At 59.2% G+C, this 115,343-nt stretch carries 93 protein-coding genes, 3 tRNA genes and 2 riboswitches (1 of these 98 only partly in view); of the genes, 49 read left to right on the forward strand and 47 right to left on the reverse strand.

What is annotated here, in order from left to right; all coding sequences use genetic code 11:
- Nucleotides 1–75: 75 nt before the first annotated feature.
- The 4 genes from AB4N44_RS00230 to AB4N44_RS00245 form a co-directional block, all read right to left on the reverse strand.
- Nucleotides 76–1,152: an SMP-30/gluconolactonase/LRE family protein gene (locus tag AB4N44_RS00230; RefSeq protein WP_460110769.1), complete on the reverse strand. Its 1,077-nt coding sequence runs from the start codon at nucleotides 1,150–1,152 to the stop codon at nucleotides 76–78.
- Nucleotides 1,149–2,294 carry a sterol desaturase/SRPBCC family protein gene (locus tag AB4N44_RS00235; protein WP_460110767.1) on the reverse strand — a complete coding sequence of 382 codons (1,146 nt, stop codon included), beginning with the start codon at nucleotides 2,292–2,294 and terminating at the stop codon, nucleotides 1,149–1,151. The genes AB4N44_RS00230 and AB4N44_RS00235 overlap by 4 nt, the downstream gene beginning before the upstream one ends.
- A gap of 110 nt (nucleotides 2,295–2,404) precedes the next feature.
- Entirely contained in the window at nucleotides 2,405–3,268 is an 864-nt protein-coding gene (locus AB4N44_RS00240; RefSeq protein WP_127927050.1) for a LysR family transcriptional regulator, read from the reverse strand.
- A 354-nt stretch (nucleotides 3,269–3,622) separates the two neighbouring features.
- Nucleotides 3,623–5,341, reverse strand: a complete 1,719-nt coding sequence (locus tag AB4N44_RS00245; protein ID WP_460110765.1) for a hydrogenase maturation protein — start codon at nucleotides 5,339–5,341, stop codon at nucleotides 3,623–3,625.
- Between the two features lie 297 nt (nucleotides 5,342–5,638).
- Between AB4N44_RS00245 and AB4N44_RS00250 the strand changes: the two genes are divergently transcribed.
- The 10 genes from AB4N44_RS00250 to AB4N44_RS00295 all read left to right on the forward strand — a co-directional run bounded on the left by AB4N44_RS00250 (nucleotide 5,639) and on the right by AB4N44_RS00295 (nucleotide 19,826).
- Nucleotides 5,639–6,145: a sigma-70 family RNA polymerase sigma factor gene (locus AB4N44_RS00250; RefSeq protein ID WP_460110763.1), complete on the forward strand. Its 507-nt coding sequence runs from the start codon at nucleotides 5,639–5,641 to the stop codon at nucleotides 6,143–6,145.
- On the forward strand, nucleotides 6,142–7,089 hold the full coding sequence (locus AB4N44_RS00255; protein WP_150752023.1) for a FecR domain-containing protein: 948 nt from the start codon (nucleotides 6,142–6,144) through the stop codon (nucleotides 7,087–7,089). Before AB4N44_RS00250 ends, AB4N44_RS00255 begins: the two co-directional genes overlap by 4 nt.
- A 91-nt stretch (nucleotides 7,090–7,180) precedes the next feature.
- Nucleotides 7,181–10,090 (forward strand): TonB-dependent receptor domain-containing protein, encoded by a 2,910-nt coding sequence (locus AB4N44_RS00260; RefSeq protein WP_460110760.1) that lies wholly within the window; start codon nucleotides 7,181–7,183, stop codon nucleotides 10,088–10,090.
- Nucleotides 10,091–10,360: 270 nt separating this feature from the next.
- Entirely contained in the window at nucleotides 10,361–10,837 is a 477-nt protein-coding gene (locus AB4N44_RS00265; RefSeq protein ID WP_174245116.1) for an antitoxin Xre/MbcA/ParS toxin-binding domain-containing protein, read from the forward strand.
- Nucleotides 10,834–11,337: an RES family NAD+ phosphorylase gene (locus AB4N44_RS00270; protein WP_127927058.1), complete on the forward strand. Its 504-nt coding sequence runs from the start codon at nucleotides 10,834–10,836 to the stop codon at nucleotides 11,335–11,337. The genes AB4N44_RS00265 and AB4N44_RS00270 overlap by 4 nt, the downstream gene beginning before the upstream one ends.
- A 118-nt stretch (nucleotides 11,338–11,455) precedes the next feature.
- Nucleotides 11,456–14,110, forward strand: coding sequence for a TonB-dependent receptor (locus tag AB4N44_RS00275; protein WP_460110758.1), 2,655 nt, complete (start codon nucleotides 11,456–11,458; stop codon nucleotides 14,108–14,110).
- A 225-nt stretch (nucleotides 14,111–14,335) separates the two neighbouring features.
- Entirely contained in the window at nucleotides 14,336–16,177 is a 1,842-nt protein-coding gene (locus tag AB4N44_RS00280) for an extracellular solute-binding protein (protein ID WP_460110756.1), read from the forward strand.
- Entirely contained in the window at nucleotides 16,164–17,228 is a 1,065-nt protein-coding gene (locus AB4N44_RS00285; RefSeq protein WP_127927065.1) for a microcin C ABC transporter permease YejB, read from the forward strand. Before AB4N44_RS00280 ends, AB4N44_RS00285 begins: the two co-directional genes overlap by 14 nt.
- Complete coding sequence (locus AB4N44_RS00290; protein ID WP_223025995.1) at nucleotides 17,228–18,250, forward strand: ABC transporter permease; 1,023 nt, start codon at nucleotides 17,228–17,230, stop codon at nucleotides 18,248–18,250. Before AB4N44_RS00285 ends, AB4N44_RS00290 begins: the two co-directional genes overlap by 1 nt.
- Before the next feature lies 1 nt (nucleotide 18,251).
- Nucleotides 18,252–19,826, forward strand: coding sequence for an ABC transporter ATP-binding protein (locus tag AB4N44_RS00295; protein ID WP_460110754.1), 1,575 nt, complete (start codon nucleotides 18,252–18,254; stop codon nucleotides 19,824–19,826).
- Nucleotides 19,827–19,985: 159 nt separating this feature from the next.
- Here the strand turns inward: AB4N44_RS00295 and AB4N44_RS00300 are convergent, their stop codons facing one another.
- Nucleotides 19,986–20,303 (reverse strand): SCP2 sterol-binding domain-containing protein, encoded by a 318-nt coding sequence (locus tag AB4N44_RS00300; protein ID WP_007912567.1) that lies wholly within the window; start codon nucleotides 20,301–20,303, stop codon nucleotides 19,986–19,988.
- A 64-nt stretch (nucleotides 20,304–20,367) separates the two neighbouring features.
- Entirely contained in the window at nucleotides 20,368–21,078 is a 711-nt protein-coding gene (locus tag AB4N44_RS00305; protein WP_316918210.1) for a histidine phosphatase family protein, read from the reverse strand.
- A gap of 204 nt (nucleotides 21,079–21,282) precedes the next feature.
- Here AB4N44_RS00305 and sohB point away from each other — a divergent pair, with 204 nt between their 5' ends.
- Nucleotides 21,283–22,314 carry a protease SohB gene (sohB, locus tag AB4N44_RS00310; protein WP_127927073.1) on the forward strand — a complete coding sequence of 344 codons (1,032 nt, stop codon included), beginning with the start codon at nucleotides 21,283–21,285 and terminating at the stop codon, nucleotides 22,312–22,314.
- A 68-nt stretch (nucleotides 22,315–22,382) separates the two neighbouring features.
- Here sohB and AB4N44_RS00315 read toward each other — a convergent pair whose 3' ends face one another.
- Together AB4N44_RS00315 and AB4N44_RS00320 are read right to left on the reverse strand one after the other, a co-directional pair.
- Nucleotides 22,383–22,877, reverse strand: coding sequence for a DUF934 domain-containing protein (locus AB4N44_RS00315; RefSeq protein WP_007912572.1), 495 nt, complete (start codon nucleotides 22,875–22,877; stop codon nucleotides 22,383–22,385).
- On the reverse strand, nucleotides 22,861–24,519 hold the full coding sequence (locus AB4N44_RS00320; RefSeq protein WP_316918211.1) for a nitrite/sulfite reductase: 1,659 nt from the start codon (nucleotides 24,517–24,519) through the stop codon (nucleotides 22,861–22,863). The genes AB4N44_RS00315 and AB4N44_RS00320 overlap by 17 nt, the downstream gene beginning before the upstream one ends.
- A 524-nt stretch (nucleotides 24,520–25,043) precedes the next feature.
- Here AB4N44_RS00320 and AB4N44_RS00325 point away from each other — a divergent pair.
- Complete coding sequence (locus AB4N44_RS00325; protein ID WP_460110751.1) at nucleotides 25,044–26,117, forward strand: ABC transporter substrate-binding protein; 1,074 nt, start codon at nucleotides 25,044–25,046, stop codon at nucleotides 26,115–26,117.
- Between the two features lie 5 nt (nucleotides 26,118–26,122).
- Here AB4N44_RS00325 and AB4N44_RS00330 read toward each other — a convergent pair whose 3' ends face one another.
- Entirely contained in the window at nucleotides 26,123–26,341 is a 219-nt protein-coding gene (locus AB4N44_RS00330; RefSeq protein WP_127927077.1) for a DUF2970 domain-containing protein, read from the reverse strand.
- 168 nt (nucleotides 26,342–26,509) lie between these two features.
- Between AB4N44_RS00330 and AB4N44_RS00335 the strand changes: the two genes are divergently transcribed.
- Nucleotides 26,510–33,598 (forward strand): dermonecrotic toxin domain-containing protein, encoded by a 7,089-nt coding sequence (locus AB4N44_RS00335; RefSeq protein ID WP_460110749.1) that lies wholly within the window; start codon nucleotides 26,510–26,512, stop codon nucleotides 33,596–33,598.
- Nucleotides 33,599–33,644: 46 nt separating this feature from the next.
- Here the strand turns inward: AB4N44_RS00335 and metH are convergent, their stop codons facing one another.
- Complete coding sequence (gene metH / locus AB4N44_RS00340) at nucleotides 33,645–37,355, reverse strand: methionine synthase (protein ID WP_460110747.1); 3,711 nt, start codon at nucleotides 37,353–37,355, stop codon at nucleotides 33,645–33,647.
- A gap of 155 nt (nucleotides 37,356–37,510) precedes the next feature.
- On the opposite strand from metH, the gene AB4N44_RS00345 reads away from it, so the two are divergent.
- The 3 genes from AB4N44_RS00345 (at nucleotide 37,511) to nfuA (ending at nucleotide 41,639) form a co-directional block, all read left to right on the forward strand.
- A complete protein-coding gene (locus tag AB4N44_RS00345; protein WP_150774539.1) occupies nucleotides 37,511–39,793 on the forward strand; it encodes a fatty acid cis/trans isomerase in 2,283 nt (760 codons plus the stop codon).
- Nucleotides 39,794–39,974: 181 nt separating this feature from the next.
- Nucleotides 39,975–40,997, forward strand: a complete 1,023-nt coding sequence (locus tag AB4N44_RS00350) for an acyltransferase family protein (protein WP_460110745.1) — start codon at nucleotides 39,975–39,977, stop codon at nucleotides 40,995–40,997.
- 57 nt (nucleotides 40,998–41,054) lie between these two features.
- Nucleotides 41,055–41,639, forward strand: coding sequence for a Fe-S biogenesis protein NfuA (gene nfuA, locus AB4N44_RS00355; RefSeq protein WP_007912592.1), 585 nt, complete (start codon nucleotides 41,055–41,057; stop codon nucleotides 41,637–41,639).
- Between the two features lie 144 nt (nucleotides 41,640–41,783).
- Here the strand turns inward: nfuA and cobM are convergent, their stop codons facing one another.
- From cobM to AB4N44_RS00375, 4 genes are all read right to left on the reverse strand, one after another.
- Entirely contained in the window at nucleotides 41,784–42,530 is a 747-nt protein-coding gene (gene cobM, locus AB4N44_RS00360; RefSeq protein WP_460110743.1) for a precorrin-4 C(11)-methyltransferase, read from the reverse strand.
- A gap of 81 nt (nucleotides 42,531–42,611) precedes the next feature.
- Entirely contained in the window at nucleotides 42,612–43,025 is a 414-nt protein-coding gene (locus AB4N44_RS00365; protein ID WP_127927090.1) for a cobalamin biosynthesis protein, read from the reverse strand.
- Nucleotides 43,022–43,723 carry a CbtA family protein gene (locus tag AB4N44_RS00370; RefSeq protein ID WP_127927092.1) on the reverse strand — a complete coding sequence of 234 codons (702 nt, stop codon included), beginning with the start codon at nucleotides 43,721–43,723 and terminating at the stop codon, nucleotides 43,022–43,024. The genes AB4N44_RS00365 and AB4N44_RS00370 overlap by 4 nt, the downstream gene beginning before the upstream one ends.
- Before the next feature lie 11 nt (nucleotides 43,724–43,734).
- A complete protein-coding gene (locus tag AB4N44_RS00375; RefSeq protein ID WP_122844784.1) occupies nucleotides 43,735–43,932 on the reverse strand; it encodes a CbtB domain-containing protein in 198 nt (65 codons plus the stop codon).
- A gap of 124 nt (nucleotides 43,933–44,056) precedes the next feature.
- Nucleotides 44,057–44,278: riboswitch (cobalamin riboswitch) on the reverse strand.
- Nucleotides 44,279–45,194: 916 nt separating this feature from the next.
- Nucleotides 45,195–45,406: riboswitch (cobalamin riboswitch) on the forward strand.
- 99 nt (nucleotides 45,407–45,505) lie between these two features.
- Here AB4N44_RS00375 and cobW point away from each other — a divergent pair.
- The 9 genes from cobW to AB4N44_RS00420 all read left to right on the forward strand — a co-directional run bounded on the left by cobW (nucleotide 45,506) and on the right by AB4N44_RS00420 (nucleotide 59,675).
- Entirely contained in the window at nucleotides 45,506–46,579 is a 1,074-nt protein-coding gene (gene cobW, locus AB4N44_RS00380; RefSeq protein WP_016984348.1) for a cobalamin biosynthesis protein CobW, read from the forward strand.
- A 3-nt stretch (nucleotides 46,580–46,582) separates the two neighbouring features.
- A complete protein-coding gene (gene cobN, locus AB4N44_RS00385) occupies nucleotides 46,583–50,431 on the forward strand; it encodes a cobaltochelatase subunit CobN (RefSeq protein ID WP_460110741.1) in 3,849 nt (1,282 codons plus the stop codon).
- Nucleotides 50,432–50,657: 226 nt separating this feature from the next.
- Nucleotides 50,658–51,659, forward strand: a complete 1,002-nt coding sequence (locus tag AB4N44_RS00390; protein ID WP_460110739.1) for an ATP-binding protein — start codon at nucleotides 50,658–50,660, stop codon at nucleotides 51,657–51,659.
- Between the two features lie 2 nt (nucleotides 51,660–51,661).
- Nucleotides 51,662–52,324, forward strand: a complete 663-nt coding sequence (locus AB4N44_RS00395; protein ID WP_460111659.1) for a vWA domain-containing protein — start codon at nucleotides 51,662–51,664, stop codon at nucleotides 52,322–52,324.
- 174 nt (nucleotides 52,325–52,498) lie between these two features.
- Nucleotides 52,499–54,145, forward strand: coding sequence for a phospholipase D-like domain-containing protein (locus tag AB4N44_RS00400; RefSeq protein WP_150752040.1), 1,647 nt, complete (start codon nucleotides 52,499–52,501; stop codon nucleotides 54,143–54,145).
- Between the two features lie 60 nt (nucleotides 54,146–54,205).
- Nucleotides 54,206–56,842, forward strand: a complete 2,637-nt coding sequence (locus AB4N44_RS00405) for a P-loop NTPase fold protein (protein ID WP_127927105.1) — start codon at nucleotides 54,206–54,208, stop codon at nucleotides 56,840–56,842.
- Nucleotides 56,843–57,300: 458 nt separating this feature from the next.
- Nucleotides 57,301–58,860 carry a TerC family protein gene (locus AB4N44_RS00410; protein WP_150774546.1) on the forward strand — a complete coding sequence of 520 codons (1,560 nt, stop codon included), beginning with the start codon at nucleotides 57,301–57,303 and terminating at the stop codon, nucleotides 58,858–58,860.
- Between the two features lie 295 nt (nucleotides 58,861–59,155).
- Nucleotides 59,156–59,404: a type II toxin-antitoxin system Phd/YefM family antitoxin gene (locus AB4N44_RS00415; RefSeq protein WP_038368375.1), complete on the forward strand. Its 249-nt coding sequence runs from the start codon at nucleotides 59,156–59,158 to the stop codon at nucleotides 59,402–59,404.
- Entirely contained in the window at nucleotides 59,394–59,675 is a 282-nt protein-coding gene (locus AB4N44_RS00420) for a type II toxin-antitoxin system RelE family toxin (RefSeq protein WP_127927109.1), read from the forward strand. The genes AB4N44_RS00415 and AB4N44_RS00420 overlap by 11 nt, the downstream gene beginning before the upstream one ends.
- Nucleotides 59,676–59,716: 41 nt before the next feature.
- Here the strand turns inward: AB4N44_RS00420 and AB4N44_RS00425 are convergent, their stop codons facing one another.
- From AB4N44_RS00425 to AB4N44_RS00435, 3 genes are all read right to left on the reverse strand, one after another.
- The gene (locus AB4N44_RS00425; RefSeq protein ID WP_127927111.1) at nucleotides 59,717–60,184 is read right to left on the reverse strand and encodes a hypothetical protein; all 468 of its coding nucleotides are present in this window, start codon (nucleotides 60,182–60,184) and stop codon (nucleotides 59,717–59,719) included.
- A 56-nt stretch (nucleotides 60,185–60,240) separates the two neighbouring features.
- Nucleotides 60,241–60,672: a thioredoxin family protein gene (locus AB4N44_RS00430; protein ID WP_455805594.1), complete on the reverse strand. Its 432-nt coding sequence runs from the start codon at nucleotides 60,670–60,672 to the stop codon at nucleotides 60,241–60,243.
- A gap of 91 nt (nucleotides 60,673–60,763) precedes the next feature.
- Complete coding sequence (locus AB4N44_RS00435) at nucleotides 60,764–61,168, reverse strand: hypothetical protein (RefSeq protein ID WP_150774548.1); 405 nt, start codon at nucleotides 61,166–61,168, stop codon at nucleotides 60,764–60,766.
- Nucleotides 61,169–61,593: 425 nt separating this feature from the next.
- Here AB4N44_RS00435 and AB4N44_RS00440 point away from each other — a divergent pair, with 425 nt between their 5' ends.
- From AB4N44_RS00440 to AB4N44_RS00475, 8 genes are all read left to right on the forward strand, one after another.
- Nucleotides 61,594–62,442, forward strand: coding sequence for a transporter substrate-binding domain-containing protein (locus AB4N44_RS00440; protein ID WP_007912334.1), 849 nt, complete (start codon nucleotides 61,594–61,596; stop codon nucleotides 62,440–62,442).
- A gap of 51 nt (nucleotides 62,443–62,493) precedes the next feature.
- Nucleotides 62,494–63,156 (forward strand): amino acid ABC transporter permease, encoded by a 663-nt coding sequence (locus tag AB4N44_RS00445; RefSeq protein WP_003225455.1) that lies wholly within the window; start codon nucleotides 62,494–62,496, stop codon nucleotides 63,154–63,156.
- A 9-nt stretch (nucleotides 63,157–63,165) separates the two neighbouring features.
- Nucleotides 63,166–63,828: an amino acid ABC transporter permease gene (locus AB4N44_RS00450; RefSeq protein ID WP_460110735.1), complete on the forward strand. Its 663-nt coding sequence runs from the start codon at nucleotides 63,166–63,168 to the stop codon at nucleotides 63,826–63,828.
- Nucleotides 63,825–64,616, forward strand: coding sequence for an amino acid ABC transporter ATP-binding protein (locus AB4N44_RS00455; RefSeq protein ID WP_110719164.1), 792 nt, complete (start codon nucleotides 63,825–63,827; stop codon nucleotides 64,614–64,616). The genes AB4N44_RS00450 and AB4N44_RS00455 overlap by 4 nt, the downstream gene beginning before the upstream one ends.
- A 30-nt stretch (nucleotides 64,617–64,646) precedes the next feature.
- Nucleotides 64,647–65,033 (forward strand): RidA family protein, encoded by a 387-nt coding sequence (locus tag AB4N44_RS00460; RefSeq protein WP_096797669.1) that lies wholly within the window; start codon nucleotides 64,647–64,649, stop codon nucleotides 65,031–65,033.
- Between the two features lie 157 nt (nucleotides 65,034–65,190).
- A complete protein-coding gene (locus AB4N44_RS00465; RefSeq protein WP_150752101.1) occupies nucleotides 65,191–65,955 on the forward strand; it encodes an IclR family transcriptional regulator in 765 nt (254 codons plus the stop codon).
- Nucleotides 65,956–65,997: 42 nt separating this feature from the next.
- On the forward strand, nucleotides 65,998–67,212 hold the full coding sequence (locus AB4N44_RS00470) for an amino acid deaminase (protein WP_455805592.1): 1,215 nt from the start codon (nucleotides 65,998–66,000) through the stop codon (nucleotides 67,210–67,212).
- Between the two features lie 130 nt (nucleotides 67,213–67,342).
- Complete coding sequence (locus AB4N44_RS00475) at nucleotides 67,343–68,281, forward strand: sugar kinase (RefSeq protein ID WP_150752047.1); 939 nt, start codon at nucleotides 67,343–67,345, stop codon at nucleotides 68,279–68,281.
- 108 nt (nucleotides 68,282–68,389) lie between these two features.
- Here AB4N44_RS00475 and AB4N44_RS00480 read toward each other — a convergent pair whose 3' ends face one another.
- Together AB4N44_RS00480 and AB4N44_RS00485 are read right to left on the reverse strand one after the other, a co-directional pair.
- Complete coding sequence (locus tag AB4N44_RS00480; protein WP_007912322.1) at nucleotides 68,390–68,665, reverse strand: peptidylprolyl isomerase; 276 nt, start codon at nucleotides 68,663–68,665, stop codon at nucleotides 68,390–68,392.
- Nucleotides 68,666–68,716: 51 nt separating this feature from the next.
- A complete protein-coding gene (locus AB4N44_RS00485; protein WP_316918223.1) occupies nucleotides 68,717–71,254 on the reverse strand; it encodes a PAS domain-containing hybrid sensor histidine kinase/response regulator in 2,538 nt (845 codons plus the stop codon).
- Nucleotides 71,255–71,367: 113 nt separating this feature from the next.
- On the opposite strand from AB4N44_RS00485, the gene AB4N44_RS00490 reads away from it, so the two are divergent.
- Together AB4N44_RS00490 and AB4N44_RS00495 are read left to right on the forward strand one after the other, a co-directional pair.
- Nucleotides 71,368–72,477, forward strand: a complete 1,110-nt coding sequence (locus AB4N44_RS00490; protein WP_127927131.1) for a PilT/PilU family type 4a pilus ATPase — start codon at nucleotides 71,368–71,370, stop codon at nucleotides 72,475–72,477.
- A 133-nt stretch (nucleotides 72,478–72,610) separates the two neighbouring features.
- Complete coding sequence (locus tag AB4N44_RS00495; protein WP_460110731.1) at nucleotides 72,611–76,378, forward strand: hypothetical protein; 3,768 nt, start codon at nucleotides 72,611–72,613, stop codon at nucleotides 76,376–76,378.
- 48 nt (nucleotides 76,379–76,426) lie between these two features.
- Here the strand turns inward: AB4N44_RS00495 and AB4N44_RS00500 are convergent, their stop codons facing one another.
- From AB4N44_RS00500 to AB4N44_RS00545, 10 genes are all read right to left on the reverse strand, one after another.
- Nucleotides 76,427–78,382 (reverse strand): acetoacetate--CoA ligase, encoded by a 1,956-nt coding sequence (locus AB4N44_RS00500; protein WP_460110729.1) that lies wholly within the window; start codon nucleotides 78,380–78,382, stop codon nucleotides 76,427–76,429.
- A gap of 136 nt (nucleotides 78,383–78,518) precedes the next feature.
- Complete coding sequence (gene hbdH / locus AB4N44_RS00505; RefSeq protein ID WP_460110728.1) at nucleotides 78,519–79,292, reverse strand: 3-hydroxybutyrate dehydrogenase; 774 nt, start codon at nucleotides 79,290–79,292, stop codon at nucleotides 78,519–78,521.
- A gap of 7 nt (nucleotides 79,293–79,299) precedes the next feature.
- The gene (locus AB4N44_RS00510; protein ID WP_127927139.1) at nucleotides 79,300–80,691 is read right to left on the reverse strand and encodes a GntP family permease; all 1,392 of its coding nucleotides are present in this window, start codon (nucleotides 80,689–80,691) and stop codon (nucleotides 79,300–79,302) included.
- Nucleotides 80,692–80,987: 296 nt separating this feature from the next.
- Entirely contained in the window at nucleotides 80,988–82,394 is a 1,407-nt protein-coding gene (locus AB4N44_RS00515; protein WP_460110727.1) for a sigma-54 interaction domain-containing protein, read from the reverse strand.
- A 166-nt stretch (nucleotides 82,395–82,560) separates the two neighbouring features.
- Nucleotides 82,561–84,135: an ABC transporter ATP-binding protein gene (locus AB4N44_RS00520; RefSeq protein WP_150752054.1), complete on the reverse strand. Its 1,575-nt coding sequence runs from the start codon at nucleotides 84,133–84,135 to the stop codon at nucleotides 82,561–82,563.
- A 9-nt stretch (nucleotides 84,136–84,144) separates the two neighbouring features.
- Nucleotides 84,145–85,167, reverse strand: a complete 1,023-nt coding sequence (locus AB4N44_RS00525) for an ABC transporter permease (protein WP_150752055.1) — start codon at nucleotides 85,165–85,167, stop codon at nucleotides 84,145–84,147.
- On the reverse strand, nucleotides 85,167–86,228 hold the full coding sequence (locus AB4N44_RS00530; protein ID WP_034154280.1) for a microcin C ABC transporter permease YejB: 1,062 nt from the start codon (nucleotides 86,226–86,228) through the stop codon (nucleotides 85,167–85,169). The genes AB4N44_RS00525 and AB4N44_RS00530 overlap by 1 nt, the downstream gene beginning before the upstream one ends.
- Nucleotides 86,228–88,096: an extracellular solute-binding protein gene (locus AB4N44_RS00535; RefSeq protein ID WP_460110726.1), complete on the reverse strand. Its 1,869-nt coding sequence runs from the start codon at nucleotides 88,094–88,096 to the stop codon at nucleotides 86,228–86,230. Before AB4N44_RS00535 ends, AB4N44_RS00530 begins: the two co-directional genes overlap by 1 nt.
- Before the next feature lie 133 nt (nucleotides 88,097–88,229).
- Nucleotides 88,230–88,511 (reverse strand): peptidylprolyl isomerase, encoded by a 282-nt coding sequence (locus tag AB4N44_RS00540; RefSeq protein WP_007912303.1) that lies wholly within the window; start codon nucleotides 88,509–88,511, stop codon nucleotides 88,230–88,232.
- 97 nt (nucleotides 88,512–88,608) lie between these two features.
- Nucleotides 88,609–89,478 carry a lipase family alpha/beta hydrolase gene (locus AB4N44_RS00545; RefSeq protein WP_150752102.1) on the reverse strand — a complete coding sequence of 290 codons (870 nt, stop codon included), beginning with the start codon at nucleotides 89,476–89,478 and terminating at the stop codon, nucleotides 88,609–88,611.
- 334 nt (nucleotides 89,479–89,812) lie between these two features.
- Between AB4N44_RS00545 and AB4N44_RS00550 the strand changes: the two genes are divergently transcribed.
- Nucleotides 89,813–90,889: a hypothetical protein gene (locus AB4N44_RS00550; RefSeq protein WP_460110725.1), complete on the forward strand. Its 1,077-nt coding sequence runs from the start codon at nucleotides 89,813–89,815 to the stop codon at nucleotides 90,887–90,889.
- A 55-nt stretch (nucleotides 90,890–90,944) separates the two neighbouring features.
- On the opposite strand, the gene AB4N44_RS00555 is transcribed toward AB4N44_RS00550, so the two are convergent.
- Nucleotides 90,945–92,021: a 3-deoxy-7-phosphoheptulonate synthase gene (locus tag AB4N44_RS00555; RefSeq protein WP_127927151.1), complete on the reverse strand. Its 1,077-nt coding sequence runs from the start codon at nucleotides 92,019–92,021 to the stop codon at nucleotides 90,945–90,947.
- 616 nt (nucleotides 92,022–92,637) lie between these two features.
- Here AB4N44_RS00555 and AB4N44_RS00560 point away from each other — a divergent pair.
- The 9 genes from AB4N44_RS00560 (at nucleotide 92,638) to AB4N44_RS00600 (ending at nucleotide 97,957) form a co-directional block, all read left to right on the forward strand.
- Nucleotides 92,638–93,399 carry a carbon-nitrogen hydrolase family protein gene (locus AB4N44_RS00560; protein ID WP_460110724.1) on the forward strand — a complete coding sequence of 254 codons (762 nt, stop codon included), beginning with the start codon at nucleotides 92,638–92,640 and terminating at the stop codon, nucleotides 93,397–93,399.
- Nucleotides 93,396–93,839: a GNAT family N-acetyltransferase gene (locus AB4N44_RS00565; RefSeq protein ID WP_127927155.1), complete on the forward strand. Its 444-nt coding sequence runs from the start codon at nucleotides 93,396–93,398 to the stop codon at nucleotides 93,837–93,839. The genes AB4N44_RS00560 and AB4N44_RS00565 overlap by 4 nt, the downstream gene beginning before the upstream one ends.
- A gap of 127 nt (nucleotides 93,840–93,966) precedes the next feature.
- Nucleotides 93,967–94,608, forward strand: a complete 642-nt coding sequence (gene gacA / locus AB4N44_RS00570) for a response regulator transcription factor GacA (protein ID WP_016984198.1) — start codon at nucleotides 93,967–93,969, stop codon at nucleotides 94,606–94,608.
- Between the two features lie 2 nt (nucleotides 94,609–94,610).
- On the forward strand, nucleotides 94,611–96,434 hold the full coding sequence (gene uvrC, locus AB4N44_RS00575; protein ID WP_150752058.1) for an excinuclease ABC subunit UvrC: 1,824 nt from the start codon (nucleotides 94,611–94,613) through the stop codon (nucleotides 96,432–96,434).
- Between the two features lie 32 nt (nucleotides 96,435–96,466).
- Nucleotides 96,467–97,027: a CDP-diacylglycerol--glycerol-3-phosphate 3-phosphatidyltransferase gene (gene pgsA, locus AB4N44_RS00580; protein ID WP_007950102.1), complete on the forward strand. Its 561-nt coding sequence runs from the start codon at nucleotides 96,467–96,469 to the stop codon at nucleotides 97,025–97,027.
- A gap of 60 nt (nucleotides 97,028–97,087) precedes the next feature.
- Nucleotides 97,088–97,163: transfer RNA gene (locus AB4N44_RS00585), tRNA-Gly, on the forward strand.
- Between the two features lie 47 nt (nucleotides 97,164–97,210).
- Nucleotides 97,211–97,284 (forward strand) — tRNA-Cys (locus tag AB4N44_RS00590).
- A 196-nt stretch (nucleotides 97,285–97,480) separates the two neighbouring features.
- Nucleotides 97,481–97,567: transfer RNA gene (locus AB4N44_RS00595), tRNA-Leu, on the forward strand.
- Nucleotides 97,568–97,750: 183 nt separating this feature from the next.
- Nucleotides 97,751–97,957 carry a hypothetical protein gene (locus tag AB4N44_RS00600; protein WP_127927159.1) on the forward strand — a complete coding sequence of 69 codons (207 nt, stop codon included), beginning with the start codon at nucleotides 97,751–97,753 and terminating at the stop codon, nucleotides 97,955–97,957.
- 189 nt (nucleotides 97,958–98,146) lie between these two features.
- On the opposite strand, the gene AB4N44_RS00605 is transcribed toward AB4N44_RS00600, so the two are convergent.
- The 10 genes from AB4N44_RS00605 to AB4N44_RS00650 form a co-directional block, all read right to left on the reverse strand.
- A complete protein-coding gene (locus AB4N44_RS00605; RefSeq protein ID WP_127927161.1) occupies nucleotides 98,147–98,431 on the reverse strand; it encodes a hypothetical protein in 285 nt (94 codons plus the stop codon).
- Between the two features lie 265 nt (nucleotides 98,432–98,696).
- Nucleotides 98,697–98,927 carry a hypothetical protein gene (locus AB4N44_RS00610; protein WP_008082703.1) on the reverse strand — a complete coding sequence of 77 codons (231 nt, stop codon included), beginning with the start codon at nucleotides 98,925–98,927 and terminating at the stop codon, nucleotides 98,697–98,699.
- A gap of 118 nt (nucleotides 98,928–99,045) precedes the next feature.
- Nucleotides 99,046–99,276 (reverse strand): hypothetical protein, encoded by a 231-nt coding sequence (locus AB4N44_RS00615; RefSeq protein WP_127927163.1) that lies wholly within the window; start codon nucleotides 99,274–99,276, stop codon nucleotides 99,046–99,048.
- 71 nt (nucleotides 99,277–99,347) lie between these two features.
- Nucleotides 99,348–100,985, reverse strand: coding sequence for an ATP-binding cassette domain-containing protein (locus AB4N44_RS00620; RefSeq protein WP_460110723.1), 1,638 nt, complete (start codon nucleotides 100,983–100,985; stop codon nucleotides 99,348–99,350).
- Nucleotides 100,986–101,128: 143 nt separating this feature from the next.
- A complete protein-coding gene (locus tag AB4N44_RS00625) occupies nucleotides 101,129–102,166 on the reverse strand; it encodes a DNA topoisomerase IB (protein WP_160042516.1) in 1,038 nt (345 codons plus the stop codon).
- Between the two features lie 72 nt (nucleotides 102,167–102,238).
- Nucleotides 102,239–103,318, reverse strand: coding sequence for a molybdenum ABC transporter ATP-binding protein (modC, locus tag AB4N44_RS00630; protein WP_460110722.1), 1,080 nt, complete (start codon nucleotides 103,316–103,318; stop codon nucleotides 102,239–102,241).
- A gap of 3 nt (nucleotides 103,319–103,321) precedes the next feature.
- Nucleotides 103,322–104,002, reverse strand: coding sequence for a molybdate ABC transporter permease subunit (gene modB / locus AB4N44_RS00635; protein ID WP_103307181.1), 681 nt, complete (start codon nucleotides 104,000–104,002; stop codon nucleotides 103,322–103,324).
- Nucleotides 104,003–104,770 carry a molybdate ABC transporter substrate-binding protein gene (gene modA / locus AB4N44_RS00640; protein ID WP_150752062.1) on the reverse strand — a complete coding sequence of 256 codons (768 nt, stop codon included), beginning with the start codon at nucleotides 104,768–104,770 and terminating at the stop codon, nucleotides 104,003–104,005.
- 168 nt (nucleotides 104,771–104,938) lie between these two features.
- Nucleotides 104,939–106,003, reverse strand: coding sequence for an NAD(P)H-dependent flavin oxidoreductase (locus tag AB4N44_RS00645; RefSeq protein WP_150752063.1), 1,065 nt, complete (start codon nucleotides 106,001–106,003; stop codon nucleotides 104,939–104,941).
- A gap of 97 nt (nucleotides 106,004–106,100) precedes the next feature.
- Nucleotides 106,101–108,539, reverse strand: coding sequence for an autotransporter (locus AB4N44_RS00650; RefSeq protein WP_460110719.1), 2,439 nt, complete (start codon nucleotides 108,537–108,539; stop codon nucleotides 106,101–106,103).
- A gap of 187 nt (nucleotides 108,540–108,726) precedes the next feature.
- On the opposite strand from AB4N44_RS00650, the gene acuI reads away from it, so the two are divergent.
- Nucleotides 108,727–109,710, forward strand: a complete 984-nt coding sequence (gene acuI, locus AB4N44_RS00655; protein WP_150752065.1) for an acrylyl-CoA reductase (NADPH) — start codon at nucleotides 108,727–108,729, stop codon at nucleotides 109,708–109,710.
- 21 nt (nucleotides 109,711–109,731) lie between these two features.
- On the opposite strand, the gene ada is transcribed toward acuI, so the two are convergent.
- The 5 genes from ada to AB4N44_RS00680 all read right to left on the reverse strand — a co-directional run bounded on the left by ada (nucleotide 109,732) and on the right by AB4N44_RS00680 (nucleotide 112,870).
- Entirely contained in the window at nucleotides 109,732–110,799 is a 1,068-nt protein-coding gene (ada, locus tag AB4N44_RS00660; protein WP_127927176.1) for a bifunctional DNA-binding transcriptional regulator/O6-methylguanine-DNA methyltransferase Ada, read from the reverse strand.
- An 88-nt stretch (nucleotides 110,800–110,887) separates the two neighbouring features.
- Nucleotides 110,888–111,553: a DNA oxidative demethylase AlkB gene (gene alkB / locus AB4N44_RS00665; protein WP_460111658.1), complete on the reverse strand. Its 666-nt coding sequence runs from the start codon at nucleotides 111,551–111,553 to the stop codon at nucleotides 110,888–110,890.
- Nucleotides 111,554–111,558: 5 nt separating this feature from the next.
- The gene (locus tag AB4N44_RS00670) at nucleotides 111,559–112,269 is read right to left on the reverse strand and encodes a 2OG-Fe(II) oxygenase (protein ID WP_460110716.1); all 711 of its coding nucleotides are present in this window, start codon (nucleotides 112,267–112,269) and stop codon (nucleotides 111,559–111,561) included.
- Nucleotides 112,270–112,362: 93 nt separating this feature from the next.
- Nucleotides 112,363–112,539, reverse strand: coding sequence for a hypothetical protein (locus AB4N44_RS00675; RefSeq protein ID WP_158013179.1), 177 nt, complete (start codon nucleotides 112,537–112,539; stop codon nucleotides 112,363–112,365).
- 28 nt (nucleotides 112,540–112,567) lie between these two features.
- Nucleotides 112,568–112,870, reverse strand: coding sequence for a DUF1883 domain-containing protein (locus AB4N44_RS00680; RefSeq protein WP_007912251.1), 303 nt, complete (start codon nucleotides 112,868–112,870; stop codon nucleotides 112,568–112,570).
- Nucleotides 112,871–113,081: 211 nt separating this feature from the next.
- Between AB4N44_RS00680 and AB4N44_RS00685 the strand changes: the two genes are divergently transcribed.
- Both AB4N44_RS00685 and AB4N44_RS00690 read left to right on the forward strand, forming a co-directional pair.
- A complete protein-coding gene (locus AB4N44_RS00685; RefSeq protein WP_127927180.1) occupies nucleotides 113,082–113,438 on the forward strand; it encodes a hypothetical protein in 357 nt (118 codons plus the stop codon).
- A gap of 71 nt (nucleotides 113,439–113,509) precedes the next feature.
- Nucleotides 113,510–113,740, forward strand: coding sequence for a hypothetical protein (locus tag AB4N44_RS00690; RefSeq protein ID WP_127927182.1), 231 nt, complete (start codon nucleotides 113,510–113,512; stop codon nucleotides 113,738–113,740).
- 3 nt (nucleotides 113,741–113,743) lie between these two features.
- Here the strand turns inward: AB4N44_RS00690 and AB4N44_RS00695 are convergent, their stop codons facing one another.
- Together AB4N44_RS00695 and AB4N44_RS00700 are read right to left on the reverse strand one after the other, a co-directional pair.
- Nucleotides 113,744–114,025 (reverse strand): hypothetical protein, encoded by a 282-nt coding sequence (locus tag AB4N44_RS00695; protein ID WP_174245118.1) that lies wholly within the window; start codon nucleotides 114,023–114,025, stop codon nucleotides 113,744–113,746.
- A gap of 142 nt (nucleotides 114,026–114,167) precedes the next feature.
- Nucleotides 114,168–114,353: a hypothetical protein gene (locus AB4N44_RS00700; RefSeq protein WP_007912238.1), complete on the reverse strand. Its 186-nt coding sequence runs from the start codon at nucleotides 114,351–114,353 to the stop codon at nucleotides 114,168–114,170.
- A gap of 258 nt (nucleotides 114,354–114,611) precedes the next feature.
- On the opposite strand from AB4N44_RS00700, the gene galU reads away from it, so the two are divergent.
- Nucleotides 114,612–115,343 carry the 5' portion of a UTP--glucose-1-phosphate uridylyltransferase GalU gene (gene galU, locus AB4N44_RS00705; protein WP_007912230.1) on the forward strand. The gene runs 108 nt beyond the window's last position, so the window shows 732 of its 840 coding nt (coding positions 1–732); the start codon lies at nucleotides 114,612–114,614; its stop codon lies off the right edge, out of view.

Genomic DNA, 115,343 nt, shown 5'->3' on the forward strand with positions numbered 1-115,343 from the left:
GTGGTCAACACAATCCAATGTGGGAGCGAGCCTGCTCGCGAAGGCGTCAGTCCATGCAACACAAAAACATCAGGTTCACTTAAGGGCCGCATCCAACGGCATCCGTGCCATATGTGTGGCTTTCAGCGAGCCAAAATACAACCACGATCCATACTCGCGCACCGTGGTGATCGGCGAATAATTGCCACTGCTCGCATCCTGCAAATTGGCAATCACCTTGCCGTCCAGATCCAGTCCCAGGACAAACCCGCGCTTTTCCACCGGTTTCGGTAAAACCTTCAGCGCCCGCACAATCATCTTGCGCACGAACGGATGCTCCGCTGTGCCGTCGAGCAAGGCATTACGCGGCGCGTACAACGCCACCCAAAAGCGATTACTGCCATTGAACGCCAGGTTGTCCGGCAGCCCTGGCAGATTGTCGATGAACAAATCGTGAGTGCCGGCTTTCGGCCCGGTCAGCCAATAACGGCTGATGCGGTAGGCACCGGTTTCATTGACCAGCACATAGGCGTCGTCCGGGCCGAGGGTGACGCCGTTGGCGAACTGCAGTTTGTCCAGCAGCACACTGGTTTTACCGCTCTGAAAGTCGTAGCGCAGCAGACGTCCGTCGCCGCCGTGCTCGATGATCGCCTCACCGTCATGGCCATAACCCCAGCGACTGGAAGCATCGCTGAAATAGGCGTAATGCCCGGACTTGTCGATGGCCACGTCATCGGTGAAACCAAACGCCAGACCATTGGCCTCCGTGGTCAAAGGGATCAACTGACCTTGCGCATCGAGGGATAACAAGCCCTTGACCCCGTCGGCGATCACCAGCAAGCCGTTCGGATGTCGGGCCAAGCCCAGCGGACGGCCACCGGTGTCGGCGAGTACTTTGCGTTGTTGGCCGTCGAGGCTGGTGCGGATCAGTCGGCCGTCGTGCAGCCCGGTGATCAAGAAATCACTCTCCAGCAGCAAGGCTTCCGGCCCTTCGATGTCGCTCGGCCCGACCTGCGCTGCGCCTTTGAGTTTCTGGTTCTCGGCGTAAATGCCTTCTGTCAGCGAAGGTGCTGGAGGCGGCGTCCAGGCCACGGGTTCGACGTTGGTCGGCATCAACAATAAGAACGCGATGACGATGAGGATCAGCAGCAACAACAGATGCCGTAGCTTCACGCGCTGGCCCTCGTCGATGACAGGTATTGCGCGGCCATGTCACGCAGCGCCAGCATCGATGCGGCGGATTCGCGCTCGATGCGGCGTTTGAGCAGCAGGTGATTGGCGATGCGCATGCCCAGACCGCCGAAGCGATAATCCAGCGTGCGCACAAATCGCGTACCGCTGTCGCCGGCGCTGCATTCATAGGTCAGCAGCAACGACAGGCCATGATCGCCTTGTGCCCGTGCGCACCAGCGCCGGCCGGGCAGGTATTCGCTGACTTCCCAACTCAAATGGCCGGCCCGCCCGCCGGCATGAATGTCCTCTTCGAAGCGCGAGCCGGCATGCAGTGGGCCGTGGGCGCCGTCGATCTTCAGCGACGACGGGTGCCATTCCGGCCAGCGATTGACACTGGCGGCATAGGCAAGCACGGCAGTGGGTTCGCCAGCGATATCGATGGTGTGCTGCATGCGGGTCATGGCTTGTCTCGAACAATTCAACGGGGCGGTTTCCGGCTCCCAGTAAAGGGTGCCGAACAGGTAGTCCATCAGCGGCAGGACGATGTTGAAATTGCGCTCCTGCATGCGCTCGCGGCGGTGATGCAACTCGTGCAAGCGGCGCATCTGGCGGATCCATGGCAGGCGCGTCAGCGGGTTGTGCGGCGGCAGGTGTTCGCAGGCATGGAACACCTCGTAAGTCAGATAACCCAGCACCATGCAACCACCGAACAACCCGGCGACGTTGGCGTTTACCTGTGCCAACAGCCACCACAACGGCAGGGTAATCACCAGCGTGTGCAGTACGATCAGCCAGGCGGGAAACAGAATAACCCGCCAGTCGCGGGCGCCGTCGTAGGTCATATGGCCGGGGGTGAAGAAGCTGTGATGATCGCCCGCATGTCGGGCATAGAACATTTTTGCGAAGGTCTTTTTGTGGTGACCGAGATGGCGATGGACCATGTACACGCCGAAATTGAACAGCAGCAGGGTCAACGGCACCGTCAGCCACTCCAGCAGGGCGACCTGCTGCACGCTGCTCCAGAACCCGCCGATGGCCAGCACCCCGAACAGCAGCACGAAGGCGCCGTGCAGCCATGGGTTGTACAGCGGATGAATGGCCGCGCGGTAGCGACTGCGGAATATTTCGGTGGTCTGCCTCACTGCATCACCTGCGGGATTGTTGTTATACCCGGCAGATTAGCCGATCCGGCCGTTTGTGCTGGCCCGACCTCAATGGCACATGCGCCATGCTCCGGTACGAAGCCGCTGCTTCAGCTCAGAGGGTTCCAGCGCTGCGACCAGTCGTCATCGGTGCGGATCACTTCACGCAGCAGATTGAAGGCCTGTTGCAGCGTCGCCGAATCGCGATCGCGGGAGTAGACCAGGTAAGTCGGATAGCCGAACTCCGGGGCTTTGGTCACCGCTTCGAGGGCGCCGCTTTCCAGATAGGTGCGCACCACGCGGGTGCGGAAGTAGCCGCTGCCGCCGTGTTCGAGGATGTATTGCAGGGCCAGCGGGCCGAGGTTGAAACTCAGCGCCGCTTTGGCTTTTTCCGGCAGGGCGGCGTCATGCTGGCGGCGGAAGTCCGGGCCCCAATCGATGTAGACGTAGGGATCGGGGCGCTCGGGCGCGCGCACCAGAATCAGTTTTTCTTCCAGCACTTGCTCGACCTGCAAGCCCGGCCAGTATTCCGGCTGATAGACCAGTGCGGCGTCGAGCACACCGAGTTCGAGCTGGCGCAGCAGGTTTTCGCCATCGCGGATTTCCATGCGCAGGGCATGCCCGGGAATCTTCTCGCGCAGCTCTGCCGCCCAACTGAGCATCAACGGGTTGCACAGGCTGACTTCGCCACCGATGTGCAGCACGTTGTGATAGCCCTCGGGCAGCGGCAGATCGCGCCGCGCGGCTTCCCAGGTCTGCACCAGTTGATTGGCGTAGACCACAAAGGCCTCACCATTGGGCGTCAGCTTCGCCCCGGCGCGGTTGCGCACGAACAGCGTGCTACCCAATTGGCTTTCGAGTTTCTGCACCCGGGCAGTGATCGCCGTTTGCGTGACGAACAGCTTCTGCGCGGCAGCGGCGAGGCTGCCGTGGCGGACGATTTCCAGAAAGGTGCGAGCGAGATCTATGTCCATGGGCGGGCCGGTGTTTGAGGTGTCGGGCATTGTAAAGGCAAAAGCCCCTCACCCTAACCCTCTCCCGGAGGGAGAGGGGACTGACCGAGGTGTCTTGCGTCATACATCGACCTGAAAGATCGAGTCGATTATGGATTCAGAGCAAGACTCTCAGGTCGGTGTAAATCTTCAATATCCACGGCTCGGTTCCCTCTCCTTGGGAGAGGGGAGTGACCGAGGTGTCTTGCGTCATACATCGATCGATTATGGATTCAGTAGAGATCGTTCATGTCGGCGAACCTCTACAGCATCCCCCAATCAGTTCCCTCTCCCTTGGGAGAGGGCTAGGGTGAGGGGAAAGCAGTCACCGCAAAATCAACTGGCCAACTCGGTCAAACGCACCCGCGCCCACTCTTCAATCAACCGTGCCGGCGTGCCACACACCTTGCGCTTGTACACGAAGTTGCGGCACTTCTCGGCAAACTGATTGCGGTTGTACAGCATGTCTTCCTGCATTTCCTGCAACTCGGTTTCACGGCACTGCTGGATCAACACCTGATCAACCCGCGCCTTGCGCTCGCGCACCGCAGCATAGGTCGGATCGCTCACTACTCCGTTGGCCCGCTGCAGCAACCACAGGGAAAACTCGTCCGGGCAACGCGGGCCGATTTCCTGAACCATGCCCAGTTGCCACGCCTGCACCGCGCTCACTGGCAGGCAGGCCTGGGTCAGTTGTTCGGCCATGGCCGGGCCGACGGCGCGGGGCAGGCTGTAGGTCCAGTATTCGGAGCCATACAAACCCATGCTCTTGTAATGCGGGTTGAGCACGATATCGGCGCGGGCAAACACAATATCGGCGGCCAGCGCGAGCATCACACCGCCGGCGCCGGCATTGCCGGTGACACCGCTGACCACCAACTGCCGGGCCGTGAGCAGTTCTGCGCAGACATCGTCGATCGCCTGAATATTCGCCCAGGCTTCAGCTCCGGGATCCTGCGCGGCCTGAATCACGTTCAAATGCACGCCGTTGGAAAAACTGCCGCGCCCGCCCTTGATCAGCAACACCTGCGTATCACGGGATTTGGCCCAGCGTAGCGCGGCGACCATGCGCTGGCATTGCTCGGTGCTCATGGCGCCGTTGTAGAACTCGAAGGTCAGCTCACCGACGATGCCGGATTCGCGATACCGCAGCGGTTGATAGGCTTCGTCACTGAACGGCTGTGTAGCGATCGACCAGTCCAGCACCGGCACGTCGGCCAATTGCTCGGCCAATACATGCCGCGCTGGCTGTTTGAAGGTTTCTTCGCCGGATTGCGGTTTGCGCCGCAGCGAACCAATCCACAAACTTTGATCGCCAGCGGCGACCAGCACCGCATCGTCATGCACCGCGAGAATTTCGCCGGGCATACCGCTGCGCGAATCGAGGTGCGCGTCGTACACGTAATACTGACCGCCGGCCAGGCTCGCCAGCACACCGGGCTGGCCGTCGGCGGCATCGATGCAACGTTTGATGAAGCGCGCGCAGTCGTGCCAACTGAAACTGCGGTCGACCTGCTTCATGTTCGGCTGCAAACGCCCGCGCACTTTCGCATCGGCATAGTCGAGGGCAACCGGTTCATAGCCTTCGATGAATTTCTCCACCACTTCGCGTATGCAGCGGATCGCTGCATCACTGACACGGCCGTTGTACAGCTCGGATTTGCGCAGGCCCGCCGGCAGGTTGAATTCGCAAGTGGCCCACACCGGGCCGGCGTCCATTTCTTCGACCGCTTGCAGCGCGGTGACGCCCCAGCTCGGCAGCTCGTTGGTAATCGCCCAATCGAGGGCACTGGCGCCGCGATCGCCGACGATACCCGGGTGGATGATCACCACCGGGCGCTGGGCGTTGCTCCACAGTGCCTGCGGTACGCGGTCCTTGAGGAACGGGCAGATCACCAGATCGGCGCCGCTGTGTTCGATCTGTTCGCATACGGCTTGTTCATCGGTAAACAGCACGACGCTGGGCGAGTGACCGGCCTCGCGAAGTTCCAGCCAGGCGCGTTGGGTCAGGCCGTTGAACGCTGACGACAGCAGAATGATGTTGAGTGGTCGCATGCTTGCTCTTCCTTGAGTGGGTTCAGCCACGGGCTCTCGCTGAGCCGTCCCTGGCTTTCGATGGAGCCGCGAGATTAATCAGCGGCCGCCAACGCGCCAGTGATCGAGGTCAACGTTCTGTCAGCCAATGTTTCTGCGGCGACGAAGCGACTTATGCTCAATAGTTTGCTTGTGCTGATTTTTTATTACTTCAAATGTTTGAGAGGCTATTGCACAGTCGCGCCTGATCAGAGCCGGACGATCCCGGCAGAACGATGGTTTTTCGCAGCGGGTGGGACCCGTTTCAGGGAGCAAGGCATGGGTGGGTACAACCCGCATTACCAGATCATCGGGCAGATGTTCCAAAAGGACTATCGCTGGCTGTGTGCTGCCGTTGGCCGCACGCTGGGTTGCCCGCACAGTGCGCAGGACATCGCTTCGGAAACCTTTCTGCGGGTGCTGGCATTGCCGGACCCCACGGCCATTCGCGAGCCACGGGCGCTGCTGACCACCATCGCCCGCCGACTCGTATACGAAGGCTGGCGTCGCCAGGACCTTGAACGTGCTTATCTGGAAAGCCTGGCGCTGGCGCCCGAACCGGTGCATCCATCCCCGGAAGAGCGGGCGCTGGTGATCGAAGCGCTGCTGGCCGTCGATCGCTTGCTCAATGACTTGTCGGCCAAAGCCAAAGCGGCGTTTCTCTACCATCAACTCGACGGTTTGACCTACAGCGAGATCGGCGAGCGCCTCGGCGTGTCGACCAGTCGCGTGCAGCAATACATGGTCGAAGCGTTCAAGCGCTGCTATCAGGCGATGCAGGCATGAGGCCGGACGAGGCGGTGATCGACGAGGCGGCGCAATGGCTGGCGTTGCTGCAGTCGGGCGAGGCGGGCATGGCCGAGCGGGCCGCATTCGAGGCGTGGCGCGTTGCCGATCCTCGCCATCAACAGGTCATTGAACAAATGGGCGGCGGCCTGAATCTGCTGCGCAACCCGAGCCTGCGCAGCGTGCCGCGCAACAGCCTGCTGCACAGTCTCAATGCGCCGTCGAGTCGTCGACGTTTCATCAGCGGCAGTTTGAGTGTGCTCGGTGTTGCGCTGTTGGCCGGATTGCTCGGGCGACGTTACGGCTGGCTGCCGGAGGCGGGGGAGTTGTCGACCGGGACTGGCGAGCGGCGTGACTTCACACTCGCGGACGGCAGTGCGCTGACCCTCAATGCGCGCAGTCGTGTGGTGCCTTTGTTCGACCATCAGCAACGGCTGCTCGCCTTGCGCAGCGGCGAATTGTTGGTCGATGTGGCGAAAGAGTCGGCGCGACCCTTTGTGGTCGAAACCGAGCACGGCCGCATGCGGGCGCTGGGGACGAAGTTTCTCGTACAGTACAGCGAAGAGACGACGCGATTGGTGATGCTCCATTCGCAGGTTGAAGTGGTCACCACCGGTGGCGCGCGGCAAGTGGTGGCGGCCGGCGAGAGCCTGCTGTTCAACGGCGCAGGGTTGCTGTCGCTGGAGCGCAGCAACGGTCAGGAAAGTGCCTGGGTGCAAGGTCGACTGGAGGTGCGCGACCGGCCTTTGTACGAAGTCATCGACAGCCTGCGCCGCTACCGTCGCGGCATCTTGCATCTGAGCCCGGAAGTCGCCGACCTGCGCCTCAGCGGCCTCTATCCGCTCGACGACAGCGATCGTACGTTGCAACTGCTGGAACGCTCGCTGCCGATCCGCGTCACCTGGCACAACCCGTACTGGGTCAGCATCGACGCGCGGTTATAAACCCATAACTTCTTGGCCTAATCGCCGCCCTATAAAAAGCGCTGGCCCGCTGCTCATTCCCTGCAGATGCCTCCAACAGGGAAACCCTTCGATGTTCTCAATCAAACAACAATTACCTCGATTGACCCTCGCCGCTGCGTTGGCGATGGGCATCAGTCCATGGGCGGCGGTTGCCCAGGAACCTGCTGCAGCGGTGTTTACCTTCGACATCGCTACCGGACCGCTCGACGAAGTGCTGCTGGGCATCTCACGGCAGAGCGGCGTGCCGATTTCCTTTAGTCAGGAATTGGTGCAAGGCAAACGCAGCGCGGCGGTGCGCGGCGCGTTGGGCGGTCGTCAGGCAGTGGAAAAAGCTTTGCTCGGCAGTGGTCTGCAAGTCGAGCAAAGCGCTCAGGGCCTGACCGTTCGCGCAGCCGATGCGCCGGCGAAAGTCACTGCCGTGGCACCGGTCACCAGCGCCGATTACCGCATGGAAAAAGTCACCGTCACTGGCTCACGCATCGCCCGCGCGCAGAGTGATGGCGCCACGCCGGTCAACGTCATCACCCACGAGGAAATGGAAGCGCGCGGCTACAAAAACGTCTACGACGCCCTCGCGACGCAGACGCAAAACACCGGCATGACCCAAGGCGAAGATTACGGCAACACCTGGCAACCGGCGGCCAGCGCACTCAATCTGCGCGGCCTCGGCCCGAACCATACGCTGGTGCTGATCAATGGCCGTCGCGTCGCCGACTACCCGACGCCGTACGACGGCAAGGTCAACTTCACCAACCTGGCGAACATTCCGTCGGCGGTTATCGAACGCATCGAAATTCTCAGCAGCGGCGCCTCGGCGATTTACGGCTCGGACGCGATCGCCGGGGTGGTCAACATCATCCTCAAGGACAAGATCAACGGCGTCGACGTCAACCTCAAGGGCGGCACCAGTGAGCGCGGCGGCGGTGACAACCAGCGTTTGCAGATCAGCGGCGGCGGCAGTTGGGGGGATTTTGACGGCTTGTTCGGTCTGGAACTGACTAACCGTGATCCGATCTGGGCCGATGACCGTGGCTTTATGCAAAGCGGCCCGCTGGCAGATGTCGGTTACCGCCGCGACCTGACCAATAGTCGCTATCTCGGGCCGGGATGCGGCGCTTATCAAGGTACGTTCGACAACAAACTGGTCAACAGCGGCGGGCGCTGCCGCACCGACCAGATGTACAACGATTACTGGACTGTGCAGACCCAGAAGGAAAACTACGACGGCTACACCCGTGGCACTTGGCATTTCAGCGACAGCGGTCAGGTCTTCGCCGACCTGATGTACGGCCTCGACCATATCCAGAACAACACACGCGGGCCGACCTTCACCTCGCCGGACTTCATCAACCAGAACAGCGGCAATCTGGAGCGCTGGTATCGACGCTTCGGTGAAGAGGAAATCGGTGGTCGCACCAGCAACAACAGCAAGTGGCGCGACACCTCGTGGACCGGCACCCTCGGCATCTCGGACAAGATCGCCGACACTGGCTGGAGTTACGATCTGGCGGCCAACCGCTCGGAATATCGCAGCGTCAGGACCACGCGCTACACGCCACTGTCATCGATTCAGGATTTCTACCTCGGCCCGCAACTCGGTGTCAGCGGCGGTTATCCAGTATTCGCCCCGGATGCTTCACGGCTCGACCGGCCGCTGACGCCGCAGGAATGGCAGCAGTTTCGCGGCAACCTGACCCAGAGCAGCAAATCGGTGTCGACCAGTTACAACGCTTCGGTCAACGGTGATCTGTTCGACTTGCCGGCCGGCCCGGTGGGCTTCGCCGGAGTACTGGAAGCGGGCAAACAGGAATACCGTGTCGACCCGGATGACGGCCTCAACGACGGCACGTTTTACGGCGTAAGCCCGCAGCAAAGCTCCGGTGGCTCGCGCAAGCGTTATGCGGCGGGTGGCGAGTTCAGCATTCCGGTCACCGACACGTTGTTGGCGACTGCCGCCGGACGCTGGGACCAATACAAATTCAGCGGCCGCACCGAGCAGCAGAAAACCTACAACCTGGGGCTTGAGTGGCGCCCGGTGACCAGCCTGTTGCTGCGCGGCAGTTACGGCACCAGTTTCCGCGCGCCGGATCTGAACTACATCTATCAGTCCGACAGCAACGGCTACTACCCGGCGCAGATCGATTACTACGGTTGCAGCCAGGGTGTGGAAGGCGCGTGTGATCGTGGGCGGGTCGATTACACCCAGAGCGGTACGGCGAACCTGGAGTCGGAACGCGGTAAATCATGGACCTACGGATTTGTCTGGTCACCGTCGCGCAATTTCGATTTCTCCACGGATTTCTGGCGCGTGGAGATCGACGATCTGCTGACTACGGTCGATGAAAACCGGCTGCTGCAACAGGAAAACGAATGCCGCAATGGCACTCAGGACATCAACTCGGCCAACTGCCAATCGACGCTGGCGCGCATTGATCGTAACGCCGGCAATGCGGCGGTCGACCCGAACCAGTTGAATCGCGTGCGGGTCAACGCGATCAACGCCGCCAGCGAGCGGGTCAGCGGTCTGGATTTCAAGAGCAACATCCGCTGGGGCGCCGGACAGTACGGCGCGTTCAGTTCGGCGCTGGGCTATACCTTGGTGCTTTCGCATTACTACAAGGAGTCGGAAGAAGCCCCCACGCAAGACTGGCGCACCTCACGCACCAACTACGACTGGCGCAGCAAGGTCAACGCCAGCCTGACCTGGGATTACCAGAAGGCCACGGCGACGCTGATGGGCATTCGTTATGGTTCGGTCACCAATGGCGCGGGAGACGGGCGCCTGTCGCCGTGGACGGTGTTCAACGCCAGTGCGCGTTACAAGCTCAATGACCGGGCGAGTGTCGGGCTGACCGTGAACAACGTGCTCAACCAGGTCAAACACGATGACTCGGCAGGGTGGCCGTATTACCCGACCGGCAACTATGACCCGTACGGGCGGCAATGGTGGCTCGATGTGAGTTATCACTTCGGCGGCTGAGGGCAGGCATCTCGCGTTGACGTCCTACGGAAAAAGCCTTGGTTTGCGGCAGGCAGGGGATATTTCCGACGACCTTTTCAGGTTGGTCGTCGGAAGCGCGATCTATAGCATCGGACCTGACATTGAAGTCGCTGAGCGGCTTGAACGCTCAGGCTCCCAGATAAAGGATCGATTATGCGTACCCCACACATCGAGCATGAAACGCCTGCTTATTCCCTGCGCAACTTCTGGATCGACGATCGCGCCAGATGCCCCATGGAGGATGTCGCAATGCCCACCCCCAAACCACCCCGGCTGACGGGGCTGAAGAAGGTCGCGGGCAAGCCTGTCGATTTGCTCGTGCATGGCCAGGACCTCGGTGACGATGCCATGCTGATTATTCGCCTTACCGACCAGGGCTTTGAGCTGAGCGACGTCGTCAACATGCTTTCAACTTCCGAAATGTACCTGCGCGAAGACATGGTCAAACGCATCACCGGCAGGTCTGTCAGAACCGTGCAGCGGCTGTTGAAGGAAGGCAAATCGATACGGCTTGACTCGCAGCAGAGTGTCGTCGCCTACCAATATGCGCTGGTGCTGGAGATGGCCACTCGGGCGTTCGGTGGGCTGTCACAGGCGGAGATATGGATGCAAAAACCCACCCCTTACCTTAACGGCTACGTGCCGTTGGAGCTGACCCGCCATCCACTGGGTTTCCAGATGGTCGAGCAATACTTGTGTCAGCTCCTGTACGGGGGTTACCCATGAATCCCTTGCCCTGGGAAGGGCACTGGTATGGCTGGCGCCTGGATCAGGAGGCCTACGGAGATACGTGGGACAGCGGGATGGGTTCAAAACTGAAGGGCGGTCGCTGGAATGCGCCTGGCCGGCGAGTCGTCTATGCATCGGTTGACCCGTCCTCGGCCATTCTGGAGGTGGCAGCCAATAATAGTTTTGATGCACTGGACAGAGAGCCTTATGTGCTGACGTGCTTTGAGGTCATCCGCGATGCACGGGTCAAAGTCGTTCAGCCCGAAGAGGTACCGAATCCTTACTGGTTGAGTCCCGCGTGGCCGTCGCCCAATCAACAGCGGTTTGCCGACGCTTTACTGGATGAGCACCCATTTGTCCTGATTCCCTCGGCGGCAACCCGCCACTCGTGGAATCTGCTGGTGAGCTGCGACCTGGCAGAGGGGCAGTTCAAGATGGTCTCCCAGGAGCGGTTTGGCCTGGATACCCGGTTGTTGAGGGAGGTGACATTGGCTTGATAAGGACGCACGGCATTTTGTGCATAACCTCATCACCCAACGGTCTAAACCGCCCTCTATAAATCCTTATTCTTCATCGCACATCCCTGCATAAACCAAAACGCAGGGATGGCTGTTCATGATTCAGTTTTCACCCGTCAAATCACCTTTGAGCCTGGCCTTGCTGCTGGCAATCAACACGCTGCCGGCCATCGCTGCCGACAGCACGGCATCCGAACCGACGACTCAACTGCAGCGCGTCGAAGTCACGGGGACGGCAATCCGTCGGGTCGATGCAGAAACTGCGGTGCCGGTGACCATCCTGCGCGTAGAAGAGCTGCGCGAGCAGGGCGTGTCGACCACCGAGGAACTGGTCAGCCGGATATCCGCCAACCAGTCTTCGGTGGGTTCCGGTCGCTCGGTAGGGTCGAGCAGTGGGGGCGCGTCGTATGCGGATTTGCGTGGTATTGGCCCGAATAAAACCCTGGTGCTGCTCAACGGCCGTCGCCTGAGCAACAACGCGACCAACGCAATCAATGGCTCCGGTGTCGACCTCAACACCATTCCGTTCGCCGCCATTGACCGTGTCGAAGTACTGCGCGATGGCGCCTCGGCGTTGTACGGCACCGACGCGATTGGCGGGGTGATCAACTTCATCACCAAGACCAGCCTCACCGAAGGGCAGATCAGCACCAACTACGACACGCCCACCCATTCGGGGGGCGGTGAAAGCCGTAACTTCAGCGGCAGTTGGGGTTTCGGTGATTTGCAGGATGATCGCTTCAACGTGTTTGGCGTGGTCAGTTACGACAAGCAACAACGCCTGGCCGCCGAAGATCGCGGCTACACCTATAACTACCAGCCGAATCGTGGACTCGACTACACCTCCGGCACCGCCTCGCCGGCCAACTGGAGCCAGGGCAGTAACGCCACCAATCCATTGGCCGGTTCCGGCTGCAACGCACCGGGATTGCTGGCACGCAACGGAATCTGCCGGCAGAGCTTGTGGAACTACCTCGATCTGGTGCCGGAAACCGAGAAGACCTCGGCCTTCGCCAAAGCCACGGGCAAGCTGTCGGACGATCACAACGTCAGCCTCGAATACTTCTGGGCGCGCAACGAAAACCGCACGCAAATCGGCCCCGGCACGTTGATGGGTAATCAGGTCAATCCCGGCACCGCGTTCTATCCGGGTAACGGCATTACCCCTGGGCCGAACGGATTCGCCCTCGATCCGACACAACCGGTTGACGTCAACTGGCGTGAAACCGCTGTTGGCGCGCGCCAGCACGAAGACGACAACACCAGTCAGCGTTTGCTTTTGAGTTTTGATGGCACGCTGGTCGGCTGGGATTACAACGTCGGCGCTTCGTACAACCAGAACAAAGTGGTCAACAGCATCGAGGACGGCTACGTCAATGATCGTGCGGTCAGCGCCGGCATTGCCAACGGCGTGATTAACCCGTTCGGTCCGCAGACAGCTGCCGGTTCCGCGCTGTTGGCGGCCAACGCGGTGGACGGTGATTACGCCACGGCGGTCGGGCGGGTGAAGGCCATCGACGGGCGCATCAGTCGTGAAATCGGCGACTGGTTCGGTGCCGGCCCTTCAGCATTGGCGCTGGGCGGCGAGTATCGCAAGGAAGACTTCCATCAGGATTTCGCAGCATTTGCCGGCGACGTGCAAAGTCTTGGTGTTGATCCGAACGGCAGCGTTGCCGGGGATCGCAGCGTCTCCGCCGAATACGCCGAGGTCAACGTACCGGTGCTCGACAGCCTCGAACTGTCCGCCGCCGTACGCCATGACAAGTACAGCGATTTCGGCAGCACCACCAATCCGAAGTACTCGTTCCGCTTCCAGCCATTCAAGGAACTGGTGGTGCGCGGTGCCTACAGCGAAGGGTTCCGCGCGCCGTCGTTGTATGAGTTGTACAACCCGACCTTCACCAGTTTCACCAACGCCAACTACAACGACCCGCGTTTGTGCGCTGGCGGTAATCCGAGCAATGGCGGCATTGCCAACCGCGACTGTGCGCAGCAGTTCAATCGCACCAGCGGCGGCAATACCGACCTCAGCCCGGAAACCGCGCGCAACGTCACCCTCGGGTTTGTCTATCAACCGTTCGAGCGCCTGAGCGCCGGGCTGGATTTCTGGTGGATCGACATCGCCAACCAGATTGCCGAGTTCCCCGAATCGGCGGTGTTCGAGAATCCTGAGCTGTACCCGGATCGCCTGATCCGCAAGCCGGACGGCTCCATCGATCACATCGTCACCGGGCTGGCCAACCTCGGCAAGATCAAGACCAACGGCGTCGACGTCAGCTTCGATTACCGTTTACCGAGCACGCCGTACGGCAACTTCGGCATCGGCCTGCAAGGCACTTACGTCACCCGTTATGACTATCAGCAGCAACTCAAGGGCGACTACATCGACAAGCTGGGCGATTTCCGTGGCGGTGACTTTGCGTCGGCGGGTGCCGTGGCGCGCTGGCGCCACAGCCTGACCGGCAGCTGGAATTACGGCCCGTTCGGTGCGGCCCTGACCAACCGCTACACCAGCGGTTACCACGACTCTGATCGCGACACTCACGATTATGTGGGTTCGTACAACGTCTGGGATCTGGCCGGCACTTACACCTGGCGCAAGACCCTGAGCGTGACCCTCGGCGCGAAAAACCTGTTTGACCGCGAACCACCGTTCAGCAACCAGACCTACACGTTCCAGAGCGGCTACGACCCGAAATATGGCGACCCGTTTGGGCGGACGCTGTACACGCGGGTCAGTTACAAGTTCTGAAAGTGGTCAGTTGTGGCGGGTTTTAGTCACCGATTGATCTAAAGCCTGCTCTATAAAAATCGCCGGCCTGTTGCACATCACAGGTAGGCAGAAGGTGTGTTGACTGTTCCGGCGTTATCGCGAGCAGACTCACTCCTACAGTGGATTTGTGTTCACCGCAGACCCTGTAGGAGTGAGCCTGCTCGCGAAGAGGCCAGGAGCAGCACCGTGTAAAAGGATCTGCCCATGTTCTCCAGGCTCATTTTATTCAGCGCATGTGCGCTTTTGACTCCGTTCAGTTGGGCCGCCCCGCAACCGGCGTTAACGGTCTACGGCGAACCCGCCAAATATGCCCCCGACTTCCAGCACCTGGCCTACGCCAATCCCGACGCACCGAAGGGCGGCAGCCTGCGCCGTTCTTCTCTGGAAAGCGGCCCGTTCGATCACCTGATTCCTTACACCGACAAAGGCACCGGCGTGGCCGATATCGATGGCTGGCTCTACGCGCCATTGGCCTATCGCAGCAAGGACGAACCCTACAGCGTCTACGGTCTGGTGGCGCAGCAGATGGAGCTCGATCCGGATCGCCGCTGGTTGCGTTTTTACCTCAACCCCAAGGCACGTTTCGACGACGGCACGCCGATCACCGCCGAAGATGTGCGTTACACCTTCGAGCTGTTCACCACTCAGGGCAGCCTCAAATACCGTCAGCAGTTTCGCGATGTCGCCGAGGTTGTCGTGGAGTCGCCGACGCAAGTGCGCTTCCTCTTCAAGAACAACGACAGCCGCACCTTGCCGCTGGACCTGGCGACATTGCCAGTGCTGCCCGAACATTGGTGGCGCACCCGCGATTTCGCCGAGGGCGGCGGTTTCGAGATTCCGCCCGGCAGCGGCCCGTACCGCATCAGCGCGGTGGATGCCGGGCGCAGCGTGAAATTTCAACGGGTGCAGGACTGGTGGGCCAAAGATCTGGCGATCACTCGTGGCCTGTACAACTTCGATCAACTGAGCGTGGAGTTCTTCGCCGACACCGACGTGTCGCGGCAGGTGCTCAAGGCTGGCGGCTTCGATTACAACCGCGAGTTTTCCGCCACCAGTTTCACCATCGGCTACGCGGGCGCTGCACTCGAGCAAGGCAAATTGCTTCGTGAACACCTCGCACCCGGTGCTGCGCAAGGCGCGCAGGGCTTTGTGTTCAACCTGCAAAAACCGCTGTTTCAGGATCGCCGGGTGCGTCAGGCCATCGCCATGCTTTGGGATTTCGAATGGAGCAACCGGCAAATGATGCGCAGCATGTACCTGCGTCAGCGCAGCTTCTTCTCCCACAGCGCACTGGCGGCCACCGCGTTGCCGGATGCCGAAGAGCTGAAGATTCTTGAGCCGTTGCGCGGACAGATTCCCGATGAAGTGTTCACCACGGTGTTTGAAGCACCGAAAACCGACGGCAGTGGCAATATCCGCGCGGAACAATTGCAGGCGCTGAAACTGCTGGAGGCCGCTGGCTGGAAACCTCAGGGCGATCAACTGGTGAACGCCAATGGCGAGCCGCTGCACTTCACGTTTCTCAATGGCCAGAAAGGTTTCGAACGGCTGTTGTTACCGTTCAAACGCAACCTGGCGCAGATCGGCATCGGCTTCGATATCCGCCAGGTCGACACCGCGCAATACACCAACCGCGTGCGCAATCGCGATTACGACATGATCGTCGCCGGTTACCCGGTAAGTCAGGCGCCGGGGCGCGAGATGTTCAATTACTTCGGCTCCGATGGCGCCGCTGATCCCGGCTCGAACAATTACATGGTGCTGCGCGATCCGGCCGTCGATGCACTGCTCGAAGGGTTGGTGCAGGCCGACAATCGCGAGAGTTTGCTGCGTCATGCTCATGCGTTGGATCGGGTGTTGCAGTGGGGCTATTACTGGGTGCCCAACTATTACCCGCCGGGGATTTCCACGGTGTGGTGGAACCGCTTCGGCCGACCGGCGATTGCCCCGCTGTACGACGCCGGTCTCGACACCTGGTGGGAAATCAGCCCGACCGCGCTGACCGCCACCCAGATGCCCAAGGAGTACAGCCATGTGGGGTTATAGCCTGCGGCGTCTGCTGCTGATCGTGCCGACCTTGCTCGCGATCCTGCTGGTCAATTTCGTCATCGTGCAAGCCGCGCCCGGAGGCCCGGTAGAACAGGCCATCGCGCGCTTGCAAGGCATCGGTGTCGGCGCGGCAGTGGGCTCCAGCCATGTCGAAACGGTTGGCGGCGAATCCCGCGCGACGCGTGGGCTGGACCCGAAACTGGTGGCCGATATCGAGCGCCAGTACGGCTTCGATAAACCGCCCAGCGAGCGCTTGTGGCTGATGCTCACAAGCTATGCACAACTGGATTTCGGTCAGAGTTTCTTTCGCGGTGCCAGCGTCACTGAGCTGATCTGGCAGAAGCTGCCGGTGACCTTGTCGCTGGGCCTGTGGGCGACACTGATCACCTATCTGGTGTCGATTCCGCTGGGCATTCGCAAAGCCGTGCACAACGGCTCGGCGTTCGATGTCTGGAGCAGCGTGGCGATCATCATCGGTTATGCGTTGCCCGGATTTCTCTTCGCACTGCTGCTGATCGTGGTGTTTGCCGGCGGCACGGCGCTGGACTGGTTTCCGGTGCGCGGACTGGTTTCGGACAACTTCGCCGAACTGTCGCCGTGGGCCAAGGTGGCCGACTATTTCTGGCACTTGGTGTTGCCGGTGACTGCCTTGGTCATTGGCGGCTTTGCGACCTTGACGATCCTCACCAAGAACAGCTTTCTCAACGAGATCTCACGGCTGTACGTGGTGACCGCGCGCGCCAAAGGGCTGAATCAAAGGCAGGTGTTGTACGGCCATGTGTTTCGCAATGCGATGCTGCTGGTCGTTGCCGGTTTGCCGCAAGCATTGGTGACGGTGTTCTTCGGCGGCTCGCTGCTGATTGAAGTGATCTTTTCCCTCGATGGCCTCGGGCGCCTCAGTTACGAAGCGGCAGTGGCGCGCGACTATCCAGTGGTGTTCGGCTCGCTGTTTATCTTCACCCTGTTTGGCCTGCTGATAAAACTGCTCGGCGACCTTTGCTACACGCTGGTCGACCCGCGCATCGACTTCACCGCGAGGGCTGCCTGATGCTGACGTTATCTCCAATCGGTCAGCGCCGCTGGGCGCGGTTCAAGGCGCATCGCCGCGGCTGGTGGTCGTTGTGGCTGTTTATCTTGTTGTTTGGCGTGAGCCTTGGCGGGGAACTGGTGGCCAATGACAAACCGCTGCTGGTGACGTATCAGGGCGACTGGTATTTCCCGGCGTTCAAGCGCTACACCGAGCAGGACTTTGGCGGTGAACTGCCGTTTCAGCCGGACTATCGCAGCGCGCAGGTGCGGCAATTGATCGAGGGGCAGGGCGGGCGGCTGTGGTTTGCGCCGATTCCGTTCGCGTTCGACACGGTCAATTACGACCTGACGGAACCGGCACCGAGTCCGCCCAGTAGCGAGAACTGGCTGGGCACTGATGATCAGGCGCGCGATGTGCTGGCGCGGGTGATTTTCGGCACACGTGTATCGCTGCTGTTTGCCCTGGCGCTGACGGCGGCGAGTGCAGTGATTGGCATCGCTGCCGGGGCGTTGCAGGGCTACTACGGTGGGTGGGTCGACCTGATCGGTCAGCGCTTGCTGGAGGTCTGGTCGGGGCTGCCGGTGTTGTACCTGCTGATCATTCTGTCCGGGTTCGTCGAGCCGAATTTCTGGTGGTTGCTGGGGATCATGGCGCTGTTTTCCTGGTTGAGCCTGGTCGATGTGGTGCGGGCCGAGTTCCTGCGCAGTCGCGGTCTGGAATATGTGAAAGCAGCGCGGGCGCTGGGTGTCGGCGATGCGCAAGTGATCGTTCGGCACATCCTGCCCAATGCCATGAGCGCAACGCTGACTTATCTGCCGTTCATTCTCACTGGGGCAATCGCAACCTTGTCCGCGCTGGATTTTCTCGGTTTCGGCATGCCGGCCGGCAGCGCGTCGTTGGGCGAGTTGATCGGTCAGGGCAAGAGCAATCTGCAAGCGCCGTGGCTGGGCTTGACCGCTTTCTTTGCCTTGGCGCTGATCCTTTCATTGCTGGTTTTTATCGGTGAGGCCTGCCGCGATGCGTTTGATCCGAGGACTTGAGATGCCGGAACATCTGATCGAAATACGTGACCTGCGTGTCGCGTTCAATGGCCAAGCCGTGGTGCACGGCATCGACCTTGATATCCGCCCCGGCGAGTGTCTGGCGCTGGTCGGCGAATCCGGCTCGGGCAAATCGGTAACGGCGCACAGCATTCTGCAATTGCTCGACCTGGCCATCACCCGGATCGACGGCAGCATCCGCTATGCCGGCGAAGAGCTGCTTGGCGTGCATGAACGCTACTTGCGGCAGTTGCGTGGCAACCGTATCGCGATGATTTTTCAGGAGCCGATGAGTTCACTGAACCCTTTGCACACGATTGAGCGGCAGTTGGGCGAGAGCCTGGCGCTGCACAAGGGGCTGGCCGGGGCGGCGGCGCGTCAGCGAATTGTGCAGTTGCTCGAACTGGTGGGTATTCAGCGCCCGCGCGAGCGGCTCAAGGCCTATCCGCATCAACTGTCGGGCGGTCAGCGACAACGGGTGATGATTGCCATGGCGCTGGCCTGCGAGCCGCAGTTGCTGATCGCCGACGAGCCGACCACCGCGCTGGACGTGACCGTGCAACGCAAGATTCTGCTGTTGCTCAAAGAACTGCAGGAGCGCCTGGGCATGGCGCTGTTGATCATCAGTCATGATCTGAATCTGGTGCGAAACATCGCTCAGCGGGTGGCGGTCATGCGCGGCGGGGTGATTGTCGAACAGGCGTCGTGTGAACAGTTGTTCAACGCACCGCAACATCCTTACAGCATCGAGTTGCTCAACGCCGAACCGGGTGGCGAAGCGTTGTGCCGGGAGCCTGCGGAGGATTTGCTGGAGGTGCGCGATCTCAATGTGCGCTTCCGTTTGGGCGGTGGTTGGCTGCGCGCGAAGTCGTACTTGCACGCGGTCAACGGCATTGACTTGAAGCTTCAGCGCGGCAAGACCTTGGGGATTGTCGGCGAATCCGGTTCCGGCAAGTCGACGCTGGGCCAGGCGATTCTGCGTTTGCTCGATGCGCAAGGCAGTATTCGCTTTCAAGGCGAGGCGCTGGAGCACTTGAGCGGCAAACAACTCCGGCCACTACGCAAACGCCTGCAAGTGGTGTTTCAGGATCCGTTTGGCAGCCTCAGTCCGCGCCTGTGTGTGGAGCAGATCATCGCCGAAGGACTACAGGTGCACAGCGATTTGGATGCCGCTGAGCGCGAACGGGCGGTGATCGATGTGTTGCGTGAAGTCGGTCTCGACCCTGCCACACGGCATCGCTATCCCCACGAGTTTTCCGGTGGTCAGCGGCAACGCATCGCGATTGCCCGGGCGCTGGTGCTCAAGCCCGACTTGATCCTGCTGGATGAGCCGACGTCGGCACTGGATCGCACGGTGCAAAAGCAGATCGTCGCTTTGCTGAGGCGTTTGCAGGCGGAGCACGGCCTGACCTATCTGTTCATCAGCCACGATCTGGCGGTGGTGCGAGCACTGGCGCATGACTTGATCGTGATGAAGGACGGTGAAGTGGTGGAGCGTGGCGAGACAAATACGCTGTTTCATGCAGCGCAGCATCCGTATACCCGAGAGTTGCTGGCCGCTTCGTTCAGCGGGTAACCCTGTAGGAGCTGTCGAGTGAAACGAGGCTGCGATCTTTTGACTTTGCGTTCTAAAAAAACAGGGTCAAAAGATCGCAGCGTGCCGCAGCTCCTACAGGGCCGAAACGCAAAAATCCCGCCACAGGGGGCGGGATTCTTGTGTCACTGAACGTCGCTATTACGACGGGAACAGCTCGGACAGTTTCATCGACAGCATCATGTCGCCTTCAACGCGCAGCTTGCCGCCCATGAACGCCTGCATGCCGTCGGTTTCGCCGCTGACGATACCTTTCAGGGTTTCGCTGTCCAGCACCAGCGTGCAGTTGGCGTCCGGGTTTTCGCCTTCCTGGATGTCGCAGGTGCCGTCTTTGACGATCAGCGAGTACTGCTTGTCTTCGTCAGTGATGTTGAAACCGAAGACCAGATCCAGACCGGCAGCAGCGGCTGGGTTGAACTTGGCTTGCATTGCTTTTACGGCATCGGCTACGGAGGTCATGGTTCGATCCTTTCTTGGATAATAGGAGCTGGTTGATTACAGCAAGGTTCACAGCTAACCGGACTCAGCGGAAAGTGATGAGTTCCGGAGCCTTCAACAGCTGCAGATGCGCATGACTGTTGAAGGAGGCCAAAGCCACCTCGCGACCGCGGAACTTCAGCTGGTTGAGCGAGGTGTTGACGATTTGCCAGTTCAATTCAAAGGCCTGTTTCGCAGGCATTTGCGTAATGAGGTGGAGCAGGGCCGTGATGGTGCCGCCGGAGGTGAACACGGCGATTTTCTGGTTTTTATCGGCCAGATCGAGGATCCGGTGCAGCCCGGCCTGGACGCGTTCGACGAAACCCAGCCAGCTTTCCAGCCCGGGCGGGTCGTAAGTGCCGGCCAGCCAGCGTTCGATGATCAGGGCGAAAATACGTTGGAATTCGCCACGGTTCTGCGCGGCGTTGCGCAAGATGTCGAGGGCTTCCGGCTCGTCCGCCAGCATGTCCGGGAGCAGGGCGCGGATCACCGCGTCGGCATCGAATTCGTTGAAGGCAGAATCGGTTTCCAGGATCGGCACCGACAGACCTTGGGCGGCGAACTGTTCCAGCGCGCTGGTGGCCGTGTGCTGCTGACGACGCAGGTCTCCGGCGAGGCAGCGATCGAAGCTGATCCCCAGTTCAGCGAGGTGCTGACCGAGGATTTCTGCCTGACGCACACCGGTCGGCGACAGGACGTCATAGTCGTCTGCACCAAAGGAGGCCTGGCCATGTCGAATCAAATAGATACTGCCCACGTCCGCGTCATCCCGGTACGTTGAAGGTTTGGCGAGGTTATGAGGATGACGGTTAGCTGTCAATGAAAAAACATACGCTTGTTTGAAATGCCCGTTACAGGGGTGTTGCCAGAGGTTTCACGGCTGGCCGATGAGCCGGCGCATGGGTATGCTGGAGCCATCCCGCGTGTGTTTCACATCCACGCACTGTTCTAAGGAGTCTCTGTGGAGTTTTTCACCGAATACGCCAGCTTCCTGGCCAAGACCGTCACGTTGGTGATAGCCATTCTGGTAGTGCTCGCCAGTTTTGCTGCATTGCGCAGCAAAGGCCGGCGCAAATCTGCCGGTCAGTTGCAGGTCAGCAAGCTCAATGATTTCTACAAGGGCCTGCGCGAGCGGCTGGAGCAGACCTTGCTCGACAAGGATCAGCTCAAGGCCTTGCGCAAGGGCGAAGCCAAGTCCGAGAAAAGCGAGAAGAAGCAGAAGAACAAGCCCGAGGCCAAACCTCGTGTGTTCGTGCTGGATTTCGACGGCGACATCAAAGCCTCGGCCACCGAGAGCCTGCGCCATGAAATCACCGCACTGCTGACCCTCGCCACGTCGAAAGACGAAGTCGTCCTGCGCCTGGAAAGCGGCGGCGGCATGGTCCACAGCTACGGCCTGGCGTCGTCGCAACTGGCGCGTATTCGCGAAGCCGGCGTGCCGTTGACCGTGTGCATCGACAAGGTCGCAGCCAGCGGCGGCTACATGATGGCGTGCATCGGCGAGAAGATCATCAGCGCGCCGTTCGCGATCCTCGGTTCGATCGGTGTTGTGGCGCAATTGCCTAACGTCAATCGCTTGCTGAAGAAGCACGATATCGACTTTGAAGTCCTCACCGCCGGCGAGTACAAACGCACCCTGACCGTGTTTGGCGAAAACACCGAGAAGGGCCGGGAGAAGTTCCAGGAAGACCTGGACATCACTCATCAGCTGTTCAAGAACTTCGTCGCCCGCTATCGCCCGCAACTGGCGATTGACGATGTGGCCACTGGTGAAGTCTGGCTCGGCGTCGCGGCGCTGGATAAACAACTGGTCGATGAACTCAAGACCAGCGATGAGTACCTCGCAGACCGGGCGAAAAAGGCCGAGGTCTATCACCTGCACTATGCCGAGCGCAAAAGCTTGCAAGAGCGCATTGGCATGGCCGCCAGCGGTTCAGTCGACCGCGTGCTGCTGAGCTGGTGGAGCCGCTTGACCCAGCAGCGCTTCTGGTAAATCGAACAGGCATAAAAAAACGCCGGTCACATGACCGGCGTTTTTTTGTTCGCGCTAAACCTGAAGACTTAGCGGCGACGGAACAGCGGCAGTGGCTCGTCGGTGGCGGCCTGATAGGTCACCGAGAAGTCCTTGAGACCTTCAAGGGCTTCGTACGGGTCTTTATCGGCGCGCACGGCGAAGGCGTCGAAGCCACAGCGGTGCATGTAGAACAGCTGATCACGCAGCACGTCGCCAATCGCCCGCAGTTCACCTTTGAAACCGTAACGGTCACGCAGCAGACGGGCGTTGGAGTAGTTGCGGCCGTCGGTGAACGCCGGGAAGTTCAAGGCAATCACCTGAAACTCGGCGACGTCTTCACCGATTTCTTCGGCTTCTTCGTCGGCGTCCAGCCACACACCCAGACCGCCGTCGCGAGCCTTGAGCATGCGGCTGTGTTCGCGCCACAGTTGCAGCGGCACGATCAGATCGTCGCAGTTGCTGATCTCGTCGATGTTGAAATCCTTGGGCAGCAAGTGCCAGGTTTCGTCGACGACCTCGTTGTTCTTAATGATTCGCTGCATAGACGCGTTCCTTGAAGAGGTCGATGCCAATACGCTGGTAGGTGTCGATGAAGCGCTCGTCTTCGGTACGTTGTTCAACGTACACGTCGATCAGCTTCGAGATCACGTCAGGCATGGCTTCCTGAGCGAAGGACGGGCCGAGGATCTTGCCCAGGCTCGCATCACGGCTGGCACTGCCGCCGAGGGAGACCTGATAGAACTCTTCGCCTTTCTTGTCGACGCCGAGGATGCCGATGTGGCCGACATGGTGGTGACCGCAGGCGTTCATGCAACCGGAGATGTTCAGGTCCAGCTCACCGATGTCGAACAGGTAGTCGAGATCATCGAAGCGGCGCTGGATCGATTCGGCAATCGGGATCGACTTGGCGTTGGCCAGCGAGCAGAAATCACCGCCAGGGCAGCAGATGATGTCGGTCAGCAGGCCGATGTTCGGCGTGGCGAAACCGCCTTCACGCAGTTCGCCCCAGAGGGTGAACAGTTGGCTTTGCTCGACGTCGGCAAGAATAATGTTCTGCTCGTGCGAGGTGCGCAGCTGACCGAAGCTGTAGCGGTCGGCCAGATCGGCGACGGCATCGAGCTGCTTGTCAGTGATGTCGCCCGGGGCAACGCCGGTCGGCTTCAGCGACAGGGTCACGGCGACATAACCCGGCTTTTTGTGCGCCAGGGTGTTGCGGGTGCGCCAGCGAGCGAAACCCGGATGCTCTTTGTCGAGATCGCCGAGTTGCGCGGTCTGGTTTTCCAGCGCTTTGTAGTCCGGGTCGACGAAGTGCTTGGCCACGCGCTGCAGTTCGGCGTCGGTCAGTGTGGTCTGGCCACCGCGCAGGTGTTCCATTTCCGCATCGACTTTCTGCGCAAACACTTCAGGCGTGAGGGCTTTGACGAGGATCTTGATCCGCGCCTTGTATTTGTTGTCGCGACGGCCGTAGCGGTTGTACACGCGCAGGATGGCGTCGAGGTAGCTCAGCAGGTCCTGCCACGGCAGGAACTCGTTGATGAACGCGCCAACCACCGGCGTACGACCGAGGCCACCACCGACCAGAACGCGGAAGCCGAGCTCGCCGGCAGCGTTGTGCACCGGCTCAAGGCCAATGTCGTGGACTTCAATGGCGGCACGGTCAGCGGTCGAACCGTTGACGGCGATCTTGAATTTACGCGGGAGGTAGGCGAATTCCGGGTGGAACGTGGTCCACTGACGGACGATTTCGCACCATGGGCGCGGGTCGATCACTTCGTCGGCGGCGACGCCGGCGAACTGGTCGGTGGTGACGTTGCGCAGGCAGTTGCCGCTGGTCTGGATCGCGTGCATTTGCACGGTGGCCAGTTCAGCCAGAATGTCCGGGATGTCTTCCACCGCCGGCCAGTTGAACTGCACGTTCTGCCGCGTACTGATGTGGGCGTAGCCCTTGTCGTAGTCGCGGGCAATCTTGGCCATCATGCGCGTCTGACGCGAAGTCAGCTGGCCGTAAGGCACCGCCACACGCAACATCGGCGCGAAGCGCTGGATGTAGAGGCCATTTTGCAGGCGCAGGGGGCGGAATTCTTCTTCGCTCAGCTCACCTGCCAGATAGCGTCGGGTCTGATCACGGAACTGCTTGACGCGGTCCTCGATGATCCGCTGATCGTACTCGTCGTATACGTACATATAAGTCCTGTTCTCAGGCTTTGGGCTGCTCGGAAAACGCTGCGTTTTCGCTTGCTGAAGTCCGATGGTGCCTCTGCAATTCTGCGCGCACGGCCGCGCGCTCCCTAAGGGAGCCGGGGCAATATACCTGTTTGCAGTTATGCGCAAAAGTGATGTTTGAGTATATGGAAAGAACCAAATCGCCTAACGAGAATGGCTGTCAACTAACCCACATTTGTCGTGCGGACAATCATCGTCTTAACTGTGGTCGAGTCTTTCTGCAATCACCGATAAAACCGACAAGAGGCGATGCAATGAGCAACCCGACCAAGGCAAGAAAAAGCGACAGCAGTGTCGATGCGTGGGCCATTTTGTTCCTGATCATTCTCGTAGTAGGAACAGCGGTATTCTGGGTCAGCCATCAGTAAACGACCCATCCGGGCCCGCACCCGACGAATTGTCGGACAAAAACGGGATCAGGCATCAATAGCCGGTGGATCGATGGCTATAATGCGCGGCCATTTTTCCTTGGGCCCGGATGTTTCATGTTCAAGCTCTTCCACATCAGTCTTCTGTTGTTCGGTGCGCTGTTCCAGAGCGGCGCGCGGGCCGAGTCTGTGCTGTTTCTGAATCCGGGCTCGACGCAGGAAACCTTCTGGGTCAGTTATTCGCAATTCATGCAGGCGGCCGCCCGGGATCTGGGTATCGATCTGCACATCCGCTATTCCCAGCGCCAGCCCGAATTGACCTTGGCGCAGGCACGCCTGGCGTTGCAGGGGCCGAATCGTCCCGACTACCTGATTTTCGTCAACGAACAATACGTCGCCCCGCAAATCCTGCGCCTGGCCGAGAACAGCGGCGTGAAGCTCTTCATGGTCAACGCCGTGCTGACACCTGACCAACAGGCGCTGGTCGGCGAGCGTGACGATCGCATAGGCAGTCTGGTGCCGAATGACGAGGAGGGCGGCTACTTGATGATGAAGGAGTTGATCCGCCTGCATCCGGCTGCGGCAGGCACTGAGCCGATTGAAGTGTTGGCGTTTTCCGGGCTGAAGGTCACCCCTTCGGCGCAACTGCGCGAGCGCGGCATGCAGCGGGCGTTGGCCGAACATCCACAGACTCGCTTGCGACAGCTGGTTTACAGCGGCTGGACGCAAGAACGCGCCTATGAGCAGGCCAAACAGCTGTTCGCCCGTTACCCGAAGGTGTCGCTGGTGTGGTCGGCCAATGATGAAATGGCCTTCGGCGCGATGCGTGCGTATGCCGAGACGGGCAAAGTCCCCGGCAAAGATGCATTGTTCAGCGCGGTCAACACCTCACCGGCAGCCTTGCAGGCATTGGTCGACGGACGCCTGAGCGCATTGGTTGGCGGGCATTTCACCCTGGGTGGCTGGGCGTTGGTCGAGGTGCATGACGTTGCGCAAGGCGTCGAACTGGATCGTTACGGTGGCCGCGACCGACAGATTCCCTTGCTGCAATTGATCGACAAACAGCATGCCCGACAAATGCTGGCCATGGGCAAGTCGCCGAACTACGGCGTGAATTTCCGCAAGCTCTCAGCCAAGGGGCAGCCGGATTCCTACCGCTACCCGTTCAACTTGCAGACGCTGATGCGCTGACCGCGTCAGACCCCGGCGAAATGCAGCACCAGTTTGACGATGGCAAACAATGCCAGCGCAAACACCGCAGTGAAGAGAATGCCCAGGATGACGAAATGGCTGGGCTTGCCATGGGTGAAGTCCCTTGCCCGGTTCTTGCCGCTCTGCACACCGAATGCCGCAGCCATCACGCTGTGCAGCATCTGCCAGAAGGTCGGTGGCTTGTTGTCGACTGGATCGTCCATAAATCCCTCTTCGAAAATCGTGCCTCACAAGCATAGTCAAAATACGCGCATGCGCCTGAGGTGGCCGCCCAGACATATCGTTACAACTGCGTCATGGCGCGATAACTATGTACCGCAGAGTCGTTCGCCCGGGATGGTCTGCTGACGCTCCATTTACAGGAGCGATGTATGTCCCCCGATTCCAGCCCCCAGCAGGTCAACGACAAACCGGCCAAACCTGTGGTCACGGGCAGTCTCCACGCTGAGTATCTCGAAGGCGCGGTTGCGCAATGGCTGGTCGACGCTGCTGCGCAAAGGAAGAATGAGATCAAACAGGCCAGGCCAGTGATTCCGGCCTGGTACAGACAAGCGTCGTCGCAGCAACGCCAGGCGCTGGACAGCAGTTTCAGGGACAGTGTCATGGCCCAGTCTGCACTGGACAAAACAATGTCCCCGCTCAAGGACATCGACGCGTTTGCCCGGCCGCTACTGACGCAAGCGCTGCACGAGCACTACAAGATCACTGTCGATGTCGACAAGACTTTCCTCAGCCTCAGGCGTTCTTTGGCCGTGAGTATTTTCAGTGTGGAAATCGGCTCATTCGAAGTCTTGAACCTGACGATGCTTCAGGCTGCACTGCACAATTTCGAAATCCGCGAATGCCTGCCCGGTGCCTTTCACGACAGTTCGGGTTTTGAGGAAGAAACCACCACGGTCGGTACTTTTGCCCCGGTAACGGTCAACCTGAGCGTCATGGAGTTTCTGCGTTTGTGCCGTCATCTGGACCTTGGCGCGAAGTACCAGGCGTATCTCAAGGCGTTTTTCCACACTGCGGACCCAGACCTGGCAAAGACATTACGCACGCAGTTCATTGCCAGCCAGAAAGCCGCCATGCGGGCGGCGGCCGAGCAAGCGTTGCTGACCAAGGATATTCGGCCGGAAGATCACGCGATGATCCTCTCGGTCATCGCCGGTGAAAAACATCCTGAAGTGCGCGGCAGACAGGTCTGGTTTCATGATCTGGGCCTGATGCGACACAGACTGACCGGCTGCGTCGCTTTTGCTATCGGCCAGAGGCGTCGGGCCCCTGAAGCGGTCATTGTCTACGTGCCCAATGATCCTGAGCATCCGCTGAAGCGCTACACCGGGACGCAAATGGAGGAGACGTTCAAGCACCGGTTGACTGCCCGGGATGCACAAACCGCGCAGAGTGCCGAGCCGACGCCTTACCAGCGGTTCTTCAGCCAGTTCCTGCCTTACGACCAGCGCCCTTACTATTTCAGTCAGTTCGTGCGCGAGTCTGGCGATTCACCGCCGAGTGTCATTTCGTCGTCCTGGCGCAGAATTCCAGCGGCCTTCGGCTTGCTGTCGGCTTTTGTCGATTTCCGGGAATTGCCACCCGAACACCCGGAAATGCAGCCGGATCCTGATCCCTATATTGGCGTTTCGATCATTGCGCGAGACGAACACGATCCATGGGCTGAAAACAGCGACCTCTGGGCCAGGCTGTATGAGCGACATCGCGACAAAGCGCTGGCCGATGCCCGTAGTCATGCGGTGCCGTCGAGTGACATCGACGCCAAGGTGCGCGATGCAAAGCTTGCGGCCCTGCTGCAAGTCGGGCTGCTGGCGCTCAACCTGGTGTCCATGTTCGTGCCGGTTCTCGGCGAGGTCATGTTGGCGATCATGGCGGGGCAATTGCTGTACGAAACCTTCGAGGGCGCGCTCGAATGGAGTGAGGGCGACAAGCACGCTGCCAAGGCGCATTTGATCGATGTCGCGGAAAACCTCGCCCTCATCGGCGTAATGAGCGCTGCCGGGGCTGGGCTCAGCAAGCTCACGGCGGTCAAGCCGGAACCGGTGATCGAGGACTTGCACCCGGTGACCTTGCCCAACGGCGAAACACGCCTGTGGAAAGCAGACCTGGGCGGCTATGAGCAAGACATCAGCTTAAGCGCCGCGACCGGCCCGGATCAGCTGGGCCGCTATCAACTCAACGGCAAAACGTATCTGCGTCAGGGCGAAAAGGTCTACGAGCTGATTGTCGATCCGGGCACCGCGCAGTGGCGGATCAAACATCCCGGTGCGCCCAACGCTTACCAACCAGTGCTGCAACACAATGGCCAGGGTGCCTGGCGCCATACGCTGGAACAACCGATGAGCTGGAATCGCCTGACGCTGTTGCGGCGCATGGGGCATGTCACCGATGGGCTGTCCGATGAAACGTTGCTGACGCTGGCCGATGTCAGCGGCGTCAGCGAAAACAGCTTACGCAAGATGCACCTGGATCACGCGTGCGCGCCGCCCGAATTGCGCGACGCCCTGCGTTTGTTCAAAGCCGATGCGCAGGTCGCGCAAATGATCGAGCAATTGCGCGGTGCGACACCGATTGATGATCGTTATTTGCTTGCTTTACCGCAGGTCACGCACATGCCGCGCTGGCCGTACGATCGGGTATTGGAGGTCTTCGCCGGCCCCGAGCTGTCGGGGCCGGCGATTGGCTATGGCAGCGAAAAAGCAGTGCCCGGCGTCAGCACCAAACCAGCGATCCAGCTCACGCGCGCACAGGTGCTGAATGGGGAAATGCCTGAGCGGATTCTTGCGGCACTGGACGAGAACGAGATCAACTATTTGCTTGGCAGGGCCACCGCGCAATTTCGCGTAGCGAGGCCCGAGGCGTTCGGCCGGCAGTTGGCGGAGCATGTTTATACGCGCCAGGCTTCAATTGTTGACAGCCTGTACCGCAGCAGTGAGCCGGACAGTGTTCGCCTGCGTATCCTGCGACGCGAAACGCCTGGTCTGAGCGAGGCTGCCGCGCAGGATGTGCTCGATCACGCCACACCGGCGGAGCTGGTGCGTCTGGACACCATCAAACGGGCACCGCTGAACCTGCTTGAAGAGGCGCGCTGGCATGCCGGTCGCGGTCGCCAGACTCGCGCATTTGCCGGTTTGCACAGCGAAAACCTTGCGTCGGCGGATAGCCGCCGCCTCGCTTTGCACGCGATGTCACAGTTGCCGGGCTGGCCGCAGTCGTTACGCCTGGAGATTCGCGAGGGCAGTCCGACTGGCGCGTTGCTCGACAGCCTCGGTGAAAACTCCGCGGCCAACCGAACCTATCTGATCAAGGACGGGCCGTTTTATCAGGCCTTCGACGACCGAGGGCAGCCGCTGAACAGCACGCCCAGACCGGCTGACAGCTTTTACCGCGCGATCATGCGCGTGCTGCCCGATGACGATGCTGCCGCGATGGGCTTGAGCGATGGCAGCCGAAGTCATCAGTTGCAGCGCAAGGTTATCGAGTCTGCGCTCAAGCACCGTGAGGGCGTTGCGCAATTGCTGGCGCCACAGGCCAAGCGGTTCAAAGCGCCGAGCCGAGTTGGCGCCACGCTGAAGGGCTATTACGCGAGTGGGCGAGGCTCCGGCCTGCGTCCCTCGCTTTGGGTACGGGTGATGGACCTCTATCCGGGGCCGCAACAGGCAGAGGCATTTCTCCAGCAGCAACGTGGCCGGACTGACCAGCAAATCTACTCGGTGCTGCAGACGCGCCGACGTGAGTGGGAAGGGCTCAACGCTGCGCTTGACCAGTGGCAGGCCGGTCCGTCCGGCAGCGAGGCCGCGCAGGGCAGATTGCGGTTTGCCCAGGCCGTCCGGGACGCCTGGCGCAACGCACCACTCGCCGCGCAGGTTGCGGACGCGGCACGCTTGTCGCTGGTGTGTGATGCGCCGTTGCCAGAGCTGAACACTTCTTTTGTTCACATACGCGAGCTGTCGGTGGCTGGCAGCGGCTTGACGGACGCTAATGCGAATGCCTTTCTGGCGCAGTTTCCCGAGGTGACTCATCTGTCGATAGGCAACCTTGAACGCGGTCTCGAATACCTGTCGTCCAGAACCCGTCCGCTCACGTCAGTGCCGTCGGCGGTCGCCCGGTTGCCCCGGCTTGTCAGCCTGCGCTTTTCCACCCATGCGCCGGTACTGGCGGCGGATTTTCCGGCAACGCTGGGCACGCTTACGTCGCTGGAAACGCTGCACCTCGACTATGCCGGCTTCGATGCCAGAAGCCTGCATGCGCTGGATCTGAGCCCTTTGCGGCACTTGCGTACCTTGCGCATCGACGCGCCCTATGCGTTATGGCAATGGCCGGCGTACGTCGAGGGGCTTGCGCAACTGCAACGTCTGGATCTGACGCACAGCGCAATCCGCGCGCTGCCCGAATCCCTGTATAGCGGACAAGAGCGGCTCTGGGCCGGTTTGTCGCTGGACTGGGCGGCGCTGGCTCCGGCGCAGTTCATGCGTGCTTACGAATATGTCCGCAACTACTCCGGTGAGCTCGGCCATCTGGTCGATCTGAATCAGATGGTCAGCCAGTATTGCCGGGCGGAGCTGGACTTCATGGCGACCTTGCCCGATCCGCACGATCCCTTACCGGCAAGCTTCGATGCCGCATGGACAACGCCCGAGGCGCGAATGACGGCGATTGCCCGACTCAGGGCTGAGCACGACGCAATCTTTGCCCGATTTCATATGCCGACCCATCCGCAGGCGATGCGCTTTACAGGGCTCCGCTGGCAATGGGCAACGGGGCGCAACGCGGCGACTTTACGCGCCCTCAAGCAAAGCTGGAATGCCGCCATCCGCCAACGTTATGGCGTGCCCGGCGACATTGCCACGTTTGAATTGCCGGTATCGAGAGTGGGGCTGGTTGAGCAGGCAGGCATGGAGCAAATCATCGAATTGCCTCCCTTGCCCGCCGGTAGCTTTGCCCACATCCGCACACTGCGTCTGGGGCAGCTGGATGTTCCCGTCGGGCAGGCGCGGGCCTTTATCCGGGGGTTCAGTGCGACCGAAACGCTGGTCATGACGGGGAACAATTTCACTGAGTTACCGTTTGCCGCTGCTGATCTGCCAGCGTTGATGCAACTCGACGTATCGGCCAACAGCATCGTGGTCACCCCGGCGGTGCAGGCGCAATTCAATGGTCTGCAGCGACTCAGAAGCCTGAACCTGCAAGCCAACCCGCTGGGCCAACTGGATGCAAGTGCCTTCAGCCAGCTTCAGGCGCTGAACCTCAGAGCGACGCGCTTGCAAGCCTGGCCTGCCGGTGCCGAGCGTCTTGAGCAGTTGTACTGGCTCGACTTGCGTGACAACGCGATCGCCGCGCTCTCGCCACAAGTCTTGGCCGATCCGCACGCGCTGATGAAAGTCAATCTGCGCGGCAATGCGTTCAGTCCTGCCGGTGAGGCTGCCCTGAACGCCGCGTTACAGCGCATCGAACACGACGTCGTGTTACCCGAAGGCTCACTCGCGCGTTTTGCCGAGGAGCCCGTCCCTGACAACACTTTGCCGAGCCAGTCGGGCTGGTCGTTGAGGAGCCTGTTAATGGCGCTTCCCGAACCCGCGCAAATCGCTCAATGGCATCAGGCTTGCGAAGGACTGATCCGGCAGTTGAACGGCTGGCTGTTTACGCGGGGTGTGTCCACGGGCGAGCGCCGAGTGTCTGCGCAAAGCCGTTCCCGCGCTGCGGTACGTATCCGCGATGCCTGGCTTGCGGGACTCGGACATAGCCCCGGTGCAGAAGGGCTGACGCTCAGCCTTGAGGGCTTGCAGACCGGCGATTTGCCAAGCCTGATGGTGCCGCTTGCGAGCGTCACCGCGCTGGATCTGAGCGGTGTGGGTATGACCACCGCCGGCGCATCCGGTTTTCTGCAAGCCTTTGCCAATCTCAGAACGTTGAGGCTCAGTGGCAATCAGCTGATGGGTGTTCCCCAGCCGTTACTGCACATGAGTCAGCTGGAGCGCCTGGAAATGCAGTATTGCGAGCTGTCCAGCGCCACCAGCGTCTATCCGTTGCTCGCTAGTACCCGGTTGCGCTGGCTCGACCTCAGTTATAACGATCTTCAGGTATTCAACCCGCCGGGATTAGCTGCTGTCGAAACGCTTGATCTGCGCTTCAACGAGCTGATTGATTGGCCCGGCGCTGTACTGGAGGCGCCAAACCTGCGGACGTTGAACCTCAGTGGCAACGACATCACCGACATTCCCGATGAAATCTTCGACGGTAGTCACGCGCAACTGATCGCGGGCACAGACTTGTCGGAGAACACGGAACTGTCACTTCACGCGTTGCAGCGACTCAGGTTCCACAGCCGCGTCAACCACGCTCCGGAGCTATTGGGCATTGCGCGCGAGGACATTGACGGCATGATCGACGCGCAAGTCTTTGGCATCGACGAAAGCGGTTTTTCAGAGGCGGGCAGTGACAGCAACGGTTCTGCCGAGGGAGCTGTCGGCATTGATATACATGCCGTGGTGGCGCCCGTTGAACCGCTCTTTAATCCGGCTCTGGCTATATCGCCTGAAGCATTGAATCCCTGGCTTGCGGGTGCTCCGTCGGCATTGGCCACCACGCGAACAACCCTTTGGACGCGGTTGGCGGAAGAACCGAATCACGAGCGTTTTTTTCAGCTGATCTACCTGTTGCGTTATGCCCAAGACTTTCGCCTTGCGCGCGCCGATCTGACCCAAAGGTTGTGGCGTGTCATGGAGGCTGCCAGTGAAAACAGCGAACTGCGCGAATTGATGTTCCACAACGCCGAGACGCACGGTGCGTGTCCGGATGGCCGAATTCTGACGTTCAGCGAGCTGGAGGTGCGCGCTTATGAATACACCGCGCTGCGCGATATTCCGCACGACCGCCCGGACCTTCGCGGACGGGCCTTGCTCGATCTGACTCGACGGCTGTTTCGACTGGAGCGGGTCGACAGGTTGGCAGAAGCTGCCGGACGCCATCAGGACCGGGCGCAAATCCGCCTGCGCTACCGGATCGGCATGACTCGCGGCTGGCCGGACGGGCTGGAGTTGCCGGGCCAGCCGGAACACGCGCTGTACGACACGCCGATCAGCGGGCAGCGCTTGATCGATGCTCGGGCTGCGGTGTTGGCGGATGAGGCGTCCAGCCTGTTCCTCGACGACCTGATCTCGCGGGATTACTGGAGTCGTTACCTGAAAGATATTTACCCTGACGTTTTCGACGAACTGGAACGCAACGCCACACAACGCCTGGAAGAGGTCGAGGACGCCCATCCGGACAAACACGGCGATGACGCGTCACGCGAACGCTATCTGCAGGCCATGAACCTGCTGGAGATCGAGTTGGCGCTGGCACGCGCCGACAGGCTGAAGGAGCTGTCCCGAACGGAACTGCAAAAGCTGGCGACGGTGGTTATCGATGCACCCCCCGCGCCATCGTCACCGCAACCGGGGCCCTCAAGACGCCAATGAGTGACTGAACGGACCTGGGGCTGAGCGCCCAGGTCCTTGGCGGGTTTCAGTTGTCGTAGCCGAGGTTCGGTGCCAGCCAGCGCTCGGTCACGCTCAACTCCTGGCCTTTACGCGAGGTGTAGCTGGCGACCTGATCCTTGTCGATCTTGCCCACGGCAAAGTACTGCGCCTGCGGATGGGCGAAGTACCAGCCGCTGACGGCAGCCGCCGGGAACATCGCGTAGTGCTCGGTGAGGAACACTCCGCTGCGACCAGCGCGCATCTCTTCAGCTTCCGGATCGAGCAGGGCAAACAACGCCGCCTTCTCGGTGTGATCCGGGCACGCCGGGTAACCCGGAGCAGGGCGGATGCCGCTGTATTGCTCTTTGATCAGCGCTTCGTTGTCGAGGGTTTCACCCTTGGCATAACCCCAGTGCTCTTTACGCACCTGCTGGTGCAGCCATTCGGCGCAAGCTTCGGCCAGACGGTCGGCCAAGGCTTTGACCATGATCGAATTGTAGTCGTCGCCAGCGTCCTGATAAGCCTTGGCGACTTCTTCGGCGCCGATGCCGGCGGTGGTGATGAAACCACCGACGTAGTCGGTCACTTCGCTGTCCTTCGGCGCCACGAAGTCGGCCAGCGAGAAGTTTGGTTTGCCGTCGGTCTTGATGATCTGCTGGCGCAGGTGATGCAGTTTGGCCAATGGCTGGCCGTCATCGCCGTACAGTTCGATGTCGTCGTCATGCACCTGATTGGCCGGCCAGAAACCGAACACCGCACGGGCGCTGATCAGCTTCTCGTCGATCAGTTTGGCGAGCATCTCTTGCGCGTCCTTGTACAGCGCGGTGGCGGCTTCACCGACCACTTCGTCTTCAAGGATGCGCGGGAACTTGCCGGCCAAATCCCAGGAGATGAAGAACGGCGTCCAGTCGATGTATTCGGCCAGAACCTTGAGATCGATGTTGTCCAGCACCTTGCTGCCGGTGAAGCTCGGTTTGACCGGCTGGTACGCCGCCCAGTCGAACTGCGGCTTCTTGGCAATCGCGGCGGCGTAGCTCAGGCGCTCGGTACGGGCACTGCGATTCGAGGTGCGTTCGCGCACATCGACGTATTCCAGACGCGTCTTCTCGACGAAACCGGCCTTCAGTTCCTTGGACAGCAACTGGGTTGCTACACCTACCGCACGGGAGGCGTCGGTCACGTAGACCACGGCATCGTTGCTGTACTTCGGCTCGATCTTCACTGCCGTGTGCGCTTTGGAGGTGGTTGCGCCACCGATCATCAGCGGCAGATGGAAGTCCTGACGCTGCATCTCGCGAGCGACGTGGACCATTTCATCCAGCGACGGTGTGATCAGACCAGAGAGACCGATGATGTCGCACTTCTGCTCTTTGGCTACCTGCAGGATCTTCTCCGCCGGGACCATCACGCCGAGGTCGACGATGTCATAGCCGTTGCAACCGAGTACCACGCCAACGATGTTCTTGCCGATGTCGTGCACGTCGCCTTTTACGGTGGCCATGAGGATCTTGCCCTTGGCTTCCGGCTTGTCGCCTTTTTCCAGTTCGATGAACGGGATCAGGTGGGCCACGGCCTGCTTCATCACACGGGCGGATTTCACCACTTGCGGCAGGAACATTTTGCCGGCGCCGAACAGGTCGCCGACGATGTTCATGCCGGACATCAGCGGGCCTTCGATCACCTCGATCGGGCGGGCGAACGACTGGCGCGACTCTTCGGTGTCTTCAACGATGTGCGTGGTGATGCCCTTGACCAGCGCATGCTCCAGACGCTTGTTGACCTCCCAGCTGCGCCACTCTTCGGTCTCGGCTTCCTTGACGCTGCCGTCGCCCTTGTACTTGTCGGCGATGGCGAGGAGGGCGTCGGTGCCTTCCGGGGTGCGGTTGAGGATCACGTCTTCCACGGCATCGCGCAGTTCCTGCGGGATCTGGTCGTAGATCTCCAGCTGCCCGGCGTTGACGATGCCCATGGTCAGGCCTGCGCGGATCGCGTACAGCAGGAACACCGAGTGAATTGCTTCACGCACCGGATTGTTGCCACGGAACGAGAACGACACGTTGGACACGCCGCCCGAGGTCAGCGCATACGGCAGTTCGTCGCGGATGTAGGCACAGGCGTTGATGAAGTCCACAGCGTAGTTGTTGTGTTCTTCGATGCCGGTGGCGACGGCAAAGATGTTCGGGTCGAAGATGATGTCTTCCGGCGGGAAGCCGACTTCGTTGACCAGAATGTCGTAGGAGCGTTTGCAGATTTCTTTCTTGCGCGCTTCGGTGTCGGCCTGGCCGGCTTCGTCGAACGCCATCACCACCACCGCAGCGCCGTAGCGCTTGCACAATTTGGCGTGATGGATGAACTGCTCGACGCCTTCTTTCATGCTGATCGAGTTGACGATGCCCTTGCCCTGAATGCACTTGAGGCCGGCTTCGATGACTTCCCATTTCGACGAGTCGATCATGATTGGCACGCGGGAGATGTCCGGTTCACCGGCGATCAGATTGAGGAAGGTCACCATGGCCTTCTTCGAATCGAGCATGCCTTCGTCCATGTTGATGTCGATCACCTGGGCGCCGGCCTCGACCTGTTGCAGGGCGACTTCCAGCGCTTCGGTGTAGTTGTCTTCACGGATCAGCCGGGCGAATTTCGCCGAGCCGGTAATGTTGGTGCGCTCGCCGACGTTAACGAACAGCGAGTTGCGATCGATGGTGAACGGCTCCAGACCCGAGAGGCGGCACGCCTTGGGGATGTCCGGAATCTGCCGCGGTGCGTAACCGGCGACGGCTTTGGCGATGGCTTCGATGTGCCCCGGCGTGGTGCCACAGCAACCGCCGACGATGTTGAGGAAGCCGCTCTGGGCGAATTCTTCGATGACCTTGGCGGTTTCCGACGGCAGTTCGTCGTACTCGCCGAATTCGTTCGGCAGGCCGGCGTTCGGGTGCGCGGAAACGTGGGTGCTGGCCTTGTTCGACAGCTCTTCCAGGTACGGACGCAGTTCACTGGCGCCGAGCGCGCAGTTGAGGCCGACGGAGATTGGCTTGGCGTGCGCCACCGAGTTCCAGAACGCTTCGGTGGTCTGGCCCGACAGGGTGCGGCCGGAAGCGTCGGTGATGGTCCCGGAAATCATGATCGGCAGTTCGATGTGCAGCTCTTCGAACACGCCTTGCACAGCGAAGATCGCCGCTTTGGCGTTGAGGGTGTCGAAGATGGTTTCGATCAGGATCAGGTCGGCGCCGCCCTCGATCAGGCCTTTGGTGGCTTCGGTGTAGTTCTCCACCAGCTCATCGAAGGTGACGTTGCGATAGCCGGGGTTGTTGACGTCCGGCGACAGCGAACAGGTGCGGCTGGTCGGACCGAGCACGCCGGCGACGAAACGCGGCTTGGCCGGGTTCTCGGCGGTCTTGGCGTCGGCGACCTTGCGGGCCAGACGTGCGCCTTCTACGTTTAACTCGTAGGCCAGCTCTTCCATACCGTAGTCGGCCATGGAAATGCGCGTAGCGTTGAAGGTGTTGGTTTCGAGGATATCGGCGCCGGCATCCAGGTAGGCTTTCTCGATGCCGCCGATCACGTCCGGACGGGTGATCACCAGCAGGTCGTTGTTGCCCTTGACGTCACTCGGCCAGTCCGCGAAGCGTTTGCCGCGATAATCCTGCTCTTCGAGCTTGTAGCTCTGGATCATCGTGCCCATACCGCCGTCGAGTATCAGGATGCGCTCTTTGAGAGCTTGCTTGAGAGCTTGAAGGCGGACGCTGCGATCGGACATTTGGACTACTCGGAAAGACCATTACGAAGGAGCGGGATCATAGCAAACCTGTGCGCTTTTAGAGCATGTGGGGCTTTTGCATGAATATCGTTCATGTTGGTACGAGCGTCATACTGTAGACTCGCGGCGTTTTTTTCAGGATCGGGATCAAGGGCATGTCGTACCGCGTCATCAGCATGGTTTTGCTGTTCTTAAGCTGGGGCGCCGTTGCGCAAGAGCCCACGATCTCATACAGCCGTGATATCCAACCGATCTTCACCGAGAAGTGCGTGGCCTGCCATGCCTGCTACGACTCGGCCTGCCAGTTGAACCTGGGCAGTGGCGAGGGCGCGGCCCGTGGCGCGAGCAAGATGCCGGTCTATGACGGCGAGCGCACACAAGCGGCACCGACCACTCGGCTGTTCTACGACGCCTTCGGCAAACGTGCCTGGCAGCAGAAAGACTTCTATTCGGTGCTCGATGCGCAGGGCAGTCAGGCGGCGCTGATGGCGCGCATGCTCGAGCTGGGGCATAAAACGCCATTGACGCCGAACGCCAAACTCCCGGAAGAGATTGTGCTGGGCCTGAACCGCGAGAACATGTGCTCGCTGCCCGCCGAGTTTGAAGGCTACGCCGGTGCCCATCCGAAAGAGGGCATGCCACTGGCGGTGACCGGGCTGACCGATCAGCAATATCAGACGCTGCAGCGCTGGCTGGCCTCGGGTGCGCCGATTGACGAACAAGGCCTGGCGCCGAGCGCGAAAGAGGCGCTGCAGATCGTCCAGTGGGAAAACCTGCTCAACACCCCCGGCGCCCGGCAAAGTCTGGTCGGCCGCTGGTTGTACGAGCACTGGTACCTCGCGCACATCTACTTCAAGGACGGCGAGCCAGGGCATTATTTCCAGTGGGTGCGATCACGTACACCAAGCGGTCAGCCGATCGACCTGATCGCCACCCGTCGTCCCAACGACGATCCGGGCACTCAGGTGTATTACCGCTTGTGGCCGGTGCAGGGCGTGATTGTGCATAAAACCCACATCACCTACCCGCTGAGCGCGGCGAAGATGGCGCGGGTGAAAAGCCTGTTCTACAGCGGCAACTGGCAGGTCAATGCGTTGCCCGGTTACGGCCCGCAGAGCCGTGCCAATCCATTCGCGACGTTCGAAGCGATTCCGGCGCAGGCGCGTTACCAGTTCATGCTCGACAACGCCGAATACTTCGTCCGCACGTTTATTCGCGGCCCGGTGTGCCGGGGGCAGATTGCGACCGACGTGATCCGCGACAACTTCTGGGCACTGTTCCAGGCACCGGAACACGACCTCTATATCACCGACCCGAATTATCGCGGTCAGGCCACACCGTTGCTGGCCATGCCGGGGCAGAACGACGATGTCGGCAGTGTGTTGAGTCTGTGGCACAACTATCGCAACAAACGTAATGAGTACGAGGCCCTGCGCCGCGACAGCTACGCCGATGTGCCCGCGCCGAGCTGGTCGACGCTGTGGGCCGGCAACGACAACGCTCTGCTGAGCATTTTCCGCCACTTCGACAGCGCTTCAGTGACCAAAGGCCTGATCGGTGAAGTGCCGCAAACCATGTGGCTGTTCGACTATCCGCTGCTGGAACGCACCTATTACCAGTTGGCAGTCAACTTCGATGTATTCGGCAACGTCTCGCATCAGGCGCAAACCCGTCTGTATTTCGATCTGATCCGCAACGGCGCCGAGCAGAACTTCCTGCGCCTGATGCCCGCCGATTCCCGCGAGGATTACCTCGACGATTGGTATCAGAGCGGTGGCCAGTTCAAGATGTGGCTCGATTACGAGGCGATTGACGACGACAAACCGACTGCGCTGAAACTCGACGAGAAAGACCCGAAATACGACTTCGCCATGCAATTACTGGCGCGTTACGGCGATCTCAATGCGCGGCCCGATCCGATCAATCGCTGCGATGGCGCTTATTGCTCGCGGCCGAATATCGACCCAGGGCTGCAAAATGCCGAACAGGCCTTGAGTCGCCTGACCTCACGTCCGGCGGCCGGTTTGAAGGTGATCGAGCAGTTGCCGGAAGCGACGATGCTGCGCATTGAAACTGCCAGCGGCAAACGCGAGGTCTACAGCCTGCTGCGCAATCGTGCACACAGCAACGTGGCGTTCCTGCTCGGTGAATCGCTGCGCTATCAACCAGGACTGGACACGCTCACGATTTATCCGGGCGTACTCAGCAGTTATCCGAACTTCATCTTCAACGTCCCGGCCGATCAGGTGCCGGCGTTTGTCGATGCGATGGAAAACGCCAAGGATGCCAATCGTTTCGAGAAAATCGTCGAACGCTGGGGGATTCGCCGCAGTCATCCGCAATTCTGGTTCTATTTCCACGATTTGAGTCAGTACATCCACGAAACCGATCCGGTGGAAGAGGGCGTGCTGGACATGAACCGCTACGAGAATCTTTGATCATTTGAAACAGGCCGACTGTCACAGCTTCAGGTAACACACAAATCCCCTGTGGGAGCGAGCCTGCTCGCGAAGGCGGAGTGTCAGGCACCGAATACATTGAACGTACCGTCGCTTTCGCGAGCAGGCTCGCTCCCACAGGGTGAAGTGGTGTTTTTGCAATTGTGATCGGGAGCAGGTGATGTTGATTTCAGTGCAAGCCCTGCGTGCGCTTGCCGCGTGGACGGTGGTCTGCCATCACTTCATGCAGATATTCTTCGACTTTCAGGCACGTGGGCCCATCGGGCAGCTGTTCATCGACAAGGGCGCGGTGGGCGTCGATATCTTCTTCGTCATCAGCGGTCTGGTGATTTTCCTCTCGACCGAAAACAAACCGCTGCCGCCGACGCGCTTTCTGCTGTACCGCCTGTTTCGCATCGTCCCGGCGTATTGGCTGTACACGCTGTTGATGGCGGTGCTGGTGGTGTTCGCCCAGCCGTTGCTGCCGGATCAAACGGTGGACTGGGGTCATCTGCTGTTGTCGTTGCTGTTCATTCCTACGGAAAACCCCGGCGGCTACGGCTTCTATCCGACGCTGAATGTCGGCTGGACGCTGAATTACGAAATCCTGTTTTACGTGCTGTTTGCCTGGGCGTTGCTGTTCCGCTTGCAGGTGCGCCTGCTGGTGGTCGCGGCATTGCTGTTCGCAGTGAGTCAGGCGTGGACCGGGTTTGGCTGGATAAGCGAGTTTTACCGTTCGGACATTGTCTATGAGTTTCTGCTGGGGATCGGCATCGGCATGCTCTATCGCCGGGGCTGGATCGGTGCGGGACTGTGGCTGCCACTGGCGGCCATCGTCGTGGCGTTGCTGGCGATTTATCATTTGGCACCGGCGCCGAGGCTGCTCAATTGGGGGGTGCCGAGTGCGGTGCTGGTGATGGCGTGTATCTCGCTTGAGCGTTATGTCGAGCGCAGTCGTGTGCTCAAGCTGCTCGGCGATTGCTCGTATTCGGTGTACTTGATGCACGTTCTGGTGCTGTCGGTGGGTGGATTTATCGCGCGACGCTACGGCATCAACCCGTATTTGATGTTTGTCGTGTGTGCGCTGGCCATCGGCGTCGGCTCCTGGTTGAGCTACGAATGGGTGGAAAAACGCAGCTATCGCTGGCTCAAGGCGCGAATCGACGACGAGCCCGACGAGAATCTTTCCCGACAAAAATACTAGGACTTTGTCCGGCGCAACGATTGGCGTAAACTGCGCCCAAGCCTGCGAGGAGTTTCCATGACCGCTATTACCATTACCGACGCCGCCCACGATTACCTGGCTGATCTGCTCTCCAAGCAGAACACCCCGGGCATCGGCATCCGCGTCTTCATCACCCAGCCTGGCACCCAGTACGCCGAAACCTGCATTGCCTACTGCAAGCCGGGCGAAGAAAAACCTGAAGACACCGCGCTGGGGCTGAAAAGCTTCACCGCTTATATCGATCATTTCAGCGAAGCGTTTCTCGATGACGCCGTCGTCGACTACGCCACCGACCGCATGGGCGGCCAGCTGACCATCAAGGCGCCAAACGCCAAAGTCCCGATGGTCAACGCCGACAGCCCGGTCAACGAGCGCATCAACTACTACCTGCAAACCGAGATCAACCCGGGGCTGGCCAGCCACGGCGGTCAGGTCAGCCTGATCGATGTGGTGGAAGACGGCATTGCCGTGCTGCAGTTCGGTGGCGGTTGCCAGGGCTGCGGCCAGGCGGACGTGACCTTGAAGGAAGGCATCGAGCGCACCTTGCTTGAGCGAATCCCTGAACTGAAGGGCGTTCGCGACGTGACCGACCACACGCAGAAAGAAAACGCCTATTACTAAGGTGTTCGCTGCGGACATGAAAAACGGCGCCCCGTGAGCGCCGTTTTTTTATGGCTGAAATTCAAGAAAGCCTTCGCGAGCAAGCTCGCTCCCACATTTGATCGCATTCCCAATGTGGGAGCGAGCCTGCTCGCGAAAGGGCCTTCAAGGTCGATAAAGATGCGCATGCCCGGCGCGATACAGCGATGACTCGCTAAACACCTCACTCCCCAAAACGCGACCCACCAGAATCAACGCCGTACGCCGAAACCCTTTGGCCTCGACCTTCCCGGCGATATCCGCCAGCGTTCCCATCACCCAATCCTGATCCGGCCACGTCGCCCGGTGAATCACCGCAATCGGGCAGTCCGCGCCGTAATGCGGCAGCAGTTCCACCAGAATCTTCTGCAGATGGTTAACCCCCAGATGAATCGCCATGGTCGCGCCATGCTGCGCCAGACTGCCCAGTTCCTCACCGGCCGGCATGGCGGTCTTGTCGGCGTAGCGGGTCAGAATCACGCTTTGCGAGACGTCCGGCAACGTCAGTTCCGCACCCAGCAACGCCGCACAGGCTGCCGTTGCCGTCACTCCCGGAATAATCTCGAATGGAATATTCAGCTCGCGCAGATAGCGAATCTGCTCACCAATCGCGCCATACAGGCTCGGATCACCGGAATGCACGCGCGCCACATCATCACCGTTGGCGTGCGCGGTTTTGATCAATTCGATGATCTGTTCCAGATGCAATTCAGCGCTGTTGACCACGGTTTGCGCCTGATGACCGTCCAGCACCGCCGCCGGTACCAGCGAGCCTGCATAAATGATCACCGGGCAGCTGCGAATCAGCCGCTGGCCTTTGACAGTGATCAGTTCCGGGTCGCCGGGGCCAGCGCCGATGAAGTAAACGGTCATGGTTGAATCCTGTGAAAAAGGGGCACGGCAATCGCTTCAGATGAAGATTGCTCATGATCGGTGGCGGGGATTATCGGGAATTTATGCTGCGCCGGCCAATGCGAAGGTGGCCTGAGCGTATTTTTGCCGGGAAATCAGCAGTTTTGCCGGTGCCTGAATCAGCTGTTCGGCAAGGGCCAGCGCGGCGCTTTCGGCGACGCCATAGCAACCGGTACGTTCGTAAGCGATCTCGGAACGGTGGCTGAGTCGTTCCTGATAACTGGCCAGTTCTGCGCTGCTGAAGTACAGCAACGGCAGCGCCAGCTGTGCGGCGAGTTCCTGGAGACCGGGCTCATCACGCTTCAGGTCGATACTGGCCAAGGCCTTGACTGCTTGCAGCTCAATCCGATGAGCCTGTAACGCCTGATCAAGTAACGCGCGCAGCGTACTGGCCGGGCAGCCGCGCTGGCAGCCCAGGCCGATCACGAAGGTCGGCGCTGCGCTGTCATCGGTCATGCGTGGTATTGGCCATCGCTTTTGCGGCGGAACAACCAGGCGCTGATCAGGCCGAGGGCCAGCCAGAACACCACGTTGGTCAACTGCGAAGCGATTTTGAACTGAGCTTCCAATGCCTCGGGAGCGAGCATCGAATGCACTTGCGGCTGGGGTGCGCCGATTACATGCGGCACAGCAAGGATGGCCACGCCGAGGATTTTCATCAGCCAGTGACGGCTGAACGCAATCAACGACAGGCCGACAGCGGTCGAAGCGGCGGTGCCGATCCACCACATCTGGCGTGAGGCCAGATCAGCAGCGGCAGTGCCCGGCAATTCAGGTGGCAGGCCCATCGTCGGTGCCAGTACGAATGTCGCGTAACCGGCCAGGCCCCAGAGCAAGCCTTGCGAGGTTTTGGTCGGCGCGCGCAGGGTGTACAGGCCCGCGAGCATCAGGGCGAAACCGACGGCAACGACCAGATTGCCGCCCGTGGTCGAGACCACGCGCTGCCAGCCGTCTTCCGGCTCCCAGGCTTCGGCGTCGTGGGTGTGCGCAGCGGTGCCGGCGGCGTGTTCGTGAACTTCTGCAACCGGTTCGGCTTTCTCGAACGTCTCGGCCTGAAGAATCAGTGGCGACACCCAGAAGCTTTGCAGCAGGGTGAGGAGCAGGGCGGCCAGCAGACCGGTGAAACCTGCGGTTTGCGCAATACGCTTGATCATGTCGACAGGTCTCAGTGGCACGGGAACGCGGCGCTGTGGCGGGTATCGTGGGCGGCGTTGTGCACCGCTTCGATGTGCGAGAAACCGGCAAAGTAGACCAGGCTGGCGCCGAGGATCGACGCGAAGATCGCGGCGGCCAGGCGTTGGCTCAGGGTGGTGGTGCTGGCGATTTTGTCCGTGTTGCTGCCGGTGCTGCTGATGATCGACATGGCGCTTCCCTCTGGAATGTCAGTGGGTGAATCGAGCGCATGAAAACCCCTGCGGGTCGGGCTCGCAGAGGTTCGAACAGCGCCCGCCCACCGCGGGTTTGTTATGTTCAGCGACGCACAAGGTGCGGGCTGTGTGTTGCGGGCCGGTCTCCGGGCTCACGAGGGGTTGGCGTCATGCCGACCTGCAAGCGTCACCTTCCCATGCCGTACAGACACAGTGGTTTTGACGCTTCGCTCGCTTACCGTTGCGGGGGCAGCACCGGACTGACATGGCTCTGAGTAAAGCACATGATTCACCGGTTTCCCGTTTCACCCTGTGAAGGGCACCCGTAACAAGTTGTGTAGGAGAGCATGGGGGTGGGGTTTTGGTCAATTTTTGGGTGTATATCCGTTGCTGCGGGTGTGGCTGATTAGGGTTCCGCCCTTACGGCGGGTCACTTTTTCCAGACGCCGAAAAAGTAACCAAAAAGGCTTGCTCCTACGTGCGGCCCGCTCGCTGGGGCTCGGGGTTCCTTCGCTCCGGGATCGATCCGGGCGCAGCGCCTACGGTTTGCTTCGCTGCACCTCCTCTCGCTGTGTTTGGCTGCGCCAAACGGTCGCTACGCTCCCACGCCCGGATCAATCCCTCCACTCAGCCTTCCGACGTCGCCCGTGGATCAAGATCAAGAGCAGGCGAGCTGACACTCGGCCTATTGAGTGGTGAAGAGCGGGGCGTGGTCGGCTTTGGATTTGTGGTGGTGCTTCCCCTCACCCCAGCCCTCTCCCGAGGGAGAGGGGGCCGATTTTTGGGCTTTTCAAAGCTTGAGTTCAACTCGGTATCGCACGTCGGCGTAGCTCTCCCAAACACCTCGGTCAGTCCCCTCTCCCTTGGGGAGAGGGCTAGGGTGAGGGGCTCTTGATCTGGTTTTTGATCCTGCTTTGGCTTTGGCTTTGGCTTTGGCTTTTGATCTTTTGCCCCTTCGGCAGGCCGAGCGAAGGTGTTCATCCGGGGGTAGGCGCGTAGCGCCGTGCGGCGAAGCCGCACACATCGAGAGGAGGTGCAGCGAAGCAAACCGTAGGCGATGCCCCCGGATGGACACCGTAGCGAGGGAACACTGAGCCTCAGCGAAGTGCCGTACGCCGGGGCAAAGCCTTTTGGTTCCTTTTTGGCGTTTGAAAAAGGGACTCGCTGTAAGAGCGAAACCGCCAGAAGCAGCACCCGCAGCAACGGATATGCCCCCAATCCAAAACCCCCAAAGCATTGACCCAAAACCACACCATGCGTAGCCTTGCGCTTTCGAGGTTCTTCGGCCGTTGCCGAAGCTAAGAAGGGAACGCGGTCAATGCCGCGGCTGCCCCCGCAACTGTGAACGGTGATGTTCGCTGCCACGCCACTGCCAGCTCAACCCATGAGCCAGCGGGAAGGCGCAGCCAACGCCAGGCCCAATGCCTGAACACCGTCAGCCAGGAGACCTGCCTCGTCACAGATTCTCACTACAACCGGGCGGGGTGATCCGGTGGCGAACGCTTCCGGCGCGCACGCGCGTGGCCGGTTCTCGTCCCGTATGCCCGCCGCTTGCCAAAGGGCATACCGATGAAAACACTGGCCAAACTCCCCGTCACCATCGTCACCGGCTTCCTCGGCTCGGGCAAAACCACGCTGCTGCGGCACATGCTCGATAACGCCCAAGGCCGTCGCATCGCGGTGATCGTCAATGAGTTCGGCGAGCTGGGCATCGACGGTGAAATCCTCAAGCAATGCACCATCGGCTGCACCGAAGAAGAAGCCACCGGCCGCGTCTACGAACTGGCCAACGGCTGTCTGTGCTGCACCGTTCAGGAAGAATTTTTTCCGGTGATGCGTGAACTGGTCGCGCGTCGCGGTGACCTCGATCACATCCTCATCGAAACCTCGGGCCTGGCCCTGCCAAAACCGCTGGTGCAAGCCTTCCAGTGGCCGGAAATCCGCAGCGCCTGCACCGTTGACGCGGTGATCACCGTGGTCGACAGCCCGGCCGTAGCCGCTGGCACCTTCGCCGCGTTCCCGGATCAAGTCGATGCGCAGCGCAAACTCGACCCGAACCTCGATCACGAATCGCCGCTGCACGAACTGTTCGCCGACCAACTGGCCAGCGCCGACCTCGTCATCCTCAACAAGGCCGATCAGACCAGCCCGGAAGACCTCGCTCGCGTTCGCGCAGAAGTCGCCGAAGAATTGCCGCCCGCCGTCAAAATCATCGAAGCCAGCAACGGCCGTCTGCCACTGGACGTGTTGATCGGCCTCGGCGCCGGTTCCGAAGAACACATCGACAGCCGCCACAGCCACCATGATCACCACCACGGTGAAGGCGATGACGACCACGATGACCACGATCACGACGCCTTCGATTCGATCTCCATCGAACTTCCGCAAGCTGATGAAAGCCTACTGCTCGACGCCCTGACGCAACTGGTGGTCAAGCACGGCATCTTGCGCGTGAAGGGCTTTGCGGCCATTCCGAACAAGCCAATGCGTTTGCTGATCCAGGGCGTGGGCACGCGTTTCGACAAGCATTTCGACCGTCAGTGGGGTGCCGAGGAAGCGCGCGTCACGCGTCTGGTGCTGATCGGTCAGGAACTCGACGCCGCCCAACTCGAAGCGCAACTGCGCGCTGCGCTCAGCGTTTAAACCATGCACCTGCTCAGGACTCAGCCCGGCGGTTTCGTCTCGGATGACAACATTGCCGACCTTGGCCAAACCCCCGCCGAGCTGGTGATCCTGTGCAGCGGCGACTCCAGCCTGGCGCTGCTCGCCGAAGCCGCGCAGCAGTTGCCGGAAGATTATCCGAGCCTGCGTCTGGCCAATCCGATGCAGGTGCAGAATCACGCTTCGGTCGATCTGTATGTCGACGAAGTGCTGCGTCACGCCAAGGTCATTCTGATCTCGCTGCACGGCGGCATTGCCTATTGGCGTTATGGCGTCGAGCGCTTGGTCGAGCTAGCCGAACGTGGCGTGCAGGTGATTCTGGTACCGGGCGATGACCGTCCCGATCCGGAGCTCAGCGACTTGAGCACCGTCAATGCAGAAGATCGCGACCGGCTCTGGCAGTTTTTGCGTCAGGGCGGTCTGGGCAACGCGCTGGATTTCTTCCGCTGTCTGGCCAGCCGTTGGCTCGCCCGCGATTACGCCTGGGAAGAACCGCAAACCCTGCCGCGCACGGCGATTTACCACCCGAACAAAACCAGCGCCGCACTGAGTGACTGGCAAGCCGAATGGCTGCCGGAAAACCCGGTGGCGGCGGTGCTGTTTTACCGCTCGCACCTGCAAGCGGCGAACACCGCGTTCATCGATGTTTTCTGCCAGCGCTTGCAGGCAGCGGGGTTGAATCCGCTGCCGATCGCGCTGGCCAGTCTGAAAGAACCCGGCTGCCTGGCGGTGGTCGAGGATTGGCTGGATGAAGTCGAGGCGGGGGTGATTCTCAACACCACTGGATTCGCTCAGTCCAGCCCTGAAGCGCCGCATCTGCGGCCGTTTCGCCGCAATATTCCGGTGATCCAGGCGATCTGCGCGCAGGACAACGAGCCCGGCTGGCGTGACAGTGAGCAAGGTCTGGGGCCACGGGATCTGGCGATGCACATTGCCTTGCCGGAACTCGACGGGCGCATCATCAGTCGGCCGATCAGTTTCAAGGATCTGGCCTGGCGCAGTGAGCGCAGCCAGTCCGATGTGGTCTGCTACCGCGCGCAGCCTGAGCGCATGGATTTTGTCGCGGAACTGGCGCGGCGCTGGATTGCTCTGGCACGGGTGCCGAATGGCGAAAAACGCATTGCGCTGATTCTCGCCAATTACCCGACCCGCGACGGACGCATCGGCAACGGCGTCGGCCTCGACACGCCCGCAGCGGCGCTGAATATCCTGCGCGCGTTGCAGGCTGAGGGTTATCCGCTCACCGCTGAACTGCCGGGCAGCGGCACCGAGTTGATCCAGCAATTGCTCGGCGGCGTCAGCAACGATCTCGACACGATTGATCTGCGCCCGTGCCAGCAAAGCCTGGCGATGGACGCGTACCTGACGATGTTCAATGCGCTGCCCGAGGCCAATCGCGCCGCCGTTGTCGAACGCTGGGGCCCGCCGCAAAACGATCCGATGTGCCGCGACGGGCGGATGATGATTGCTGGTCTGCGCTTCGGCCTGACCTTCGTCGGCATTCAGCCGGCGCGCGGTTATCAGGTCGATCCGAGCGCGGTCTATCACGATCCCGATCTGGTGCCGCCGCACGGTTATCTGGCGTTCTATTTCTGGTTGCGCAACACCTACGGCGCCCACGGCGTGATTCACGTCGGCAAGCACGGCAACCTCGAATGGCTGCCGGGCAAAGGCGTTGGCCTTTCGGAAAACTGCTGGCCGGACGCAGTGCTCGGGCCGCTGCCGAACATCTATCCGTTTATCGTCAATGACCCGGGCGAGGGCGCCCAGGCCAAGCGGCGTACGCAAGCGGTGATCATCGACCACCTGATGCCGCCGCTGACCCGCGCCGAAACCTATGGGCCGTTGCGCAATCTGGAGCTGCTGGCCGACGAATATTACGAAGCGCAGTTGCTCGATCCGCGTCGCGCCCGCGAGTTGCAGCGCGACATTCTGCAACTGGTGCGGGACACGCAGATCGACCGCGAACTGCAACTCGACGCCGGGATGGACAGCGACGCCGACGCGGCGATCTGGTTGCCGCGTCTCGATACCTATTTGTGTGATTTGAAGGAATCGCAGATTCGCGATGGCTTGCACATTTTCGGCGAGTCACCGAGCGGGCGATTGCGCATTGATACGTTGTTGGCGTTGTTGCGTATTCCGCGCGGAGACGGGAAGGGCGCGCAGTCGAGCCTGCTGCGCGCACTGGCCAAAGCATTCGAACTTGGTTTCGATCCGCTCGACTGTGCGTTGGCCGATCCATGGACCGGCCCGCGTCCCGCAGAGCTGCAAGAGCAAAGCGACGAAGTCTGGCGCACCGCCGGCGACACCCGCGAACGCCTCGAACTGTTTGCCACTGAACTGATTTTCCAGACGCTGCAATCCCCTTGTAGGAGTGAGCCTGTTCGCGATAGCGGAGTGTCATTCGATACAGATTTGCCTGACACACCGCCATCGCGAGCAGGCTCACTCCTACAAGGACCGCGTTGGGCTGAAGTCGGCGCAATCATCGACAATCTGCGCGAAGTCGTCGCCCCACGCCTGGACGCCTGCGGCCCCGCTGAAATGCGCGGCCTGCTCGACGCCCTCAGCGGTCGTTTCGTCCCCGCCGGCCCGAGCGGCGCGCCCAGCCGTGGTCGCCTCGACGTGCTGCCGACCGGACGCAATTTCTACTCGGTCGACGTACGCAATCTGCCGACCACCACCGCATGGCGCATCGGTTTCCAGTCGGCGACGTTGATTCTCGAGCGTCACCTGCAGGACCACGGCGATCACCTGCGTCAGCTCGGATTATCGGTGTGGGGCACCGCGACCATGCGCACCGGCGGCGACGACATCGCCCAGGCCATGGCGCTGATGGGCGTGCGCCCGGTGTGGGCCACTGGCAGTCAGCGTGTCGATGATTTCGAGATTCTGCCGCTGAGCCTGCTCGACCGCCCGCGCGTTGATGTCACCCTGCGAGTCTCCGGATTCTTCCGCGATGCCTTTGCCAACCTGATCCGCCTGTTCGACGCTGCTGTGCAAGCAGTGGCGGCACTGGATGAGCCGGACGATCTCAATCCGCTGGCGGCTAAAGTGCGCGCCGAGCGTGAGTCTTTGCTGCAATCGGGTCTTGATGACGAAACGGCGCGGCGTCAGGCCGGTTGGCGAATCTTCGGGGCCAAGCCCGGTGCCTACGGTGCGGGCGTGCAGGGCGCTATCGACGGGCGTTTGTGGCAGAGCCGCGACGATCTGGCCGAGGTTTATCTGAATTGGGGCGCCTACGCTTACGGCGGTTCCGACGAAGGCACCGCCGCCCGTGAACAATTCGTGCAGCGCCTGAGTCAGGTGCAAGCGGTGTTGCAAAATCAGGACAATCGCGAGCACGACTTGCTCGATTCCAACGACTATTACCAGTTCCAGGGCGGCATGCTCGCCGCCGTGGAAACCCTGCGCGGCGAAGCGGCGGCCAGTTATCACGGCGATCACAGCCAGCCGGATCTGCCGAAGATTCGCACCTTGAAAGAAGAGCTGAACCGGGTGATTCGCTCGCGGGCGGCTAATCCGAAATGGATCGACGGGGTCAAGCGGCACGGCTATAAAGGTGCGTTTGAAATGGCGGCGACGGTTGATAACCTGTTTGCGTTCGATGCCACCACGCAGTTGATCGATGACCACCAGTACGCGTTGTTGGCGGATGCTTATTTGCTCGATCCGGCGACTCGGGAATTTGTTCGCGAGCATAATCCGCATGCGCTGCGGGATATGACCGAACGCATGCTTGAGGCGCAACAGCGGGGGATGTGGCAGGAGCCGGGGGCTTATAAAGAGGCGCTGGAAAATCTGCTGCTGGATATAGAGGAAGATATGTAGCGTCCTCAGGAAAGTCACCCCCTCACCCCAGCCCTCTCCCCCAAGGGGGCGAGGGGGAAAGGGAGCCGATTTGTGTGCTGTTCAGAATCGAAGTCAACTCGATAATTCAGGTCGGCGTACCTTGCAAAAGCAACTCGCTCAGTTCCCTCTTCCTCTGGGTGAGGGCCACCCCAACTGACACCCCACAATGCCAAGTACACCCACGACCACGACAGAGAAAACCCAAATGACCGACACACCACATTTCCCGCTCTCCGCCGTGGTCGGCGCCGATGACTTGAAACTCGCCCTGTGCCTCACCGCCATCGACCCGAAAATCGGCGGTGTGTTGATCGAAGGCCCGCGTGGCATGGCCAAGTCCACGCTGGCCCGTGGCCTGGCCGATCTTCTCGCCAGTGGTCAATTCGTCACCTTGCCGCTGGGCGCCACCGAAGAACGTTTGGTCGGCACCCTCGACCTCGACGCTGCCCTCAGTGAGGGGCGTGCGCAGTTTTCGCCGGGTGTGCTGGCCAAGGCTGACGGCGGTGTGCTCTACGTCGATGAAGTCAATCTGCTGCCAGATCACCTCGTCGACCTGCTGCTCGATGTCGCCGCCAGCGGCACCAACCTGATCGAGCGCGACGGTATTTCCCATCGGCATTCGGCGAACTTCGTACTGATCGGCACCATGAATCCGGAAGAGGGCGAGTTGCGTCCTCAGTTGCTCGACCGCTTCGGCTTGAACGTCGCCCTCAGTGGCCACACGGCACCGACCGAACGCGGACAGATCATTCGTCGGCGACTGGATTTCGACAGCGATCCGCAAGCGTTCTGCGCGCAGTGGGAAGCTGAGCAACTAGCCCTGCGTACTCGCTGCGAAACCGCTCGCGTTGCCTTGGTCAACATAGCGCTGGACGACGTGTCGCTGGCACAGATTACCGAGCGCTGTTTTGCCGCCGGGGTCGATGGTCTGCGTGCCGACCTGGTCTGGTTGCGCGCCGCCCGGGCTCATGCTGCATGGCGCGGGGCTGAGGTGATTGGTGAAGAAGATATCGACGCCGTGGCCGAGTTTGCCCTGCGCCATCGTCGTCGCGAGCAACCGGCATCGAGCCCTCAACAATCAGCCCAATCACCCGCCGAGGCTCAGGCTTCGCCGAGCGAAGGGCAGGGCCAGTGGGGTGACATGCCGGCGCCCGCGCTCGCCACGGGCGCTCGCCGTGAAGTGCCGAGCTGGCCAAAAAAGCCTTAGGCATTCGCCCCCGGTCCGACGCGGGGGCGAATGCCAGACCCCGCGCCGGACGGCTGGACAACGGACGCCAAGGCAAGCGTCATGCCGCTCGCAGCGGTACGGTGAACTGGCCGGGCACGTTGCTCAACGGGTGTCCTCGGGGGCGTGAGGATCTGCTGTTTCAACTGCGCACGCGCTCGCCGCATGAACTATGGCTGGTCATCGTCGATGCGTCGGCCTCGACACGGCGCCATCAGGCTTTGAGCGATGCCAAAGGCCTGCTCGCGCAACTGTTCGATGACGCTTACCGCCAACGTGCGCGCCTGGCGTTGTTGACGGCCAGTGGCGCGGCGCCGAAATGGCAGGTGCAAGGGTTGAAGGCGTCCAGCGGTTTGCATACCTGGCTGGAGGCGTTGGGCGCTGGCGGTGGCACGCCGTTAATGCCGGCACTGATGCAGGCCGAGCAATGGCTGGCGGTGCGGCGCAAGCGTTTTCCTGCGGAGCAGCAGCGGTTGCTGGTGGTGACCGATGGGCGTTTGAAACAGTGGTCGGGATTGCCGGCGCTGGCGTGTCCGGGGTTGTTGATCGATATCGAGCGCGGGCCGATCCGGTTGGGGCGGGCGCGGGATCTGGCCGAGGCGTTGGGGTCAGAGTATCGACATATCGATGAGCTGATTTCTCTCTGAGCTTTTCAGCGATTGTTCGAACGTCTTCGCGAGCAGGCTCGCTCCCACCCTGGAATGCGTTCAAATGTGGGAGCGAGCCTGCTCGCGAAGGCATCACCTCGGTTTTTCATTTAAACACTCAAACCCGCATCCCTGCTCTATGCTGCACCCAGCCCCAATCACAAGGAGTGAGCGATGCGCGTACTGGTCAGCAATCCCGCAGACGATTTCCGCGTCAAAGCCTACGCCGGCACCAACGGCGTGCTGCTCGCCATGGATCTGGCCGAGCCCCGGCGCAAAGGCCTGCTTGGGTTTGCCATCGAAAAGCAGCAGGGCGCCAAACCCTGGTTGTTTCTGTTTAACAGCCTGACCTTCCCCGGCAAGCCGCACACCTTTGCGCAGTTCCACGCCACACCGAGCGATACCGCCCCGCTGCAGAAATTTCGCTGGGCCGATTACGCGGTCAATCCGGGCATGACCCTTCACTATCGTGTGCACCTGGCCTACGGCTCTGCCGACGCCGTGCAGTTGGGTGAATCGCTGGAGCTGACGATCACTTCCGATGACGGTCACCCGAGCAACCAAAGCGTGATCTTCAATCGCGCCGTTGCCGCCAGTCAGGCATTCCAGCGCAAGTTTCCCGATCTCGACGCACAGATCAGCGCCAACAAAAACATGCCCATCGAAGCCTGGCCCGATGCGGCCCGTCAGTGGCTGGAAAACGGCTTGCTCGGGCGCTTGCTGGGTTTTATCGAGCGCGCCGTCGACGAGCAATGGGCGCTGGACATTGCCATCTATGAATACCAATTGCAGGCGATCATCGAGGCGGTGAACGCGGCATTCGCGCGGGGCGTAAAGGTGCGGGTGCTGTATCACGCGCGGCTGGATGACGAAGACACCACGATCAACCAAGCGAGTCTGGCGGCGCTGCCGCTCGAGAGCAAACGCGGGCGGGTGACCCATAACATCTTTCACAACAAGTTCATCGTTCTGAGTCGCGTCGATGGCAGCGGCGAGCATCAGCCTGCAGCGGTTCTGTGTGGCAGCACCAACTTCACCGCCAACGGGGTCTATCGTCAGGCCAATGTGGTGCATGTGCTGGACGACGAATCGGTTGCTGCCAGTTATCTGCAAATGTTCGAGCAGATCTGGGTGCAGCCGGATGATGTCGGTGTAACCCGCGACTGGGTCACCGAACACAACCCGATGAATGCGCAACAGCCGTTATTCGCCGGTTTTTCACCGCGTACCGGCGGGGCTGACCTGAAAGCGTTCGTTGAGATCATCAGCGCGGCAAAAAAGGACGTGCTGTTCGTCACGGCGTTTTCGCTGCCGGACGCGATTCTTAACGCGTTACTCGGCCAGCCGCACGATGACATTCTGCGTTATGGTCTGCAGAACACTGCCAGTCGCATCAGCGGATTCCACGCCGACCGCAGCGCCGAATTCGCCGCCACTGCGTTGCTCAATACCGGGCTGGAAGGCTGGCTGCGCGAGAACATGAAAGGCCAGAAAGGCAATCTGCTGGTGCACACCAAAGCGGTGGTCACTGACTTCACCACAGACACCCCGACCATCATCAGCGGCAGCCACAACCTCAGCGCTTCGGCCAGTAATGGCAATGATGAAAACTACCTGATCATTCGTGGCGACACCGATCTTGCCGACCGCTATGGTCTGGAACTGCTGCGGTTCTACGAGCATTACCGCTTTCGTTATTTCGCGAAGAAACTGGCGTTGAAGCAGGTGAGTCCATTGGCGATAGACGACAGTTGGACCAACGATTACTACCTCGAAGGGGATTTGCGCCAGCTGTCACGTCTGCGCTTTGCCGGACGTTAGCGTTTTTTGACCTATTCACCAAATCTATTCTTGGGTTGCTCGTACGAGCTGGAGCGTGTCATGGATAACAAAAGAGAGAATTCGAAAAAACTTGACGAGAGCTCGCAAAAGCGTGACGAGAATTCGAAAAGACCTGACGAGAGCTTGCAAAAGCGTGACACGAACTCGACTAGGCCCGACGAAAGTTCGACTTACCGGCACCAAACGGACCCATTAGAGGGACAGCGTTCAAGGCAGCGTATTCCGCCTGAAAATCTTTATCGAGCACCAGAAACCCTGCAACCTGTACGTGAAAAGTCCAAGACGGCATCGAATAAAACTTCCGCAGTATCAGAGGAACCTCGAAAAGATCCACCACTTCAGGTGTCCGATGAGGTGGAGGAGGTGGCGCAGGTCTTTGTCTCGGGCCAGGAAAAGCCTACCAGCCGCCCAGCCACTACCTCCATTGTAATTACTCAGAATGATGATCCTTGGGCAACTGATCTAGACGATCGCCTGGGTGCCAACGATGAAGCTAAAGCTTTTGCACGCCTTGCCGTAGCCAAGGATTTCACTCCGCCTCTAGCCATCGGATTATTTGGCAACTGGGGCAGCGGAAAGTCATTTTTCATGCGGCTGATCTATCAGCACATCGAGCGTTTGATCAAGGGAGAACCAAGCGTCCAAGCACCCGAAGCGGGTTCTAAAGCCTTCCATACGGATGTCGTACAGATTCGATTCAATGCTTGGCACTACGCAGAAACCAATCTGTGGGCGAGTCTGGTCAACCATTTGTTCATTGAACTGGATCGCTGGTACACGAAGCACAATCCTGAGGTACGCGACCCTTTGCTCGAGCATTTATCAACTTCTCGAATGTTGACGCTGGATGCGGCGAAGGAATTGGTTCGGCGCCGCCGGGACCAACGTGCGGCCGCCGAACAACTGCTCAAGGCTCGTAAAGAACTGGAAGATGCTCACGCAAAAGTTGTTTCTTCGCCCATGATCTATTTTAAAACGCTGAGCAAAATATTGGGCGCCGAAAATAAAGATGAAGAGGTTGAAACTGCAAAAAACCAGATGACGAGCGCCATGCAGTTGCTTGGGATCGACACATTGGCTGTGGACGTCAAAGACTTTCAAGAGGTATCCAATGCTCTGCGCAACGAGACCGTAAGGGCGAAATTGCTCGCCAGCGGTTACAAGTCTCAATTACTGAGTTGGAGGAGCGTGGGCGTTTTCACGGGGCTCGTGTTGGCATTGCCATGGATTGCGACAGGACTGACAGTGCTAAAAAACCAGGTTCCTTCGTTAGGCAGCCTGCATGAAGATCTGATCCTGTTGAGTGTTGCAGTGACAGCTGTCACTGCGCGCCTGCGTTACGTCTGGGGCAAAATTCGCGGCGCACTGGAGAAGCTGGAGTCGGGCAAGAAGGCACTGGATGACGTCATCAATCGTCGGCTTGCCAAGGAGCAAGGGACATTTAAGGTGGCAAGCCAAGATCTGGCGAGGATGAATGCAGCCGTCGATGAGGCCAAGGCCTTGGTGCAAGTCACCAGTGAACAGTTGGCTCACGCAACACACGATTTCTCTCAGGGAACCGGTGCGGGGCGTTTGAAGAAGTTTGTTCGCGCTCGTGCGACTGACGGTGACTATGCGCAGCACCTTGGGTTGATCGCTACAGTACGCAAGGATTTCGAAGAGCTGGCCTTCAATGTGGCTGAGGCGAGCAGTCTTCGTGAGTCGGTCGAGGCAGAGCGAGAGGCATTCGTAGCGAAGATGGAGGCGTTTCTGGAAGCCAATGGCGGGCTACTGGAGGAGAGTGACATCGAGAAGTTGCGTGCCGCTGCAACACAACCACCCGATGAAGTTCGATCGTTCAAACGTATTGCGCTATACATCGACGACCTGGATCGTTGCCCACCGGATAAGGTCGTCGAAGTACTGCAGGCTGTGCATCTGCTGCTTACTTTCCCGTTGTTTGTGGTCATGGTTGCTGTAGATGTGCGTTGGGTGCGCAAGGCATTGCTTGAGCGTTACCCGAATTTGATGACGGGTAATGAAGAGCAATCTCAGACCGCGTCTGTGTCTGATTACTTGGAGAAAATCTTCCAGATACCCTATTGGATGCGCCCAATGGACAGTGCATCGAGTGAGCAGTTTTTGAAGAGCCAACTGGAAAGAATAAAGAACGCGGAGTCGATGAACGGTGTTGTTCCGGTTCCTGATATGCCTCTCCCGGTCGAGGTCGTCAATGTTGAAGGTGTTGCGTCGGAACCGATGCGCCTCACCGAAGGCGAGACGCAAACGCTGCAAAAACTGGCGCGGTTCATGGGGGCATCGCCTCGACGTGCACTTCGATTTCTGAATGTCTATCGTTTGATCAAAGTTAGCCTCAAATCCGACGATTTAAAGGTTCTGGAGGACGGGGAGTACAACGCACTGCTCACCCTTTTGGCTATTGCAATGGCGACTCCACTCTGTTTTTCGAACTTGCTACGTTCCGTTAATGAGAGGTCAGACATCTTTGAGATGAAAGCGATCAGAACACTGACCATGGGCACGACCACCCAATATGAAAAAAATATAGCCGAATACAATCGGCTTGACGAAATATTGAAGATATACGATGACTTGGTCTTGAAGTCTCTGGGCGGAGCAAACCACCGGGTAAAAAATTACACTGGAATTATCCAGCGTTACTCGTTTGATGGCTGATGCAATAGTGTGTGAGGCTTCAGCGGCCATCAGGCAATACGGTGGCCAGTGCTGACGGGCGCGACCGAGGTACAACCGGTCGCGGATCTGCGCCCAGAGTGCCGACACTTCGGGACAAGGTTTGTGGCCCGCGGCACTCAGCGCAGGTGCTGTCCTCCCTTAACCCGTTAGGAGGAAGCAAAGCTGACGGCGTACAGATTTTGAAATGATTTGCCGCTGTAGGAAATGTTCCCAAAGCCTGTACGCTCCAAGGCCATTTTTCATTCAGGATCTACATGAACACCCTCTCGGAGCCTCCCAGTTACCGCTTCCCCTCGCGCCATGGCGCGGTCTTGATGCACTCGCAACATCCAGTTTTCCGACATCCGACTATCGTTGCTAACGCGGCTCCAGAGCTTTCGCGTTGCGCTTTGCCGTGTCCGGCAGCCTGAATTTACTGAGAGAGATCGAGACGTTTTATGGAATGGTTAGCGGATCCCACAGCCTGGTTAGGCTTGTTGACATTGATCGTGCTGGAACTGGTGCTGGGTATCGACAACCTGGTGTTCATCGCAATCCTGGCGGACAAACTGCCGCCGCATCAGCGCGACCGTGCGCGGATTATCGGCCTGTCGCTGGCGCTGATCATGCGCTTGGGCCTGTTGGCGAGTATTTCCTGGCTGGTGACCCTCACGCAGCCGTTGTTCGAGGTATTCGACAAGAGCTTCTCCGGCCGTGACCTGATCATGCTGTTCGGTGGTGTGTTCCTGCTGTTCAAGGCGACCATGGAATTGCACGAACGTCTTGAAGGTCATGTCGGTGAACGCACGACCAACAGCGCTTATGCGATGTTCTGGCCGATCGTTGCGCAGATCGTGGTACTCGACGCGGTGTTCTCGCTGGATGCGGTGATTACCGCCGTGGGCATGGTCGATGAACTGGCGGTGATGATGATTGCGGTGATCATCTCGATTGGCTTGATGATCGTTGCCAGCAAGCCGTTGACGCGCTTCGTCAACGCGCACCCGACGGTAATCATGCTGTGTCTGGGCTTCCTGATGATGATCGGTTTTGCCCTGACCGCCGAAGGTCTGGGCTTCCACATTCCGAAAGGCTATCTGTATGCCGCCATCGGCTTCTCGATTCTGATCGAGGTGTTCAACCAGATTGCCCGGGCTCGCCGCAAACGTTCGATGCAAGGCCTGCGACCGATACGCGAACGTACTGCTCACGCGGTCATGCGCTTGCTGGGCGGGCGCAAACTGGCGGCGGAAGACGTCGGCGAGGAAATCTCCGACCTGCTCGATGACGGTGACGCGCCAAGTGCCGAACTGTTCGACCGTCGCGAGCGGGTGATGATCAGCGGCGTGCTGCAACTGGCCGAGCGGCCGATTCGCGGGCTGATGACCGTGCGCGCCGATGTCGACACAATTGATCTGGCCGATGACCGCGAGGCGATTCGTACCCGCTTGATGCACTCGTCCTACTCGCGTCTGCCGTTGATTCGCAACGGTGCGGTGGATGAGCCGTTGGGCTTCGTGCACAAGAAGGAACTGCTCAAGGAGTACCTGGCCGGTACCGAGCCGAATCTGGAACATCTGGCGCGCAAGACCATCAACCTGCTCGACAGTTATTCGATCCTCAACGCACTGGAGCAGATGCGCGCTGCGTCGACGCACATTGCTTTCGTGGTTAATGAGTTCGGTGATTTTGTCGGCGTGTTGACCATGACCGACATTCTCGAATCGATTGCCGGTGAGTTGCCGGATGCCAGCGAAATCGAAGGCCCGGATGTCGTCGAGGAGCAGGGCGGGTTTATGGTCAGCGGTGCGCTCAACCTGGCGCGGGTGCGCCAACGCACCGGGTTTGGCGCCAAGCCGACCGAGGACTATCAGACCCTGGCCGGGTTGGTGATGAGCCTTCTGGATCGATTGCCGGTGATCGGTGATCGTCTGGAGCTTGAAGGCTGGCACATGACGGTCAAAGCCGTGGAAGAGCGGCGGGTGACGCGGGTGTTGTTGGTGCGCGCTGCCGCGTAATACTTGAGTTCTCTGGCGACTGTACTGTCCTCTTCGCGAGCAGGCTCGCTCCCACATTGGAACGCGTTGCAAATGTGCGAGCGAGCCTGCTCGTGAATGCTTGGGTTCAGGCACCGCAGTATTTACTGATGAAAAGTGTAGCGATCCTTCCTGTTCCCACCCAAGTGCGAGAAATATCTGACGGACAACACAGAAACGTCGTTGGAAATCACGTGGTATCGTCAAATGGATCGAAGTTAAGAGCTTCGAGGGTGCTATTTTAGGTGCTGTTAAAAGTACTTCAGGAAGCACCTTAATGGCACACATCGTTCTTTCTCACGTAGTAGCGAGTATTTCCGAATTGAAAAAAAATCCGATGGGCACTGTAGCTGCTGGAGGTGGACGCTCTGTAGCGATTCTCAACCGAAATGAACCAGCGTTTTATTGCGTACCTGCCAAAGAATACGAGGCAATGATGACGCGCCTTGATGATCTGGAGTTGATCGCGCTTTGCAAGGAGCGAGAAAACGACCCCACCATCAAGGTCTCAATAGATGACCTATGAGCTGGAATTTTCTGAAAAGGCCTGGAAAGAGTGGGAGAAGCTGGGCGCAGGTCTACGAGATCAGTTCAAGAAAAAACTAGCGGAGCGGCTGCTTAATCCACATGTACCGGCGGATCGACTCAAAGGCCTCGGTAATGCATACAAAATTAAGCTGCGGAGCGCCGGATATCGGATGGTGTATCGGGTCAAGGATGAAGTATTGGTGGTCGCGGTGATAGCCGTTGGCAAGCGAGCGCGAGGCGAAATCTATACAGAGGCTGCCAAGCGCTGAAATAGATTTCCAAAGGACGTCCGTTGCCTGACACGCTGGATTTATCCCCTGGCACCGAACAGGGATCTCCACCACACCACGATTCGCTCAAGAGTGTTTTTCGCTTCTCTAGTCTCCAGACTCATTAGCGTCAGACTGCCAAGTTGCGCGGCGGCGACGCCGATTGCTCCATCTGTCTGGAGTTTGACCGTGGCTCCGGTCGTGCCGGCTGGCGCGAGGATCCAGTCGGTTCGCACTTGCCAGTTGGGATCGTCTGTCAGCGCCAACTCAAGTTCGTCGCCAGCAGGATGTAGCGTCAATATCACGCGAGCCGTGGAGGCGGATGCAGTCTTCATTCTGGCGGACAGTGCATATTCTTCGGCTTCAGATTGGAAAATGACGTCCTGACTGATGTATCCGGGTGAAGTGATCTCGCAGTCATCCTTGTTAAATTTCACGTGCTCTGGAAGGCTCACTGACCAGTCTTTTTCGCCTTCGTAAAACTCGCCATTGCTGATCAAATTCGTCATGTCCTATCCTTCTCTGAGACTTTTTGGTTAACGCGGCGTCGGAACCTTCAGCCTGTTCAGCACTGACTCCGCAGACGCGCACGTACAACAGTGCGCAGAGTACGAAGTGTCTGACGCAGCCAAGACAGATCATGCGTTCGCTTTCGGGGCACAGTGGGCGCTTTGGTCTTGCCGATGTGCTCGGCAAAATCCCGTGCGAGGGTTTCTTCCGTGCCGATGCCTTTGAGTTTTTTCACCAGCCTGCCGTTCTTGTAGAACAGTACGGTGGGCGTACCGGTGACCAGCGGATGACGGGCAGTTTCGCTGGTATTGAGCATGTAGATATTGGCGCGATGCCGGTACGGCTCGGCCGTCTGGCGAAAAATCGGGCCGGCCCATTCGCAGGCGGGGCAGTGTTCGTTGGCGAAATACAGGATCACTGGGCGCCAGGTTTTCAGGGCTTTGCGGTAGGTGGCCGGCAAGGCTTCGAAAGGGGTTGTCGAGTCCATTGGAAACTCCCTTTTTCGGAATGCAGTGGTGATGCGTTCACGGAGAAAGCAAGCCGTCACGAGATGAAAGCTTGCTTTCAAGAGTATTGGCTCAGAGCAGCCTGGATAGCGTTACATCGCCGAAATAAGAGCCAAGTTCATCAAACGTACCGTCATTGCACTCTACCGTCACCGTGAACTTGAGTGTCGCGAGAGGGGCGTCGAACTCTTGGAACTTGATCGTCCAGCCTTGGTTACCTCCGACGTCAAGTTGAACCGGGTTGCCTGTCGGATGTGGTTGCACAGTGATGCGGCCCGCATAGCCATGCAGTGTTTTCATTCTTGCCGAGATCATGAATTTACCGCCGCCCTCGCTACCCAGGAGAACGTCCTGACTAATGGAGTCAGGAGGCGCGATTATGCAGTGACCAACTACGTAACTGACGTTACTCGGGGTTGTTGCTGTCCAGTGATCGCCTTGATTCGCAAAATCACCATTTTTAATCAGATTGGCCATTTCAAAAGTCCTTATTGAGATTTTAAGTTCGGTTCCTGACCCGTTCGGTCCGGACCAGTAGGCCTATCAATTCACCGGTCAACAACTGTCAACTCTGACAGGTCGAGCGGTAAATCCGATGAGCGGTCACTTGCGGTCAAGCCATTTTTCCAAGTCCGATTCAATGCATTATCTGTGCATCAATCGGTCGCGCACATGCCCATAAATGTGACGTTACTTCCCAATCGGTTGCCTTCAGTAGCGAAGGTCAAACCTCTACTGGCAATAGTTGCGCGCAGATCCGCGGACTAACTTGTTGAACCGATTAATGTTTCCGAAGGCCTGGGTTTTATTGCCAAAGCTATGGCACACTTTCTGCTGTCTATTCCGTAGTAACAAACCGTGTTCCGGTATAGCGGAATAAACACCATTCTGGAGTGCTTGCCATGCATCGCCGTCCTTCGTTGTTCAAAGCGTGTGTTTTTGTTCTTGCGGCTTCGTCCGCTGTCATGGGTATGGCCCAGGCAGCCGACAGCAAGCTCGACAGTGTTCTGGCCCGTGGCAAATTGATTGTCGGCACTGGCAGCACCAATGCGCCGTGGCACTTTCAGGGCGCGGACGGCAAGTTGCAGGGCTTTGATATCGACATCGCGAGAATCGTCGCCAAGGGTCTGTTCAACGATCCGAGCAAAGTCGAGTTCGTGGTGCAGTCGTCCGATGCGCGGATTCCCAATCTGCTCACCGACAAGGTCGATATGAGCTGCCAGTTCATCACCGTCACCGCCAGCCGTGCGCAGCAAGTCGCGTTCACCTTGCCGTACTACCGCGAAGGCGTCGGCCTGCTGCTGCCGAACAACAGCAAGTACAAGGAAATCGAAGACCTGCAAGCCGCGGGCGACAGCGTCACCGTGGCCGTGCTGCAAAACGTCTACGCAGAAGAACTGGTGCATCAGGCCTTGCCCAAAGCCAAGGTCGATCAGTACGACAGCGTCGATCTGATGTATCAGGCCGTTAACTCCGGTCGCGCCGATGCCGCCGCCACCGACCAGTCTTCGGTCAAATACCTGATGGTGCAGAATCCTGGCCGCTATCGCAGCCCAAGCTATGCGTGGAGCCCGCAAACCTACGCGTGTGCAGTGAAGCGCGGCGATCAGGACTGGCTGAACTTCGTCAACACCGCGCTGCATGAAGCCATGACCGGCGTTGAATTCCCGACTTACGCGGCGTCGTTCAAACAATGGTTCGGTGTTGATCTGCCTTCCCCAGCCATCGGTTTCCCAGTCGAATTCAAATGATCCCGTGAGAGTGGGGCGATTCCCGTCGCCCCGCTCAAGGTACTGCTGACCATGAACTATCAGTTGAACTTTGCCGCCGTGTGGCGCGATTTCGACACTTTGCTGGCGGGGCTCGGTCTGGGTCTCGAACTGGCGCTGGTGTCGATCGCCATCGGCTGCGTGATCGGCCTGCTGATGGCGTTTGCCTTGCTCTCCAAGCATCGCGCCTTGCGGGTGCTGGCTTCGGTGTACGTCACGGTGGTGCGTAACACGCCGATTCTGGTGTTGATTCTGTTGATCTACTTTGCCTTGCCAAGCCTGGGCATTCGTCTGGACAAGATTCCCTCGTTCATCATCACGCTGTCGTTGTATGCCGGGGCGTACCTGACCGAAGTGTTCCGTGGCGGTTTGCTGAGCATTCCAAAAGGACAGCGTGAGGCCGGGCTGGCCATCGGTCTCGGCGAGTGGCAGGTCAAGGCCTACGTTACCGTGCCGGTGATGTTGCGCAATGTCTTGCCGGCGCTGTCGAACAACTTCATTTCGCTGTTCAAGGACACCTCGCTGGCCGCCGCGATTGCGGTGCCGGAGCTGACCTATTACGCGCGCAAGATCAACGTCGAGAGCTACCGGGTGATTGAAACCTGGCTGGTGACCACGGCGTTGTATGTCGCGGCCTGTTACCTCATTGCCATGCTGCTGCGTTACCTCGAGCAGCGTCTGGCGATCCGCCGATAGGAGGCTGCGATGTACGAATCTCCGAGTTGGTTACATGAATTGTGGGTCGCGCGTGAGCCGCTGTGGCAGGGCTTTTTGACCAGTGTGCAAGTGTCGGCGCTGGCGATTCTGCTCGGCACTGCGCTCGGCGTGGTCACCGGTCTGGTGCTGACCTACGGCAAGTTCTGGATGCGCGCGCCGTTCCGTTTTTACGTCGACCTGATTCGCGGTACACCGGTATTTGTGCTGGTACTGGCCTGCTTCTATATGGCACCGGCGCTGGGCTGGCAGATCAGCGCGTTCCAGGCCGGCGCCTTGGGTCTGACCTTGTTTTGCGGTTCTCATGTGGCTGAGATTGTCCGTGGTGCGCTGCAAGCCTTGCCGCGCGGGCAGATGGAAGCGAGCCAGGCCATCGGTCTGACGTTCTACCAATCCCTCGGCTACGTGCTGTTGCCTCAGGCATTGCGGCAGATCCTGCCGACCTGGGTCAACTCGTCCACCGAAATCGTCAAGGCCTCGACCTTGCTCTCGGTGATCGGCGTCGCCGAATTGCTGCTCAGCACGCAACAGATCATCGCCCGGAACTTCATGACCCTGGAGTTCTACCTGTTCGCCGGTTTTCTGTTCTTCGTCATCAACTACGGCATCGAATTACTCGGCCGGCACATTGAAAAGCGGGTGGCCTTGCCATGACTCAAGCTCAAGTTTCTTCACAGCCTCAGGCGTTGCTGGACATCCGTGGCCTGCACAAACAATACGGCGCGGTCGAAGTGCTCAAGGGTGTCGATCTGAGCATGCAGCGCGGCAACGTGGTCACGCTGATCGGCTCCAGCGGTTCGGGCAAGACCACGCTGCTGCGTTGCGTGAACATGCTCGAGGAATTCCAGGGCGGGCAGATCCTGCTCGACGGTGAATCCATCGGCTATGACGAGGTCAACGGCAAGCGTGTGCGTCACGCGGAAAAAGTCATTGCCCGCCATCGCGCGATGACCGGCATGGCGTTCCAGCAATTCAACCTGTTCCCGCATCTGACCGCGTTGCAGAACGTCACCCTGGGTTTGCTCAAGGTGAAGAAAATGCATAAGGACGAAGCCGTCGTCCTCGCGGAAAAATGGCTGGAGCGTGTCGGCCTGCTGGAGCGGCGCAATCACTTTCCCGGTCAGTTGTCCGGGGGTCAGCAACAGCGCGTGGCGATTGCCCGGGCGATCGCGATGAACCCGAGTTTGATGCTGTTTGATGAAGTCACGTCGGCCCTCGACCCGGAACTGGTCGGCGAAGTGCTCAACGTGATCAAGGGCCTGGCCGAAGACGGCATGACCATGTTGCTGGTGACCCACGAGATGCGTTTTGCCTTCGAGGTTTCGGACAAAATCGTTTTCATGAATCAGGGGCGGATCGAAGAGCAGGGGCCTCCCAAGGAACTGTTCGAACGCCCGCAATCGCCGCGTCTGGCTGAGTTTCTGAAAAGCACGCGGTTTTAATTTTTCGTTTTGTAATCAGGAGAAGTACCCATGAGCATTACGCGTTACGGCACCGGCAGCACCGCCGCTGGCGGCCAGCCCCGTCCATTCGCTCGCGCTGTTGAAGCGGATGGTTGGCTGCATGTGTCCGGCCAGGTGCCGGCGGTGGATGGCGAGATCATTGTCGGCGGCATCGTCGAGCAGACTCACCAGACCATGAAGAACCTGATCGCGATTCTCGAAGAGGCCGGTTATGGCCTGGAAGATGTCGTGCGTGCCGGGGTGTGGCTGGACGATCCGCGGGATTTCAGCAGTTTCAACAAGGTTTTCGGCGAGTATTTCAAGCCTGAACACGCACCGGCGCGGGCCTGTGTGCAGGCGAGCATGATGGTTGATTGCAAGGTCGAGATCGACTGCATTGCGTACAAGAAACCCTGACCAATACGCGGATCGTTCCCACGCTCTGCGTGGGAATGCCTCTCGGAACGCTCCGCGTTCCAAGGGACGCAGAGCGTCCCGGGCTGCATTCCCACGCGGAGCATGGGAACGATCATTAGCGGTAAACTCCCGGCGACTTTGAATGGGAACCACTGAAATGACCGAAGACACCATCAAGCGCCGGGCCCGCGGTCTGGACCGGGCGTTCGATATCCTCGATTTCCTCAAGGAAGTCGGCCAGCCGCTGCGTCCGAACGACATCGCCAACGGCATCGGCAGCCCGAAATCCACCGTCTACGAACTGGTCGCTTCGTTACTCGAACGACGGATTCTGGAGCCGGTGGGCAAGGACGGTCACGTCTATCTCGGCCGGCAGTTGTACTTCCTCGGTCAGGCGCATTTGCGTCATTTCGACCTCAGTCGCGAAGCCGATCACGCCTTGCAGGAGATCGTCAGCCAGACCCGTGAAACCGCGCAGATGTGCCTGCTCAACGGGCGCAAATACACGGTGGCGTTGATGAAGGAGGGCGAGCGGCACTTCCGTATTTCCTCCGACATCGGTGAAAACGCGCCGATCCCGTGGACGGCTTCCGGGCGTCTGCTGCTCGCACACCTGAGCGATCAGCAGATCATCGACCTCATCGACGAGGACGATTACATCCTGCCCGACGGCGAACGTTTGCCATTGGAGCGTTTTCTCGCCGAAATCCGTCAGGCCGGCATCGATGGATTTTTCTCCTTCGACAGCGTTGCCGACACCTTTACCCATTGCTTCGCCGCCCCGGTCAAAGACCCCGGCGGTGTCGCCATCTGCACCTTGTGCATCGTCGCCCCACGGGCCGATGCGAAGAACAATTACAACGACTATCGCCGGGTGCTGATCGAGAGTGCCAACAGCCTCGCCCGGCGTATCAACGAATAACCGCGGCTGCCTGCGGCCGTGAAAAAAGTGAGGAGTTCGACCATGACGACTGCCATCAATACTGCTGTGGAAAAGGGCGACGCGGCCATTGGCGCGCACCTGACGCGTGACGTCAGCCTGCCGGCGCTGGTGCTGCACCGCGAAGCGCTGGAGCACAACATCCGCTGGATGCAGAAGTTCGTCAGCGACAGCGGTGCGGAACTGGCACCCCACGGTAAAACCAGCATGACCCCGGCACTGTTCAAGCGTCAGCTCGACGCCGGTGCCTGGGGCATCACCCTCGCCAGCGCGACCCAGACCCAGGCTGCTTACGCCCATGGCGTGCGCCGCGTGCTGATGGCCAACCAATTGGTCGGCACGCCGAACATGGCATTGATCGCCGATCTGCTCGCCGATCCGTCGTTCGATTTCTATTGCATGGTCGATCACCCGGACAACGTTGCCGATCTCGGCGCCTACTTCGCCTCGCGTGGAGTGAAGCTCAACGTGATGATCGAATACGGCGTCGTTGGCGGACGTTGCGGTTGCCGTAGCGAGCAGGAAGTGATTGAACTGGCCAAGGCGATCAACGCGCAACCGGCGCTGGCCCTGACCGGCATTGAAGGTTACGAAGGGGTGATTCACGGCGATCACGCGGTCAGCGGGATTCGTGAGTTTGCTGCATCCCTGGTGCGTCTGGCGGTGCAGTTGCAGGACAGCGGCGCGTTCGCCATCGCCAAACCGATCATCACCGCCTCGGGTTCGGCATGGTACGACCTGATTGCCGAATCGTTCGAAACGCAGAACGCGGCGGGGCGTTTCCTCAGCGTGTTGCGCCCGGGCAGTTACGTGGCGCACGACCATGGCATCTACAAAGAGGCGCAGTGCTGCGTGCTCGACCGCCGCAGTGATCTTCACGAAGGTTTGCGTCCGGCGCTGGAAGTCTGGGCCCACGTGCAGTCGCTGCCGGAGCCGGGTTTTGCGGTGATCGCACTGGGCAAACGAGATGTCGCGTTCGATGCCGGTTTGCCGGTGCCGTTGCTGCGTTACCAGGCGGGTGTGGTGCCGGCGCTGGGCGATGACGTCGGTGCGTGCAAGGTCACGGCGGTGATGGATCAGCACGCGTTCATGACGGTAGCGCCGGGCGTTGAGTTGCGCGTGGGTGACATCATTTCTTTTGGTACGTCGCATCCGTGCCTGACGTTCGACAAGTGGCGTGTGGGGTTGTTGGTGGATGAAGAGTTGTCGGTGATCGAGAGCATGGAGACTTGTTTCTAAGACTCGATACCGAGTCGCGGCCATTCGCGAGCAGGCTCGCTCCCACACTTGGAATGCATTCCCCTGTGGGAGCGAGCCTGCTCGCGAAGGCGCCAGTCCAGACACCATCGATCAACAGAGACAGCACAAGATGAACACCCTCAGCCCTCTGGGCCCGAACACCCCGCGTATCGCCCTGATTGGCGAATGCATGATCGAACTGCAGCAACGCGCCGACGGCAGCCTGCAGCAAAGCTTCGGTGGCGACACCCTGAACACCGCGGTGTATCTGTCCCGCGCGATGGGCGACAAGGCCCGGGTCGATTACGTCACCGCGCTGGGCGATGACAGCTTCAGCGATGCCATGTGCCGGATATGGACCAGCGAAGGCATTGGTCTGGATCTGGTTCAGCGTCTACCCGGACGCTTGCCGGGCCTGTATTGCATCCAGACCGATGCCAGCGGCGAGCGGCGCTTCCTCTACTGGCGCAATGAAGCGGCGGTTCGCGACTGTTTCACCACCCCGGCCGCCGAGCCGATTCTGGCAGCGCTGCCGGATTACGATGTGTTGTATTTCAGCGGTATCACCTTGGCCGTCCTCGGTGCATCGGGCCGGGAAAAACTGATCCAGACGCTGATCGAAGCGCGCCAGCGTGATGCGCGGATTGTCTTCGACAACAACTATCGGCCACGCCTGTGGGCCTCGGTAGAAGACGCGCGCGCGGCCTATCGCAGTGTATTGCCCTACGTTGATCTGGCATTGCTGACAGTGGATGACGAACAGGCGCTGTTCGGTTTCGCCGATGGTGACGCGGTGTTTGCCGCTTACGCGCAATTCGGCACGCCGGAAGTGGTGCTCAAGCGTGGCGCCGAGGCGTGCCTGATTCGCTGTGATGGCGAGGCTTTTGAGGTGCCGGCGCAGAAGGTCGAGAAGGTGGTGGACACCACGGCGGCGGGGGATTCGTTCAGTGCGGCGTATCTGGCCAGTCGATTGCTGGGCGCAAGTCCGGCGGAGGCTGCCGAGGCCGGGCACTTGCTGGCCAGCCAGGTGATTCAGGTGCCGGGGGCATTGATTCCGAAACAGGCTTGAATGGCCGCTTGCTGCGCAATCGGTTCGCGAGCAGGCTCGCTCCCACAGGGGAATGCATTCCAAATGTGGGAGCGAGCCTGCTCGCGAAAGGGCCCTGAAGCCAACCCGTCAATCGCGGTAAAACACCTGCACCAGGTGATACCCGAACTTGCTCTTGATCGGCCCATGCACGGTCCGCAGTGGCTTTTTGAAGATCACCGCATCAATCGCGCCGACCATCTGCCCCGGCCGCACTTCACCCAGATCGCCGCCGCGCTTGCCGGACGGGCAGGTGGAAAATTTCTTCGCCAGCACATCGAACGCTTCACCCTTGGCGATGCGTTGTTTGAGCTGTTCGGCCTCTTCGGCGGTTTTCACCAGAATGTGGCGGGCTTGGGCTTTCATCGTGCGGTACCTGATAACGGGGTGACGGCGGGGCGCGGATTATGCCTCAAGTCACGGGGTTTGGCTGAGCATCGTGCGGATCTTGCTGGCCAGCAGCTCAATGGCAAACGGTTTGGCGACCATGTCCATGCCGTCCTCGAGGAAACCCTGGCGCTCGGCAGCTTTCTGCGCGTAACCGGTCATGAACAGCACCTTGAGGCCCGGCCGATGCTGACGGGCGATTTCCGCCAGTTGCCGGCCATTCATGCCGGGCAGGCCGACGTCGGTGACCAGCAGATCCACGCGCAGATCGGACTCAAGCAGCGGCAGGGCGGTCTTGGCATCTTCGGCTTCGTGGGCTTGATAACCCAACTCCCGGAGCAGATCGAGCACCAGCATGCGCACGGCCGGGTCATCTTCGACGACCACCACGGTTTCGCCGGTCGCCGTCGTCGGCGCTTGCTCAAGCGGCACGATCGCTGGCCGTTCCGGCTCGATGCCGTACAGACGCGGCAAGTACAACCGCACACAGGTGCCCTGGCCCGGCAAGCTGTCGAGGCTGACATGCCCGCCCGACTGCTGGGCAAAACCATAAATCATCGACAGGCCCAGCCCGGTGCCCTGGCCAATGGGCTTGGTGGTGAAGAATGGATCAAAAGCCTTGGAACGCACCGAGGGCGTCATCCCGGTGCCGTTGTCGCTGACTGCCAGCATCAGGTAATCGCCGGCCTTGACCGGTTCCAGCGTGGTGATGTCACTGCCATCGAGATACACGTTGGCGGTTTCAATCACCAGTTCGCCGCCATCAGGCATCGCATCCCGGGCATTGATGACCAGGTTGAGCAGGGCGTTTTCCAGTTGGCTGACGTCGGTGCTGACCGGCCATACATTCTCGGCCAGATGCAGTGTGAGTTCGATCGGATCGCCCTTGGTCCGGCGGATCAGGTCTTCCAGAGAATGCACCAGCTCATTGACGTTCAGGGTTTTGCGATCCAGCGACTGTCGCCGCGAAAACGCCAGCAACCTGTGGGTCAGTGCTGCCGCACGATTTGCCGAGGACACCGCCGCTTCGGTAAATCGACCAATTTCGTCGGCCCGGCCGTTGGCAATGTAGCGCTGCATCAAATCGAGACTGCCGATGATCCCGGTGAGCATGTTGTTGAAGTCGTGAGCGATACCGCCAGTGAGCTGACCGACAGCCTCCATCTTCTGCGCATGGCGCAAGGCATCTTCGGCACGCTCGCGTTCGAACATCTCGTTCTGCAAACGCTGGTTGGCCTGCGCCAGTTGTTCGGTGCGAGCGCTGACCCGTTCTTCAAGGGTTTCGTTGAGATTGCGCAAGGCTTCTTCGGTTTTCTTGCGCTCGGTCTCGTCGATCACAAAGATGTAGAAACCATTCACCGCGCCGTCCGCACCGTAACGTGGCAGGTAATTCATCAGCGCGTGGCGACTGCTGCCATCGCGGTGCGGGGTGTACAGGCTGAACGAACACGGTCTGCCGGCCAGGGCTTCGGCAATGTAAGGCAGACGCAGGAAATAGGCCTCTTCACCGATGACTTCACGAATCGTGCGGCCGTAGAGTTCCTGTGGCGTGAGTCCGTACCAGTCCAGATAGGCCGCGTTGTTCAGGCGAAAGCGCTCTTCACAGTCGACATAGCTGATCAGGATCGGCATGGCGTTGATGATCAGTTGCAGTTCGGTCTGGCTCTGGCGTAACGCCTGTTCGGTGTGTTTGCGCTCGGTCAGGTCCAGCGCCGCGCCGAGGAAGCGCATGGGCCGGCCATGATGATCCTTGTAGCAGCGCCCGCGAGCGAACACCCAGCGGACCTCGCCGTCAGCCTGCAACAAGCGGTATTCCTCAGCGTATTCGGTGCCGTGGGTGATGCAGTGTTTGATGCTGCGCGCGATCATCGCGCGGTCTTCGGGGTGCACGCCCTGCAAGTAATCGCTGATCGGCAATTGACCGGACAGGGCGGGGTCGACGCCATGCAGTTGGGCGAAATGCGCATCGGCGATAAAGCGATCTTCGCCGATATCCCAATCCCAGGTGCCAACGGCATCGGTCGCGGCCAGGGCCAGTTGCAGGCGTTCCTCGGTTTCGCGTTGAGCCTTGAGGCTTTCTTCGGAGCGTCGCTGCAGTTCCAGAGCGATGCGTCGGCGTTCGTTGGTTTCGATGGCAGTCACCAGAATTCCGGCGACTTGCGCGGTTTCATCACGGATCGGACTGTAAGTCAGATCCAGCCAGAAGTCGGACTCTTTGCCGTCACGTTGCAGGGTGAAGCGTCTTTCGCTGTAGGTGCGCACCTGGCCTTGCAGGACTGCTCTGTAAATGGGGTCGGTAAACTCTTGAAGTTCGGGCCAGATCTGGTGCGCAGGTTGTCCGAAAGCGTGCGGATGCTTGTGCCCGGCGAGCAGGGCGAAACCGTTGTTGTAGATCTGCGTGAGCTGCGGGCCCCACAACAACAGCATCGGCATGGGCGAGTGAATCACGATGTCCACCGCCGTGCGCAGGCTCTGCGGCCAGTTGCCGGCAGCACCCAGCGGGCCACGGCTCCAGTCGGTGCGGGCGATCAATGCCTGCGCGTCGTCGGTGTTCGGTACAGCATTCATTACATCAGTCCTGAGCGTGGTTCGGTGAGGCGACGTCTATCATTGTTGCAGTTGAGCTGCGCCAGGCGCAGGCCATTTTCTGTTCATTGAATGCTTCGCGGGTGTTTTTTGCCATGGAAATCGATGCACTGTTGTCAGTTTTGTCCAATAAAAACGGTTCGGATCTGTTCCTGTCCACGGGCGCACCGCCCAGTGCGCGGGTCGACGGCGTGCTCACGGCGTTGAGCGAGCAGCCTTTCAAGATCGGTGAAACCGCCGCCATCGCCGCCTCCCTGATGGACGCCGAGCAACGACGGGAGTTCGACCGGGATCTGGAAATGAACCTGGCGATTTCGCGAACGGGCATCGGCCGCTTTCGCGTGAACATCTTCAAACAGCGCAACGATGTATCGATCGTTATCCGCAACGTCAAACTCGACATCCCGCGCTTCGCTGACCTGAAACTGCCGCCGGTACTGCTCGACACCGTCATGCTCAAGCAAGGGTTGATCCTGTTTGTCGGCGCCACCGATTCGGGTAAGTCGACTTCGCTGGCGGCATTGATCGACCACCGCAACCGCCACAGCACCGGGCACATCATCACCATCGAGGATCCGATCGAGTACATCCATCGGCACCAGCGTTCAATCATCAATCAACGTGAAGTCGGGGTCGATACGCGCAGTTTTCATGCGGCGTTGAAGAACACTTTGCGCCAGGCGCCGGATGTAGTGCTGATCGGTGAAATCCGTGATCGCGAAACCATGGAACATGCATTGGCGTTTGCCGATACCGGACATCTGGTGCTATCGACGTTGCATGCCACTAACGCCAATCAGGCGCTGGATCGAATTATCAATATGTTCCCGGAAGAGCGGCGACCGCAGTTATTGCAGACGCTGGGCAATAACCTGAAAGCATTTATCTCGCAACGATTGGTGCGCACTGTCGATGGCCAACGACGGGCTGCTGTCGAGGTGCTGTTGGGCACGCCAACCATCGCTGATCTGATCCGACGCGGTCAGTTCGATGAACTCAAACCGATCATGGAGAAATCCACCGAACTGGGTATGCAGACATTTGATGCAGCGTTGTTTTCGTTGGTTGCCGAAGGTGCAATCAGTGCGCAGGAGGCTTTGAAAAATGCAGACTCGATCAATAATCTTAAATTACGAATCAAACTGGCTGGAGATGAAAGTAGTAATAATGGTTCGCCGTCAGGGGAGTGGGGACTAATGGATTGATGTTTAATTGATTGCTTTGAATATCCGTCAGGAAATAGCGCCTCATATTTTTGAAGTGGAAGGGGGGTGTCAAAAACAGTAGAACGTCATCGAGCTGAAGTTGTCGGCTGGTTAACTTGATGAGGTTCTAAGTATGAATGATAAAACCAGAGGTAAAACATTCTGGTCTTCGGCTGTCGCTCTTTCCGAGTGGAAATACAGGGCTGAAGCAGATGCAGTAGAGCGCCAATTGGTCCTGGCTCAACTGGAACAAGCGTTAAGCCAATACACGGATGATCAAAAGATCAATTGGTATACACACGAAGTGGCGTTGCAGGCGGGATCTTCGTTGTATGAAATTTATAATCCCGGCAGGCTTATGCTCAGCGAACTGCTTGAGACCGGTCCGGTCGTCGGTGCACTTGCCCGGGAAGATGCGCGCGACCATGACGGACTTGTACGAGTTACACCTGACGGCAAGATGGAAGTCCGAGCAGACAGGGGGTGGGTGGATCTGGTAGCAGCGCGTCACTTTGAAAAAAGTGTTCCGATACAATCTGCATTGACGTTGATTTCGGATATAGCAGCGGTCGTCGGCGGCTACGTTTGGCCTGATATCGATTTGACGCTCGATCAATGGTTTCGATTCCATGACATAAGTTTGCCCGAGAACAACGTGAAGGTCAGAGAGCTGATCGCCTTGTTCAAGTTTGATCCGCAAGTGAAAGAGCCTTCAAACTATTGGGAGCACTTTCAAACAGAGGACCAGACATCGATTGCATTGTCCGGGGAGCAGTTTTTCGCCATTCGTAATGCGACTGCCAAGTTGATGAGTGGGAAAAAGCTCCTGACAGCCCTCTACAATGTTACCGGCCGCGCCGCTGTCACCCATGAAAGTGCGGCTCAATTGGTTGTCGAATTCGTCAATCATCCAGTTACCCGGAATCTCGCAAAAGAGTATCTGAAAGAGCTGGGTTGGTTTGGCGTAAACAAGGGGCAGGAAGTCGCTGATGACATCCTCGGCCAATTGCTGATGACGGCAATATTGCTTGATCTGGATCCGTCAGTTGGTCATGACATACAGCGCAATCACGTCGCTGGACTTGATCTGTATGCGCCGAAAAATGTTGACCGTCACCCGTCGGTTGTACGAGAGGAACTGACGACTGTTCTGCGAACCAGAAAATGGGTTGATAGTGGTTTGGAACCGCTGGTAGTTCACCTGCTGTTGGCACGTAATGCCCCAGAGTTTCTGGTCAGGGAGATTCCATCGTCGATCACCCTCGGCTCGATTGGCTGGATCAATTTTTGTCGTGCCGTCATGCTCGTCGAGACTGTAAAAACCGGTGCGACGCGAGTCATGACGTATACCCAGATAATGGCTTATGGCGAACTGCAACCGGTCAGTGAGTCGCAGAAGCACAAGCGTGACCTGGCCATGATCGACCCTATCGTCGATTGGGCGCTGATCAACCAGATTGTGACAACGGCGGAACTCGAGCAGGCCGAAGAAACCAGCACCCGGCGTGCAATTGACGCATTCGAGCAACACTCGGAAAAGTTCGCTCAAATCGCCAAGGTATTTTCGACACCGTTACCCGACAGAGCGAAGATTGCCCGTGCGGCTTTGAAAATTGCCGCACCGGGTTGTGACACCCTGGACGCAAAAGCACTGTCCGAGCGAGGCGGGCAGCAGGTCATGTCCATGGTCGACCTGCATCAATCGGGCGACTTGGTCACTGGTCAGTGGGACAGGCGTACGGTGCGTCTGGTTACTAACGGTGTCCCCAAGCCGGCCATCAACTACAACCCGTCCGGTGTCAGCCTCTACAAACGTTATCCGGGTTTATTGAAACTTGCATCCTGTGACGAGGAGATGGATCGGCAGTTGGCCGTGCATTTCAATGATTTGAACAGCGCCATGTTATCTACCGTGAAACTGGCTTTGGCGCAGATGCCAGAGGCGGATCTGCGCATCTTCATGAATGCCGATATTCACTTCCTCACGGTACGCGAGTCCGCCGTTTATTATAAATCGCGTCGGGCGAGCGGCCCCCTGACTGTCAAAGTGACACAAGAAACACGACAAAGCAGAGATGCCGCCACAGGACGTTTTGGCATCGTGATGTATGCGTCTTGCGAGAATGCTGACCTCTGCTATGAACTGTTTACGTCGCGCGCAGAAACTCGAAAAAATGACGCCTTGGCTGCTTTCATCAAACGAGAGCAGAAACTGCAACAACGCTCGAGAATGAGTGCGAGCGGGGATGTAACGTTTCCACTGAGTATTACCGCGACGCAAAGCCTCCCGCTCGACGTAAAACGCTATACCCATGCCACTGCCGAAGACTCTTCGATTACCAGCAGCATGGCCATCATCGATAATTTTGGCATGCTGAAAGGATCGCAAACACCTTCGACGCCACCATCCGGGTTCTATCGGAAATTCAACGATCCGAATATCGAACGTATCGCCGAGTTTCTCGTCAAGAATCGACCCTACCTGAATAAAAATGAGCTGAGAGAAATAGTCCGAATACCGACCCCGCTCGAGCTCTCCAGGGAAGAGGGTGATCGACTGCTGACGTATTTCATCGACTTGCTGGTGCCTTTCAAAAAATGCATCGAGGATATTGCCTCGGGTGAACATGACAAGGTGGTGGATGGGATCTACGGATGTTTGATGGACGGTATCGGTCTGGTCGGAACGGTGGCGGGAGCCAGTTCCAAAGTGTTGAGCATTTCGGCCAAGGCTATTTCAACGACATCCAAAGCTGCGCGGTTCACCCGGTTGGCATTCACCTCGGCCATTGGCCTTTTCAATCCGCTGGATGGTGTGCCGTCTGGCATCCAGGCGGGCGCTAAACTGGTGCGCAAGGGCTTGTTGCGCTTTAACAAAAACAGCCATGAACTCGTCGCTATAGCGAACAGCCAGTTGCACAGACTCAGTGGCCGCCGGCAATCCTATGATCTGATCAGTGCTTCCGAGAGTGCACATCGGGGAGTGGGGCACTGGCAACCACGTGGCAGCACCGGCAACCTCGTTACGGTTCTGGCCGCACGCAGTGGCAACAAATGGTATGCCTTGAACCGTCGTGGCAATCTGTGGGGGAAACCACTGACAGGCTCCGCCTATCAAGCGCCTCTGCAGTTGCCGTACTCACTCAAGACACTGCCGGCAAGTTACACGCGCAACTTCATCGAAAAAAGCCTGCCCCGTGCTCGGGCGAAGATCGACAACGCCATCGAAGCCATCAGCCGGCATGAATTCAAGCGAGATGGCGATCTGCTAATGAAGGCACTGTTCGGTAACACCTCGCAGACGGCTACTAATCGGCTGGTTAATTATTTGCGGTTGATTCGCTTTGACTTTGCTGGTTTCTCGATGAGCAATACGCTGCTCAATGCGTTCAAGCATAACGAGACAATCGCCTCTTTTGACGTGAACAACTACAAGCGCTGGAAAAGCGCCAGCTCCAGCGACGCGGCTGATATCGCGTTTGTCGAGATTTACACTCAAAACCTGAACAAGCATTTCGTCAATCTAGGCTTCAACCATGATGTGGTGGCGGACGACCTGATTCATGAACTGTTCCACGGTAGTGCGCAGACCGCGGATGCTGGCTACGCCACCGATACCGAGCATCAAAGCAACACCGGGCAGCGGCTGGATGTGGCGCAACTGCTGAATCTTGCGTCCGGCAACCTGGCTGTGGCGGACTCGATCGCGAGTTACCATGCGGTGTCCGAAGCTTTCGAAAATGCTGACTCTCTAGCAGTTGCCACCTCGTTACTGAGTCAAATGGCTACGGACAAAGCTACATTCGACCGCAACATGACGATCATCCGCGATGCACTCGACCGTAGTGGCGGTAGAGCGATTGTTCAGCCGGTTGTCATTACGTTGAACAAACCCCACTGACGACCAGCGCTGCCAGCAACGTTTATTGTCAGAGCGTCAGCGCGCGATTCAAGTATCAAGCTCCGGCCGATCCCGAAACTGCTCCAGCGCTTCGGGATTGGCCAGCGCATCGGTGTTTTTCACCGGTCGGCCGTGCACCACTTCCCGCACGGCCAACTCCACAACCTTGCCACTGATGGTGCGCGGAATGTCCGTCACCGCAACGATCTTCGCCGGTTCATGCCTTGGAGTGGTATTGGCGCGGATCACCTGCCGGATTCGTTGTTCCAGCGCCTCGTCGAGTGTCAGCCCTTCACGCAACCTGACAAACAGCACAACCCGCACATCGTCCTGCCACTGCTGACCGATAGCGACGCTGTCCAGCACTTCAGCGACTTTCTCGACCTGACGATAAATCTCCGCGGTGCCGATGCGCACGCCGCCGGGATTGAGCACGGCGTCCGAGCGCCCATGGATCAGCATCCCGCCATAAGGCCGTTGTTCAGCGTAATCGCCCTGTGCCCAGACACCGGGAAACAGGCTGAAATACGATTGGCGCAGTTTTGCGCCGTCCGGGTCATTCCACAGACCGATCGGCATCGCCGGGAAGTGCCGGGTGCAGACCAGTTCGCCTTTTTCGCCCACGACCGGCTGGCCGGCGTCATTCCAGACTTCAACCGCCATGCCCAGGCTTTTGCCCATGTTCTCGCCGCGACGCACGGGCGACAGCGGGTTGCCATTGACGAAGCACGAAACGATGTCGGTGCCGCCAGACATAGAAGCCAGACACACATCAGGTTTGAAGTCGCGATAGACGAAGTCATAGCTTTGCGGCGACAGCGCCGAGCCGGTGCACAGCAGCGTTTTCAGGCTTCCCAGATCATGGCTTTCGCGGGGTTTGGTGCCGCTGCTTTCCAGGGTGGCGAGGAACTTGGGGCTGGTGCCGAACACGCTGATGCGTTCATCGTCGATCAAGTCGAGCAAACGCTGGTTGTCCGGGTAAAACGGCGAGCCGTCATACAGCACCACGGCGCTGCCGACCGCGAGCGCGGAGACCAGCCAGTTCCACATCATCCAGCCGCACGTCGTGTAGTAAAACAGTCGATCGCCAGGATCCAGATCGCAATGCAGGCCGTGTTCCTTGACGTGTTGCAGGAGCACGCCACCGGTGCTGTGGATGATGCATTTCGGCACGCCAGTGGTACCGCTGGAATACAACACGTACAGCGGATGATTGAACGGCACCGCGACAAAATCCGCTTCACCGCCCGCTTGATAGAAGTCATCCCACAAGGTCACTTCGGCGCGAGTCCGGTAAGTCTCGATGCGGGCGTGCGGGTGAGCGTAAGGCACGATGATCAACTGCCTTAGCGTTGGCAGTTGTTCGAGTATTCCGTTGATCTTGTCGCTCTGGTCGATGGTCTTGCCGGCATAGCGATAACCGGCGCAGGTGATCAGTACCTTCGGTTCGATCTGGCCGAAACGGTCGATTACGCCGTGGGTGCCGAAGTCCGGCGAAGAGCACGACCAGATCGCGCCAACGCTGGTGGTGGCGAGCATTGCGACCAGCGTCTGCCAGGTATTGGGCATGCAAGCTGCGACGCGATCGCCGAGGCCAACCCCGGCGGCCTGCAAGCTCGCCTGAAACCCGGCGACATGCTCGGCCAGTTCAGCCCAGGACAATTGCTCACGCTGGCCATTTTCCGCCACGCTGACCACGGCCACAGAATCGTCGCGACGACGCAGCAAATGTTCGGCGAAGTTCAGCGTAGCGCCGGGAAACCACTCGGCATCCGGCATTTGCGCGCCTTCACGCAGCACGGCATCCGGTTGTGTGTGGAAGCGGATATCGAAGAAATCGACGATCGCCTGCCAGAACTCGGCGCGCTGCTCGACGCTCCATTGGTGCAGGGCCGGGTAGTCGTCGAGTTTCAGGTTGTGGCGTTGATTGGCCGCACGACGGAAAGTGTCCATGCGCGACTTGGCGATACGGTTGGCATCGGGTTGCCAGAGGATGTCGGACATTGGTTGCCTCTTGTTATCGGATTACAAAAATTCCCTTGTAGGCCTTCGCCTGCTCGCGATAGCGGTGTGTCAGTTAACTGTTACGGGTCTGACACACCGCTATCGCGAGCAGGCGAAGGCCTACAGGGACGCAGCATTAATGCGCCAGCCACCCACCATCAATATTCCACGCCGCTCCACGCACTTGGCTACCCGCCTCGCTGCACAGGAACAGCACCAGTTCGCCCAGATGCTGCGGTGTCACGAACTCGAGTGACGGCTGCTTCTCGGCCAGCAGATCATGCTGCGCCTGCTGCGGATCGACACCTTTGGCCGCACGGTCATCGATCTGCTTCTGCACCAGCGGCGTCAGCACCCAGCCCGGACAAATCGCGTTGCAGGTGACGTTGCTGGTCGCGGTTTCCAGGCCGACTACTTTGGTCAAACCGATCACCCCATGCTTGGCGGCGACGTAAGCGGCTTTGCCGGTCGAGCCCACCTGACCATGCACGGAGGCGATATTGATGATTCGCCCCCAGCCTTTGGTGCGCATCCCCGGCAGGCTCAGGCGCGTGCTGTGAAACACCGAAGACAGGTTGATGGCAATGATCGAATCCCAGCGCTCGACCGGAAATTCCTCGACAGCGGCGACATGCTGGATGCCGGCGTTGTTGACCAGAATGTCGACACCGCCGAACTCGCGCTCGGCGTAATGGATCATCTCGGCGATCTGCGCCGGGTCACTGACATCCGCCGGATGATGGCCAACCTTGCCGCCAAACCGGGCGACTTCAGCGATGACTTTCGACGCATCGCCGAAACCGTTGAGAATCAGGTTCGCGCCTGCCTTGGCCAGGCTCAGTGCGATGCCCAGACCGATGCCGCTGGTGGAGCCGGTAACCAATGCGGTCTTGCCGGAAAGAGTGGTCATGAATACCTCACACAATGCCAGTGGCGTAGAAAGTGCCGATCACTACGAAAACCGCCAGGGTCTTGATCAGCGTAATACAGAAAATGTCTTTATAGGCTTCGCGGTGGGTCAGACCCGTCACCGCAAGCAAGGTGATGACCGCGCCGTTGTGCGGCAGGGTGTCCATACCGCCGCTGGCCATCGCGGCGACGCGGTGCAGCACTTCCAGCGGAATGTTCGCGGCATGAGCGGCGGCAATGAACTGCTCGGACATCGCCGCCAGCGCAATGCTCATGCCGCCCGACGCCGAGCCGGTGATACCGGCCAGCAGCGTCACGGTGATGGCTTCGTTGACCAGCGGATTGGGGATCTGCTTGAGCCAGTCAGCCAGTACCAGAAAGCCCGGCAGCGAAGCGATCACTGCGCCGAAGCCGTATTCCGACGCGGTGTTCATTGCCGCCAGCAACGCACCGCTGACCGCGCTTTTGCTGCCCTCGGCGAGCTTGCTGCGAATCGCCTGAAAACCGAACGCCAACACCATCAGAATGCCAACCAGCAAAGCCGCTTGCACCGCCCAGATCGCCGTCAGTTTGGCGATTTCGGTGGTGACCGGTGTGGCCATGCCCGGCAGCGCAAGGCTGTGAGTCTTGCCATACCACTGCGGAATCCACTGGGTGAACAGCAGGTTCATGATGCCCACTGCCAGTAGCGGCGACAGGGCAATCCATGGGTTCGGCAGCTTCAGGTCTTCGGCGGTTTCCGGTTCGTTGCGCAGTTCAGTGCCGTAGCCTTCACCGGCACGCTGCGCTTTGTTGCGTTGACGCTGGAGAAACAGCATGCCGGCGCAGAACACGAAAATCGTACCGATCACGCCCAGCCACGGCGCCGCCCAAGCGGTGGTGTTGAAGAACGTGCTGGGGATGATGTTCTGGATCTGCGGGGTGCCGGGCAGGGCGTCCATGGTGAACGAGAACGCGCCAAGGGCGATGGTTGCCGGGATCAGCCGTTTGGGGATATTGCTCTGGCGAAACATCTCGGCGGCAAACGGGTACACCGCAAACACCACCACGAACAGCGACACGCCGCCATAAGTGAGCAGGGCGCAGACCAGCACGATCACCAGCATTGCCTGTTTGGTGCCGAGCAGCCGAATGGCGGCGGCAACGATCGAGCGGGAGAATCCCGACAGTTCGATCAATTTGCCGAATACGGCACCGAGCAGGAACACAGGAAAATACAGTTTGATGAACCCGACCATTTTTTCCATGAACACCCCGGTGAAGGCAGGGGCGACGGCGGAGGGGTCGGTAAGCAGCACCGCGCCAAGGGCGGCAATCGGCGCGAAGAGGATAACGCTGTAGCCACGGTAGGCGGCGAGCATCAGCAGCGCGAGGGCCGCCAAGGCAATGATCACACTCATGGTGTGTCTCTCCAGAATTGTTATTTTTGTGGGTGGAACGGGTGTGGGAGAGGCGTTAGCGAGATCTGTGCCAGATATTTAAGTTGTTGAAATATATGGAATTTACTGGTTGTAGATAAAGGTTTTCAACGGTTTTGTCTCGTTTTAGAGACTACGTTAAACCGAAAAGATCGCAGCCTTCGGCAGTTCCTACAGTGCGAGCGCGAATTTCCCCTGTAGGAGCTGCCGAAGGCTGCGATCGTTTGATCTTCAAACAATCCATCTACAGAAAGAGATCATTGTCTCTATTTAGAGACTCAGGCAATCCCCAACGCCACCATTTTCTTGTACAGCGTCGAACGTCCCAGCCCCAGTCGAGCCGCAGCTTCCGGCACTTTCCCCTGACATTGCGCAAGAGCTGCCTGAATCAATTGCCGATCAAATCGCTCCCGCGCCTGCGCGTAAGTCTCGGTCGTCAACGCTTCAGCCATCGGCGCCAGCGCACGTTCAACCGGCGTCAATGTACCAATCGCCGCACGAATATCCTGCTCGGTCAGCATCAAGTCATCACTGAGCAACGCCGCCCGTTCCAGCACATTACGCAGTTCGCGAATGTTCCCCGGCCACGCGTGCTGTCCGAGCAACGCCAGCGCATCCCGGTGCAGTTCATGCTGGCTGCGCAGCTCTTCAAGAATCGCTTCGCTGAGCGCCGGCAGATCATCAAGACGCTCACGCAATGGCGGCACCTGGATCGGCAACACATTGAGGCGGTAGTACAAATCGGCACGGAATTCACCGCGTTTGATCGCCGCTTGCAGATCGGTCGAAGTCGCGGCGATCACGCGAACGTCGCTCTGAATCACCTCGTTGGAACCGACCGGTTCGAATTCCTTTTCCTGCAGCACACGCAGCAGCTTGCTCTGCAAGGGCAGCGGCATGTCACCGATCTCGTCGAGAAACAGCGTGCCGCCCTGGGCGATCTGCAGCTTGCCGGTGCGGCCCTTGCGGTCGGCGCCGGTGAACGCACCGGGTGCCGTGCCGAAAAATTCCGCCTCCAGCAGTGCCTCGGGAATCGCCGCGCTGTTGATGCTGACGAACGCTTTGTGCGCCCGTGGCGAGGCGCTGTGAATGGCCTGGGCCAGCAACTCTTTGCCGGTGCCGGTCTCGCCGAGCAGCAACACCGGCGATTCGGCGCTGGCACTGCGTCGGGCACGGCGTTTGACTTCAAGGCTGACGGCGCTGGTGCCGATGAAGTGGGCGAAGTTGTATTTGGTTTGCCGGGCGCGCAGCAGAGAACGGGTCGAGGCCAATTCTTCCTGCATGCTCAAGTAGCGTTTGAGCATCGGTGACAACGTGCGCAATTCGTCGAACAGGGCAAAACCGATCGCGCCGATTACCGTGCCGGCGTCATCGTGAATCGGCAGACGCATCACCACCAAAGGCTCTTTCGGCGTGTCCTGCATATCCAGAAGAATAGGGCGACCGGTGCGCACGACTTCCCGCAACAAGCTGCCGGGGATCACGCTTTCACAGGGTTTGCCGATCGCGCCTGTAGCCGATTCGAGACCGAAACGCCGGGCGTAGCGTTCGTTCATCCAGACGATGTTCGCATCACGATCGACAATCACCGTGCCCTCGCTGGATTGCTCGATGATCTCGAACAGCGAGCGGATCGCCAGGCTGCGAACCCGTTGGTAGTCCTTGAGGCTTTCGGTGGTGTTCATGGCGGCTGATCCTGATTGTGTATGGCCTGTGCCGGCCCCTTCGCGAGCAGGCTCGCTCCCACAGTAGATTGGGTCGTTCCCAAATTTTGTGTCCGGCGTGAACCTTGTGGGAGCGAGCCTGCTCGCGAAAGCCTCGACCCGGTTTCAAGCCGAACACATATGACGCCTACCCCGGATGCGCCGCCGCCAACAGCTCTTTGGTGTACGGGTGCTGCGGTGCATCGAACACCTCATGACTGGCGCCACGCTCGACCACTTTGCCGTCCTTGATCACGATCATGTCGTGAGCCAGCGCGCGCACCACCGCCAGATCATGGCTGATGAACAGATAGGTCAAACCGTGTTTTTCCTGAAGCTGGCGGAGCAGGGCAACCACTTGTTTCTGCACCGTGCGATCGAGTGCCGACGTCGGCTCATCAAGCAGGATCAGCGCCGGTTTCAACACCAGCGCCCGCGCGATGGCAATGCGCTGGCGCTGACCACCGGAGAACTCGTGGGGGTAGCGATGGCGACTATCCGGGTCGAGGCCGACCTCTTTAAGCACGCGGATCACTTGTTCATCGCACTCATCGGCAGTCGACTCGCAGTGCACTTCCAGGCCTTCGCTGATGATCTGCGCCACTGACATGCGCGGGCTGAGGCTGCCGAACGGATCTTGAAACACCACCTGCATCTGTCGGCGCCACGGACGCATCTGTTTCTGATTGAGACCGTCGAGCGCCTCGCCCTGAAAGCGGATACTGCCTTCGGAGTCGAGCAGGCGCAGGATCGCCTGACCCAGCGTCGACTTGCCGGAACCGGACTCGCCGACGATGCCCAACGTCTTGCCACGCTGGATGCTCAGGCTGATGCCATCCACCGCCCGCAGGTATTGCTTGCGCTGGAACAGGCTGCCGCCGACGACAAACTCAACCTTCAGATCATTGACCTCCAGCACGTTTTCGCGTTCATCCCGGGGCAGGGCTTCGCCTTCGGGTTCGGCGTTGAGCAGCACGCAGCTGTAAGGATGTTTCGGCTCGGTAAACAGGGTTTCGCAGGGCGCCTGTTCGACGATTTCCCCGGCCTTCATCACGCACACGCGCTGAGCAATGCTGCGCACCAGATTGAGATCATGGCTGATCAGTAGCAGCGACATGCCCAGGCGTTGTTGCAGGGATTTGAGCAGCAGCAGGATCTTGCGCTGCACGGTCACATCGAGCGCCGTGGTCGGTTCGTCGGCGATCAACAGCTCGGGTTCGCAGGCCAGGGCCATGGCGATCATCACCCGTTGCCGTTGCCCGCCAGAGAGTTGATGCGGGTAAGCCTTGAGGCGTTCCTTGGGTTTCTGGATGCCCACCAGACCGAGCAGTTCGAGGATGCGTGCCTGCGCCGCTTTGCCGCCGAGGCCACGATGCAACAGCAGGGTTTCGCCAATCTGTTTTTCGATGGTGTGCAGCGGATTGAGCGAGGTCATCGGCTCCTGAAAGATCATGGCGATGCGGTTGCCGCGCAATTCGCGCAAGACCTTGGGATCCGCACCGATCAGCTCCTGTCCGCGATAGCGAATGCTGCCAGTGGTTTGCGCTTCGCTTTCCGGCAGCAATTGCAGAATCGAATGAGCGGTTACCGATTTGCCCGAGCCCGATTCGCCCACCAACGCCAGACATTCGCCGGGGCGAATGTCCAGACACAGGTCGCGCACCACGTTCTGGCCATGGAAGGCAACGTTGAGGTTACGGATTTCAATCAGGTTGTCAGTCATGGCCACGCTTCAGGATCGAGGGTCGAACGCGTCTCGCAACGCTTCGCCGATAAACACCAATAAGGAAAGGATCAGCGCCAGGGTGAAAAACGCCGTCAACCCAAGCCACGGTGCTTGCAGGTTCTGTTTGCCCTGACCGATCAACTCACCCAGCGAAGCGCTGCCGGCAGGCATGCCGAAACCGAGAAAATCCAGCGCGGTGAGGGTGGAAATCGCCCCGGTCAGAATGAACGGCAAGTAGCTCAGTGTCGCGTTCATGGCGTTGGGCAGAATATGCCGGAAAATCACCTTGCGGTCGCTCAGGCCCAGCGCACGGGCGGCTTTGACGTACTCCAGGTTGCGTCCGCGCAGGAACTCGGCGCGCACCACATCCACCAGTGCCAGCCATGAAAACAGCGCCATGATCCCCAGCAGCCACCAGAAATTCGGTTCGACAAAACCGGAGAGGATGATCAGCAGATACAACACCGGCAGCCCCGACCAGACTTCCAGCACGCGTTGCCCGAGCAGATCGACCCAGCCACCGTAGTAGCCCTGCAATGCCCCGGCGGCGATGCCTATCAGGGCGCTGACAAAGGTCAGCATCAAGGCAAACAGAATCGACACCCGCGCGCCGAATATGACCCGTGCCAGCACATCCCGCGACTGGTCGTCAGTGCCCAGCCAGTTGACTGACGTCGGCGGGCTCGGCGCCGGTTTGGTGAGGTCGTAGTTCGGCGTGTCGTCACTGAACGGGATCGGCGGGAACAGCAGCCAGCCACCGTCCTTGCGAATCAGGTTCTGCACGTAATCGCTGCGATAATCAGCCTGGAACGGCAGTTGTCCGCCGAACTCCTGCTCGGTGTAGCGCTTGAACACCGGGAAGTACCATTGGCCTTGATAGTTGACGACCAGAGGCTTGTCATTGGCGATCAACTCGCCCCCCAGTGTCAGCACAAACAGGCCGATGAACAGCCACAGCGACCACCAGCCACGACGGTTTTTCTTGAAGCGCTCGAAGCGCCGACGGCCCAGAGGCGAGAGCTTGAGCATCAGGCGTTCCTCGCGGCGAAGTCGATACGCGGATCGACCAGCGTGTAACACAGGTCGCCGACCAGTTTTATCAGCAGGCCGAAGAGGGTGAAGATGAACAGCGAACCGAACACCACCGGGTAGTCCCGCGAAACCGCAGCTTCGTAGCTCATGCGCCCGAGACCGTCGAGGGAGAAGATCACTTCGATCAGCAACGAACCGGCGAAGAACACACTGATAAACGCCTGCGGGATACCGGACACCACCAGCAGCATCGCATTGCGGAACACATGGCCGTACAGCACGCGACGTTCGCTCAGGCCTTTGGCGCGGGCGGTTACCACGTACTGGCGAGTAATTTCATTGAGAAACGAGTTTTTCGTCAGGATCGTCAGTGTGGCGAAACCACCAATCACCAGCGCCGTGACCGGTAGCACCAGGTGCCAGAAATAGTCGGCGATTTTGCCGAGAGTCGACAGCGATTCGAAGTTGTCCGACACCAGGCCACGCACCGGAAACCAGTTCAGCGACGTGCCGCCGGCAAACACCACGATCAGGAACATCGCAAACAGAAACGCTGGCATCGCGTAACCGATGATGATCGCCGTGCTGCTCCAGATATCGAAATGACTGCCATGGTGCACAGCCTTGCGGATCCCCAGCGGGATCGACACCAGATAGGTGATCAGCGTCGCCCACAACCCGAGGGAAATGGTCACCGGCATTTTTTCCAGGATCAGATCGGTGACCGTCGCGCCACGGAAAAAGCTCTTGCCGAAATCCAGTTGCGCGTAGTTCTTCAACATCAGCCACAAGCGTTCGTGGGCCGGTTTGTCGAAGCCGTACTGTTTTTCGATGTCCTTGATCAGTTGCGGATCGAGGCCGCGACTGGCACGCGAAGTGCCGCTCATGGTTTCGCTGGCGCCGCCACCGACACTCGCGCCGCCGATCCCTTGCAGGTGGGCGATGGCCTGTTCTACCGGGCCGCCGGGCGCGGCCTGAATGATCACGAAATTGACCAGCAGAATGATCACCAGCGTCGGGATGATCAGCAGCAGGCGCCGCAGTATGTAACCCCACATCAGTGCGGCCCTCCGGGTCTGCCACGGGCAATTTTTTCGGCGGTCATCTGCTGATTGGTCAATGGTGTGCTGCTTATTTCCCACCAGCTCTCGATGGCTTCGTCATTGCTGGCTTGCACCGACGGTATGCCGAAACGGTTCCACCAGACGGTCGAGGTGCCGGGTGGATAGTAGTTGGGAATCCAGTAGTAATTCCATTGCAGCACCCGATCCAGAGCATGGGCGTAATGCAGCATGTCGGACTGGGTTGAGGCGCGAATCAGGCCGTTGATCAGCGTATCCACCGCCGGGTTTTTCAACACCATGTAGTTGTTCGCGCCCGGGTCGTTGGCCGACGCGGAAGCAAAGTAATTGAGCAACTCGCCTCCCGGCGAAGTGCTGACCGGGTAGCCCGTGACGATCATGTCGTAGTCGCGGCTCATCAGGCGATTGACGTATTGCGAGGAGTCGATGCGGCGAATGTTCAGGTCGATACCGATCTGTTTCAGCGTGCGCTTGTACGGCAGCAGCAAGCGATCCATGCCGTTCTGGCTGACCAGAAAGGTAAAGGTCAGCGGCTCGCCCTGGGCATTCACCAGTTGATCGCCATGCGGTTTCCAGCCAGCCTGTTCGAGCAATTCGAGTGCTTGCAATTGTTTGTCGCGGATCAGGCCGCTGCCGTCGGTCTTCGGCGCTTCAAAGACTTTGCTGAAGACTTCGTCGGGAACCTGGCCGCGCAGCGGTTCGAGGATTTTCAGTTCCTGTGCATCGGGCAATTCGCTGGCCGCCAGTTGCGTGTTGGAAAAGTAGCTCTGCTGACGGATATACATGCCGCGCATCATCTGCCGGTTGCTCCACTCGAAGTCCCAAAGCATGGCCAGGGCCTGGCGCACACGGCGATCGGCGAATACAGGTTTTTGCAGGTTGAACACAAACCCCTGGGCCGATTGCGGCGCCTCGGTGGCCAGATGAGCTTTTTGCAGGCGCCCGTCGCTCAGTGCGGGACTGTCGTAGCCGATCGAGTAGCCGGTGGCCGAGAACTCGCGGTTGTAGTCATAGGCACCACCGCGCAGCACTTGCCGAGCGACGTCGGTATCACCGAAGTACTCGATGCTGAAATGATCGAAATTGTAGAGGCCGCGACTGACCGGCAAGTCTTTGCCCCACCAGTCGGCGTTGCGCTCAAAGGTGATGCTGCGCCCCGAATCGACTTTGCCGACTCGATAGGGGCCGCTGCCCAGTGGCGGTTCATAGCCACCACCCCCGGCGAAATCGCGGCTCTTCCACCAATGCTCGGGAAATACCGGAAGGGTCGCGACGTCCAGGGGCAGGGTGCGGTTTTCATTGCTTTTGAAGTCGAACCGCACGGTCAACGGGCCTTCCACTTCGACGCCTTTGACGTCAGCAAACTGGGTGCGATAACGCAGGCTGCCCTGAGTCATCAATAAATCGTAGGTGTAGCGTACGTCTTCGGCGGTAATCGGCTTGCCATCGGCAAAGCGTGCCTTGGGATTGATGAAGAACCGCAGCGACAGACCATCGTCCGAGCGCTCCATCTTCTGCGCAACCAGGCCATAGACGGTGTAAGGCTCGTCCAGCGAGCGCTGGGCCAGTGGCGAATAAAGCAAGCCATCGATCTGAGTAACGCCGATGCCTTTGTCTATATAAGGAAGGACATGGTCGAAGTGGCCAATCTCGATGGCCGAGCGGCGCATCGTTCCGCCCTTGGGGGCTTGCAGGTTGGTGTAGTCGAAGTGGCTGAAACCGGCAGGGTACTTGGCAGGTTCGCCGTAAACGGTCAGCGCGTGTTGCGGTGCAGCGCTCACGCCAGCGGCACCCGTCAGCAGGGTGAGGGCGGTGAGCATCAATGTGGGGAAAACCAGTCGCATTGTCAGCCTTGGAACCGGGAAATCGATAAGCGCAAGTTGTACGCGAGAGGCGCGTGAGCCGCCAGCCGTATGTGTAACTGAAACGCAACGGCCCACCAGAAGGCGGGCCGTTGGTAAACAATCAGGCGACGGATCAGTCCTGACGGCTGGTGACTTCCAGCAGGTGATAACCGAACTGAGTCTTCACCGGACCTTGCACAACGTTGATTGGCGCGCTGAAGACCACGGTGTCGAATTCCTTGACCATCTGGCCAGGACCGAACGAGCCCAGGTCGCCGCCCTGACGGCTGGACGGGCAGGTGGAGTTGGCTTTGGCGACTTCGGCGAAATCAGCGCCGCCTTCGATCTGGGCCTTGAGTTCGTTGCACTTGTCTTCGCTGGAAACCAGGATGTGGCGGGCAGTGGCTTTAGCCATGGGGAAACTCTCCAATCTATTTCAGTAAAGTGTGGAGCCTACCGGATTCAGTGGGCGAATTCTCGGCAAAGTTCCGTTCGATTGTCCGTGGCTTTGATCAGAGATTCGCGGCGCACAGACGTTCGGCATGTTCAACGTACAGTCCAATCGGATCGGGCACAGCCGTGACGGGACTGGCTGTGCGGCGCAGGCTGCCCAGATGGTCAAGCGGATAGTCGGAGCGGATCACCTGTCCCAAGTGAGAGCTGAAACGGCCGACGAAGCCATCGTTCTGCTGCGTCTCGGTCATGAAATATTGCGACAGTGCATGGCAAATGTGCTGGGCGGGATCGAGTGTCGACGGGCTGTTTGCCGGCAGGACGCCGCTCCACGAGTAATAACGCACATCGTTGACCTGCTCCGGGCCGTGTCCGCCCCAGGTCTTGGGCAGGCCCTGCGGAAATTTGTCGTTGAAATCGCCCACTCCTTCGGTCGTCAGCGCATTGAGCGCCGCCAGCGCGTTCTGCGGCAACGTCATGCTGCCGCTGAGCAACGAAAGGAAGTTGGCAAACAGCGTCGCGACGTTCTGTGCGACAGCCTCCGGCAGGCGCCCGGGTACCAATGCCTTGCGCAGAAAATCAGCCAGTTCCGAACCGTGGTTCGGCCCGCTGACGGAAGTCACCGAGGCTACGGCGTGTGGTGCAAGCGCAGCAGCGTATCGAGCCGCCAATGCTCCCTGACTGTGTCCGATGAGATTGACTTTGTCGGCACCTGTGCCACGCAGGACACGATCAATCTGTGCAAGCAGTTGCTCACCCCTTGTTTCGTTTTTGTGGGTGGCAGAAAGGTGTGGAACAAACACTCGGCTGCCGGCTGTTTTCAAGGCGTCCTTTACATCATGGAACAGCTCGAAATGACCGATGCGCTCGAATCCGAACAGGCCGTGTACCAACAGGATGGGATAGCGAGTTGAAGCATTCCGTTGCATGTTCTTACCTTTTTCACAGAAGTTCATCGGGGAATCCGGAGGCCACTCTAAAACACTCATCTCGTTGAAGAAGTAGGAAGAGACTTCTCTTGGCCGATGAATCTGGACTAGGAGTTGTACGAATTTTCAGATACTTATGAAATCCGAATCCGAACTTGCAGCCATCTATCGCTGGGTTGATCGCGTTTTTGTGCAGTTTGCCTACCGAGTTCGATGCCTTTGCCGAGTGCCTGCGGCGGAGCCGGCTGACATCGGAAATGTGAGGGGTAGCGTTCAATGTTGGTTGTCGACGCCGCCCACGAAGCGGCGTTTTTTCCAAGGAATGGAGGCACTAATGAACACGCACGAAGTCGAGTTTTGCTACCGGATGCGCCACCACGTCAGTCCTTGTGTGGCGAGCGAGTTGCTGCCAGCGGTCACCATCGATTCTCTGGAGGGAACGGTGCTGGATCCTTCGCTGGGCAAGGTCGTTGTCCGAATCGCTCCTTATCCAGGCATGGCTTGCGGCGATCAGTTGCTGTTGAGTTGGGAGGGCCTCGATATAGAGGGCTTTGCTTATCAGCATGAGATGGTCCGCCATGTCAGCGCAGCCCAGGTCGGCAGGGATGTGATTTTCGTCATCAAAGGCCTGCATATCGCGGCGCTGGATGGCGGTTCGCTGCAGATCCACTGGAAGTTGCGCAGTGCTGGAGCCGAGCCTGCGCTGTCTTCGCCTGTGCAATTGTCTGTCGGAGATGCACGGTCGCAGTTGCTCGCACCGATTGTCGAGGGGCTGATCGGCGGGACGCTGGATCCGGCGCGAGTGCCCGAAGGCACGCTTGTCGTGCTCCAGCCTTATGCTCGAATGGCGGCGGGGGATCGGATTACGTTGCAGTGGGGCGCAGATGCATTGCCGGCAACGTTCAGCGATTGCTTGAAGGTCGAAGCCTTTGCAGTCGCGGAGGTGTTGTCATTTTGGGTGGACGGGGCGCATATCGCTGAGCATCTTGGTGGCGAGGTGATGGTGCGCTATCGCGTCGAACAGGTCGATGGAACGGTTCGCGAATCCGAAGCTGCAAGGATTCTGGTCACCCCGTTTCTGCGTGGTGAACTGGACGCTCCTGATGTGCTTGAGGCTGAAGATGGCGTGCTGTTGAAAGAGGATTCGATCGATGGCGTCACCATCGTGATGGGTAATGCTCAGACGCAGGAAGGCGAGTTGGTTTACCTCAAGTGCGACGGGGATCTTTTCAATCACCGGGATGACCGCGAAATCACTCGTGAGTCGGCGGGAAAACCACTGATCTTTATCGTGCCGCACCGATTCTGGCGTGAGCACCATGGCACGACTGTGCGTGTGTCTTACACCGTTGAGCGTCTGGACGATGTCAGTCAGGAGTCAGCGGTGACGCTGGTGCGAGTGGAGGTTTAGCGGCAGCGTCGCCCGCCTTCCGGATTGCAATCAATTCGGAAGGCGGGCCTGGCAATCAGCCTTTGGCGTGTGCAGCAAGACGCTGCGCGGCGTCAAGGAGCAAGTGTTCCGTTGCGCTGAAACCGAGGCAGCCATCAGTAATCGAAACCCCGTAACGCAGGGATTCGCTCAGCGGTTGGCAACCTTCGAACAGGTGAGACTCAATCATCATGCCGATCAGAGCACGATCACCTTGCAAGCGTTGCTCAAGCACTTCGTTGAATACGGCAGGCTGACGCAATGGGTCCTTGCCGCTGTTGGCGTGGCTGCAATCGACCATGATCCGGCTCGGAATTTTCAGTCGGTTCAGGTCGGCATGGATTTTTGCCACGCTGTCGCGATCATGGTTCGGCCCTTTATGGCCCCCGCGTAGCACCAGATGGGTGTCGGGGTTGCCTGGCGTTTGGATGACGGCCGGATGCCCTTGGCTGTCGACGCCGAAATGCCGATGCGGATGGGCGGCCGAACGCATGGCGTCAACGGCAATGGCGGCGCCGCCGTCGGTGCCATTCTTGAAACCGACCGGCATGCTCAGTCCACTGGCCATCTCCCGGTGGATCTGCGATTCAGTGGTGCGGGCGCCAATTGCGACCCAGCTCAACAGGTCATCGAAGTATCCGGCTGCCATGGGTTGCAGTAACTCGGTGGCCACCGGCAAGCCGAGGCGGATCATTTCCAGCATCAGCTCGCGCGACAGCGTCAGGCCGCCAGCCATGTCGTCACTGCCATCAAGATGCGGGTCGTAGGCCAGGCCTTTCCAGCCGACCGTGGTACGCGGTTTCTCGACGTAGGCGCGCATCACCAACAGCATTTCGCCGCTGACGTCTTCAGCCAGTCGAGCGAGCTTGCCGGCGTACTCAAGTGCAGATTGTGGATCGTGGATAGAACAAGGGCCAACGATGACCAGCAGTCGCGGGTCCTGGCCATTGAGAATGGCGCGAATCGCCTGACGATGGGCGGCGACTTGCAGGTTCAGGGCATTGCTCAGAGGCAATTGCTGTTTGAGTTGCAACGAGCTGGGCAGACGCAGGGTCAATGCTTCGTTGGCAGAGTTCAAAGTGGACAGCGGCAGAGCAGAAACGGACGAGTTCATATTTGGTCTTCCTGGGCTGGCGGCGGGTTCTTCCCGCTCGCTCGGCCCTACTGGGGTGTTCGACAGTTGGCCGTATTGGCTACTTGTATGTGCTTGCCACCTGTAGGTGACCGATCGGAGGCGGCAGGCTGTCCCGAGCGGAAGCTGGTAAATCGCCAGGCGCTGGAGCTGTCGTAACGGTAATAAGTGGCGTAGTTCATGTCGTGAATCCTCAAAATGTCTGGTGTGTTGCGGAAAAAGTCTGGGGTTGAAAAAACAAAACCCCCGGTCGGGAGGCCGACCGGGGGTTGAGAATTCTCTGGTAGGCGACCCGTTTTCATGGGCGCCGTTTGGGTATCAGGCGCGCCAGTGGCTAAACCAATACCCAAAATAAAAGCTGACCGGAGCGCAAACGTCATTTACCCGGGCAGCCGCAACCGAGCGCAAGGCGCTGGCGGTACGAAGCTGTGAAAGGGCGTTGAACATGGTCTGTCTCCGATGAATGGGCCGAGCTTACTAGAGGCCGATATGCCTCAGCAATCAGAAATTGCTATCGCATAATCAACAAAACGCCTATTGCTCGATTCACGCAAGAGTTGTGACACTCTGCGCTTCGCTTGATTGCCAAGGATGAACCGTGTCGACATTGACCATTGCCGCAGCCCAGAGCATTTCCATTGCCGGTGACCTCTCCGGGAATATTGCCCGACATCGTCGCTTCCTTGAGGCAGCAGCAGAGCAGGGTGTCGAGTTGCTGGTTTTTCCCGAGCTGTCGCTGACTGGCTACGAAGGAGAAACGGCCGCAGCGTTGGCGATCGAACCGCAAGATGCCGTGCTGCAACCGCTTAGGGATCTGGCCCGAAAGCTTGGGGTGACTGCCGTCGTCGGCATGCCAGTTCGGCTGGAGGACAGTGATTCGGTGCGCATTGGTGCTCTGGTCCTGGGGGCTGATGGTTCGCTCGGTGTTTACAGCAAGCAGCATTTGCACGCGGGCGAGGAATTGGTTTTTGCACCCGGTCTCGGCGGTCCGACATTGAACATCGGCGGCGAAGTGGTCGCGCTGGCAGTGTGCGCCGATTTCTCACATGCCAGCCATGCCGCGACGGCCGCAGACCAGGGCGCAGGCTTGTACGCGGCCGGCGTGTTGATCAGCGAAAAAGGTTACGCGGCCGACACAGCAATACTTCAGGGCTACGCCCGGCAACACGCAATGGTTGTGTTGATGGCCAATCACGGAGGGCTGACGGGTGGTTGGCAATCCGCTGGGCGCAGTGGCATCTGGTCTGAAGACGGTTCACTGATCGTCGCAGCTGCGGGGGCGGGCGACCTTTTGGTCGTGGCTCAGTGTAACGATGGTGTGTGGCAGGGACGGGTTGTCCCTGTGGTTGGCACGCCATGACATTTCAGCTTCGAGAGGCAGTGCCAGAGGATCTGGCGTTTGCCCGCGATCTCACCTGTCAGAACATGTTGCGCTATTACATTCGCCATGACCTGTTATGGCAGGACGAAGCGTTTGACGTGGCATGGTCAGGGCGGCAGAACTGGCTGGTAGTGCAGGGCGGGCTGACGGTGGGCTTTCTCAGTCTCAGCCGGGATATGCGCGCACTGTACATTCGTGAATTGCAGATTGCTGAAGCGTTTCAGGGGCGAGGTGCGGGTTCCTGGGCGATTGATCAGGTTATCGACATGGCCCGCAAAGAAAGGCGCCCGGCTTTGCGACTGACCGTATTCGAAAACAATCCGGCAAGAAACTTGTATGAAAGAAAAGGACTACAGGTTCAGGGTGCGGACGAGTGTTTTCTGCGAATGCAGCTTGATATCAGTACACGTGTGCTCTGAAAGCCACGGCCGGCAAGCCCTCAATGATGAATTGAAACTTTTTAAATGACGCATTCTGCTAGGTCTGCGTGGCACTTTTTGCTAAGGTGTCCGGCATTCCAATATGACCATATCGCGAGGTGTCTGCTTGATTAGGGTGCTAGTGGTCGATGACCATGATCTCGTTCGTACAGGCATTACACGTATGCTGGCCGATATCGATGGCTTGCAGGTGGTTGGCCAGGCCGAATCCGGGGAAGAGTCCCTGATCAAGGCCCGAGAGTTGAAGCCCGATGTGGTGCTGATGGACGTCAAGATGCCTGGCATCGGCGGCCTGGAAGCCACGCGCAAACTGTTGCGCAGCCATCCGGATATCAAGGTTGTCGCGGTTACGGTGTGTGAAGAGGATCCTTTCCCGACACGCTTGCTACAGGCAGGGGCTGCGGGTTATCTGACCAAGGGTGCCGGATTGCCGGAAATGGTCCAGGCCATTCGCCTGGTGTTTGCCGGTCAACGCTATATCAGTCCGCAGATCGCCCAGCAATTGGCTATCAAGTCCTTCCAGCCGTCCAACGATTCTCCCTTCGATGCGTTGTCCGAGCGGGAAATTCAAATCGCCTTGATGATTGTCGGCTGTCAGAAGGTACAGATCATTTCCGACAAGTTGTGTCTGTCGCCGAAAACCGTGAACACCTATCGCTACCGTATTTTCGAGAAGCTTTCGATCAGCAGCGACGTCGAGTTGACACTGTTGGCGGTTCGTCACGGCATGGTTGATGCCAGCCTCTGACCATGACTGAAACATTCGATTCCGGCGCGTTTCTGTCGACAGTCAGCGGGCGCCCTGGCGTCTATCGCATGTTCGACAGCGATGCGCGCCTGTTGTACGTGGGCAAGGCCAAGAACCTCAAAAAGCGTTTGGCCAGCTACTTTCGCAAAACCGGTCTGGCGCCTAAAACTGCTGCCTTGGTCGGGCGCATTGCGCAGGTCGAAACGACCATCACCGCCAACGAAACCGAAGCGCTGCTGCTTGAGCAAACCCTGATCAAGGAATGGCGGCCGCCGTACAACATCCTGTTGCGCGACGACAAATCCTACCCCTATGTGTTTCTGTCCGATGGCCAGTTCCCGCGTCTGAGCATTCATCGCGGAGCGAAAAAAGCCAAAGGCAAATATTTCGGTCCCTATCCAAGCGCTGGCGCCATCCGCGAGAGCCTGAGTCTGCTGCAAAAGACTTTCTTCGTTCGCCAGTGTGAAGACAGCTACTACAAAAACCGTACCCGGCCATGCCTGCAGTATCAGATCAAGCGTTGCAAAGCACCTTGTGTTGGCTTGGTCGAGCCTGAGGTTTATGGCGAAGACGTGCGCCACTCGGTCATGTTTCTTGAAGGTCGCAGTCACGCGTTGACCAATGAGCTGTCGACGGCGATGGAAGAGGCGGCGATCAATCTGGAGTTCGAACGAGCCGCCGAGTTGCGGGATCAGATCGCACTGCTACGTCGAGTCCAGGATCAGCAAAGCATGGAAGGCGGCACGGGGGATATCGATGTCATCGCGGCATTCGTCAACCCGGGCGGCGCCTGCGTGCATTTGATCAGTGTGCGTGGCGGACGCGTGTTGGGCAGCAAGAATTTCTTCCCGCAAGTCGGGATCGAAGAGGACGTATCGGAAGTCATGGCCGCGTTTCTTGGCCAGTATTTCATCAGCAGCCCTGAGCGCGATTTGCCCAGCGAACTGATCGTCAATGTGGTGCACGAGGATTTCCCGACGCTGATCGAAGCGATCCATGAGTTGCGGGGCCGCGAGTTGGCGATCAGTCATCGGGTGCGCGGCACGCGTGCGCGCTGGCAGCAACTGGCTGTAACCAACGCCGAGCAGGCATTGGGCGCACGTCTGGCCAACCGTCAACACACCGCAGCGCGGTTTGAGGCGCTGGCCGAAGTATTGAACCTGGATGAACCGCCGCAACGTCTGGAATGCTACGACATCAGTCATTCCAGCGGTGAAGCGACGGTTGCGTCCTGCGTGGTGTTTGGCCCTGAAGGTGCGATCAAGTCGGACTACCGCCGTTACAACATCGAAGGTGTCACGGCCGGTGACGATTATGCCGCCATGCATCAGGCCCTGACGCGACGCTTCAGCAAACTCAAGGAAGGCGAGGGCAAGTTGCCAGACATCTTGCTGGTGGACGGTGGCAAGGGCCAACTGTCGATGGCCCGGGATGTTCTGAACGAGTTGGCTGTGCCCGACCTGATCCTGCTGGGCGTTGCCAAGGGCGCCACGCGCAAGGCCGGCTTCGAAACGTTGTATCTAAATGATGCGGCGCATGAGTTCACATTGCGTGGCGACTCGCCGGCGCTGCACCTTATTCAGCAGATTCGCGATGAGGCTCACCGCTTCGCTATCACAGGACATCGCGCACGCCGTGGCAAAACCCGCCGTACATCAACACTGGAAGGCGTTGCGGGTGTTGGGCCGACCCGACGTCGCGACTTGTTGAAACATTTTGGTGGATTGCAGGAGCTGTCTCGTGCAAGCATCGAAGAGATCGCCAAAGCCCCGGGGATCAGTAAAAAGCTCGCAGAGTCGATTTATGCGAACCTGCATAGCGAGTAGAATGCCCCTTCACCTCGTAGCCAGTTGTGCCGATGAATATCCCTAATCTGATTACCGTTCTACGCGTCCTGCTTATCCCGATCTTCATTTTGCTGTTCTATCTGCCTTATCAGTGGAGTTACATGGCGTCCGCTTCGGTGTTTGCCTTTGCCGCAGCGACTGACTGGCTGGATGGTTATCTGGCCCGCCGTCTGGAGCAAAGCACTCCGTTCGGAGCGTTTCTCGATCCGGTCGCTGACAAACTCATGGTCGCAGTGGCGCTGGTGCTTCTGGTCCAGGAACATGGCAATCTCTGGCTCACCTTGCCAGCGGCTGTCATCATCGGTCGCGAGATTGTAGTGTCGGCCTTGCGTGAGTGGATGGCCGAACTCGGCGCCCGCGCCCACGTAGCCGTTTCCAATCTCGGCAAATGGAAAACCGCAGCGCAGATGCTCGCGCTGGTGATTCTGCTGGCCAACCCGAAGGACTTCAGCTTCTGGGTAATCTTGGGTTATGCCTTGCTGATGGTCTCCGCCGGCCTGACGTTGTGGTCGATGGTGCAGTACCTTCGTGCTGCCTGGCCGCACCTGAAGACGGATGTTGAAAAGAAATAAAACTTTTTTGAATCAAGGGGTTGACGGAGCTTCTTAATTCTATAGAATGCGCATCACCAAGCGGGAATAGCTCAGTTGGTAGAGCACGACCTTGCCAAGGTCGGGGTCGCGAGTTCGAGTCTCGTTTCCCGCTCCAAGTTTAAAACGCATTTGTTGTTGTGCTACTGATAACAAATGTTTTGAGGCCGAGTAGCAAAATGGTTATGCAGTGGATTGCAAATCCACCTACGCCGGTTCGATTCCGACCTCGGCCTCCACTATAAACAAGCTCCGTAGATCCATGATTTACGGAGCTTTTTTATTTGCATTGCGCTGCAAGATTTAGTCTTGAAAAACGGCCATTGCGAACTTGCTTCACCGGGAAGTGATGTATATATTTCCCGCTCTGCTGTTCAAGGTTGGATCCTTCAAGGATTGCTGCTTTGCAGCGGAAGACTGCAGCACCGCGCTACCGCCCGAATGGCGAAACTGGTAGACGCATGGGACTTAAAATCCCCCGCTCGTAAGGGCGTGCCGGTTCGATTCCGGCTTCGGGCACCATCTTGAATCAAGGGTTTGCGGGCGAAAGCTGATGCAAACCCTTGTTTGTTTCCGGTCCGCTATTTTGATGTTGGTCCGCATTCCCTGGTCTGCATGACATCCTTACCTAATGACAGGTCGCGATATTGAGCGGTCGCGACTGGTCTACAGTTGTCCCAAGTGTCAGTTACTGGGGGGCAATGAATGTTCAGCCGTTATCCCGAGCAGAAGCAGAGTCGCAAGGTACTCTGTTCACTGGGTGCCGCAATCCTCGCATTGGGAGTATTTCTGATTGCAATCGAGGGCGTGGGTGGAGTTCTTTTCACTGTCATGGGCGGCGGCTTGATGTTGGCGTGTTTCACCGGTGAACGAACATTCGCAAGGATACTTCGCCTGCTGAGTTGGTTTTGAGTGGAGGAGGATTCCCCGTTCCTGATCAGGCTGCCGTAGGGGACTGCTCTCCACCATTTGCCGGCCAGCGCTCCGACCATCAGGAGAGAGCCAAGTGTTCAGTTCGACCCTTGCTGGGGGGCGAAAATATAAAAGGCCTGCATGAGTTTTCTCATGCAGGCCTTTTTTGTGCCTGCTTTTTACTAAGCGCTAAACAAATGCCTGGCCACTAAAGCCGCGAGGCAGGCGCTGAAGTCCGGCCATTGCTGTCAGGCGATCGATCCATTCTGCGCGCCAGTCTGTTGCACTGTGCGTGGCTTTGCCTTGACGAGACATTCGGCGGGCCGCGTTGCGCTGATCCTTTCGTGCCTGCTTGTAGGCATCGGTATTGCGGCAGCTGCGGCACTTGACGCGATTGAGTTCACGGCTTGCCGAAAGCTGTTTGCCTTTGTGCCCACAGGCCAGATGCCCGTCGACGTTGAAATGGATAACCATAAACCGTCTCCTGTGTGACGTGTATTGATTTTGACAACTCACGGACCACACCGTTCGGCGCTGGGGCGCAGGCAAAAAAACACCCGCATGCGGGCGGGTGTGAGGGTGTTTTGCAAAGGAGTGATTTCACTGTAGACGCGCAGATGTGATCGTTATGTGAAAACGCAATCGCGGGGGAGAATAAACATTTCGGGCAGGCAAATACGCGGTGACCTGTGTGTCACCGCTTGTGAGGCAAATTCCTGAGACCTTGGCGAAGTCGCTGTCATCTGAACCGAGGCAATGGCCGATCGACAGGTTTTAGCGCCGACAGCGTATTGCGAATCAGCGGAGCATCCTTCTCGATATCGTTGAGCCGGTCACGGATGCGCAGGGCGGTCGGGTGTCCGCCTTGGTGGTCGACCCAGTCGGCAATCTCTTTGCAGGCGGCCGCGAGGCGCGCTTGCCGGGCGTCGAGCAGGGTGAGGAGGGTGGTGATGGACTCTTTTTCGGACATGGAACACCTCCGTTCTATGAAACCTGAGCTGCAGCAAAAAGCCCGCGTGTTGCGAGCCTTCTGCCGTGGGGTGCTGCTCCTTCAGCTGGTTTCAGTATAGACCCGCTTCTGATCGGCATCAGACTGAAGACTGGCGGGCCGGTGATAGGGTACTGGCTGCGTTGAGGCGTTTGCATTCACGTCGTGCGTCCTCTTCCGCGTCGTAGCCATCGCCGATGAAGCCGCTAGTACGCGTGTCGCAGATGCGAAACCAGCTTTGCGCTTCGGCTGGATCATGCTGGCTGTCACCGGCGCGTCGACCGTGAATGATGATCTTGTTGCAACGCTTCACGACGAAAATGTCTTCCATGGCGTCACCGCAGCTGATTCGTGTCAGATCAACTATAGAAGCCCTCGGCGATCGTGCAAAAAATACCCAGCTCAGCTCGTCGGTTGCCAGCGCCAGCCTTCGCGGTGCCAAGTCAAATGATGGCTCGGGTTTAACGCGCGCAGAAACGCCTGATCGTGGGAAACCGCAACAATCGCCCCGGGAAATGTCTGCAAGGCTTTCTCGAAAGCTTCCACGCAAGCCAGATCCAGATGGTTGGTGGGCTCATCCAGCAGCAGCAATTGTGCGGGTGTCTGGCGCCACAGCGCCAAGGCGAGGGCAGCTTTCAAGCGTTCGCCACCACTGAGCGAGGCGCATGGCCGCGTGGCGCGCTGTGCGTCCAGTTGTAATTGCGCGAGGTAACTGCGCAACGTGCCTTCGCTCAGGGGCGTTTGCTGGGCCTGTAATTGATCGACAATGGAAATGTGGTCATCCAGCAGTTTCAGCTGTTGATCGAGGAAGGCAAAAGGCACATGCGTGATGCACTCGCCACTTGATGGCGTCCATTCACCCGCCAGCAATTTCAACAGCGTCGATTTGCCACAACCGTTGTGACCGCTGACTGCGATGCGCAGCGGTCCCTGAATGGTGAGGTCAAGCCGGGTGGAGGGCGCATCTGCCGGCAACCATGGCAGACACGCGTCGATCAGTGTGCACACTCGACGATTGTCGGGAACCGCACTGCCCGGCAGATTGATCAGCACGCCGTCGTCCGGCAATACGTTTTCGTACGCCTTACGCACGCGCTCATCCAGATCGGATTTGCGTGCCTGATGGCCGACCTTTACGTAGCCCATGATGTCTCGCGCGGCCGCTTTCAGCGCAGCCCGTTCGAAGCCAGAGACGTTAGCGGTTTGTGCGTTGCGACGGCTGCCGGCTGCATGGCGCTGAATGGTGTCGTGCTCGCGTTGCAGTCGCGTACGTTCGCGCTGACGTTCGATGCGGGCCTGATCGAGTTGTGCCTGCGCTGCTTGTTGATGTATTCGGCGTTGCTCGGTGAACTCCGAAAATCTGCCGCTGAAAACTGTAGCCCCCAGCGGCGTCAGTTCGACGATTCGCTGCATCTGCTCCAGCAATTGCCGGTCATGACTGACGACGATCAGTCCGCCACGCCAGCGGTCGAGCGAGCTCATCAGCCACTGTCGACCGGCAGTGTCGAGGTGATTGGTGGGTTCGTCGAGGACGAGCAATTGCGCCTGACTCAGCAGCGCACCGATCAAGGCAATCTTGGCTTGCTGGCCGCCGCTGAGATGTTCGGTCAGATCCGTCGCGGTGATATCGGTCAGCCCAGCCTCATCAAGCATTTGACGCAAGCGTTCTGCCAGATCCCAGCGTTCGTCGATAAGGTCGAAATCTTCGGCTGTTGCACGACCCTGTTTAAGTCGTTCCAGTGCGCCGGTCACCGGGGCTGTTCCTGTCGCGTCAGCTACGGTTTGTCCACGTGTGGTGACGAAGGTTTGCGCGACATAGTGCGCGGACGCTGAACGTGCCACGCTGCCGAAATCAGGCTGCAACTGCCCGGCAATCAAGCGTGCGAGCACACTTTTACCGACGCCATTGCGCCCGACGATAGCGGTCGGTTGACCATCGAAACTCAGGTTCAGGGCTTCGAACAGCGTTACGCCATTGGTGAACTGAAAACCCAGTTGATTCAGGGAAACGAGTGCGGCTGTACGCGAGACGTGAGTCATCGGCACCTCCAAAAATGTCGTGAAAACTGACAAGCGCCGAGAGCGGCGTGTCGCGATTGCATTTTTAGAAGGCTGAGTTGTTCACTTCTGCGGTCATCCGGAGGAGGGGAAGGTCGCTAGCCTAGATGACGCTGCGCAGTGGATCAAGGTGCGTCGGTCATTTCGCTCATTCGCTCGAGAAACATTGCCAATGCGACTTCCTCGGCCCGCAAGCCCTTGCGCACACGCGGACGAGGCAGCTCAGCGAGCGCGCCGAGCATGAATTTTTCCACCACGGCAGGGTGGATGTAGCATTTTCGGCAAACCGCCGGGGTGTTGCCGAGTTGCTTGGCGACGCCTTTGACCATCTCCACCACATGCCGTTTGGCTTCGGTCTCGGATGCCCATTGCAACTCACGCAACACCGCCAGGGCTAAAGCACTACCGGCCCAGGTGCGGTAATCCTTGGCGGTGAAATCGGCGCCGGTGAGGGTTTGCAGGTAGGCGTTGACGTCGGAGGAACTGACGGTGTGGCGCTCGCCGTTTTCATCCAGATACTGGAACAGGTTCTGCCCGGGAATTTCCAGACAACGCTTGATGATGCGCGCCAGGCGCCGGTCCTTGACGGTGATCTGATGTTCGATGCCGCTCTTGCCGCGAAACTGGAACAGGATTGCGCTGCCGTTGACCTCGACATGTCGACTGCGCAGGGTGGTCAGGCCATAGGAGCGGTTGTCGCGGGCGTATTGTGTATTGCCGACGCGAATCAGTGTGGCGTCGAGCAGGGTGATCACCGTGGCCATGACCTTGTCGCGACTGAAGCCGGGCGCGGCCAACAACGCCTCCAGTTGTTGGCGCAACTTTGGCAGCGCCAGACCGAACTCGCGCAGCCGCGAATACTTGTCGGCATCGCGCACTTCGCGCCAGCGCGCGTGATACCGATATTGCTTGCGGCCACGGGCATCACGGCCGGTGGCTTGCAAGTGGCCGCGTGGATCGGCGCAGATCCACACATCGGTATAGGCCGGCGGCACGGCGAGCGCGTTGATGCGTTTGATTTCGTCAGGGTCGCTGATGCGCTCGCCCGACGGTTCGAAATAGCTGAACTTGCCGCGCAGTTTTTTGCGGGTGATACCGGGCTGGGTGTCATCGACGTAATGCAGATCGGCTGGCAGTTCTACGGTCAGCGCGGTGTCGGGCATGGCGGTTTCCTTCGGTGGCGCGGCGGTCTGTAAAAGGATTGACCGCATGCCGCTGCCGTGGTGCCGAATGATTTAAGCGAGGACCGCAACTGCTTTGATCTGCGCCCACAATTGCTGGCCCGGGTGCACACCCAACTGATCTCTGGAATAGCGCGTGATGCGCGCGAGCAGCGGGGTGCCGCCAGCATCGAGACGAATCAGCACGTGGGCGGTGTTGTCGGCCGATTGCTCGCTGACCACCGTCACCGGCAGTCGATTGAGAATGCTGCTGGCCTCGCTGTTCTGCAGGGTCAGGCTGATGTCCCGGGCGTGCACTTTGCAGCGCAAGGCCTGGCCCAGTGCCATCGGCGCGTGGGTGACGCGAATGCTCATCTCGGTGGCCGGTAGCTGCAGGCTCAGCAATTGATATGCGGCGTCGTAAGCGCTGACCTGACCTTCAATGATCACGCCGGCGTCATCGCCCATCGCCATCGGCAGATCCAGACGTGCGAGGGTTTCGCCAATCGGGCCGCTGGCCAGCGCTTTGCCTTCGCTGAGCAGCACCAGATGGTCGGCCAGCCGTGCGACTTCATCCTGCGCATGGCTGACGTACAGCACGGGAATGTCCAGTTCGTCATGCAGGCGTTGCAGGTACGGCAGGATTTCACGTTTGCGCTGACTGTCGAGCGCCGCCAGTGGCTCATCCATCAGCAACAGTTTCGGGCTGGTGAGTAACGCTCGGGCGATACCGACACGCTGGCGTTCGCCGCCCGACAAATGTTGCGGATGGCGTTCGAGCAAATGACCGATGCCCAACAGTTCGGTGGCCTGCGCCATGTCGACCCGGCGCTGGGACTTGGCGATGCGCTTGAGGCCGAATTGCAGATTGGCCAGCACCGACAGATGCGGGAACAGGCTGGCCTCTTGAAACACGTAGCCGAGCGCACGTTTATGGGGTGGGACGAAAATGCCATTTTCGCTGTCCTGCCAGACTTCGTCATTGATCTGAACGAATCCTTTTTCGGCGCGCTCAAGCCCGGCGATACAGCGCAGGCAGGTGGTTTTGCCGGAGCCCGAGTGCCCATAAAGCGCGGTCACGCCACGACCCGGCAGGTTCAGGTCGACATCGAGGCTGAAACCCGAATAGACCCTGTTCAAACGTACATCGATCATCGATCAGCTCCAGCCTGCGCGGGTCTTGCGGCTGGAGTACAGCGCCAGCAACACCAGAAACGAGAACACCAGCATCGCCCCGGCCAGCCAGTGCGCCTGTGCGTATTCCATCGCTTCGACGTGGTCGTAGATTTGCACGGAAACCACGCGGGTCTTGTCGGGAATGTTGCCGCCGATCATCAGCACCACGCCGAACTCACCGACGGTATGCGCGAAGCCGAGGATCGCCGCCGTGATAAAACCGGGGCGGGCCAGCGGCAGAATCACGCTGAAAAAAGTGTCCCACGGATTGGCGCGCAAGGTCGCGGCCACTTCCAGTGGACGGGTGCCGATCGCCGAGAAGGCGTTTTGCAACGGTTGCACCACGAAAGGCATGGAATAGATCACCGAACCGATCACCAGTCCGGTGAAGCTAAAGGTCAGTGTGCCCAGCCCCAGCCATTGGGTGAACTGGCCGAGAAAGCCGTGCGGGCCCATCATCAGCAGCAGATAGAAACCGATCACCGTTGGCGGCAAAACAAGGGGCAGGGCGACGATCGCCCCGATCGGGCCGCGCAGCCACGAACGGGTGCGCGACAGCCACAGGGCAATCGGAGTGCCGACAACCAGCAGGATTGCGGTGGTCAGGGACGCCAGTTTCAGGGTCAGCCAGATCGCCGCGAAATCGGCACTCGTCAGCGACATTTAGAGTTGGTAACCGTAGGACTTGATCACCGCAGCGGCTTTCGGTCCTTTGAGGTATTCAACCAGTGCCTTGGCGGCGGCATTGTCTTTGCCTTTGTTCAGAATGACGGCGTCCTGTTTGATCGGGTCGTGCATATCAGCAGGGACGATCCATGCCGAACCGCTGCTGACTTTGCCATCCTTGTAGATCTGCGACAGGGCGACAAAACCCAGTTCAGCGTTGCCGGTCGAGACGAACTGGTAAGCCTGAGTGATGTTCTGACCTTCGACGATCCTCGCTTTGGTGGCCTCGGTCAGTTTGAGCTTTTCCAGCACTTGCGTGGCGGCCAGGCCGTAGGGCGCGGCTTTCGGGTTGGCGATGGACAGGTGCTGGTACTCGTTCTTTTTCAAGACCTCGCCCTTTGCATCGACATAACCTTCTTTCGCTGACCACAGCGCCAGAGTGCCAATGGCATAGGTGAAGCGCGAACCCTTGACGGTGTCGCCTTCTTTTTCGAGTTTTTCCGGGGTGGTGTCGTCGGCGGAAAGAAACACTTCGAACGGCGCGCCGTTCTTGATCTGGGTGTAGAACTGGCCAGTGGCGCCGTAAGCTGCAACCAGTTTATGCCCGGTGTCTTTTTCGAAATCGGCAGCGATGGCCTGGATCGGCGCGGTGAAATTGGCCGCAACCGCCACCTGCACTTCATCGGCCTGTACAGCGCCGACGGCGAATACCGCAAGCAAAGAGGCCAGACAGCTAGGGGCAAAACGCGAGGCACGAATGGTCATGTAACAGCTCCGTGGTTGGCAGGTGCAGAGGGCAGCTATTGTTGGAAATGGACTGCGCCGATGCGAGGGGTGTTCGCTATATAGCGAAATATATAGCGAAATGCCGCCAAACAGGAAGTGTTGGTTAGAACCAGAGTGAGGGCGCTCGACACCTCACTGTGCCTGGCGTCATTGGCGAGTGAGTTTTGCCAGTGCGCCTTCGGCTAATTGCCGGGTCAATTCTGCACTGCTCAAGTCCTGACCCAGGGTGAATGCCTGACCGGCCCAGAGGTTGGCAAACTCGGCCTCGTTGATCGCTCGCAACGGCATCAATGCACCGCCGGCCAAGGGAAATGCCGGCGCCTTCGGCGACATCGGGCCCAGCTCACGCATGACGCGGTTGAGAATGCCACGCGCTGGACGTCCGGTGAAGAGATTGGTGATCGCGGTTTCGCTTTCCTTGGCGGTACGCAGTGCTTTGTGGTGAGTGGCGCTGACTTTTGCTTCCGGTGTGAACAGATAGGCGGTGCCGACCTGTGCCGCCGACGCTCCCAAAACGAACGCCGCCGCCACGCCTCGCGCATCGGCAATGGCGCCGGCGGCAATCACCGGTAGGTTCACCGCATCGACCACTTGAGGCACCAGGGCAAACGTACCGACCTGACTGCTCAGGTCATCACTGAGAAACATGCCCCGATGACCGCCAGCCTCGTAGCCCATGGCGATAATCGCGTCGCAGCCGTGCTGTTCCAGCCAGATCGCTTCATCGACAGTGGTGGCCGAGGACAGAATTTTTGCACCGGTCGCCTTGACCCGATCAAGCAGGGATTTTTCTGGCAGACCGAAGTGAAAGCTCACGACCTCAGGTCGAAATTCTTCCAGCACTGCGCAGGCTGCCGCATCGAACGGCGCCCGATTGGACACCGGCGTCGGTGCGTCGAAATCGGCGCCCAGTTCGCGGTAGTACGGCTCGAGCAGATGCTTCCATTCACGCGCGCGTTGCTCATCGGCCGCCGGTGGCTGATGGCAGAAGAAGTTCACGTTGAAAGGCTTGTCGGTGTGTTGGCGAATGGTTTTCAGCTCTTCGCGCAATTGCTCGATGCTCAGCATGGCGGCCGGCATCGAGCCCAGGCCACCGGCATTGCACACGGCGATGACCATGGACGAATTCGTCGCGCCGGCCATCGGGCCCTGAATGATCGGCAATTCAATGCCGAGCAGGTCAAGAATGCGCGTGTCTGGCCATTGGCTCATGAAGGCTGGTCTCCGAACGGTGAAAGGCAGAGCCGGTTTTTAACAGCAAAAGCGGATCCGCAGCCAGTTCGAAATTCAGAACAACCCGTGCAGTTTTTCAGCGTCGATGAAATCCGCCGCCTCCACCGCCGCCAAACGAGTGATTCATGAATTGCGAGGAGTTGTGAAAGTTGTTGGTCCGCTGGTTGCCGAAGTTGCGCGCAGCGGAGTCACGGTTGAGGTTCTGCAACTGCGCATTGTTGTTGATGGGTGCGCTGCGGGTCGCGCCGCCGCCGACCATCGACTGCCAGCCGTTGTCGGTCTTTTTGTACACGTTGCCGTCGTGACCGGCATAAACGTTGTCGCCGACGCGTGCAGCGCCGCCGTTGCGTCCGCGAATGCCGCCATATTGGGTGGTGTTGCCGGTGTTGGGGTTGTATACGGCGCCCCGGTTGGCGGTGACCTGCGTACCGTTGCGCACGTTGCCGGCGGTGACCCGTTCGCTGGCAATTGCGCCACCGTTCGGTCCGACTGCCACGCCACTGCGTCCGGCTGCGTAATTGCCGGTGTAGACGTTATGTACGGCGCCCCGTTGACCGGCGGCTGCGATGCCAGTGCGGGAGTTGTAGGAAGCGCCGACCTGACCGGCCCAGCGATTGCCAGTCCAGGCGTTGTAACCGGCGCCGTAGCGGCTGACCGTGGCCCGGTCGCCCCACTGATGATAAATGTTGCCGGTGGTGCCGGCCCAGCCACCCGGACCCCAGGCCACTGCGCCACCGCGATAACCGTAAGCGGCGCCACCCCAGGCCAAAGGCGCCGGATACAGATGCGGACCCCAGGCGTAACCCCAGCCGTAGTTGCCCCACCACGGGTAAGCGCCCCAGCCCCAACCCATCGCTACAGTGCTGCCGCCCCAGCTCCAGCCAAAACCGAAACCAAAGGTCCAGCCAGTCCACGGCGTATAGCGGATGGCGACGCCGAAACCGTAAGTCACCGGCGGCCCATACCAGACGCTGCCCACCCACGGTGTGTAGGGATAACCGGTGCCATACACCACGACGCCCGTGGCCGGATCCAGATTCGAACCCTGATACCCCGGCGTGTAGCCGACCACTACCGTGTCCCCGCTGGACTCGTAGACTTTGACGTAGGTGAGGTAATGCATCGGCGAACTCGGCGGGATCGAATAGATCACTGCCGGCACGGAACTGGCGACAACCCAAGGGCCATTTACCGTGGTGGCGGTGAACCAGATACCGTTCTCCACCGCATACCAACTGTTGTTGTCGACTCGGATGATGGGCGTGGCGCTGTTGACCAAGTATTGCAGGGGTGTGGTGTTGATGGCTTTGAGTTGCGGCTCGCCATCGAACTGCGGCGCGGTCATTTTAACCGCGCTTTTGTTGATGGCCGACGTCTGTGGAATGGTCGCGGCAATGGCCGCTTCCTTGGCTTGCGGCGTGCCGGCGACCGAGGCCTTGACGTTCTCTTTCGGGCTGTCGTCGGGAATGTTGGCGAAGTCCGCCGGCAGTTTGTCTGCGCGGGTAAACGTCCACGGGCCATTCATGTCAGTGGCGCGAAACCAGCGCCCGGAGATCAGCACATAGCTGTTCTGGTCACCGATTTCCTTGAAGATGTGCCCGGTGGTATTGCTGACATACAGCAACCCGGTGCCCTGAATGGGCGTCCATTGCGCTGCGCCGTCAGTGACCAGTAATTCCGTGGGGGTGGTGGCGATGAAAATCTTCGGTTGTGGCGGTTTGGCCAGGCTTGGAATCTTGTCTTTGGGATCGCTTTGCCCAGTCAGCAGATCCACTTGCCGGCTCTGAATGGCGACCTGTTTGGCTTTCTCCAGCTCGGCAAACGGTGTGGCCAGGCGGGTATACGCGCCATTGATCTGGTCCGCGACCATCCAGCCATCAAAGACGTGCAGATAATGTTTGCCCTGCGCGTCTTTCAATAACAGCGGGCGAGTATTGATCACCCGCTGCAGCGCCGTGCCTTCTACCGGTCGGTACGCCGCGTCGCCATCGATATAGACGAGCAGGGCGGGTACGTCGGAACTGATAATCGTCGGCGGGGTGTTTTCCAGCGGCGCGCTGTCGGCTTTCTGTTCTGCAGAGAGTACGCCGACTGCAGCTTCGAGCTGATCAAGCGAAATGGTTTTCTTGCGGTTCTCGGCGTCTTTCTGCAGCGCCGCGACCCAGGTGTCGGCTTGAGTGGCATCGGCCGGGAAGTCGGCCTTGATGATTTTGTACTGATCCAGCGCGACCCAGCGCGTAGCCTTGTCGACCAGCGTATGTGCGCTGAACTGGACAATTCCGTAGGTGGACTTGCCATCGGCGCCGGTGGCTTCAACGGCCGCGCGAGCGTTGAGGGTGTAACCGTCCCAGCTGTCGAGTTGCGGCTGATACACCGTCAGTTTCGCTTTGCCGCTGCTGATGACTTGCGGCCAGGTCGGCTCGCTCGGGGCCTCTGCGGCCGGTGCTGCCCAGGCACTGCCGAACGCCAGCAGACACAGCATCAACATCACAAGTAACGAGCGCGGGTAAGGCATTGTCAGCTCCATCGACAGGCCGATTTCTGAAGGAATAACGGCGAAACCACGACCGTCGAAAAAGCATAGCCGCCCGCCATGGAAATACCCGGCCGATTTGCCGATTGGCGCAAAGTCGAATGTGGCAGCGTGTTGCGATGTGGTATTTCAGGGCACGACATTCCGAAACCAGTCATGCGAGGCAGTCATGTTCAGCGCCATTGTGATCGACAAAGACGACAGCGGTTATCGCGCCAACCTGCAGCAGGTCAACGAAGAGCAATTGCCCGAAGGCGATGTCACCGTCGGCGTTGCGTACAGCACGCTGAACTTCAAGGATGGCTTGGCGATTACCGGCAGCAGTCCGGTGGTGCGCAAGTTTCCGATGGTGCCGGGAATCGACCTGGCGGGCAGCGTAGAAGCCAGTTCCCACCCCGACTATAAAGTGGGTGATCAGGTGCTGCTGAATGGTTGGGGCGTCGGCGAGAATCACTGGGGCGGCCTGGCGCAGAAAGCACGGCTCAATGGCGACTGGCTGATCCCATTGCCCAAAGCCTTCACGGCGGCGCAAGCCATGGCCATCGGTACGGCCGGATATACCGCGATGCTGTGCATTCTGGCGCTCGAGCGCAACGGCGTGACGCCAGAGCAGGGTGAAGTGCTGGTAACGGGCGCCAATGGCGGCGTCGGCAGTTTTGCCATCGCACTGCTGAGCAAGCTCGGCTATCGCGTCGTCGCATCCACCGGCCGCGTTTGCGAGCATGAATATCTGCAGCAATTGGGCGCTGGCGAAATCATCGACCGCGCGACCTTGTCAGCGCCCGGTAAACCACTGGCCAAAGAGCGCTGGGCAGCGGTGATCGACTCGGTGGGCAGTCACACCCTGGCCAATGCCTGTGCCAGCACTCGCTCCGAAGGCACCGTCGCCGCGTGTGGTCTGGCGCAGGGCATGGATTTCCCGGCTTCGGTTGCCCCGTTCATTTTGCGTGGCGTGACCCTGGCCGGCATCAACAGCGTGACCCAGCCCAAGGCTCGCCGTCTGGAAGCGTGGGATCGACTGGCCAAGGATCTGGATTTCTCGTTGCTGGCATTGATCAGCCATGAAATCGGTCTGAGTGAGGCCATTGATGCAGCGCCGAAGTTGCTCGCCGGGCAACTTCGCGGACGGGTTGTGGTGGACGTCAATCGCTGATAGCTGTTTACCCTGGGTCTTTCAAGGCTGCGTCTCGCGCTCAAGCAACTGACGCTTGCGCTCGACGCCCCAGCGATAGCCCGAAAGGTTGCCATCGCTGCGCACCACGCGATGGCAAGGGATCGCTACTGCCAGGCGGTTGGCCCCGCAAGCCTGTGCCACCGCGCGCATGGACGTCGGTGCACCGATGCGCTGGGCAATTTCGGCATAACTGGCCGTGTGCCCCGCCGGAATTTCTCGCAGTGCTTGCCAGACGCGTTCCTGGAACGCCGTGCCGCGAACGTCCAGCGGCAGATCCAGGCCAATCGCCGGAGCTTCGATAAATCCCACCACCTTGGCGATCAGTTGTTCGAAACCAGCATCGGCGCCGATCAGGTTGGCCTGGCGAAACTGGTCCTGCAGATCGCACACCAGTTGATGCGGATCGTCGCCCAGCAGAATCGCGCACACCCCACGCTCGCTTTGCGCCACCAGAATCGCGCCGAGCGAGCACTGGCCAACGGCGAAGCGGATGTCGTTGTTCTTCCCGGCCGCACGATAGTCACCCGGTTTCATGCCCAGCAAATGATCCGCTGACTCGTAGAAACGGCTGTTGGAATTGAAGCCCGCGTCGTACAGCGCATCGGTCACCGAACCGCCATCTGCCAGACGCTCACGGACTTTGCGCGAACGATGGGCCGTTGCGTAGCCTTTGGGCGTCAGTCCCGTCGCGGCTTTGAAGACACGGTGGAAATGAAACGGACTCAGGCCGGCGGTCTCCGCCAGTTCATTCAGTGCCGGCAAGGTCTCGGCGGATTCGATAAGACGGCAGGCAATGGCGACGGTCGCGGCATGCTGCGCGGCCACATCACTCTGATCTTTGCTGGCACGCTTGCTCGGACGATAGCCCGCGGCTTCGGCCTGTTCAGCAGTGTCGAAAAACTCGACGTTCTGCGGTTTCGGCAGCCGTGAGAGGCTGCTCGGACGGCAGTAGATACCCGTGGTTTTTACTGCGTAGACAAATTGCCCGTCCGCCCGTGAGTCTCGCGCAACCACAGCGGCCCAGCGTGGATCGTTTTCGGTGTTGAAGGTGGTCGAAAGCGTTTTCATGAGCGGTTATCCGTTGACCTGTTTGATTCAGGTTAACCAGCGTCGCAAGGCACAACACTCCGGGCCTTGCGGTCGAACTTTTTGCAGATTATCCGGCCACGCGAAAGGTCAGATTGATCCGCTGTTCACCCAGACGTGGATGCCGGCCCTGTTTGATCGGCAGCACACCGTGATAACGCAAGCGATCAACGCCGCCCCAGACCACCATGTCGCCATGCAGCAAGGCAATGCGCTGGCTCTTGTCGCTGCGACTGAAACCACCGAAGAGGAACATCGCCGGCAGCCCGAGTGACAGCGAAACGATCGGCGCGCTGTAGGCCTTTTCGTCTTTGTCCTGATGCAATGACATCTTGGCACCGGGGAGATAGCGGTTGATCAGGCAGGAATCAGCATTGAAGTCAGTAAATCCTGCTCGCACCGCTGCCGACTGCGCGAGTGTCGAGAATACTTGCGGCATCGCTGGCCAAGGCAAATCACTGAGCGGATCGACGCTCGAGTAACGATAACCGTGGCGATCAGTAATCCAGCCCAGAGCGCCGCAACTGCTGGTGCCCACCGACATGCTGAATCCACCCGGTGTGACCATGTGGCGCAAGGGTGCTACGGCAAGAATCGCATCCAGCGCCGGCAGGATCTGCTCGATCAGCGGCAGGGCGAAACCATGCAGCACCCACGATTGCTCGCCAATCTGTTCGGCGCGCGGGCGTTGCTCGGGTTCGTGATCGGCGAAAAGTTCGAAAGTGTTCGGTTGCATGGCAGTCATGTGGCGTCGTGAAAGATGATGCCTAGGGTATGCCTTTTTCCACTGTGCAGGCGACTGACGCCATGGCGCATGGTTACCCGATAATCACCGCGCAGGCCTTTGACCGGGCGCTGGTTGACAGCAAAGATCACCGCATCTCCTTTCTTCAGATCCAGCACGTGCGGCCGAGATTGCATGCGCGGGCGTTGTTCGGCGAGAACAAATTCGCCCCCGGAAAAGTCTTGACCGGGTTCTGACAGAAGAATCGCCACTTGCAGTGGAAATACCGATTCGCCGTACAAATCCTGGTGCAGGCAGTTGTAGTCCTGCGGGCCGTACTGCAATAGCAGAGGAGTCGGGCGGGTCTGACCGGCGGCATGACAGCGCTGTAGAAATTCGGCGTGATCCAGCGGAAAACGCTCGGCCAGGTTCATGCGTTCGTACCAGCGATTGGCCAACGGAACCAGGCGTGGATACAGCGCGCAGCGAAGGCGTTCTACGGGTGTCGGCAGGGGGTAGCGAAAGTATTTGTACTCGCCGCGACCGAAACCGTGGCGGGCCATGATGACCTGCGAGCGAAACGGTTCGGTCTGCGGATACAGCGCACTCAATCGATCACAGGTTCCGGCCTGCAGCAGCGAACGGATGATCGCACAGCCGTCTTGATCCAGTTGCTGCTCAAGGCTTGCCCAGTCGAGCGAATCCAGCCGGGAAGGGGACGTCGACATGCTGACTCCTTGACTCATGGTCGAAGAAAGTCAGTCTAGGCAGGGCCTTGCGGCAGAACACTCCGCCGCTTGCGGTCGAATTCCTGTCGGTGCTTATAGCGCTTTGCTGACGGCGATCTCACTGATCACGTCGTCGCTCTGGCCGTGAAGGGCATCCAGAGCAGCCTTGGCTTCTTCTTCAGTGCCGTTTTCCAGCTGCGCGAACTCGAAGCGGCGCTCGCCATTGAGTTTGTATTTGATGACGTATTTGGTCGTTTGGGCCACGGTCATGCATTCCTTCCTGGTTGAGCGGCGTGTCTCAGCTGAGTTTGGTGCTGGAACGACGGATGATCTTGATCGAGTGAGTCAGTGTCGGCTTGCGCGTCACGCTGATCGCACGGCGGTTGACGGTGTCGATGGTGATGTTCCAGAAACCGGTGCTCGGCGCGGTAATACGGGCCGGGAACGTGTCGAAGGCGCCGCCGTGATAGGTGTGACGGCCGCCATTCTTGAAGCTGCGGAAGTTGGCGTCGTTCATCAGACGGATGTTGCACATTTGCGAGCATTGGATGACGACGATGTCGTCTTCGTTGAGGTGTTCGCGCTGGTGAATGAATTTCATGGGCGCCTCCAGAAGGGCTTTTTCTACAAAATCAAAACGATAGCTTGTCGATTGGGCGCAGTTTATCAGCCCGCACGGGTTATTATCTGGCCGTCGGGCGTTGGTTTGACAATTTTGAACAGATATTCGCAATCGGATGCGGGTTAAATGCAGAAGACCCCGGAGAAAAACGGCATTTGTGCTGTCGGACGGTCTTTAACGGAGGTTTTGTATGAAGTGGGGTGTGGTGTGTCTGCCGTTGGTTCTGGCTGTGGGTGGTTGTGCGAGTGTTTCCGAAATCAATGAAACGCTGCCGACCATGAGCGTAATCTCCGGCAAGAAACCCCATGAATATGCCCAGTGTCTGGCCGAAAAGCTGGCAGACAGCCGCGGCGCGCTGCAAGTCCAGCCGCACAAGGACGGGGTTCGGGTGATCGTGCCGGGGAAACTTTCCACCGGCGCAGCAGCGGTGTTTGATATCGAAGATCGCTCGGGCGGCAGCAGCATCAAGCTGCATGAGCGCATGTCGAATGTGCCGGTTCGCCCACGTGATGTGCAACGCGCCGCCAATGCGTGTATTTCCGGCTGATAGACTGATCATCATCAGCACCAATGCCGTCGCAGCGATGCTGTGACGGCATTTTTATTTCTGGAGTCGCGATGAAGCGAGAGCAAGTACGTGAGCGCCATGCAGAGGGCCTTATCTCTGCCACCCATGTCATCCAGAACCCGGCGAATCCGGGGGAGTGGATCGTGTTTTTCAAGAAGAGCGCCGGACGCAGCTACTTTCTGGTGGACGATAATGACGAAGTCGAGTCGTTCGCTCGCCTCGACGATCTGATCGAAGTCGTGCGCGGACTCGGTATCAAGTTCGCCGAAATTCACATGTAAGGTTTATTTGCAGACCACCACAACGCTACGGTTTTTGTAGTTGCCGACATCGACGCCAAGGGTTTTGTCGCTTTCTTTGGGCTGAGGTGTGCCGTCTGTGCCGACGATACGATAACCGGTGCCTGCGCAGGACGCGTCGGCTTTTTCATAGCAGCTCGCCCAGGAATTGGCTTCGCCGGAGCAATCGATGGCCAGGCCCTGTTCGCCGTTTTTCAGGTAAGCAGGCTGAGATGTGGCACAGCCGGCCAGTGCCAATACCGCAATCAGTGGCAGCAATTTTTTCATGGTCATGTTCATGGTCTTCAGCGAGGGGGACTAGACGCTGTGACAGCGCCGGTGGCAAAAGGTTATAGCGTTTGGCCACTTGTTTGTAAGTGGGCACAAAAAAGCCCTGCTCAAGGGCAGGGCTCGGGCGTATCGTAGCTGATCAGTCTTGATCTTTGCCACGGCGTTTCGCCGATGCCGGCGTGTCCGTGAACACGGAAGCTACATCAGTCGCCATTTGTTCGCTGTCGAAAGGCCCGGCAATGTGTTCGCCATTGGTGGTGGTCAGCGTCCACTTGCCGTCTTTCTTGTCGATCACATACCCGTTGATGATTTTTACCGCAGCCATCTATCTGTCTCGTTCGCTGGTTCAAAGGCGCCATGATACCGGCAAATGCTGGCATTGGGGGGCGATGAGCGTATGGTAATCCGGATTGTCGACAGCTTTGAGCTACGCTGATCTGGCTGCGCCAGGATGTCGATGGAACTATCGGCGAGAATATTTCTCTATGTTGGCATCGGTTAGCCAGTGCGGGGCATTGTAAGGTGCACGCCGCCTGATTAGACTGCGCCGAAACTCGTACACACAGCCCTTTCAAGGACTTATATGATCAAGAAATGCTTGTTCCCAGCAGCCGGTTACGGTACTCGCTTCCTGCCAGCGACTAAAGCCATGCCTAAAGAAATGCTGCCGGTGGTAAACAAGCCACTGATCCAGTACGGCGTTGAAGAAGCTCTGGACGCTGGCCTGACGGAAATCTCCATCGTCACCGGTCGTGGCAAGCGTGCTCTGGAAGACCACTTCGACATCAGCTACGAGCTGGAAAACCAGATCAAAGGCACCGACAAAGAGAAATACCTGGTCGGTATCCGCAAACTGCTGGACGAGTGCTCGTTCTCCTACACCCGTCAGACCGAAATGAAAGGTCTGGGCCACGCGATCCTGACCGGTCGCCCGCTGATCGGTGACGAACCGTTCGCCGTGGTCCTGGCGGACGACCTGTGCGTCAACCTCGAAGGCGACGGCGTACTGACCCAGATGGTCAAGCTGTACAAGCAGTTCCGCTGCTCGATCATCGCCATCCAGGAAGTCGATCCGCAGGAAACCAGCAAGTACGGCGTGATCGCCGGCGAAATGATCCGCGACGACATCTACCGTGTGCATAGCATGGTCGAGAAGCCAAAGCCGGAAGACGCTCCGTCGAACCTGGCAATCATCGGTCGTTACATCCTGACCCCGGACATCTTCGACCTGATCGAACAGACCGAGCCAGGCAAGGGCGGTGAAATCCAGATCACCGACGCCCTGATGAAACAAGCCCAGAACGGCTGCGTCATG

The organism is Pseudomonas sp. S3_C06, assembly GCF_054667675.1.

Excerpts from the sequence above, each read along its gene's own strand:
- AB4N44_RS00240 (WP_127927050.1), bottom strand. The coding sequence starts at position 3,268 with ATGGACATAGATCTCGCTCGCACCTTTCTGGAAATCGTCCGCCACGGC.
- AB4N44_RS00245 (WP_460110765.1), bottom strand. The coding sequence starts at position 5,341 with ATGCGACCACTCAACATCATTCTGCTGTCGTCAGCGTTCAACGGCCTG.
- AB4N44_RS00250 (WP_460110763.1), top strand. The coding sequence starts at position 5,639 with ATGGGTGGGTACAACCCGCATTACCAGATCATCGGGCAGATGTTCCAA.
- AB4N44_RS00255 (WP_150752023.1), top strand. The coding sequence starts at position 6,142 with ATGAGGCCGGACGAGGCGGTGATCGACGAGGCGGCGCAATGGCTGGCG.
- AB4N44_RS00260 (WP_460110760.1), top strand. The coding sequence starts at position 7,181 with ATGTTCTCAATCAAACAACAATTACCTCGATTGACCCTCGCCGCTGCG.
- AB4N44_RS00265 (WP_174245116.1), top strand. The coding sequence starts at position 10,361 with ATGCCCACCCCCAAACCACCCCGGCTGACGGGGCTGAAGAAGGTCGCG.
- AB4N44_RS00270 (WP_127927058.1), top strand. The coding sequence starts at position 10,834 with ATGAATCCCTTGCCCTGGGAAGGGCACTGGTATGGCTGGCGCCTGGAT.
- AB4N44_RS00275 (WP_460110758.1), top strand. The coding sequence starts at position 11,456 with ATGATTCAGTTTTCACCCGTCAAATCACCTTTGAGCCTGGCCTTGCTG.
- AB4N44_RS00280 (WP_460110756.1), top strand. The coding sequence starts at position 14,336 with ATGTTCTCCAGGCTCATTTTATTCAGCGCATGTGCGCTTTTGACTCCG.
- AB4N44_RS00285 (WP_127927065.1), top strand. The coding sequence starts at position 16,164 with ATGTGGGGTTATAGCCTGCGGCGTCTGCTGCTGATCGTGCCGACCTTG.
- AB4N44_RS00290 (WP_223025995.1), top strand. The coding sequence starts at position 17,228 with ATGCTGACGTTATCTCCAATCGGTCAGCGCCGCTGGGCGCGGTTCAAG.
- AB4N44_RS00295 (WP_460110754.1), top strand. The coding sequence starts at position 18,252 with ATGCCGGAACATCTGATCGAAATACGTGACCTGCGTGTCGCGTTCAAT.
- AB4N44_RS00300 (WP_007912567.1), bottom strand. The coding sequence starts at position 20,303 with ATGACCTCCGTAGCCGATGCCGTAAAAGCAATGCAAGCCAAGTTCAAC.
- AB4N44_RS00315 (WP_007912572.1), bottom strand. The coding sequence starts at position 22,877 with ATGCAGCGAATCATTAAGAACAACGAGGTCGTCGACGAAACCTGGCAC.
- AB4N44_RS00320 (WP_316918211.1), bottom strand. The coding sequence starts at position 24,519 with ATGTACGTATACGACGAGTACGATCAGCGGATCATCGAGGACCGCGTC.
- AB4N44_RS00325 (WP_460110751.1), top strand. The coding sequence starts at position 25,044 with ATGTTCAAGCTCTTCCACATCAGTCTTCTGTTGTTCGGTGCGCTGTTC.
- AB4N44_RS00330 (WP_127927077.1), bottom strand. The coding sequence starts at position 26,341 with ATGGACGATCCAGTCGACAACAAGCCACCGACCTTCTGGCAGATGCTG.
- AB4N44_RS00335 (WP_460110749.1), top strand. The coding sequence starts at position 26,510 with ATGTCCCCCGATTCCAGCCCCCAGCAGGTCAACGACAAACCGGCCAAA.
- metH (WP_460110747.1), bottom strand. The coding sequence starts at position 37,355 with ATGTCCGATCGCAGCGTCCGCCTTCAAGCTCTCAAGCAAGCTCTCAAA.
- AB4N44_RS00345 (WP_150774539.1), top strand. The coding sequence starts at position 37,511 with ATGTCGTACCGCGTCATCAGCATGGTTTTGCTGTTCTTAAGCTGGGGC.
- AB4N44_RS00350 (WP_460110745.1), top strand. The coding sequence starts at position 39,975 with ATGTTGATTTCAGTGCAAGCCCTGCGTGCGCTTGCCGCGTGGACGGTG.
- nfuA (WP_007912592.1), top strand. The coding sequence starts at position 41,055 with ATGACCGCTATTACCATTACCGACGCCGCCCACGATTACCTGGCTGAT.
- cobM (WP_460110743.1), bottom strand. The coding sequence starts at position 42,530 with ATGACCGTTTACTTCATCGGCGCTGGCCCCGGCGACCCGGAACTGATC.
- AB4N44_RS00365 (WP_127927090.1), bottom strand. The coding sequence starts at position 43,025 with ATGACCGATGACAGCGCAGCGCCGACCTTCGTGATCGGCCTGGGCTGC.
- AB4N44_RS00370 (WP_127927092.1), bottom strand. The coding sequence starts at position 43,723 with ATGATCAAGCGTATTGCGCAAACCGCAGGTTTCACCGGTCTGCTGGCC.
- AB4N44_RS00375 (WP_122844784.1), bottom strand. The coding sequence starts at position 43,932 with ATGTCGATCATCAGCAGCACCGGCAGCAACACGGACAAAATCGCCAGC.
- cobW (WP_016984348.1), top strand. The coding sequence starts at position 45,506 with ATGAAAACACTGGCCAAACTCCCCGTCACCATCGTCACCGGCTTCCTC.
- cobN (WP_460110741.1), top strand. The coding sequence starts at position 46,583 with ATGCACCTGCTCAGGACTCAGCCCGGCGGTTTCGTCTCGGATGACAAC.
- AB4N44_RS00390 (WP_460110739.1), top strand. The coding sequence starts at position 50,658 with ATGACCGACACACCACATTTCCCGCTCTCCGCCGTGGTCGGCGCCGAT.
- AB4N44_RS00400 (WP_150752040.1), top strand. The coding sequence starts at position 52,499 with ATGCGCGTACTGGTCAGCAATCCCGCAGACGATTTCCGCGTCAAAGCC.
- AB4N44_RS00405 (WP_127927105.1), top strand. The coding sequence starts at position 54,206 with ATGGATAACAAAAGAGAGAATTCGAAAAAACTTGACGAGAGCTCGCAA.
- AB4N44_RS00410 (WP_150774546.1), top strand. The coding sequence starts at position 57,301 with ATGGAATGGTTAGCGGATCCCACAGCCTGGTTAGGCTTGTTGACATTG.
- AB4N44_RS00415 (WP_038368375.1), top strand. The coding sequence starts at position 59,156 with ATGGCACACATCGTTCTTTCTCACGTAGTAGCGAGTATTTCCGAATTG.
- AB4N44_RS00420 (WP_127927109.1), top strand. The coding sequence starts at position 59,394 with ATGACCTATGAGCTGGAATTTTCTGAAAAGGCCTGGAAAGAGTGGGAG.
- AB4N44_RS00425 (WP_127927111.1), bottom strand. The coding sequence starts at position 60,184 with ATGACGAATTTGATCAGCAATGGCGAGTTTTACGAAGGCGAAAAAGAC.
- AB4N44_RS00430 (WP_455805594.1), bottom strand. The coding sequence starts at position 60,672 with ATGGACTCGACAACCCCTTTCGAAGCCTTGCCGGCCACCTACCGCAAA.
- AB4N44_RS00435 (WP_150774548.1), bottom strand. The coding sequence starts at position 61,168 with ATGGCCAATCTGATTAAAAATGGTGATTTTGCGAATCAAGGCGATCAC.
- AB4N44_RS00440 (WP_007912334.1), top strand. The coding sequence starts at position 61,594 with ATGCATCGCCGTCCTTCGTTGTTCAAAGCGTGTGTTTTTGTTCTTGCG.
- AB4N44_RS00445 (WP_003225455.1), top strand. The coding sequence starts at position 62,494 with ATGAACTATCAGTTGAACTTTGCCGCCGTGTGGCGCGATTTCGACACT.
- AB4N44_RS00450 (WP_460110735.1), top strand. The coding sequence starts at position 63,166 with ATGTACGAATCTCCGAGTTGGTTACATGAATTGTGGGTCGCGCGTGAG.
- AB4N44_RS00455 (WP_110719164.1), top strand. The coding sequence starts at position 63,825 with ATGACTCAAGCTCAAGTTTCTTCACAGCCTCAGGCGTTGCTGGACATC.
- AB4N44_RS00460 (WP_096797669.1), top strand. The coding sequence starts at position 64,647 with ATGAGCATTACGCGTTACGGCACCGGCAGCACCGCCGCTGGCGGCCAG.
- AB4N44_RS00465 (WP_150752101.1), top strand. The coding sequence starts at position 65,191 with ATGACCGAAGACACCATCAAGCGCCGGGCCCGCGGTCTGGACCGGGCG.
- AB4N44_RS00470 (WP_455805592.1), top strand. The coding sequence starts at position 65,998 with ATGACGACTGCCATCAATACTGCTGTGGAAAAGGGCGACGCGGCCATT.
- AB4N44_RS00475 (WP_150752047.1), top strand. The coding sequence starts at position 67,343 with ATGAACACCCTCAGCCCTCTGGGCCCGAACACCCCGCGTATCGCCCTG.
- AB4N44_RS00480 (WP_007912322.1), bottom strand. The coding sequence starts at position 68,665 with ATGAAAGCCCAAGCCCGCCACATTCTGGTGAAAACCGCCGAAGAGGCC.
- AB4N44_RS00485 (WP_316918223.1), bottom strand. The coding sequence starts at position 71,254 with ATGAATGCTGTACCGAACACCGACGACGCGCAGGCATTGATCGCCCGC.
- AB4N44_RS00490 (WP_127927131.1), top strand. The coding sequence starts at position 71,368 with ATGGAAATCGATGCACTGTTGTCAGTTTTGTCCAATAAAAACGGTTCG.
- AB4N44_RS00495 (WP_460110731.1), top strand. The coding sequence starts at position 72,611 with ATGAATGATAAAACCAGAGGTAAAACATTCTGGTCTTCGGCTGTCGCT.
- AB4N44_RS00500 (WP_460110729.1), bottom strand. The coding sequence starts at position 78,382 with ATGTCCGACATCCTCTGGCAACCCGATGCCAACCGTATCGCCAAGTCG.
- hbdH (WP_460110728.1), bottom strand. The coding sequence starts at position 79,292 with ATGACCACTCTTTCCGGCAAGACCGCATTGGTTACCGGCTCCACCAGC.
- AB4N44_RS00510 (WP_127927139.1), bottom strand. The coding sequence starts at position 80,691 with ATGAGTGTGATCATTGCCTTGGCGGCCCTCGCGCTGCTGATGCTCGCC.
- AB4N44_RS00515 (WP_460110727.1), bottom strand. The coding sequence starts at position 82,394 with ATGAACACCACCGAAAGCCTCAAGGACTACCAACGGGTTCGCAGCCTG.
- AB4N44_RS00520 (WP_150752054.1), bottom strand. The coding sequence starts at position 84,135 with ATGACTGACAACCTGATTGAAATCCGTAACCTCAACGTTGCCTTCCAT.
- AB4N44_RS00525 (WP_150752055.1), bottom strand. The coding sequence starts at position 85,167 with ATGCTCAAGCTCTCGCCTCTGGGCCGTCGGCGCTTCGAGCGCTTCAAG.
- AB4N44_RS00530 (WP_034154280.1), bottom strand. The coding sequence starts at position 86,228 with ATGTGGGGTTACATACTGCGGCGCCTGCTGCTGATCATCCCGACGCTG.
- AB4N44_RS00535 (WP_460110726.1), bottom strand. The coding sequence starts at position 88,096 with ATGCGACTGGTTTTCCCCACATTGATGCTCACCGCCCTCACCCTGCTG.
- AB4N44_RS00540 (WP_007912303.1), bottom strand. The coding sequence starts at position 88,511 with ATGGCTAAAGCCACTGCCCGCCACATCCTGGTTTCCAGCGAAGACAAG.
- AB4N44_RS00545 (WP_150752102.1), bottom strand. The coding sequence starts at position 89,478 with ATGCAACGGAATGCTTCAACTCGCTATCCCATCCTGTTGGTACACGGC.
- AB4N44_RS00550 (WP_460110725.1), top strand. The coding sequence starts at position 89,813 with ATGAACACGCACGAAGTCGAGTTTTGCTACCGGATGCGCCACCACGTC.
- AB4N44_RS00555 (WP_127927151.1), bottom strand. The coding sequence starts at position 92,021 with ATGAACTCGTCCGTTTCTGCTCTGCCGCTGTCCACTTTGAACTCTGCC.
- AB4N44_RS00565 (WP_127927155.1), top strand. The coding sequence starts at position 93,396 with ATGACATTTCAGCTTCGAGAGGCAGTGCCAGAGGATCTGGCGTTTGCC.
- uvrC (WP_150752058.1), top strand. The coding sequence starts at position 94,611 with ATGACTGAAACATTCGATTCCGGCGCGTTTCTGTCGACAGTCAGCGGG.
- pgsA (WP_007950102.1), top strand. The coding sequence starts at position 96,467 with ATGAATATCCCTAATCTGATTACCGTTCTACGCGTCCTGCTTATCCCG.
- AB4N44_RS00600 (WP_127927159.1), top strand. The coding sequence starts at position 97,751 with ATGTTCAGCCGTTATCCCGAGCAGAAGCAGAGTCGCAAGGTACTCTGT.
- AB4N44_RS00605 (WP_127927161.1), bottom strand. The coding sequence starts at position 98,431 with ATGGTTATCCATTTCAACGTCGACGGGCATCTGGCCTGTGGGCACAAA.
- AB4N44_RS00610 (WP_008082703.1), bottom strand. The coding sequence starts at position 98,927 with ATGTCCGAAAAAGAGTCCATCACCACCCTCCTCACCCTGCTCGACGCC.
- AB4N44_RS00615 (WP_127927163.1), bottom strand. The coding sequence starts at position 99,276 with ATGGAAGACATTTTCGTCGTGAAGCGTTGCAACAAGATCATCATTCAC.
- AB4N44_RS00620 (WP_460110723.1), bottom strand. The coding sequence starts at position 100,985 with ATGACTCACGTCTCGCGTACAGCCGCACTCGTTTCCCTGAATCAACTG.
- AB4N44_RS00625 (WP_160042516.1), bottom strand. The coding sequence starts at position 102,166 with ATGCCCGACACCGCGCTGACCGTAGAACTGCCAGCCGATCTGCATTAC.
- modC (WP_460110722.1), bottom strand. The coding sequence starts at position 103,318 with ATGATCGATGTACGTTTGAACAGGGTCTATTCGGGTTTCAGCCTCGAT.
- modB (WP_103307181.1), bottom strand. The coding sequence starts at position 104,002 with ATGTCGCTGACGAGTGCCGATTTCGCGGCGATCTGGCTGACCCTGAAA.
- modA (WP_150752062.1), bottom strand. The coding sequence starts at position 104,770 with ATGACCATTCGTGCCTCGCGTTTTGCCCCTAGCTGTCTGGCCTCTTTG.
- AB4N44_RS00645 (WP_150752063.1), bottom strand. The coding sequence starts at position 106,003 with ATGAGCCAATGGCCAGACACGCGCATTCTTGACCTGCTCGGCATTGAA.
- AB4N44_RS00650 (WP_460110719.1), bottom strand. The coding sequence starts at position 108,539 with ATGCCTTACCCGCGCTCGTTACTTGTGATGTTGATGCTGTGTCTGCTG.
- acuI (WP_150752065.1), top strand. The coding sequence starts at position 108,727 with ATGTTCAGCGCCATTGTGATCGACAAAGACGACAGCGGTTATCGCGCC.
- ada (WP_127927176.1), bottom strand. The coding sequence starts at position 110,799 with ATGAAAACGCTTTCGACCACCTTCAACACCGAAAACGATCCACGCTGG.
- alkB (WP_460111658.1), bottom strand. The coding sequence starts at position 111,553 with ATGCAACCGAACACTTTCGAACTTTTCGCCGATCACGAACCCGAGCAA.
- AB4N44_RS00670 (WP_460110716.1), bottom strand. The coding sequence starts at position 112,269 with ATGTCGACGTCCCCTTCCCGGCTGGATTCGCTCGACTGGGCAAGCCTT.
- AB4N44_RS00675 (WP_158013179.1), bottom strand. The coding sequence starts at position 112,539 with ATGACCGTGGCCCAAACGACCAAATACGTCATCAAATACAAACTCAAT.
- AB4N44_RS00680 (WP_007912251.1), bottom strand. The coding sequence starts at position 112,870 with ATGAAATTCATTCACCAGCGCGAACACCTCAACGAAGACGACATCGTC.
- AB4N44_RS00685 (WP_127927180.1), top strand. The coding sequence starts at position 113,082 with ATGAAGTGGGGTGTGGTGTGTCTGCCGTTGGTTCTGGCTGTGGGTGGT.
- AB4N44_RS00690 (WP_127927182.1), top strand. The coding sequence starts at position 113,510 with ATGAAGCGAGAGCAAGTACGTGAGCGCCATGCAGAGGGCCTTATCTCT.
- AB4N44_RS00695 (WP_174245118.1), bottom strand. The coding sequence starts at position 114,025 with ATGAAAAAATTGCTGCCACTGATTGCGGTATTGGCACTGGCCGGCTGT.
- AB4N44_RS00700 (WP_007912238.1), bottom strand. The coding sequence starts at position 114,353 with ATGGCTGCGGTAAAAATCATCAACGGGTATGTGATCGACAAGAAAGAC.